This is a genomic window from Streptomyces sp. NBC_01166 (assembly GCF_045039765.1).
In the GTDB taxonomy this organism is placed as follows: Bacteria; Actinomycetota; Actinomycetes; order Streptomycetales; family Streptomycetaceae; genus Streptomyces.
Map to the genome: position 1 here is coordinate 6,724,846 of NZ_CP108613.1, position 115,343 is coordinate 6,840,188.

Below are 115,343 nucleotides of genomic sequence, written 5' to 3' on the forward strand. Positions count from 1 at the left end.
CGGGCGGCCAACTGGCTGCGGGACCAGGGCGTGGCCGCGGGCGACCGGATCCTGGTCATGCTCGGCAACCAGACCGAACTGTGGGAGACGGCCCTGGCCGCGATGAAGCTGCGCGCCGTCGTCATCCCCGCCACCCCCCTGCTGGGGCCGGCCGACCTGCGCGACCGTGTCGAGCGCGGCAAGGTCCGCCATGTACTCGTACGGTCGGCGGACACCGACAAGTTCGAGGAGGTACCCGGCGACTACACCCGGATCTCGGTCGGCGCCGACGTCCGGGGCTGGATCTCCTACGGCGGGGCCGACGAGGCGCCGGAGACCTTCACCGCGGACCGCGGTACGGACGCCGATGAACCCCTCATGCTCTACTTCACCTCGGGCACCACGGCCAGTCCCAAGCTCGTGGAGCACACCCACGTCTCGTACCCCGTGGGCCACTTGTCGACGATGTACTGGATCGGGCTCAAGCCCGGCGACGTCCACCTGAACATCTCCTCGCCCGGCTGGGCGAAACACGCCTGGTCGAACCTCTTCGCGCCGTGGAGTGCCGAGGCCACCGTCTTCATCTTCAACTACACCCGGTTCGACGCCGCCCGGCTGATGGCGGAGATGGACCGCTCGGCCGTCACCAGCTTCTGCGCCCCGCCGACGGTCTGGCGGATGCTCATCCAGGCCGACCTCGCGCAGCTGAGGACACCGCCGCGTGAGGTCGTCGCCGCCGGCGAGCCGCTCAACCCGGAGGTCATCGAGAGCGTCAGGCGCGCCTGGGGCGTCACCATCCGGGACGGCTTCGGGCAGACGGAGACCGCCGTGCAGGTGGCCAACACCCCGGGGCAGCGGCTCAAGACCGGCTCCATGGGCCGTCCCAGTCCCGGATTCAAGGTGGAGCTGCTGGACCCGGTCACCGGTGAACCGGGCGTGGCGGAGGGCGAGATCTCCCTCGACCTGTCCACGGCCCCCGTCGGCCTGATGACGGGTTACCACGGAGACCCGGAGCGCACGGCCGAAGCCATGGCGGGCGGCTACTACCGCACGGGTGACATCGGCGCACGGGACGAGGACGGCTACATCACCTATGTGGGCCGGTCCGACGACGTGTTCAAGGCATCCGACTACAAGATCTCGCCGTTCGAGCTGGAGAGCGCCCTGCTGGAGCACGAGGCGGTGGCCGAGGCGGCGGTCGTCCCCGCCCCCGACCCGGTGCGGCTCTCCGTCCCGAAGGCGTACGTCGTGCTCGCCGCGGGCTGGGAGCCCGGCGCCGCCACCGCCAAGGTGCTCTTCGAGCACTCCCGGGCGGTCCTCGCCCCGTACAAGCGCATCCGCCGGCTGGAGTTCGCCGAGCTGCCCAAGACCGTCTCCGGGAAGATCCGCAGGATCGAGCTGCGCGAGCGGACCGCGCAGGGGGCCGGCACCGAGTTCGACGAGGGGGACCTGCGATGAGCGGCCTTTCCTACGCGCACGGCACCAGCGGCACGGAGCTGCTCGGCGACACCATCGGACGCAACCTGGACCGGGCGGTCGAGGCGTACGGGGACCGGGAGGCCCTCGTCGACGTGGTGTCCGGACGCCGGTGGACGTACGCCGAGTTCGGGGCCGCCGTCGAGGAGCTGGCCCGCGGACTGATGGGTTCCGGGGTGGCCAAGGGCGACCGGGTCGGGATCTGGGCGGTCAACTGCCCGGAATGGGTCCTCGTCCAGTACGCCACGGCCCGCATCGGCGCGGTCATGGTCAACATCAATCCGTCCTACCGTGCGCACGAGCTGGAGTACGTGCTGAAGCAGGCCGGGATCTCCGTCCTGGTCGCCTCGCTCGCCCACCGCACCAGCGACTACCGCGCGCTCGTCGGCCAGGTCCGCGCGAACTGCCCCGCACTGCGGTCCGTCCACCACATCGGCGACCCGTCCTGGGACGAGCTGACCGCCGCGTCGGGATCGGTGACCGCCGGGCAACTTGCGGACCGCGAGGCGGAACTGTCGTGCGACGACCCGATCAACATCCAGTACACCTCCGGCACCACCGGATTCCCCAAGGGCGCCACGCTCTCCCACCACAACATCCTCAACAACGGCTACTTCGTGGGGGAGATGGTCGCCTACACCGAACAGGACCGGGTCTGTCTGCCCGTGCCGTTCTACCACTGCTTCGGCATGGTCATGGGGAACCTCGGCATCACCTCGCACGGCGCCTGCATCGTGATCCCCGCGCCGTCCTTCGAGCCCGCCGCCGTGCTGGCCGCCGTCGAGCAGGAGCGCTGCACCTCGCTCTACGGCGTACCCACCATGTTCATCGCGGAGCTCGGCCTGCCCGACTTCGCCTCGTACGACCTCTCCTCGCTGCGGACGGGGATCATGGCCGGATCGCCCTGCCCGGTCGAGGTGATGAAACGGGTCGTCGCCCAGATGCACATGGAGGAGGTCTCCATCTGCTACGGGATGACGGAGACCTCGCCGGTCTCCACCCAGACCCGGCGGGAGGACGACCTGGAGCGTCGCACCGGCACGGTCGGCCGGGTGATGCCGCACATCGAGGTGAAGGTCGTCGACCCGGTGACGGGCGTGACCCTCCCACGCGGTGAGGCCGGTGAGCTGTGCACCCGGGGGTACAGCGTGATGCTCGGCTACTGGGACCAGCCGGAGCGGACCGCCGAAGTCATCGACGCGGGGCGCTGGATGCACACGGGGGACCTCGCGACGATGCGGGAGGACGGCTACGTCCAGATCGTCGGCCGGATCAAGGACATGATCATCCGCGGGGGAGAGAACGTGTATCCGCGCGAGATCGAGGAGTTCCTCTACGGCCATCCGAAGATCGCCGACGTCCAGGTGGTCGGAGTGCCCGACGAGCGGTACGGCGAGGAGATCCTGGCCTGCGTCATTCCGCGCGATCCGGCCGACCCGCCCACGCTCGACGAGGTGACGGCGTACTGCCGGGATCAGCTGGCGCACTACAAGATCCCGCGCGGGCTGCGCATTCTGGACGCGTTCCCCATGACCGTCAGCGGTAAGGTCCGGAAGGTCGAACTGCGGGAGGGATACGGCGCGTAGCCCGCGCCGGAGGCCGCGGGGTCAGGCGGCCTCTATGACGCCGGAGCCTATGCCCTGGGTCGCGGCCGCCCACTCGATGAGCAGGATCTCGTACTCCGCGGCTTCCACCGGTGTCCAGTCCTGGCCGGCCCGCGAGTCGACGAGCGCGCGGATGGCGTCGTTGGCCTCGACGACGGACGGGTGGACGGGCTGGGTCAGAAAAACGGGGGCGGAGTGGGTGGGAAGCCGAGGAGTTAAGACCATGCCTTCACTCTACGTCCTCATTCTGACAACAGCTCGAACATATGCGGCTGGCAGGGCACAGGTGACCGAAATCATTCGGCGGGGGCCGGGCCGACGCTGATCAGTTCGTCGGCGGGGCCGTTCACCGGCTGCGGTGTGCCGGTGAGATCCAGGACGAACAGGGGGACGGCGAGGCCGTCGGCGCGTGAACGCGCCTCGTCCGTGTAACCGGCCAGGGAGAACAGTACGCCGGACACCGAGGTGTTCAGGGCGTTCAGCCAGAGGCACTCGACGTCACGCAGGGCGGTCGGGCGCGTGGTCGCGTCGACCTGGGCGATGAGACCGGCCGCCCTGAGGTCGATCCGGGAGCTGGGCCGCACCTCGGTCTGGACGACGTCGTGGAAGCCCAGCCATCTCAGATAGAGCGCCGCGGTGTTCACCGCGTCGCGCGCCGTCCGTATCACCAGGGGCCTGAACGACGGACGCGGATGTGCGGCTGTGCGCGGCAGCGGTATGTGGGCCGGGCCGGGTGAACCGCCAGTCGTGGCCGGCGGCGTGGTGCCGCGCGTGGCCACCGGGCGCACGGGGATCCGCAGTACCGCGCCGCAGGGGCAGCAGAGTTCGGGGTGCGGCCACTGGTCGCGCCGTCCGCAGGAGTGGCACCGCACGCTCACCCAGTCGTCGTTCCAGGTGCGGTGCGTGATGAGCACGGCCGGCGCGCCGCGCATCAGCGGCGGGGCGGTCGGGGAGCCGCAGGGGCAGGGGTACACCGGCGTGACGTACGCGTGGTCCCGACGGCAGGCCGGGCAGCGCACCGGTACGGACTCCACGTGCTGCCCCCTTCTGCCGCCTCCGTGGCGGCGACTGCGTTCCGTACCTCCATCGTCCACCAGGAGCGACGCTCCGGGGGGTGATTCGCGTACTTCGGGCCGATGGTCTCCGCCGCTTTCCCCGTCCTCCCTTGACGGCCGCCCCGGACCGCCCTAAATTGTTTTCACATAGCAGAAAGAAGTTTCCGTAATGTGGAATTAGTGCTCTCAGGTGGCGCGACAGAGCCCGACTCCACCAGGTCCGAGCAGGAGCACTCATGCCTCGTATGACCGCTGCCCGAGCGGCAGTTGAGATCCTCAAGCGCGAAGGCGTCAGCAGCGCGTTCGGTGTGCCGGGTGCGGCGATCAACCCGTTCTACGCGGCTCTCAAGGCCTCCGGCGGGGTGCAGCACACCCTCGCCCGCCACGTCGAGGGCGCCTCCCACATGGCGGAGGGCTACACCCGTGCCAAGGCCGGGAACATCGGCGTCTGCATCGGTACGTCGGGGCCCGCCGGCACCGACATGATCACCGGCCTCTACTCGGCCATCGCCGACTCCGTCCCGATCCTCTGCATCACCGGCCAGGCGCCCACCGCCGTCCTCCACAAGGAGGACTTCCAGGCCGTCGACATCGCGTCGATCGCCGCGCCGGTGACCAAGGCCGCGACCACCGTCCTGGAGGCCGCGCAGGTCCCGGGTGTCTTCCAGCAGGCCTTCCACCTGATGCGTACGGGCCGGCCTGGTCCTGTCCTCATCGACCTGCCGATCGATGTGCAGCTCACCGAGATCGAGTTCGACCCCGAGCTGTACGAGCCGCTGCCCGTCCACAAGCCCGCCGCGAGCCGTAAGCAGATCGAGCGGGCCGTCGAGATGCTCAACGCGTCGGAGCGGCCGCTGCTCGTCGCGGGCGGCGGCATCATCAACGCCGACGCGTCGGAACTCCTGGTGGAGTTCGCCGAGCTGACCGGCGTCCCCGTCGTCCCGACCCTGATGGGCTGGGGCATCCTCCCCGACGACCACGAGCTGAACGCGGGCATGGTCGGCCTGCAGACCTCGCACCGCTACGGCAACGCGAACTTCCTGGAGTCCGACTTCGTCCTCGGCATCGGCAACCGCTGGGCCAACCGCCACACCGGCAAGCTGGACGTCTACACCGAGGGCCGCACCTTCGTCCACGTCGACATCGAGCCCACCCAGCTCGGCAAGATCTTCGCCCCGGACCTCGGGATCGCCTCCGACGCGAAGGCGGCACTGGAGCTCTTCGTCCAGGTGGCGCGCGAGCTGAAGGACGCGGGCAAGCTGAAGAACCGCTCGCAGTGGGCCGCGTCCACGCAGGAGCGCCGTGCGACCCTGCAGCGCCGCACGCACTTCGACAACGTGCCGCTGAAGCCGCAGCGGGTGTACGAGGAGATGAACCGGGCGTTCGGCCCCGAGACCCGGTACGTGACGACGATCGGCCTCTCCCAGATCGCGGGAGCGCAGATGCTGCACGTCTACCGGCCCCGTCACTGGATCAACTGCGGCCAGGCCGGACCGCTGGGCTGGACGATCCCCGCCGCGCTGGGTGTCGCCACGGCCGACCCGGAAGGCTCCGTGGTCGCCCTCTCCGGCGACTACGACTTCCAGTTCATGCTGGAGGAGCTCGCCGTCGGCGCGCAGCACCGCATCCCGTACGTCCATGTGCTGGTGAACAACTCCTACCTGGGGCTCATCCGGCAGGCGCAGCGCAACTTCGACATCGACTTCCAGGTCAACCTGGAGTTCGAGAACCTCAACTCACCGGAGCTGGGCGTCTACGGCGTGGACCACGTCAAGGTCGTCGAGGGCCTGGGCTGCAAGGCGATCCGCGTCACCGAGCCGGACCAGCTGCTGCCGGCCTTCGAGGAGGCCAAGAAGCTCGCTGCCGAGCACCGGGTCCCCGTCGTCGTCGAGGCGATCCTGGAGCGGGTCACGAACATCTCGATGAGCGGGACCGACATCGCGTCGGTCAACGAGTTCGAGGACGTGGCCTCCGAGCCGGGCCACGCACCGACGGCGGTCGTCCCGCTGACGGTGTCCTGACCCGCCCCGACGCCGGCCTCCACGACCCGTGCGGTCGTGGAGGCCGGCGTCATGTCCGGGCGCGGTGCCGTTGCGGCGGCGCCCGGTCCAGCCATCGCGTGTTCTCGCCGCAGGCGCGCACGACGGCCCGTGTCGTACGGTCTTCGTCGTGACGGGGTGGCGGTGACCATCCGCTCCCGTGCTGAAGTGCGCCGGATGGTGCGGGGTCCCGGGGGCGCCTTCTCGCGGAAGCGGTCCGTGGGACGCCGGCCGGTCACGCGGTGTGGGCCGCCTGTGTCCAGGTGCGCCTCATGTGGTGTCGACGAGCTCATGGAGGCGGTCCCGCACCGCTCGCCACGGCCGGATCGCACCCTACCCGCACCGACGACGTGCCCCGGATCCTTGGCCCATGGGGGACACCGAGAGCACCTCACCCTGCCCGGACCGATCCGACGGCGACTTCTTCCAGGTACTCCTCGAAGGCGCCACCGCGCCACGGCCGCCGGCGCCTCCCGAGTGCCCTTTCTGTGAACTCCTCCAGGACCGGTACGCCACCTCGTACACCGGGCACTGGGTCCTGCTGGAACCCCGCATCCTCGTACCGGCCCACACCGTCCCCCCGCGGCGCCGGTGGATCATCACCTCGACCGGGACCGCCATGAACCTGTGGGACGCCGAGCCGCTCCCCGGCGCCAAGTGCCGCATCCCGCACCGCATCGTCTGCCCCTGGCTCGAACCCGAGGACCACTGGCCGTGGGTCACAACTCTTCGGCAGTACAACAGCCGGCGCTCACAGCGCCTGTTCGACCTGCCGGACACGGGGTGAGCCGAGGACAACGACCGGTCGGGTACCGCGACCAGTGGCTGGAGAGCGAGAGCTCAGCGACCGCATCTTGACGGCACGTCATGGAAAGACCGGGGTGCGGTGCACGCCCCACGCGTGCACCGCACCCCGGTGATCTGTCACAGCGACCGCGACGGCGGGCTGCGGGCGGCGGCCGGCCCGGTTCCTTCAGGTCTGGACACGGGCCGGCCGGCCCATCGCCACCGCACTGGCGTCGTCCGCCGCCGCGGTCCCGTCCTGCCGGTGCCGCGTACTACCCCTCATCCGGGTGCGCGGCACGGGCAGGGCCCTCGGAGAGGCTCAGTCCTCGCGCAGGGCGCGGACGGCCTCCTCCACGCGCTTGCCGTAGTCGGCGTCGGCGGCGTGGAAGTGGGCGAGGTTCTTCTCGATCACGTCGTCGCGGGTGACCTGTGAGAGTCCGCCGGCGATGTTGGCGATCAGGCGGTCCTTCTCGTCCGCCGACATCAGCCGGTAGAGCTCGCCCGCCTGGAAGAAGTCGTCGTCCTTCGCGTGCAGGGGCGCCTCGTGCGTACCCGTCCAGCCGTGCACCGCGAGCGGGGAGCCAAGGGCGGCTCCGGTCTGCGCGGGGCCGGCGTACGAGTTGGGCTCGTAGTTCTTGTCCTGGCGCGAGCCGTACCGGGTGGCGTGCAGCCCGTCGCGGCCGTAGTTGTCGACGTCGGCGGCCTTCGGAGCGTTGACCGGGAGCTGGGTGTGGTTGATGCCCAGCCGGTAGCGCTGCGCGTCGGCGTACGCGAACAGCCGGCCCTGGAGCATCTTGTCCGGCGAAGGACCGATGCCGGGGACGAAGTTGTTCGGCGAGAACGCCGCCTGCTCCACCTCGGCGAAGACGTTGTCCGGGTTGCGGTCCAGCACCAGCCGGCCGACCCGCTGGAGCGGGTAGTCGGCGTGCGGCCACACCTTCGTCACGTCGAACGGGTTGAAGCGGTAGTCCGCCGCCTCGGCGGCCGGCATCACCTGCACGTGCAGCGTCCAGGACGGGTTGACTCCACGCTCGATGGCCTGGAGCAGGTCCGTCTGGTGCGAGTTGGCGTCCTTGCCGACCTGCTCGGCGGCCTGCTCGGCGGAGAGGGAGCGCACGCCCTGGTTGGTCTTGAAGTGGTACTTGACGAAGAAGGCCTCGCCCTTCGCGTTCGTCCACTGGTACGTGTGCGAGCCGAAGCCGTTCATGTGGCGGTACGAGGCGGGAATCCCGCGGTCGCCCATCAGCCAGGTGATCTGGTGCGTCGCCTCGGGGGAGTTCGCCCAGAAGTCCCAGACGTTGTCCGGCTCCTGGCGGCCCGTGAACGGGTCCCGCTTCTGGGAGTGGATGAAGTCGGGGAACTTGATCGGGTCCTTGATGAAGAACACCGGGGTGTTGTTGCCGACGAGGTCGTAATTGCCCTCGTTCGTGTAGAACTTGAGGGCGAAGCCGCGCGGGTCGCGGACGGCGTCCGCGCCGCCCAGCGAGTCGGCGACGGTCGAGAAGCGGATGAACGTCTCGGTGCGGCGGCCCACCTCGGAGAGGAAGTCGGCACGGGTGAAGCCGGTGACGTCGTCCGTCACCTCGAAGTAGCCGTACGCGCCTGAGCCGCGGGCGTGGACGACGCGCTCCGGGATGCGCTCACGGTTGAAGCGGGCGAGCTTCTCGAGCAGGTGCTGGTCCTGGACGAGGATCGGCCCGCCGGCGCCGGCCGTGGCGGAGTTCTGGTTGTCGGCGACCGGGGCGCCTGACTCGGTCGTGAGCACACGCTGGGACATGGAGGCCTTCCGTACGGGGCTGCTGACGGCCTCAGGAGCGTAGATTCGCCGATGTCGAAGCGTCAACAGTTTGTTGAAATTGGAGGAGGAGGTTCCGGGCCGCGGCAGCGCCTGGGCGCGACAGGACAGGTGTCAGCGCCACCGCGACCCGGAGTTCATGGGGCCCCTGTGGAGGGCCGGGAGTGTCAGACCTGGGAGCCGGAGAGCCGCTCGACCGAGCGCAGCAGCGCGGAGTGGTCCAGGCCGCCGTCACCCTGGGCGCGCAGGGACGCCACGAGCTGGGCCACGACCCCGCCGACGGGCAGTGCCGCGCCGACGTTGCGGGCGGCGTCCGTGACGATGCCCATGTCCTTGTGGTGCAGGTCGATCCGGAAGCCCGGAGCGAAGTCCCGCTTCAGGAAGTTGTCCTTCTTGCGGGTCAGGACGGTCGAGCCGGCGAGACCGCCGTTCAGTACGTCGAGCGCGGCGGACAGGTCGACCCCGGACTTCTCCAGGAAGACGACGGCCTCGGCGCAGGCCTGGATGTTGACCGCGACGATCAGCTGGTTGGCCGCCTTCACCGTCTGGCCGGAGCCGTGCGGGCCGCACAGGACGATCGTCTTGCCGAGCGCGTCGAGCAGCGGCTTCGCGGCGTCGAAGTCGGTCTGCTCGCCGCCGACCATGATGGACAGGACGGCCTCGATGGCGCCGGCCTCGCCGCCGGAGACCGGGGCGTCCAGCACGCGGATGCCCTTGTCCTTCGCGCTCGATGCCAGGTCCACGGACGTCTGCGGCGTGATGGAGGACATGTCGATCAGCAGGGCGCCCTGCCTGGCGTTCTCCAGGATGCCGTCGGGGCCGTAGGCGATGGCCTCCACCTGCGGGGACGCCGGGACCATGGTGATGACGACATCCGCGTCGCGCACCGCGTCCGCGATCGAGGCGGCACCCTTGCCGCCCGCCGCGACGAGCCGGTCGATCTTGTCCTGCTCCAGGGTGTAACCGGTCACCTGGTAACCGGCCTTGACCAGGTTCTCGGACATGGGGGAGCCCATGATGCCGAGCCCGATCCAGGCGACCTTGGGGAGATTGCTGCTCATGAGGGTGCCTTCCGGTAAGCGTGTGTGCGAGAGGGGGCGGGCCTCAGCGGGCGGGCCGGTGCTCGGCGGGGAGCCAGTCGAAGGACTCCGCGCTCGGCCGGTCGCCCGGCTTGTACTCCAGACCGACCCAGCCGTCGTAGCCGGCCTCGGTCAGCTCGTCGAGGAGACGCTCCAGCGGGAGCGAGCCGGTGCCGGGCGCGCCGCGCCCCGGGTTGTCGGCGATCTGGACGTGGCCGGTCTTCGCGGCGTACGCCTTGATCACCTGGCTGAGGTCCTCGCCGTTCATCGACAGGTGGTAGAGGTCCAGCAGGAACGTGGCGTTGCCCAGGCCCGTCGCCTCGTTGACACGGTCGACGACCTCGACGCCCGCCGGTGCGCTGACCAGGGGGTAGAGCGGCGACTCCGTGTCGTTGAGGGTCTCGATCAGGAGGGTCGCCCCGATCCGGTGGGCCGCACGGGCGGCCAGGACCAGGTTCTCCAGGGCGAGTTCGTCCTGGACGGCCGGGTCCACACCCTCGACGCGGTTGCCGTAGAGCGCGTTGAGCGCCTTGCAGCCGACCGAGGCCGCGAAGTCCGCCGCCACGTCGATGTTGGCGCGGAAGCGGTCCGACTCCTCGCCGGGCAGCGAGAGTGCCCCGCGGTCGGGGCCCGGGAGGCGGCCCGCGTAGAAGTTCAGCCCCACCAGCTGCGTGCCCGCGTCGTCGAGCGCCTTCTTCAGGGCGTCGAGCTCGGCCTGCGCGGGGGTGGGGGTCTCGATCCAGGGCCACCAGAGCTCGACCGCCGTGAAGCCCGCGGCGGCGGCCGCCGCGGGGCGCTCCAGGAGCGGGAGTTCGGTGAAGAGGATCGAGAGGTTCACATCGAAGCGCTGGTCCGAGTAACCCATCATGCGCTCCTTCCGTATCGCGGAAGTTAGTTTCTGCTTAACGGAAGATTGCCTGGCGTGTGGTGAGGCTGTCAAGAGGGAAACCGAATTCCGGACACGCGGGAGCGGGGTGGAGGGTTCCTCGCCCTCCACCCCGCTCCCCCTCACATCTGCCTGGTCAGGCGGCAGGCACCGTGTCCTGGAACGTGGTGCCCGCCGCGCGGTACCCGCTCACCAGCGCCGAGACCTGGGCGGGGGAGAGGACCTGGTCCTTCACGTGCAGGACGTAGTCCACCTGCTGGTCGTACGAGCGCGGAGTCGTACTGCTCTGGCCGGCCAGATCGATCAGCCACTGGTTGAAGTTGATCGACATCGGCCGCTCCGGGAGATAGGCCGCCCCGTGCGTGCCGAAGAGCTGACCGTCGACGTAGTACGTGATGGCCCTGTCGTCGATGGTCACCACCAGGTCGTGCCAGCCCGCGTAGCTCTGCCGCGCCTCGCTGTGCTGGTTGACCGCCTCCCACGGGTCGGGCCGGTAGGTCTCCCAGGACGTGGTGTAGAGGATGTTCGACGGCTCGCCCCAGCCGCCGTTGGGCAGGTACTCGAAGTCGTACTCCGCGTAGTCGTCCGCCATCGGCGCCTTGAGGTCGTTGATGGTGAAGAAGGTCTGGACGAGGTGGTCGCCGTCGGGCCCGGACCTCGGGGCGTCGCTGAACTTCACGCGGGCAGCGTAGGTGCCGTTACGGAACTTCATGGACTGCGTGAGGATCTCCGTCTGCACCGTCGAGGCTCCCGTGCCCGCTGTCGACGTCTCCAGGTTCATCACCGAATTGCCGCTCTGGCTGGTGAAGGTGACGTTCTCAGCGGCCCACACGGCACCCGGCACCCCGGGGCCGCCGGAGTTCGAGCGGACGCTCCAGCCGTTCGCGGCGATCCTCGGGTCCGTGTGACCGCTGTAGTCGAAGTCGTCGAACAGCCGGGGCCCGTCGGCCGGCGGGTCGGTGGGGGGATCGGTCGGGTCGGTCGGGCCGTTGCCCTCGGGCGCCTCGCCCCAGGCCGTGACGGCGCCCACCTGCGCGGTGATCCTCGGCCAGTCCCCGTACGTGCTCCGTCCTGCGCCGAAGGAGTAGTCGTCGCTCTGCCCGAGCGGCTGCCAGTCCGTGCGGTGGAAGCGCAGCTGCATGTCCCCGGTGTCCGCACCGGGGGCCAGGGAGCCGGCGCCCGCCGTGAAGGCGATCTCCAGGTAGCGGTCGGCGGTGGCCGTCGGGTCGGGGAGCGGCTTGAAGGTCCCGGTGATGTTCGAGCAGCCCTTCACCGCCCACGAACAGGCGAAACGGTAGGCCGCAGACGCGGAGTCGCCCTTGAAGTAGTACCGCACCTTGACGTCGGAGAGAGGCACGCTCGCACTCCCCGTGTTGCGTACCTTCAGCCACGGTTCGCTCTGGTCGGCCGTCGCTCCCGACGCGCTCGTGCGGTACTGGACGACGAGCCCGCCGGCCGCCGCGGCACCGGCGGTCGTGGGCAGGGCGGCGAGGGCCGTGCAGCCCAGGGCCAGGGTGACGGCGGCGGCCGCCGCCGCGCGGATACGGCTCCTGCGGAATGTCCTCATGACGGTGTTCCTCTCCGGAACGGTGGGGGATGAGTTACCGAGGGGGTCGCGCTGTACCTGCGGACGCGGTCGCCAGGGACCGCGTGGTGAGGGGCCGGTAGCGGACGCCGAGGGCGTCCAGCCGGGCGGTGTGATCGCGCAGCCGCTCGACGAATCCGGCCCAGTCGCCGCGCCCGCCGGACCAGGCACGGTCCGCCAGGGCGCACAGCCGGGGGTAGGTGAGGTATTCGATACGGTCCGGCGTCGTCACGTACTCGGTCCACAGCTGCGCCTGGGTGCCCAGGACGCGGGAGGCCTCGTCCGGCCCCCAGCCCGGAGGCACCGGATCGTTCGTGTGGACCGCGAACAGGGGGACGGGGGCGCCCCGCTGGGCGGTGGGTTCGTCCGGATCCGTGGACTGGGCGTAGTCCAGATACGTCGCGCGGTGGTGCGCCGTCACCACCTGGTGGCCGCGCCGCGCGGCGGTGAGGGCGTGCGCGGGGTCGCGCCAGGTCATCACCGTGAATTCGGGCGGCAGTTCGCTGCCGGTCTCGGCCCAGCCGGTGGGCCGCCGGCCGTGCTCCAGGAGGAACGAGCCGATCCGGCCCATGAACCAGCCGTGCAGCCCCCGGGGCCAGTGCAGCCCCTCGGCCGTCGCACGGGCCAGTGCCGCCGGGCTGTTCTCCCACTCGGTGACCGGGCACTCGTCGCCGCCGATGTGGACGTACGGGGACGGGAAGACGTCCATGACCTCTTCCAGCACCGTCCGGCAGAAGTCGAACACCTCCTCGTGGACGCCGAACACGGTGTCGCAGACGCCCCACCGGGTCCACACGTCAAGGCGGCGCTCGGGGTGGTTGCCCAGGTGGGGGTAGGCCGCGAGTGCCGCGCGCACATGGCCGGGCATCTCGATCTCCGGCACCACGGTCACCCCCCGCTCCCGCGCGTGACGGACCAGTCCCCGCAGCTCCGCCCTGGTGTACGCCCCTGTGTGCGGCACGCCGTCGGACAGGGACTGGGCCCGGTGTCCGCCCACCGACGTCAGCCGGGGGAACGCGTCGACCGGCATGCGCCAGCCCTGGTCGTCCGTGAGGTGCAGATGGAGGACGTTGAGCTTGTGCAGCGCCATGAGGTCCACGTAGCGGCGCAGATACGAGACGGGCTGGAAGTGCCGGGCGACGTCGAGCATCGCACCGCGCCACGGATACCGCGGTACGTCGCTGATCTCGACGCACGGCAGCTCCCAGGAGATGCCCCGCGCACCGCCCGACAGGGCTTCGGGCGGCAGCAGTTGCCGGATCGTCTGGACGCCCCGGAGCAACCCGTCCGGACGGGCCGCGCGCAGCAGGAGAGCCTGCGGTCCGACGGTCAGGCCGTACCCCTCGTCGCCCAGTCCGCCGAGCTGCGGATCGAGCGCCAGGACGACACGGCCGTCCGTTGAGGGCGGCAGGGGCAGGCCGGTCGTCGGCCCGAGAAGCGTGCGTAACAGGTCCGCCGCCCCTTCCGCACCCGGCAGGGCGCGTACGGCGGTGTCCTGGCCGAGGACGAAGCGGCCCGGGCGCGGCGAGACCTTGCCGGGCCGGGGGAGAAGGGAGAGCTCGGGGCGTGATGCGGGCACGGAGGGCCTCCGGAGCAGGGGGTTCGGACGGTTCGCGAGTACGCCGACGGGGCTCAGCCCTTGACGGCGCCGGCCGCGAAGCCGGAGGTCACATGGCGCTGGAGCAGCAGGAAGATCACGAGCGCGGGCAGCGCGAAGAGCGTCGAGGCGGCCATGGTGGCGCCCCAGTCGGTGCCGAAGGTGTTCTGGAAGGAGGAGAGCCAGACCGGCAGGGTGCGGTTGTCCTGCTGCTTGATGATCAGGAAGTTGGCGTAGGCGAACTCGTTCCAGGCGGTGATGAATCCGAAGAGGGAGGTCGCCATCAGGCCGGGGGCGAGCAGTGGCAGCGCGACCTTGACGAAGGCGCCGGTCCGGGTGCAGCCGTCGACCTGGGCGGCCTCCTCCAGTTCGGGCGGGATCGTCGCGAGGAAGCCCCTCAGCACCACGATCGTGAACGGCAGCGTGATCATGAAGTAGACGAGGGTCAGGGTGGGCAGCCGGTCCAGCATGCCCGTGTCGCGCGAGATGATGTAGATCGGGATGATCAGTGATTCCCAGGGCGCCATCTGGGCGACGAAGACCAGGAGCATGAACTGCCGCCGGCCCTTCCAGCGCAGGCGCGCCACGGCGAACGACGCCCCGAGCGCCACGACGAGGGAGAGCAGCACGGCCCCCAGTGTGACCAGGACGCTGTTGCGCCAGAACAGTTCGAAGCCGTCCGCCTGCACGGCCCGGCGGAAGTGGTCCAGGGTCCAGGTGTAGGGCACGAGCCGGGGCTCGGCGGACCGGATGTCCCGGGACGGCTTGAACGCGGTGGAGATCATCCAGTACACGGGGAACAGGCAGACCACGACGGTCACGACGGCGGCGGCGTTCAGCGGGATCCGCCGGACCCGGGGGCGCAGCAGGGTCATCTGAGGTCGTCCTCCTGACGGAACATCTGACGGAAGTAGAGGACCAGCACCCCGGACATCAGGACCACGGTGATCATCGACGCGGCGGAGCCCAGGTCGTAGCGCTGGCTGGAGAGCGCCGTCTGGACCGCGTACACGGGCAGGATGGTGGTGGCGTCGCCCGGGCCGCCGCGGGTCATCACCCAGATCTGGACGAACGCCTTGAAGGTCCAGATCACCTCCAGGGAGAGGACCAGCATGAAGATCGGCCGCAGGATCGGGAAGGTGAGCGAGCGGAAGACGCGGGAGGCGGACGCGCCGTCCAGGCGCGCCGACTCGTACAGCTCGGCGGGGACGGTCGTCAGCGCGGAGTAGAGGGTGACCGCCGCGAAAGGCACGGACTGCCAGACGATCAGCAGGACCAGGATCGTGAAGGACGCCGTACCGTTCGCGAACCACGGGTAGCGGTCGAAGGACCCGAAGCCGAGCGTGGTCAGCAGCTGGTTGACGATGCCGAACTCGGAGTGGAACAGCCACTGGAAGACCGTCGTGGCCGCGACCACCGGCATGGCCCAGGCGAGCACCAGCGAGCAGAGCACGACCGTACGGCCCGTCCGGCGCAGCCGTTCCGTCATCAGCGCGACCAGGGTCGAGATGACCATGATCAGTACGACGTTGACGGCCATGAAGACGAAGGTGCGGCCGGTCACCTCCCAGAAGCGCGGGTCGGACAGCAGCGTCCGGTAGTTGCGCAGCCCCACGAACTCGGCGTCGCCGCTGATCAGCTGGCGGAGCCGGAAGTCCTGGAGGGAGATCACCACCGCCCGTACCAGCGGGTACACCAGCAGATAGATCATGCCGCCGATCGCGGGGGCGATCAGGGCGTACGGCCACGGGTCGCGCGGGGGCCGCCCCGGCCGCCGCCCCGGTGGCGGCTTCGGGGGACGGTGGACGTGGGGAGCGGGCCGTTCACGCACATCCGGCACGGCGGGCCTCCTCTCGGTGGTGGGAAACGGACGGGCCGGATCAGGAGCCGGCGTTCATGGCCCGGGTGATGTCCGCGGAGGCCTTGGCCGCCTCACCGGCGGCGTCACCGCCGGTGAGGACGGCGGTCATGTAGTCCTTCAACGGGTTCTCCGCCTCCACCGCCGCCCAGCCCGGGGTGTTCGGCGTCGCGTGCCCGTTCGCCGCGCCGACGGCCATCGCCGAGGCACCCGGGTCGCCCGCCACGGCCGAGGCGAGGGTGGTCCGGTTGGGCACGTAGCTCATTGCCACCGCGAGCTTCTTCTGCCAGGCGTCGCCCGTGAGCTCCTTGATGAAGGTCACGGCCGCCTCGGGGTGACCGGACGCGGCGGGAACGACCAGGTCGGAACCACCGGTGAACACCGCACCCGGAGTGCCGGCCGTCTTCCCCGGGATCGGGAAGAAGCCCAGCTTCCCCTCGAGCTCCGGATTGTTCTCCACGACCACGCCGGCCCCGCCGGGGGTGGAGATGACCTGCGCCACCTGCCCCTGCGCCATCACCTCGGCCTGCGGCGGATCGTCCTCGTCGGAGTCCTTGGGGCCCTTGCCGAGCGCCTGGAGCTGCGCGTAGAAGGCCATGCCCCGCTGCGCCTCGGGCGTGTCGAGCGCGCCCTTCCACGTGCCGCCGGACTCGGTGGCGAAGTCGCCGCCCTCGTCCCAGATGAAGCCGCCCAGCGCGTACCAGAGCTGGCCCGGCAGGTAGATGCCCTGCGTGCCGCCCTTGTTCAGCTTCGTGGTGGCGTCGATCCACGCGTCGCGTGTGGTGATCTCCGTGGCGTCGACGCCGGCCTTCTGGAAGAGGTCCTTGCGGTAGATCACGACCCGGTTGGCGGCGTAGTACGGGATGCCGTACTGCTTCCCCTCGTACGCGCCGGGCTCGGCCAGCCCCTTCAGCCAGTCCGCGCCGTGCAGCTCGTCCTTCCTGTCGCTGAGGTCCAGCAGTCCGCCGCTCTCCGCGAACTGGGCGACCTGGGTGTTGCCCGCCTCGATCACGTCCGGGGCGTCGTTGCTCGCCAGGGCGGCGGTGATCTTCTGGCCGATGCCGTCCCACTCCTGGATCTGGATCCTGACGTCGATGTCGGGGTGCGCGGCCTCGAACCCCTCGGTGAACTCCTTCTGGAACGCGGCCGAGACGCTGTCGCGCATCAGCCAGACGTCGACCGTCGTCACGCCCCCGGCCTCGTCCGCACCGTCCCCACCGGAACTGCAGGCACTGAGAGCGGCGGCCGTCACGAGCGCGGACACACCGGCAAGCAAGCGGTACTTCACGGTTCACCTCAACGGGAGCAGAGACCTGACCACCTGACCAGTGAAGCCCACTGGACAGCTCACCTCTTGATGGTGGATGAAGGTGGCATAGACCAATGGGGTCGTCAACCCCTCCTGTATAAAGGGATTTTGGGGAATCTGATCGAGATCTGCCTCTGTTCATGTTGGCGAGGATGGCTAGACTCTCCCTGACCAGTGGCCACCGGTCGCTCAACTGGTAAAGGGAGCGGGACGCACGAAGGGGAACGCATGAAAGCCGACGTACCGGGGACGGTGCTCAAACGGGAACGGGTGCGCGACGCGGTCCTCGAGCTGATCGAGAGCCGCAGCCCCGGCGACGCCATCCCGTCCGAGCGGGCCCTGTGCGCCCTGCTCGGCGTCTCCCGGCCCACCCTGCGGGCAGCCGTCGACGAGCTGGTGGCCGCCGGTCTGCTCGTCCGCGAACACGGACGCGGGATGTTCGTCGCCCCGGAGAAGATCACCCAGGAGCTGGTCTCCGCCGACCTGGCCCTGAGCGTGCCGCAGGCGGCCGGAGCGTGGTCGAGCAGGCTGCTGGAGTTCACGACCCTCCAGGCCGGCGCCCGGGTCGGCCGCAAGCTGCGGATGTCGCCCGCCGACGAGATCGTCTACGTCGCACGGCTGCGCCTGGTCGACGGCGCGCCCATGGCCATCGAGCACCTGCACATCAGGGCGGCGCTCGTCCCCGGCCTGTCGGCCCAGGAGCTGGAGGACGGCGACCTCTACGAGCACCTGCGCCACACCCACGGGGTGCACGTCCGTGAGGCGGTCCAGGCCATCGAGCCCACGGTCGTCACGAGGGCGGAGGCCCAGCTCCTGGAGGTCCCCGAGCTCTCCCCTGCCCTGCTCTTCGAGCGTCTGACCTCGGACACCGCCGGGCTGCCCGTGGAGTACGTCCACTCGCTCTACCGGGGTGACCGCTACCGGATCGTCTCCCGGCTCGCGCTCGGCCCGGCCGCCGCCACCGCCCCACTGGTCAGGGACGGCCACCACCCGGGGATCCCGCCCGGGGACTTTGCGCACGGCGACCCGATCGCCTCCTCCACCCGGGGGGACATCCAGGCCGGGCCCTGAGGCCCGGTGCGCCCTGGAGGCCCCGTTCGGGCCCTCCTGGCTCGGGCCCCCGTGCCTTAGGGTCGGGGCGAGCCGTGCGAGCCGACCGACACGGCGGGACATGAGGGAGGCACCGTGCGCTTGAGGGTGGAATTCACCACCGAGCCCTTCGATCTCGACGAGGCACCCGCCCACGCGGTGGTGGCCCGCGAGGTCATCCAGACCGCCGGCCTGGACGCGGTGGACGTGGGCCCCTTCGGGAACACGGCCGAAGGGGGTGCGGACGAGGTGCTCACCGCCGTGGACTCCCTGCTGCGGAAGGCCCTGGCCTCGGGCGCCACCCGGGTCTCCCTCCAGCTCAACGTGATCGGGGAGGACACCCCGTGACCGAACCGGCCGACCACCCGCTGGTCACCGCGGTGAAGCCGCTCGTCGACGCCATGGGAGCGGAGCTTCTCGCCCCGGAGCAGGCCACCACCGAGGACGTGCTCCTCGCGTGGGAGGGGGCCGACGTCATAGCCGTACGGCTCCCGCAGCTCTCCGAATCGCTCGACCACATCCTGTCCGCGATGGAGCGGCGGCACGGGATGCCACTGGCCGAGCTGGACCGGAAGGCCAAGCAGGGCGTCGTACGCACCCTTGAGGCACGCGGTGCCTTCTCCGTGCGGCACGGTGTGGAGACCGTGGCGGGCGCGCTCGGCGTCAGCCGCTTCACGGTCTACAACTATCTGAACCGGGACAATGCCGCCAAGGGTGAGTAGCGACGCGTAATGCGGTGCAATGCCGTCGTCCGGGAACTCGGGCGGCGGCATCACTTGTTCGCGGAATTTCAACAAACTGTTGACGTGGTGTTGCGGAGGGCGTTAGCTATCCGCAGCCCGACAACGCACAGCGAAAAAAGCCACGGAGGCTCCCGTGACTACGAGCTCCACACCGGGCCTCGCCCGGTTCAACACCCTGGCGGCCGCAGAGGCCGCAGCCGCGCTGCACGAGGTGTGTGCCAGTGCGGCGTGGGGAAGCTCCGTCCTCGCCCACCGGCCCTACGACGGCACGGAAGCCCTGTTCTCCGCGAGCGACGCCGCCATGGCCGAACTCTCACCGGAGGACCTGGCCGAGGCCATGGCCGGCCACCCGCCGATCGGCCGCCCCAAGCCGGGGGACCCGGCCTCCGCCCGTGAGCAGCGGGGGATGGCCGGTGCGTCCGAGGAGCTCAAGGCGGAGATGCTCGAACTCAACCTGGCCTACCAGGAGCGGTTCGGACATGTCTTCCTGATCTGCGCCACCGGAGCCACCGGTGAACAGATGCGCGATGCGGTGAAGGCCCGGATCGGCAACTCGCCCGAGCAGGAACGCGAGATCGTCCGCGCCGAGCTGGGCAAGATCAACCGCATCCGTCTGACCCGCCTCGTGCAGGACTCCTGAGGGGTCAGGCACCCCGTACAGCACTCTTGAGAACAAGGAGCGTGACGGTCTTGAGCACCGACACCACCGCATCGGTGTCCACCCACATCCTGGACACCAGCGTCGGCCGTCCCGCCGAAGCCGTCACCGTCTCCCTGGCCGCCCGCAGCGGCGGCGACGCGCAGTATGTGACGCTCGGCGGATCCGCGACCGACGCGGACGGGCGCTGCAAAGACCTGCCGGCCCTGCCGGAAGGAACCACCCACGTACGGCTCGTCTTCGACACCGAGTCGTACTTCACCGCGAAGAAGCAAGCCGAGGCGCAGCAGGACGCCCCCCGCGTAAGGGACAGCGGCGCGTTCTTCCCGGAGGTGGCGATCGCATTCGCCGTCACCCCGGGCGAGCACTATCACGTACCGCTGCTGCTCAACCCGTTCGGCTACTCCGTTTACCGAGGGAGCTAGCAGACAATGCCCACGATTCTCGGCCAGAACCAGTACGGCAAAGCAGAGAACCGCGTCGTCAAGATCACGCGGGACGGCGACACCCACCACATCAAGGACCTCAACGTCTCGGTCGCCCTCTCCGGCGACATGGACGACGTCCACTACTCCGGCTCCAACGCCAACGTCCTGCCGACCGACACCACCAAGAACACGGTGTTCGCCTTCGCCAAGGAACACGGCATCGAGTCCGCCGAGCAGTTCGGCATCCACCTCGCCCGGCACTTCGTGTCCTCGCAGGAGCCGATCAAGGTGGCCCGGATCCGGATCGAGGAGTACGCCTGGGAGCGCATCGCGACCTCCGACGGCAACTCGAAGTTCATCGGCGCCGACGAGGTCAAGCACTCCTTCGTCCGCAAGGGCCAGGAGACGCGCACCACCCAGATCACCTTCGACGGCGAGAAGTGGGAGGTCGTCTCCGGCCTCAAGGACCTCTCCGTCATGAACTCCACCAACTCGGAGTTCTGGGGCTACGTCAAGGACAAGTACACGACGCTGAAGGAGGCGTACGACCGCATTCTCGCGACCGACGTCTCCGCGAAGTGGCGGTACAACTGGACCAGCGACGAGGAGCGCATGCCGAACTGGGAGAAGTCCTACGAGCAGACGCGCAAGCACATGCTCCAGGCCTTCGCGGAGACGTACTCCCTCTCGCTCCAGCAGACCCTCTACCAGATGGGTTCGCGCATCATCAACAACCGCAGCGAGATCGACGAGATCCGCTTCTCGCTGCCGAACAACCACCACTTCCTCGTCGATCTGGAGCCGTTCGGGCTCAAGAACGACAACGAGGTGTACTTCGCAGCCGACCGTCCGTACGGCCTCATCGAGGCGACGGTGCTCCGGGACGGCGTGGAGCCGAAGATCCCGGTCGACATGACCAACCTCTGACGCGGTGCTGAACCGGCCTCCGCCCCGCTGCGGGCGGGGGCCGGTCATCCCGGAGGGAAATTCCATGGCACAGCCTGCAACGGGGCCGGCGAAAGGCCCATGTAAAGCACCACCGACCGCTGCCGGCACGGCAGTTCACCCGGTGGACGAGAAGCTTCCGACCTCGCGGCTCGTCCCCGCCGCGCTCCAGCACATCGCCGCCATGTACGCGGGCGTCGTCACCCCTCCGCTCATCATCGGTCAGGCCGTCGGACTCGACGCGGCCGGCATGACCCGGCTGATCGCGGCGAGTCTCCTGATCGCCGGCCTGGCCACCCTCCTCCAGACCCTCGGCGCCGGACGCTTCGCCGGGAACCGGTTGCCCTTCGTCAACGCGGCGTCCTCCGCCGGGATCGCGCCGATGCTCGCCATCGCGGAGACCAGCGCCCCCGGCCACCAACTCCCCGCGATCTACGGGGCGGTACTCGTCGCAGGTGTCTTCTGCCTGGCCGTCGGCCCGTTCTTCGGACGGCTGCTGCGCTTCTTCCCGCCGCTCGTCACCGGGGTCGTCATCACCCTCATCGGCGTCACGCTGATGCCGGTGCCCGTCGGCTGGGCCCAGGGAGGCGACGCCACCGCCGACGACTTCGGCGCCATGAAGTATCTGGCACTGGCCACCTTCACCCTCGTCGTCATCCTGCTGATCCAGCGCTTCGGACGCGGCTTCGTCAAGCAGGTCGCCCTGCTCGCAGGCATGTTCATCGGCACGCTGGCCGCCATCCCGTTCGGACTCGCCGACTTCTCCGCGCTCGGCTCCGCACCCGTCGCCGCCCTGCCCACCCCCTTCGCCTTCGGACCGCCCGAGTTCCAGCCCGCCGCGATCCTCTCCCTGTGCATCGTGATGCTGGTGCTGATGACGGAGTCGTCCGCCGGAATGCTGGCGCTCGGCGAGATCTGCGACCGGCGCACCGACGGCCCCACCATCACCCGCGGTCTGCGCACCGATGGCATCGCGACCCTCCTCGGCCCGGTCTTCGGGGGCTTCCCGACCAGTGCCTTCGCCCAGAACGTGGGCGTCGTGTCGCTGACGCGGGTACGCAGCCGGTACGTGGTCGCCGCCGCGGGCGGTGCCCTGATCGTCCTGGGCGCCTTCCCCGTCCTCGGGGCGGTCGTCTCCCTCGTCCCGATGCCCGTGCTCGGCGGCGCCGGCATCGTCCTGTTCGGCTCGATCGCGGTGAGCGGCATCCGGACCCTGTCCGAGGCGGGGCTCGACGACAGCTCCAACATCATCCTCGTGGCCGTGGCACTCGGCGCGGGCATCATCCCGCTCGCGGCACCCGGCTTCTACGCGGGGTTCCCGTCCTGGGCGCAGACCGTGCTCGGCTCCGGGATCAGTGCGGGAGCGCTCGTGGCGGTCCTGCTCAACCTGTTCTTCCATCATCTCGGCACCCACAGCCGTAACGCTGTGGCACTCAAATCCTCCTAGGGTCCTGCCGTGCCCACACATCCCCGGAAAGAAGAAGGAAGCGCCATGGCAGCATCGGCAGACCCGCAGCGCATCGTCATCGAGAACTGTTCCATCGCCACGGTCGACGCCCACGACACCGAATACGCGTCCGGGCACGTCGTCGTGGCGGGCAACCGCATCGAGTCCGTCGGCGCGGGCAAGGCCCCGGAGGGCCTCGGAGGCGTCGTACGGCGCGTCGACGGCACCGGCCACCTGGTCACGCCGGGCCTGGTCAACACCCACCACCACTTCTACCAGTGGATCACCCGGGGCCTGGCGACCGACCACAACCTCTTCGACTGGCTGGTCGCGCTGTACCCGACGTGGGCGCGCATCGACGAGCCGATGGCCCGCGCGGCCGCCCAGGGTTCGCTCGCGATGATGGCCCGCGGTGGGGTGACCACCGCGATGGACCACCACTACGTCTACCCCCGTGGTTCCGGTGACCTCTCCGGCGCGATCATCGGCGCCGCCCGTGACATGGGCGTACGTTTCACCCTCGCCCGCGGCTCCATGGACCGCAGCGAGAAGGACGGCGGGCTGCCGCCGGACTTCGCCGTGGAGACCCTCGACGGAGCGCTCGCCGCCACCGAGGCCACCATCGACGAACACCACGACACCTCGTTCGGCGCGATGACACAGATCGCTGTCGCCCCCTGCTCGCCCTTCTCCGTCTCCACCGAACTGATGCGCCAGGGCGCCGAGCTGGCCCGCCGTCGCGGGGTGCGCCTGCACACACACGGTTCGGAGACCGTCGAGGAGGAGCAGTTCTGCAAGGAGCTGTTCGGGATGGGGCCGACGGACTACTTCGAGTCGACCGGCTGGCTCGGTGACGACGTGTGGATGGCGCACTGCGTCCACATGAACGACTCCGACATCGCCGCCTTCGCCCGTACCGGCACCGGCGTCGCGCACTGCCCGTCCTCCAACGCCCGCCTCGCCGCCGGCATCGCACGCGTCCCCGACATGCTCGCCGCCGGTGTCCCGGTCGGGCTCGGCGTCGACGGCACCGCGTCCAACGAGTCCGGCGAACTCCACACCGAACTGCGCAACGCCCTCCTCATCAACCGCCTCGGCGCCCACCGCGAGAAGGCCCTCGACGCGCGCCAGGCTCTGCGCCTCGGCACGTACGGCGGCGCGCAGGTCCTCGGCCGGGCCCAGGAGATCGGCTCGCTGGAACCGGGGAAGCTCGCCGACCTCGTGCTCTGGAAGCTGGACACCCTGGCCCACGCCTCCATCGCCGACCCCGTGACCGCCCTGGTCTTCGGCGCCGCGGCCCCCGTCACCCTCTCCCTCGTCAACGGCAGGACCGTCGTCGAGGACAACCGCCTCACCACCGTGGATGAGGACGCCATCGCCCACGCGACCCGTGACGAAGCCAGGCGCCTCGCACAGATCGCCGCCGGCGCCTGACGCTCCGCACCCCCTGACAGGCCGGCCGAGGGGGACGGCCCTCGGCCGGCCGCCGTGGACCCATCAGGTTCACGGCAGCCTGTGCGGGTGCGCGTACGTCCCGTACGCGCACCCGCACAGGTGAGCTCCAAGCTGCCCGCACCAGCTGCACGACCTGCACCAACGCACCACTCAGCAACACCTCCCTGATACCCACGTCGCCCGACGTGTACCCGACCGGAGGAAGCCGTGGCAGCTACGCCCAGGTTTCGCAAGAACGCAGTCGACGGAAGCACATCCGAAGGAAGCACAGCAGAAGGGAATGCGGCGGAAGGCCCGGTGAGCAAGCACCCGGTCGACGAGACGCTCCCGCCACTCAGGATGTTCACCAGCGGCCTTCAGCACGTGGCCGCGATGTACGCGGGTGTGGTGGCCCCGCCCATGATCGTGGGGCCCGCCGTGGGTCTCAGCGCCAAGGAGACCGCCTTCCTCATGGGGGCGAGCCTCTTCACCGCGGGGATAGCCACCCTGCTCCAGACCCTCGGCTTCTGGCGAATAGGCGCCAAACTGCCGTTCGTCAACGGCGTCTCCTTCGCCGGGGTCACCCCGATGATCGCGATAGGCAAGGACCGCGGGCACGACGGCATCGCCGTCATCTTCGGAGCGATCATCGTCGCCGGCCTCCTCGGCTTCGTCCTCGCCCCGTACTTCTGCAAACTGGTGCGGTTCTTCCCGCCCGTCGTCACCGGCACCGTCATCACGCTGATCGGCGTCTCACTGCTCCCGGTCGCCTTCAACTGGTCGCAGGGCGGCAACGCGACCGCGGACGACTACGGCTCGATGACGAACATCACGATGGCCGCCGTCACCCTCGTGATCGTGCTGGCCCTGCGAAAGCTGCTGCGGGGCTTCCTCCAGCAGATCGCCATCCTGCTCGGCCTGGTCATCGGCACCCTGATCGCGATCCCCGCCGGCATCACCGACTTCGGGGCACTGGGCGACGCCGACGTGGTCGGTTTCCCGACGCCGTTCCACTTCGGCGCACCGCAGTTCGAGATCGCCGCCATCATCTCGATGTGCATCGTGATGCTGGTCTGTATGACCGAGTCGACCGCCGACATGCTGGCCCTCGGCAAGATCGTCGGCCGTCCCGCGGACGAGCGGACCATCGAGGGCGGACTGCGCGCCGACACCCTGGGCAGCGCCGTCAGCCCGCTCTTCAACGGCTTCATGTGCAGTGCGTTCGCCCAGAACATCGGGCTGGTCGCCATGACCAAGGTCCGCAGCCGGTTCGTCGTCGCCGCGGGCGGAGTCATCCTGGTCCTGCTCGGGCTGGTCCCCGTGGCCGCGTCCGTCATCGCCCTCGTACCGCTTCCCGTCCTCGGGGGCGCGGGCATCGTGCTCTTCGGATCGGTCGCCGCGAGCGGTATCCAGACACTGGCGACCGCCGCGCTGGAGAAGGGCGAGAACGCCCTGATCGTCGCGGCGGCCGTCGGCGTCGGCCTCATCCCGATCGCCGCGCCGGACTTCTACCACGCCTTCCCCGAGGACCTGCTCGTCGTCCTGGACTCGGGCATCTCCACCGGCTGCGTGGTGGCGATCGTGCTGAACCTGGCCTTCAACCACTGGGGCCGGCGGCCGGAGGAGGAGCCGGAGACGGGGGTACCGGACAGCGAACAGCCGAAGGACCCGATGGCTCTGCCCGTCGCCCACTGACCCGCGCGGTGCGCGTACGGACACCCTGACGGTCCCGTACGCGCACCTCGGGCGCGGGTGGCGTCAGCCGATGTGGAAGCTCTCGCCGTAGACCCGCCAGTCCAGCGGCGGATCGAGATTCAGATTGCCGTTCCGCAGGAACACCCGCTGGGCCGTGTCCACCCGGCTGGTGTCCGAGTGGGCCTCCTCCTGCTTCATCGCCCAGACCCGGGCGTCCAGGAACGCGTCGAGGTAGGCCACCTCGTCGCCGCCCTGTGACGGCGGGCTCGCCTGGGCCAGTGCCCTCTCCCGGATCGAGCCGAAGCTCGTGCTGTCGCTGCCGCCGCCGTGCATCACGATGGCGTCGTAGTACGCGAACTGGCCGAGCGTGCCGAGCCCGTCGGCCTTGCCCCGGCGCACCGCCGGGTCGAAGTAGACCCGGTCGCGCTCGTCGTTCTGCGCCTGCTGGAAGGCGGGGTCCGACGCTGCCTCAGCCCAGTGGCCGGTGAAACCGGGGTCCAGCCCCTCGTGCGAATCCGTGCCGTCCACCGCCCGCAGGGCGGGCAGGTACGCGGCCAGGACGTTGCCCGGCTTCCGCTCCTCGTACAGCTCCACCAGGTCGAGCATGTCCCCGGTGCCGGAGCAGAATCCGATGATGCCGGCGGTGTAGCCGCGGCCGTCGCCGATGTCCTCGATGTAGCCGTACTGGGCCTTCCAGTCCAGCGTGGAGTTCTCCGCGCTGGACACGAGCTGCATCGCGATGTCCTTCTTCGTGGGGTCGTCGAGTCCGGTCGCGGCTGCCTCCAGGTGTGCGGCCGGCGGCGTGGGGGCGCCGGCGTGTGCGGTCGCCGGAACCGCGGTGAAGGTCAGCCCGAGGGCCAGCACGGCGAGTCCGGCGGTGCGGATGAATCGGGTGGTGCGACGTGAGGTGCTGTTGTGGGGGTGATGCACCGGTCCTCCCAGGGGAGTTCGTCGTCCGATGTTCTGTTAGGAAGCTTTCCTATCAGCGTTCGGAGCCGGCGGTAACCCCTTGGCACCCGGTTGGTCGGAGGGTGTTCAGCCGCCGTCGATACGGAAGCTCTCCCCGTAGACCTTCCACGCCAGCGGGGTCTCCAGCTGGAGCTTCCCCTCGCGTACGAAGACACGCTGGGCGGTCTCCACCCGGCTGGTGTCGCTGTGCGAGGGCTCCTTGCGGATCGCGGCCACCCGGGCGTCCAGGAAGGCGTTGAGATACGCCTCCTCGTCGCCGCCCTCGGAGGGCGGATCGTTCTCGGCGAGGGCCTGGGCGCGTATCGTCCGGAAGCCGACCGTGCCGCCGGTGTCGGCGTACCCGTGCATCACGTAGGCGTCGTAGTAGACGAACTGTCCCAGGGCGCTGAGCCCGTCGGCCTCGGCGCGCTTCACCGCCGGGTCGAAGTACGAGCTGTCCCGCTCGGCGTCCTGTGCCGCCCGGAAGGCCGGGTCCGCCGCGGCCTTCGCCCACGCCTCGGTGAAGGTGCTGCCCAGCCCCTCGTGCGAGTCGCTGCCGTTGACCGCGCGCAGCGCCGGCAGGAAGTCCTGGAGCGCGTTTCCCGGACGCTTCGCCGCGTAGCGCTCGACGACCTTCAGCAGATCGCCCGTGCCGGAGCAGAATCCGATGATGCCGGCGGTGTAGCCGCGGCCGTCGCCGATGTCCTCGACGTAGGAGTACTGGGCCTTCCAGTCCAGCGTGGAGTTCTCCGCGCTGGACACGAGCCGCATCGCGATGTCCTTCTTCGCCGGGTCGTCGAGCCCTTTCTCGGAGGAGCCGGAGCCGGACCCGGAGCAGCCGGTCAGGACGAGGGCCGCGGCGGCGGCGAGGGCGAGACGTCTGTGTTTCACGCACCAAGCGTGCCAGGCCGGGGGGCGGCGTCGGCGGGTGCGGGGCGCCTGTAGCGTTCGGGATATGGAAGATCAGTCTGTTGTGGACGTCGGCGAAGTACGGCTGGCGTATCGGACCTGGGGTGACCCCTTCGGGTCGCCCGTCGTCCTCTTGCACGGTCTCGGCGGCTCGTCCCTGAGCTGGGAGGCCGTCGGCACCCTGCTCGGCGAGGAGTGGCGGGTGTACGCCATCGATCTGCGCGGCCACGGCGAGAGCGACTGGCCCGACGAGTACGGCTTCGAGCAGATGCGGGACGACGTCCTGGAGTTCCTCGACGCCTGCGAGCTCGACCGGGTCGGTCTCGTGGGCCACTCGATGGGCGGGGTGGTCGCCTATCTGCTCGCCGAGGAGCACGCGGACCGGGTGGAGCGCCTGGTGCTGGTCGAGACACCGCCGCCGTTCCCGGGACAGCTGGTGGCCGACAGCCGCCCCGCGGGTCCGGTGGACTACGACGAGAACGTCGTGCCGGCCGTCCGGGCCCAGGTGGCCGATCCGGACCCCCGGTGGGAGCAGGAGCTGGGGCAGATCGTCGCCCCGACGCTGATGATCGCCGGGGGCCCGGAGAGCAGCATGCCGCAGGGGAGGCTGGCCGACATGGCCTCGCTCATCCCCGACTGCCGGCTGCTCACCCTGGGCGGCGGCCACCATGTGCACAAGAAGCACGCGGACCAGGTGGCCCAGCAGATCACCGAGTTCTTCACCAGCTGAGCGGGCCCGGCCGTCCGACCGCCGCCCCGCGCACGACGCCACCGCCGGGCCCGCGCTCGACGCCACCGCCGGGCCCCGCGCTCGACGCCGTCAGCCGCCGGGCTGCCAGTCGGGCCGGCGCCCGCTCAGCGCGATCACCCGGTCGGCCAGCGGCGCGTCGGCCGGGACGGGGACCGGCGGGCCGAAGATCGCGTCAGGGCCGGACCTGTCGTCGTCCCCGGGTGCCAGCATCGCCTCCGACGAGCGCAGGCTCGCCTCGTCCGCCCGGAACTCCTGCCCGGTCGCCCTGGCCAGGTCCCAGCCGTGCACGACCAGCTCGTTACGCGCCACCATCCCGGCGACCTCCCCGGGAAGATCGACCCCGCCCGCCCGGGTCATGCCCTCCAGCGCGGCCGGGGAGCGCCAGGCCGCGACCAGCTCGTCCAGCAGGGGCGGCAGCGCCGTACGCCAGTCGGAGGGCAGCACCGGCGGGGCCGACGTCGGCGGGGTGCCGGTCGTCGGGCCGGACCTCTTGTGTGCCGCGTCGCGGAAGGCGACGGTCAGGCCCAGCAGATGTCCGAGCAGCTCCCGTACCGCGTAGTCGGGGCAGGGGGTCGGACCTTCCAGCTGCCGGTCGTCGACCGAGCGGATCAGCTCCTGGACCTGCCGCGCCGCCGGTCCGAGATCGATGCCGGGCGCGGTCGCATTGTTCGTTTCCATACTCTTCAGACCGTTTCCGCGCCCGGAACTCATCGGGGACATCGCGGAACGTTCCGGTCCGCCCTCTTGTCGGCGGCCCCGTCCGCATGGCATATAGGTCTGGACCATTGCTGTCGGATGGAAGGCATCACCGTGCAACGCCCCCACGCACGCACCGCGTTGGCCTGTTCCGCCACGCTGCTCCTCGCCGGTCTCACCGCCTGCGGCGGACCCGCGGAAGCGGACACCAAGAACCCGACAGCCCCCAGGGGGGTGACCGCGCAGGCCGGCAGCGCCTCCTCCGCGCACGTCATGTGGGAGCGGGCCTCCGACAACGAGGGGATCACCGGCTACGACGTCTACCGGGAGGGGAGAAAGGCCGCCTCGGTGGACGCGACGAAGCTGATGACCGACATCGACGGTCTGACCGCGTCCACGGCCTATGCCTTCACCGTCCGGGCCCGCGACGCCGCCGGGAACCTCTCCGCCCCGAGCGCCGCGGCCACCGTCACCACGCCCGCCGCCGCGCCCGCCGACGAGGAAGCGCCGACCGGACCGACGAAGCTGCGGGGCAAGGCGGACAGCGGCCGGACGGTCACCCTGTCCTGGGGCGGCTCCACGGACGACGTGGGCGTCACCTCGTACGACATCTACCAGGAGGACTCCAGGATCCACAGCGTCCCGGGCACGCGGACCACGGCCCGGCTCAGGGGCCTGCGCCCCGGCACCGTCTACACCTTCACCGTCCGCGCCCGCGACGCCGCCGACCGCTCCTCGCCGGACAGCGACGCGCTCGACCTGACCACCCCGTCCGCCCCGGGCGCCCCCGCGAGCACGGCGCCCACCGGACTGCGGACGACGACGACGGCGCGGGGCGAGGAGTACCTCGTCGACCTCTCCTGGGACCAGCCGGACACCGGAGGCACGATTCCCGCGTACCAGCTCTTCCTGAACGGAAAGCTGACCACCACGATCGTCTGGGGCGGCACGCCGCCCAAGGGCCGGGCGACCTACCGGCTCACCCTGACCGATCCGCCCGGCACCCGGTACTCGCTCAAGCTCCGGCCCAAGCTCCCCGACGGGACATGGGGCGACTTCTCGGCCCAGCGCACGGTGGTGCTGCGCGGCTGACCGGAGACCGGTCGCTCACGGTCCGCGCCACAGGTTGGCGAAGGCCGCGTTCTCGATGGTCCGCCTCTGTCGTACGGCCTCCAGCTCCATCACCGCGTCATGGACGGCGGCCACCACGGTCGTCACCGCCTCGTCGTCGAGGCCGGGCTCGTCGTCGGACCGGCCCCCGTCGATGCCCACGGCCGAGGCGAGGGCGGCCAGCACGGGTTCCCCCGCGTCCCGGCGCCCGGCCGCCCGACGGCGGCCGGGCGTATCGGCCGGTTCGACACGTTCCGGCCCGAAGGGCGACCGGCCGCTCCGCCTCCGAGTCAGCTCGCCGTCCTTCTCCAGACCGGCCTGGTACGCGGCCGAGAGGTCCTGGCCCCGGCGCCACAGCCAGTCGTCGATCCGCTCGTAGGGCGGTTGGCGGGTGAGCCCGGCCGCGGCGTCGCCGAGGAGCGCGTCGTCCGGCGTCCGCGGCTCACCCGGCACGATGCGGTCACCGTCCACGGTGACGGCCCCCGCACCGATGAGATCGATCAGCTCGGCTCCCGCGAGCGCGAGCGACAGGTCACCCTGCCCCACGGCATGCTCGGGCCGCGGGTCCATGGTGATGATGAACAGGTTCTTCGCCGTGGTCATGAACGGCTCCCCTCGGAGGCATCGACAGAAGTGCGTCCCCACCGGCCCCGTCCGGAGCTGGCGCGCGGCGAGGCGACCGTCACGATCAGTATCGCCCCCGAGCGGCCCGGCACGCTAAGGTACCGGCCCCCGGCGGCGGTGCCGGAGTCCGCGGAGGAGGCGGTCGGCATGCGAGGTGCTCGGCCTTCCCGGCGTGTGGTCACCCGGGGCCATGTCGTGCAGGGGGCCTGCGGGTTCTTCCTGCGGCACGGCACGGTGGACATGGACGCGCTCGCCCAGGACCTCGCGGTCAGCCGTGCCACCCTCTACCGCGTGGTCGGCAGCCGGGACGCGCTCCTGGCCGATGTGCTGTGGGAGCTGGCCGAACATCTCCTGGACCGGGCGCGGCGCCGGCGTACCCGGGCGGGTGTGGACGGTGTCCTGGAGATCACCCGCTACTTCGTCACGGTTCTGCGCGGCTCCGTCCCCTTCGAGGGCTTCCTGCGTGCCGAACCCGAGACGGCGCGGCGCCTGCTGACCGGCGGCTGTGTACACCGGCGGGCCGTCCTGGCCCAGCGGGGCATCCTCCTGGAAGCGGGGGAGAGGGACCGGCTCTGGCCGCGTTCCGGCATCGACGACCTGGCCTACCTCTATGTCAGGGTCGTCGAATCCACCCTGTACGCCGAGTTGCTGAGCAGCCGCCGGCCGGACCTCGCCCTGGCCGAACGCACTGCCCGCGCCGTACTCCAGCAAACCCGCCGAGCGTCACCGGGCGCGATCTGAGACCGCTGTCTCACCCTCGGCCCGGCCACTGGTGGGCCCGTCGTCACCGGCCGTAGTTTCCGACTCCGACGACGGCAACCCGGAGGACACGATGACCCGCTCCCAGCCGGCCCGGACGGGCCGGGCCACTTTACTCACGGTGCTTCTCGCACTCGTCGGAACACTCGCCGCCCTGACGGCCCCGACGCAGGCCGCGACCGCCCCGCGCGCCACGGTCGATCCCGTGATCTTCGTACACGGCCAGGAGGGTTCGGCGCAGCAGTGGCAGTCCCAGGCCAAGCGGTTCTCCAGCAACGGCTACCGCGACGACCAGCTGTACGTCCATGAGTACGACACCTCCGTGGCGACCGACGACCACGCTGTCGCGGGGCTGGAGGACCTGGTCGACTCGGTCCGGGCCCGCACCGGCGCGCAGCAGGTCGACATCCTGGCCCACTCGCGCGGCACGCGTGTGATGCACGCCTACCTCTCCGTGCCGGAGCGGGCGGCGGAGGTCGCCAAGTACGTGAACCTGGACGGCCGTACGGCCGCCGCCCAGCCGGGCGGGGTGCCCACCCTCGCCATCTGGAGCAGCCTCCAGCCGAACGGGTCGATCGGCGGGGCGCTCAACGTCCACGAGCCGGAGGCGAGCCACACGGAGAGCGCCACCTCCGCCGAGAGCTTCGCCCACATCTACGCCTTCCTCCGCGGCAGGCCGCCGCTCACCACCCGGGTGCTGCCCGAGCCGCACACCTCCGTGGAGATCGCCGGGCGCGCCGTGCACTTCCCGCAGAACAAGGGGCTCGCGGGCCGCCTCGAGGTGTGGCGGCTCGACCCCGCCACCGGCGCCAGGGCCGGCCTCCTCCCTCAGCACGTCGTGAGGATCGGCGCGGACGGAGCCTTCGGCCCGCTGGGAGTGAGCGGACGCGGACACTACGAGCTGGCGTTCATCCGCTCCGGTGAACGCACCGGCCACTTCTACTTCGAACCCTTCGAGCGCGGCGACCGCTTCGTGCGCCTGCTCGTCTCCCCGCCGGGCGGCGTCGCGGACTCCATCGACACCTGCCCCGCGCACACGGCGCTCACCATCGTCCGCGCACGTGAGTGGCGGGCCGGCACGGCCGAGGACGACCGGCTCCGCATCGCCGGGACCGATGTCCTCAACGCGGCGGTCTCCCCGCAACTGCGGCAGATTCTCGGCCTGTTCGCGTTCGACAAGGGGTGCGACGGAGTCAGTCACCTCGACACGGCGCTGCCGCCCTTCGACCGCGTCCCCTTCCTGACGGCCACCGACCTCTCCCTTCCGGCCGACGCGCAGGCCCGTGGAACGATCCCCGTCACGGAGACGATGCGCGGGACCGGGGTGGACGAGACCATCGCCGTGCCCGACTGGCCCTCCGACAGCCACACCGTGTCGCTGCTCTTCAAGGACTACGTGGACATTCCGTCGGGCGGGTGAGCCGACAGGCCGTACGACGGTGCGCCGCTCCCGGACCACCCGGCCCGGGAGCGGCGCACCGTCGCTCCTCAGGCGGCGAGCGCCGCGGGCTCGCCGAGCCGTGCGGCAGCCGTCCGCCAGGCGGCCGTCACCGCGGTACGGGCCTGCTCGGTCCGGGCGGCACCCTCCGCCGTCAAGTCGAGTGGCGCGCCCACGTGTACGTGCAGTTCCGGGCGGCGCAGTGGGGCCGTGAACAGGCCCGCGAGCTGCTTGGCCGTGCTCCCCGAGGTGACCCGGCGCGCACCGGCCTGGCCCACGGGCACCACCGGGGCCCCGCTGCGCCGGACCAGCCGGGACAGGCCGCTGCGGAAGGCTTCGGGTGCCGCTTCCGCGGCGTCCGTCCGGTGCGGGAGGCCGCCCTCGGCGTAGATCAGGACCAGGCGCCCGCGCCCGAGCGCCTCGACGGCCCCGTCCAGGGCGTCCGCCGCGCGCCGGTCGCCCCGGTGGACCGGGATGTGCCCTTCGAGGGCGAGCGCACGGCCGAGCAACGGGACGCGCCACAGTCCGGCGGTCGCCATGACGACCGGACGGACCCCGAGGCGGTGCAGTGCGGCGAGCACGACGGCGGGGTCGGCGAGCGACGTGTGGTTGGCGACGACGATGCTGCCGGGGGCGAGTTCGGCGCCCGCGTCGGTGGTGATCGTGAGGCGGCCGACGGTGGGCACCAGGACGTCGGCGAGGCGGCTGAGCATGTCCGGTCTCCTGAGCTCGACGATGTTGATGCCCATCGTCGGCCGCGGGGGCGCCACGAGCCTGAGTAGCCGCACTCATCTTCCGCGGCCCGGTGCTCAGGAGCGGACCGCTGGAGTCGACCGGGCTCAGCCCGTGACGCGCACCGTCTCGACCCACGGGGGAGCGGCCGGGGCGGACGGGCCGATGAGGGCGGCGACGAGCCGGCACGCCGGCGTCTCGTCCGGCCACGGAGTGTGACCGTCCGTCAGTACGACGATCACGTCCGGACGTTCACGCCCCCTGAGCGCCGCCGCGATCCCGACCCGCATGTCGGTGCCACCGCCGCCGCCCAGCGTGACCTGTTCGGCGGACGTCACCCGGGAGACGGCCTGCACATCGGCGTCGCAGGCCAGGACCGTCACCCGGTTGCCCCGGATTCCCACCTCGCGCAGCACACCGGTGACCTCGGCGAGCGCGGAAGCGATCTCCGCCTCGCCCATCGACCCCGAGGTGTCGATCACGACCGCGACCTGTGGCAGCGGCCGCCGCAGGCTGGGCAGCACGACACCGCGCAGCGCCGCGCTCCGGCGTGACGGCCGGCGGTAGGTGTAGTCGACCGCCCCGGCGGCCCAGGCCGCCGCTTCCCGTACGGCGCCCGCGAGCACCTGCCGCCAGTCGACCGTGGGCTCGAGGATCCCGTCCGCCCAGCGCTGCCAGCCACCGGGCAGGGCGCCCCGGGCACGCACATGGGCGCGCATGGCCTCCGCCGTCGCGCGCCTCAGCGCCTCCGCCTCGACCGTGCCGACCACCGTCGCCTCCGTACGCCCGCCCGACTCCCAGGGGGAGGGCTGCCCATGGGCTCCCGACCCGCAGTCGTGGGTGACTGGGGAGGGCGGCAGGGCCGGCAGATACGCCTCGAAGAGCTGCCCCTCCGGAAGGCCGAAGAGGCGCGGCTCCAGCCGCCCCGCGGGCAGGGGCAGTCCGTCGGCGATCAGGTCGTCGTTGATCTCGCAGTCCTGTGCGACGTTCACCCGGTGCCGGTCACGCTGCTCCGCCGCGGGCAGCATCTCCGCCCGCCCGTGGTGGTCGCGCAGCAGGTGCGCCACCTCGTGCACCCATACCGCCGCGAGCTCGGCCACCGGGGTCCGCTCGACGAAGCGGGACGAGACGTAGCAGCGCCAGTGCCGGTCCACGCCCATGGTCGGCACCTCGTCGCTCTCGACCACGGTCAGTGCGTACAGCGCCGACGCGAGGTAGGGGCGGTCCGCCGCTGCCCGGTAACGCGCCGCGAGCAGCTTCGTGGTGTCCAGGTCAACCACCGTGCGGCAGTGCGCCGGACTGCCGAAGCAGGTCCAGGAAGCCGTCGATGCCGGGCGGTACCGGCCAGTCGAGGTTGCGCATCCCCGCCAGGTCGACCGCGGCCCGGGCGGCCACGTCGGGCACACCCGCGTCCACGGCCTTCGCCAGCACGGCCCACCCCGCCTCCCAGCGCTCACGGGTGAGATCACCCTGGACCGCGGCGACGACCGCGATCAGGAAGGCGAGCTGCCGGTCCCCGCGCGCGGGCAGCGTGAACGCGTCAGGGTCGGCGAGCACGCGGTCGGGGTCGGGCAGGTCCAGGTGCTCCAGGTAGGACAGCAGCTCGATGCCGGCACCGTCTCCCACCGCGCCGGTGAGCACGGCCGCGACAGCCTCCCGCCCCGCACCCGCCGCGTAGCCCGTGGCCAGCAGCCGCAGGGCCATGTCCCAGGTCCTCGGGGACGGCCAGGCCCGGCCCCGGTTCTCCGCGTCGGCCGGGATGTGGTGGACCAGGCCGGGCCGCGCCGTCAGGAACCCGGAGACCGCACCCCGGGCCCGTGCCGCCGCGCCGGTCACCCTGGCCGGATCGACGACAGGCACACTCAGGGCGGGCCAGGTCCCCGCCATGCCGCGGGCGACGGTGCGCGGGTCGTGCGTCCACCGCAGATGGACGAAGCGGTTGGCGAGCGGCGGGCTGAGATGCCAGCCGTCCGCCGCGCTCGACGGAGGGTTGGCCGCCGCCACGACACGTACGGCGTCCGGCAACCGCAGGCTGCCCACCCGCCGTTCGAGCACGACCCGCAGGAGTGCCGCCTGCACCGCGGGCGGCGCCGACGACAACTCGTCGAAGAACAGCAGGCCCTGGCCGGCACGGGCGAGCCGGACCGCCCAGTCGGGCGGCGCCATCGGTACACCCGTCACCGCCGGATCGTCCCCCACAACCGGCAGTCCGGCGAAGTCCGACGGCTCGTGGACGCTCGCGATGACCGTCTCCAGCTCCAGGCCGAGACCCGCGGCGAGCTGTTCCATGCCGGCGGACTTGCCGATCCCGGGCTCGCCCCACAGCAGCACCGGCTGATTGGCCGTCACCGCCAGTGCGAGCGCCTCCAGTTGCGGACTTTCGGAGGGTTCGGTGCGGGTGGTGCGCAGCCGCCGGTTCAGCTCGTCGGCCGCGTCCAGCGGTCCGGGTGCGACCGGGGCGGGCCGGATGGTGGCGGTCACTGTTCCTCGTCCTTCTCGGCTTTCTCGATCCACCTGTCGTACCACGCCGACCCGATCCCCGGGTGCTCCGCGACCACCCGCTCGCGGAGGAAGCCGAGCTCCCCGCGTTTGTACCTGCGGATCATCTGGGCCAGCGAGAGCTCGGTCGCGTCGGTCACGTCGATCCGGGCACCGGCGTCGAGCAGCGCCCGCACCAGAGCGGTGGAGCCACACTCGCTCACCGCGACGGCCAACGGGGTGCGCTCCATGTGGTCACGGGCCTCCAGGTCGAGTCCTGCCGCCAGCAGCCGGGGCAACAGCGCCTCGTGATCGAGCAGGGGCAGGACATGCAGCAGGCTCCGCCGTCTGCCGTCCTTCACATGGAGGTCGACGCCCGCGGCCAGCATCTCGAGAACTCCTGGGGTGTCCCCGTGCTGGGCCCGCTGGAACAGCTCCTGGCGCTGTTCCCGCAGCGCCTTCGGGAGCCGCCCCGTTCCCGACGTGAGGGAGTGCTCCGCCGCGAAGCAGCCGGCGACGGCACCGCCGAACGCCCGCATGGCACTCTCGCGTTGCCGCTCCTCCTCGGTGTGCGGGGACCGGAGCGCGCCGTCCCGGAAGGCGACTTCGTGCCACTCACCGCGGCACCTCACCCGCACGGGACGCGGCGCGGACGGGCCCGGCGGGCCGAACGGCCCTTCGAGGGAGGGGAACAGAGCACGCGCGACCAGCGGATGCAGCCACCCCGGTGGCATGGCGCCGATCCGCAGCAGGTCGAGGTCGGGGAGACGGCGCCAGGCCGCCTCCGGAAGGGAGGGGGGCTCCGCGGCCGGCCTCCTCGACTCGACGACGCGGGCCCGGAGCCGTCCGCCGCTGCTGTGATCCGTGAGGTCCAGCAGGACGTGCCCCCGATAGAAGTTCGCGATCAGGAAGCGCTCCCTGCCGCTCGCGGCTGTCGCGCGCCGCACGGCGGACTCCAGCCGGGGGATGTCGATCGCCGTCCGGCGGACGATCTCCTCGCCGTCCACGTCCCGCCACGATCGCTCGGACGGCGGCAGTGAAGGATCCCAGTCGACACCCGCGGCAGCGAACGCCTCGGAGACCTTGCCCTCCTGATGAAGCAGAGTCACCCGTTCCGCCCGGGCCGCCGCGTCGTCGCCGGGGGCGGCGAGTTCCTCGGGGGTGAGGGGCGTGCCGTCGTCGTGAAAGAAGGGGATCCGGCCGCCACCGCCACCGACCGCCGCCCGAAGACCGTCCGTGTGCCGCGCGTCCCACAGGTGGCGGACCGACCGCCAGTCCTCGATACGCCCGGCGAACAGACCTGGAGAGGCCTCGCCGGGCACGGCACCGAAGCGCAGTGCGAGCCGCTGCGGGCCGTCGGCCATCGGAGGCGTGCGCAGATGGAGATACGGCGCCATGGACAGCCCGGCCCCGTAACCCGCCAGGACGACCGTGCGGTCGGTGTCGATTGTCGAGCGGCCCCCGAGGACCCGGGGCAGGTGCCAGCGCACCAGGTCGGGCACGAGGTGGCGCAGGTCCGACACGAGGGACGCGGCCACGACGCTCCCGTGCGCGGCGGCCACCTCGGCCGGATCGAAGTCCACATCGACCCCTGCCACCGCGAGAGCACCCCGCCAGTCACCGGCAAGCCGCCGTTCCGTGGCCCGCTCGATCAGCCGGCGGGGCACCGCGTACCGACGGACCCGCCGCAGGCCGGCCACCTCCTCCGTGGAGATGAACCGCTTCTCGGGACCAAGCCTCACCGGTAGACGCTCCGTATCGCACGGAGATCCGCGTGGGCGCCGGCATCCGGACGCAGCCGCGCGGTGAAGGACCGCTTCACCTTGCGGGGGAGCCCGGGGCCGAGGCCCACGTACTCCAGCCGGGAGTCCGCGCCGACAGCGCCCAGCAGTGTCTTCGCACCGCGGCCGGTCAGTCCCGTGTGGGCCAGTTCGAGGCGTCGCAGCGGGCTGCCGGGCAGGGCGGCGGCCAGCGCGTGGGCCCCCGCGTCGCCGGTCGTGTTGCCGGTCGCCCCGAGGCTGCGCTGCGACAGCGGGCGCCCCAGGTCGAGCGCCTCGATCCCGCCGAGCGCGTCGGCCAGAGCGGTCGCCCCGGCAGGCCCGATCCCGTTGCCGCCGAGGCCGAGCCGCACCGGACGCGCCGGGTCGGCCGCGGCGGCGAGCTCGGCGGCCCCCGCGTCACCGAGGTGGTTGGCCGGCAGGTACAGCTCCCGCACCCCCGCCTCACGGATCATCGCGGCGAGGAGCGGCGCGGACTCCGCACCGAGCCCGTTGCCGCCGAGGAACAGCCTCTCCAGGGGCTGTTCCCGGGTCCGGAGCACGTCGAGCAGGACCTCCAGCGCGGCAGCCGTGATCCCGCTGTTGACCAGGTCCAGGGTGCGCAGGACGGTGTTGCGGGCCAGCATCGGCGCGAGCGCCCGTACCCCCGCGTCACCCAGCGGATTGCGCTTCAGCCAGAGAGCCCGGACGGTGCTGTCCGGGCCGATCGCCCCGGCGAGTGCGGCGGCGCCCTCGGCCCCGATGCGATTGCAGCCGAGATAGACCGTCCGTAGGCCGTGCCCGTCCAGCCGCAGTGCGTCCGCGACCGAGCTCGCGCCCTCGTCCCCGAGGGAGTTGGTGCCGAGGAGGACATGCGTGGCGTGCGGCGACCGCGCGAGCGCGGGCATCAACCTGGCCGCACCGGAGGCCCCGAGCCCCTGCTTGCAGAGGTCGACACGTCCGTCGCCGCGCAGGGTCCCCAGCGGGAACACCTCGTCCGCCCCGACCGGTGGCTCCGCGGCGAGCCGCGTCACCAGCGGATCCAGCAGCGCCGTGTCGGCGAGCGGGATGTCAGGGTGTTCGATCGCCGGGCAGCGCACGGGCATCGGCTGCGACATCACAACTCTCCAGTCCCTTGCCGGCTCACCCGGCCGGAGCGGACACCGCGTCCCCCGCCGCCCGGCATGCCGACGCCTTCGCTCCAAGAACAGGTGGCAAGACCGGCCGGATTCGAACCGGCGTCCTCCAGCTCGGTGCGTGGGCGCGACGACCTCTGCGCTACAGCCTTGCCGTGCGTGATCATAACGGCGCACCGTTCGGTATCGCACGCCAGTACGTGGTCCCTCGAACTCGCCACACGGTTACGCCGGAGGCCGCACCCACGGAGCGAAGCGCTGACCAGGGGCCGCGTCGTCCCGCCAGTATCTGAGGACGGTCCCGGGCACGATCTCGAACCGTTCCGCGGCAATGACGCAGGGGACGGGCTCCCGGCCGCCGGCGTCCGCGTCGAAAGCGACGAGAACCGGCGGGTCCTCACCCAACTGACGTGAGATCCGCGCCCGTTCCTCCTCCGTCGGCACCCGGAAGTCCGGATCGTGGAACATCGCCGGGCAGCTGACGAATACGGGATCGCCGAACACCAGCTCCAGGCCGTGGTGGTAGGTGAGGTCGTACCCGGCGGCCAGACGGAACTCGCCGGCGTCCCAGGTGATGACCTCCCAGTCCCACCAGGACCCCTCCGGCAGCCGGACGTCGACGTGCCGCTGTCCCTCGCCCACCTAAGCCCCTCGCACCGTTCGAACGGGTAGTCAAACTTGAGCCCCTGGCTGTTCACGCCGGCCCGTGCCCCCTCCGGGGCCACCCGCGTGGCCGACCCCGCTTCATCACGCGAGGGCGCCGACGGGCTCCCCGGATGCCGGAAGCGCCGCACCCGGTGCGGTGACTCGCGGGGTGCGGCGCTTCGCGGTGTGCGGTCAGCCCAGCTGCTCGTACGCCGGCAGCGTCAGGAAGTCCGCGTAGTCCTGGTCCAGCGAGACCTGGAGCAGCAGGTCGTGGGCCTGCTGCCACTTGCCGGACTCGAAGGTCTCGTCGCCGATCTCCGCGCGGATCGCGTCGAGTTCCTCGGCGGCGACCTTGCGGGCCAGGTCCGCGGTGGCGTGTTCGCCGTTCTCGAAGACCACGTCCGCGTTGATCCACTGCCAGATCTGCGAGCGCGAGATCTCGGCGGTGGCCGCGTCCTCCATCAGGTTGAAGATGGCGACCGCGCCCATGCCCCGCAGCCACGCCTCGATGTAGCGGATGCCGACCGCGACCGCGTTGCGCAGGCCGTCGTACGAGGGCTTCGCGTCCAGTGTGTCGATGGCGATCAGGTCGCCCGCCGCCACCGAGACGTCCTCGCGCAGCCGGTCCTTCTGGTTCGGCTTGGCGCCCAGGACCGCGTCGAAGGACTCCATCGCGATGGGGACCAGGTCCGGGTGCGCCACCCAGGAGCCGTCGAAGCCGTCGTTCGCCTCGCGGTCCTTGTCCGCCTTGACCTTCTCGAAGGCCACCTTGTTGACCTCGGCGTCGCGCCTCGACGGGATGAAGGCCGCCATGCCGCCGATGGCGTGCGCGCCGCGCTTGTGGCAGGTGCGGACCAGGAGTTCGGTGTACGCCCGCATGAACGGAGCGGTCATCGTGACCAGGTTGCGGTCCGGCAGGACGAACTTCGAGCCGCCGTCGCGGAAGTTCTTGACGATGGAGAAGAGGTAGTCCCAGCGGCCCGCGTTCAGCCCGGAGGCGTGGTCGCGGAGCTCGTAGAGGATCTCCTCCATCTCGTACGCGGCGGTGATCGTCTCGATCAGGACGGTCGCGCGGACCGTTCCCTGCGGGATGCCGACGTAGTCCTGGGCGAAGACGAAGATGTCGTTCCAGAGGCGTGCCTCCAGGTGCGACTCCGTCTTCGGCAGGTAGAAGTACGGGCCCTTGCCGAGGTCGATCAGGCGCTGCGCGTTGTGGAAGAAGTAGAGGCCGAAGTCGACCAGCGCGCCGGGCACCGGGGTGCCGTCGAGCTGGAGGTGGCGCTCGTTCAGGTGCCAGCCGCGGGGGCGCGTGACGACGGTCGCGAGCTCCTCGGCGGGCTTGAGGGCGTACGACTTGCCCGACTTCGGGTCCGTGAAGTCGATGTTCCGCGTGTAGGCGTCGATCAGGTTGAGCTGGCCGGTGATCACGTTCTCCCACGTGGGGGCGGACGCGTCCTCGAAGTCGGCGAGCCAGACCTTGGCGCCCGAGTTCAGGGCGTTGATGGTCATCTTGCGGTCGGTCGGACCGGTGATCTCCACCCGGCGGTCGTCCAGCGCGGCCGGGGCCGGGGCGACCTTCCAGGTGTCGTCCACACGGATGGCTTCCGTCTCAGGCAGGAAGTCCAGTGTGGAGGTGCGGGCGATCTCGGCGCGGCGCTCGCCACGGCGGGCGAGCAGCTCGTCACGCCGGGGCGTGAACCGCCGGTGGAGCTCGGCCACGAACGCGAGGGCCGCATCGGTCAGGACCTCGTCCTGCCTCGGCAGGGGCTCGGCGTCGACGATGGCCAGCGGGGACGGCGCTGGTGCGGACATGAGCTGTCACTCCTTCAGCGGGTGGTGCGGCGGCACCCCACGGCCGCCGGGTCGCCCGGGACGGCACGGGGTGCCAGGGCTCCGAGATACGGCCATGGGTACCGCCGAGGAACCGAAGCGGAACCATGGGCTTCTGATCAGTGGATATTAGTTTCCTCATGGTGGAAGTTCAATGGTTTGTTGATGTCGAGATTCTCCGGGTCGACAGATGTGCCGCTCCGGTGGCGCGGCGTGCCAGGTCCTGTACGGTCCGTTCACTCCAGGCGCGTCAGATCCTCCGCCGTGTCGATGTCGTACGCCTGAGCCACATCGGAACACTCGACGAGCGTGATCGCATCGCGATGCGCCCGCAGGTACGCCCGCGCGCCCTGGTCGCCGACCGCGCCCGCCGAGATGTCCGCCCATCGGTCGGCGCCGAACAGCACGGGGTGGCCGCGCTCCCCGTCGTACGAGGCGGCCGCCAGCGACGCCCGGGAGCGGTACGCCGAGCGGACGCGCGCCACCGCCTCCGCCCCGATGCCCGGCTGGTCGACCAGGAGCACGAGGGCCGCGTCCACGTCCGAACCGGCGAGGGCGCCCAGGCCCGCCCGGAGCGATGAGCCCATCCCCTCCTCCCATGACGGGTTCACCGTCACCTCGCACGCCGAGAGGTCCGTCAGGGCCTGCACCTCCTCGGCCGCGGCACCCAGGACGACACGGACGGGTCCGCAGCCGCCGTTGCGCAGGGACCGCACCGCGTGCTCGACCAGGGGGCGGCCGCGGTGTTCCAGCAGGGCCTTCGGCCGGCCGCCGAGGCGGCGGCCGCCACCGGCGGCGAGCAGCACTCCGGCGATTACGGGGATCGGTCGTGTGTGAGCCATGTGCCCTGGATATCACTGCGCCATGCGTACGGGCGGAGTGGCTGTCACACCCCGGAGGTACCCTGATTCCTTGTCCGCACAGTGGCGCCCGCCACCTTCGGTGGCGTTAACTTGCGGGCGGACCCGGGTACTTGACCGCCGCCCGGGGCCAGGTCGACACACCGGCACAAAGACGTGCGAGGGGGAGTGCTTTGTTGCGAAGCGTGGGGCAGGAGCGGTTGACCGGGAGCGGCGAGGACCCGAGGGTGACGGAGCTGCGTACGGCCGTCTCCCGGCTCCGCCGCGAACTCGCCGGACATCCCGCCGAGTTCCCGGACCGGGGTATCGCCGAGGACGAGCTGGCCGCGCTGGACGCCATGGCGGTCAGCGGGAGGCCCGAGATACCCAGGCTGCGCCGTTCGCTGCTGCTGGTCGCGGGGGCGATCGGTTCGGTCAGCGCCCTGGCCCCGGGCCTCCGGGACGTACGGGTCGCCGTGGAGCTCTTCGGGGAGCCGCCGCGCCGCCACCCGTGACGTCGGCGGGGGTCTGTGACGTCAGCGGCGGATCAGCCTCGGACGGAGGCCTCCCGGCGCCCGCCCCGGCCTGAGGGGCCGCCCGGAGAGGCTCAGCCCGTCGAGCCGCCGCTGCTGGCCAGGGCGTCCGAGAGCTCCTTCGCGATCTGCTGCAGGATCGGCACGATCCGCTCGGTCGCCGTCTCCGTCACCCGGCCCGCGGGCCCGGAGATGGAGATGGCCGCCGAGGTGGGGGAGTCCGGCACCGAGACCGCGAGGCAGCGGACCCCGATCTCCTGCTCGTTGTCGTCCACCGCGTAGCCCGCCCTCCGCACCTGTTCGAGCGCGTCGAGGAAGCCGTCCGGGGTGGTGATCGTCTTCTCGGTGGCCGCCGGCATGCCCGTACGGGCCAGCAGGGCCCGCACCTCGTCCGCCGGGGTGTGCGCGAGGAGGGCCTTGCCCACGCCGGTGGAGTGGGGGAGCACCCGCCGGCCGACCTCGGTGAACATCCGCATCGAGTGCTTCGAGGGCACCTGGGCGACGTACACGATCTCGTCCCCGTCGAGCAGCGCCATGTTCGCCGTCTCGCCGGTCTCCTCGACCAGCCGCTGGAGGTAGGGCCGCGCCCATGTGCCCAGCAGGCGGGCCGAGGACTCGCCGAGGCGGATCAGGCGGGGACCCAGCGCGTAGCGCCGGTTGGACTGCTGGCGTACGTAGCCGCAGACGACCAGGGTGCGCATCAGCCGGTGGATGGTCGGGAGCGGGAGTCCGCTGCTCGCGGAGAGCTCACTGAGCCCGACCTCGCCCCCGGCGTCCGCCATGCGCTCCAGCAGATCGAAGGCGCGCTCGAGGGACTGCACGCCGCCGCTGGGACCGGCGGGCTTGGAGTCGGATGTGCTGGCGTGGGACGGCGGCACGTCAACGGTCCTTTCGAAGCGGAGGCAAGGCAGCAGCCTACCGGGCTGTTCCCGATCGGCCCACTGCTCCCGGTGCGGCGTCCTTGCCGGTCAGGACCTGTTTTGTCCTGGTGTCGGCGGTCCGGGACGCGTTCGGCCCGAAGCGCGGTGGTGCCGCTCCTGGTCTATTCTACGTTCCGCCTGTCGAAAATGAACTTTTACTTCGTGGAAATGTCCAATCGGCGCCATGGGCGTTCCATGGGCCCGTCCACGGGGAAGCCCGAGGGGCAGGAGGGGTCTTGACGGGCCGCTTTCCCGAGTGAAGACTCCTTCAACAAATCGTTGAAGTCTTGCGTGAGGAGCACAGGTGTCCGGAGTGGACAAGAAGCAGGTACTCCGCTCGACGCGCGTGGTCACCCCCGAGGGAACCCGTGCGGCGGCGGTCCTCGTCGCCGGCGGGGAGATCGAAGCGGTCCTGCCGTACGACACCGAGGTGCCCGACGGAGCCCACGTCGAGGACTTCGGGGACGACGTCCTGCTGCCCGGCCTCGTCGACACCCACGTCCATGTGAACGACCCCGGCCGCACCGAGTGGGAGGGCTTCTGGACCGCCACCCGCGCCGCGGCGGCGGGCGGCATCACGACCCTCCTCGACATGCCGCTCAACTCCCTCCCGCCGACCACCACCGTCGAACACCTGCGCGTCAAGCAGGGTGTGGCCGCCCCCAAGGCGCATATCGACACCGGCTTCTGGGGCGGCGCGATCCCCTCCAACACGAAGGACCTGCGCCCGCTGTACGAGGCCGGGGTCTTCGGCTTCAAGTGCTTCCTCTCGCCCTCGGGCGTCGAGGAGTTCCCCGAGCTGGACCAGGAGCAGCTGGCCCGCTCGATGGCCGAGATCGCGGGCTTCGGCGGGCTCCTGATCGTGCACGCGGAGGACCCCCACCACCTGGCCGAGGCTCCGCAGAAGAGCGGGGAGAAGTACACCGACTTCCTCGCCTCCCGCCCCCGCGACGCCGAGAACGCCGCCATCGAGGGCCTCATCGCCCACGCGAAGCGGCTGAACGCCCGCGTGCACGTCCTGCACCTCTCCTCCAGCGACGCCCTGCCGCTCATCGCCGCCGCCAAGCGCGAGGGCGTACGCGTCACCGTCGAGTCGTGCCCGCACTTCCTCACCCTGACCGCCGAGGAAGTCCCCGACGGCGCCACCGAGTTCAAGTGCTGCCCGCCCATCCGGGAGGCCGAGAACCAGGACGCGCTCTGGGCCGGGCTCGCCGACGGCACGATCGACTGCATCGTCTCCGACCACTCGCCCTGCACCACGGACCTCAAGACCCCCGACTTCGCCTCCGCCTGGGGAGGGATCTCCTCGCTGCAGCTGGGCCTGCCCGCCATCTGGACCGAGGCACGCCGGCGCGGCCACACCCTCGACGACGTGGCCCGCTGGATGTCCGCAGCCCCCGCCGGCCTCGCCGGGCTCACCCGCAAGGGCGCCATCGAGGCCGGGCGGGACGCGGACTTCGCGGTTCTCGCCCCCGACGAGACCTTCACCGTCGATCCGGCCGGACTCTTCCACCGCAACCAGGTCACCGCCTACGCGGGGAAGACCCTGCACGGCGTCGTCAGGTCCACCTGGCTGCGCGGCACGCGGATCGCGGCCGACGGCGTACTCGCCGAACCCACCGGCCGCCTCCTCGAAAGGAACCGCTGACCCATGACGACGGCACCGCACTTCACCGGCGACGCGAGCCCCTACGGGGGAGGCGACCCGTACGCCGACTACCGCACCGCCGACTTCCCCTTCACCCACCTCGTGGACCTCGCCGACCGGCGTCTCGGCGCAGGGGTCATCGCCGCCAACGACGAGTTCTTCGCCGAGCGGGAGAACCTGCTGAAGCCGGAGCCCGCGGAGTTCGATCCCGAGCGCTTCGGGCACAAGGGCAAGATCATGGACGGCTGGGAGACCCGCCGCCGCCGTGGCACCGGCGCCGCCGAGCCGCACCCCACCGACGAGGACCACGACTGGGCCCTCGTACGCCTCGGTGCTCCCGGTGTGGTGCGCGGGCTGGTCGTCGACACCGCGCACTTCCGCGGCAACTACCCGCAGTCGGTCTCCGTCGAGGCGACCTCGCTGCCCGGCTCCCCGTCACCCGAGGACCTCCTCGCGCCGGGCGTGAAGTGGACGACCCTCGTACCCCGTACGGCCGTCGGCGGACACGCGGCCAACGGCTTCGCCGTCGACGCGGAGCAGCGGTTCACCCACCTCCGGGTCAACCAGCACCCCGACGGAGGCATAGCCCGCCTGCGGGTCCACGGCGAGGTGGCCCCGGACCCGGCATGGCTCACCGCGCTCGGTACGTTCGACCTGGCGGCCCTGGAGAACGGCGGCCAGGTCGAGGACGCCTCCGACCGCTTCTACTCCCCGGCCACCAACACCGTCGCGCCGGGCCGCTCGCACAAGATGGACGACGGCTGGGAGACCCGCCGCCGGCGCGACAAGGGCAACGACTGGATCCGCTACCGGCTGGCGGAGCAGTCGGAGATCCGGGCGGTCGAGATCGACACGGCCTACCTCAAGGGCAACGCGGCGGGCTGGGCGGAGATCTCGGTCAGTGACGGCGAGGACGGCGAGTGGTCGGAGATCCTGCCCCGCACCCGGCTCCAGCCCGACACGAACCACCGCTTCGTCCTGCCTGAGCCCGTGCGCTCCACGCACGTCCGGATCGACATCTTCCCGGACGGCGGGATCTCCCGGCTGCGGCTCTTCGGCTCGCTCACCGAGGAGGGGGCGGCGCGGCTGACCGCACGTCACGAGGCGCTCGGCGGCTGACCGCCCCGGGGCGGGTGTGCCGGTTCAGGCCCGGCCTGCACGGATATGGGACCCTGGTCGGGACGCCGCCGCCCCCGACCAGGAGTCGCCATGATCTTCATCGCCGTCAAGTTCACCGTGCGTACCGCCGAGCGGGACAACTGGCTCCCGGCCGTCGAGGACTTCACCCTCGCCACCCGCCAGGAGCCGGGCAACCTCTTCTTCGACTGGTCCTACAGCGTCGAGAACCCGGACCAGTTCGTCCTGCTGGAGGCGTTCGCCTCGGAGGAGGCCGGTGTGGCGCATGTGAACTCCGAACACTTCAAGAAGGCGATCGACACCATGTCGGAGCTCGTCAGCGAGGTACCGGAGATCATCAACGTCGAGGTGCCCGGAGACGACTGGTCCCGGATGTCGGAGGTCACCCCGCGTAACCGGTGACCGTGGCGGCCCCGCGCAAACCGGTGACTGTGGCAGCCTCGCGCAACCGGTGGCCGTGCACGCCCCGCGCAGCCGGTGACGGCCGGTCAGCCCCCGGCCCCGGCCGCCACCGTGACACCCGAGACCGCGGTCAGAACTCCTCGTGCGTATCGGGGTCCCCGCCGAAGCGGTGAGGCGGCCGGGCCCCGATCAGGTCCAGTTCCCGCTGCGTCAGCTCGAAGCCGAACAGATCGAGATTCTCCCGCTGCCGCCCGGGATCCGCGGACTTCGGGATCGGCACCGCCCCCAGCTGCGTGTGCCACCGCAGCACGACCTGGCCGGGCGTCACACCGTGGGCCTCGGCGGTGGCGACCACCTCGGGCGCCTCGAGCACCTGGCGCCCCCGGGCCAGCGGGCTCCAGCTCTCCGTGACGATGCCCTTCGCGTCGTGTACCGCCCGCAGCTCCTCCTGCGGGAGCAGCGGATGCATCTCGATCTGGTTCACGACGGGCAGCACGCCGGTCTCCCGCTCCAGCCGGGCCAGGTGCTCCGCGGTGAAGTTGGAGACGCCGATGGAGCGTACGAGGCCGTCCTCACGGAGCTTGATCATCGCCTTCCAGGTGTCGACGTACTTGTCCACCCGGGGCAGCGGCCAGTGGATGAGATACAGATCGACGTACTCCAGCCCCAGCTTGCCGCGTGACTCCTCGAAGGAGGCCAGCGTCTCCTCGTAGCCGTGATGGCGGCCGGGCACCTTGGTCGTGACGAAGACGTCCTGCCGCGGCACTCCGGAGCTCGCGATGCCGCGGCCGGTGCCGGTCTCGTTCCCGTAGTTCAGCGCGGTGTCCACGAGCCGGTAACCGGCCCGCAGCGCCCCGGCGACGGCCCGCTCGGCCGCTTCGTCGTCGAGTGGCCAGGTGCCGAGGCCCACCGCGGGGATGGTGCTGCCGTCGTGGAGATTGCGGACCGGGGGCGGTGTCTGGCTCATGGTCTCCCATTTCGTTCGCGTACCGTCCCCGCCAGCGTAGGACGGGCCGTCGGGCGCGGCGCGCGGCGGCGCGGTCCCCGTCAGCAGAGGTCGTTGTGCCACTCACCGTCCTCCCGCACCCAGGAGGACCGCTCGTCGTACTTCGGCTCGCCCACGCCGTAGGTCACCTCCGCGTCGTTCTCGTGGACGCTGTCCACGGACAGCCGCTTCAGGGTGTAGGTCTTCCCGAGCTGCTCGGCCGTCTGCGTCGCCCGGTCGACGAGCGCCTCGAACTGCGCCTCGGACATGTCCTTCCGGCAGCGCGTGGAGACGAGCGCGTAGGCGGCGTCGGTGTCCGGCTCGTAGTAGGCCGTCACGTACGCGCGTACGGACGATTCCAGTGCCGCCGTGTCCACCGGGGCGGTGGGGGACGACGTGGACGGACCGGTGGAGCGGGACGAGGACGGCGCGGCTCCGGGCGTCTCTTCCGGTTCCTCGGTGCAGGCGGCCAGTGCGGTCAGAGCGACGAGCACGGAGAGTCCGGCACGAGTGATGTGTGTGGTGCGCATGCACCCTATGTATCGAAGGTACGTGCGAGGCGTCGGTGATGTAGTCGATCTGTGACCGTGGAATCGCGGCGGACCTCATCGGGCGTACGGATGACTTTCGCCCGAAAGTGGTGTCAGAACAGGTGGAAGCGGACGGACTGCCGGGACCCATGACCCCCGGCACGACGCGAAGGAGCGGGACCATGGCGAAGCTGACTCTCACCACGTTCGTGTCCCTCGACGGCGTCATGCAGGCGCCCGGAGGCACCGACGAGGACACCAGTGGCGGATTCGAGTACGGCGGCTGGCTGGTGCCCTTCGCGGACGACGGCATGGCGGCCTTCACCAACGAGGTCTTCGACCGGTCGGGCGCCTTTCTCCTGGGACGGCGTACGTACGACATCTTCGCGGCCTACTGGCCCAGGGTCACCGACCCGCAGGACCCGATCGCCACACGTCTCAACACCCTGCCCAAGCACGTCGTCTCCACCACCCTGACCGACCCGGAGTGGGAGAACACGACAGTCGTCCCCGGCGACGTGCCGGCCGAGGTCGCCCGGCTCAAGGAGCGGACGGCGGAGGGTGAGCTGCAGATCCACGGCAGCGGCACACTGGCGCGGTCCCTCCTCGCGCACGGCCTGATCGACGAGGTCAACCTGCTCGTATACCCGGTCTACCTGGGGAGCGGTAAACGGCTCTTCGCGGAAGGCGGGAAGCCGACAGCCTTCGAGCTGACCGGTGCCCGGACCACCGGAAGCGGCATCGCGATCCACACCTACCGGCCGGAGGGACCTGCCCGGTTCGGAGACTTCGACCCGCCCGCTGTGTGACACGGGCCTCCGCGCAGCCCGCTCTCCCCACGGCGGGGCCAACGGATGAACGGACATGCGGCTACTTCGGTTCGGGGGCCGCCGGCAGCGCGGAGGGGTCGGTGGCGACCGTGTGCAGGCGCCCCAGGATGGCCCGCGCCGCCTTGGTGTAGCCGGGGCTGTTGTTGTGCAGCACGGACTCGGCGTTGGCCAGTTCCATGAACGCGATGAGTTCGAAGGCCAGCTGCGAGACGTCCGTGTCCGCGACGAGTTCCCCCCGCACCCTGGCCTCCTCGAGTGTCTCCTCAACGAAGGTGACCCAGCCCGTCTGCGTGGAGGCCAGCGCGTCGTGCACCTTGCCCTCCCGGGAGTCGAACTCGGCGATGGTCGCGTAGAAGAAGCAACCGCCACTGAACACCCGGCGCTGCGAGTAGGAGAGCCAGCTCTCGCACATCCGCCAGACACGGCCCAGCCCGGGCGGAACCGCCCTGGTCGGAGTCAGCACGTGCTCGACGAAGACGGTCACCGCGGCGCGCACCGTGGCGAGCTGCAGCTCCTCCTTGGAACCGAAGAGGGCGAACACCCCGCTCTTGCTCAGCTTCAGCTCCGTGGCGAGCCGTCCGAGCGACAGGCCCTCCAGTCCCTCGGTCGAGGCGACGTGGACCGCGCGCCCCAGCACCAGTTGCCTGGTCTGGTTCCCCCGCTCGACCCGTCCGTCCAGCCGCGCTCCACCCATGTGCCAACTCCGTGTGTCCGAGCGTCCCAAGACCGACATTCTAGGAGGAGCCGTCACCGCCGGGGGACCGCTTCCGGTGGGGACGACTCCTGCGAACAGGTGGCCGAGTCACCCTGCGGACAGAGGTTCCCGGGCGTGGCGGCGTTCGGTACGGTGATCGCTCCCCGTGTGAGCCGGCGAGGTCTCCACATCGTTCCCGCTGTGGAGAACCAGGAGAACCAGGTGTCCGCTGCCGTCCTGCCCGCTCTCGCCCCGCCCCGCCGCGCGTGGGTCACCGATCTGCCGCTCCTGCTCGTCGCCGCCGTCTGGGGGGCCAGCTACCTCGCGGCCAAGGGCATCACCACGACGCACACCGTGATCGCCGTCCTCGTGCTCCGCTTCGCGATCGTGCTGCCCGCCCTGGCCGTCGCCGGCTGGCGCGGGCTGCGGGTGCTGAGCGGCGCGCAGTGGCGGGGTGCCGGCCTGCTGGGGCTGGTGCTCAGCGGGATCTTCCTGCTGGAGACGTACGGGGTCGTGCACACGTCGGCCACCAACGCGGGGCTCATCATCAGCCTCACCATGGTCTTCACCCCGCTGGCCGAGGCCGCCGTCACCCGGGTCAGGCCGCCGGCCGCCTTCCTGGCGGCGGCGGGTCTCTCCGTCACGGGCGTGGTGCTGCTGACCCAGGGCGCCGGCTTCACCAGCCCCTCGGCAGGGGACCTCCTGATGCTGCTCGCGGCCGTCGCCCGTACGGTGCACGTCCTCGCGATGGCGCGCATCAAGGCGGTCCAGGACGCCGACTCGCTCTCCCTGACCACGGTGCAACTCGGAAGTGCCGTCGCCGTCTTCGCCGTACTGGCCGCCGTGCCCGGGGCCGGGCCCGCGCCCTGGACGGTGGCGGCGGACTTCGGAGCCGCCGAGTGGGCGGGACTGCTCTTCCTGTCCGTGTTCTGCACGCTGTTCGCGTTCTTCGTGCAGATGTGGTCGGTACGCCGCACCTCTCCGTCCCGGGTCAGCCTGCTCCTCGGTACGGAGCCGCTCTGGGCCGCCGCCGCCGGCATCGCGATCGGCGGAGAGCGTCTCGGCGCGCTGGGGGCGCTCGGCGCGGCGCTCGTGCTGACGGGCACCGCGTGGGGACGCCGCCGCGCGGACGTCACGTCGTGACGCCGCGTCCTGCCGTCGCGTCCCGCGTCACGTCCCGCGTCACGTCCTGCGTCACGTCCTGATCGAGTCCGCGGCGACCATCACGGCTCCGCCGGTCACGAGCAGCACGACGTTGACGAAGAGGCCGTAGTCGTCGAGGAAGTCGAGCTTCGCCACCAGGGCCCACAGCCGGAACCAGCCCGTCCACTCGTACAGCAGTCCTGCGGCGCCCTGCGCGAACACGATGAACCCCACCGACTCCACGAATTTCTTCATGGCCCGAGCCTCGCGTGGGCCGCCCCGGGCCCGCGTCGGCCACCGGTATGCGACCCACCGACGGAAGTCTCGGATCGTGCGACTTCGGTATCTCCCTGGCACGGACAGACGTCTCCGGGCCCTCCACGTGCGTAGTTTTGTCGACATGACACGTACGGAGTACCGCTGGCTGCTGCCCTCCGCCCTGGCCGACGACGAGCTGTCCGGCGACCGGGGCGGCTCGCGGCGGACCGTACGGGACTGGGCCGTCGACATCACGGCCTTCGTCTGCGCCGCGGGCTTCGGGATGATCGCCCTCGCGGCGATCGAGGCCGACCCGACGACACCGGACGGTGTCGTTCTCGCCGACTCGCTCATCGGGGCGGCGTCGTGCTGCGTGCTCTGGTTCCGGCGCAGGTGGCCCGTGGGAGTCGCCGTGGGCCTCACCGCGGTCAGCCTGGTGGAGCCCGTCGCGGCCGGGGCCATGCTGATCGGGCTGTTCAGCCTGGCCGTGCACCGTCCGTACAAGCAGGTCGCCCTCGTCGGCGCGGGCGCCCTCGTCGTCGCGCCCGTGCAGCCGATGCTGCGCCCGGATCCCGAGGCGTCGTTCTTCGCCTCCACCGCCATCGGGGTGCTGCTCGTCCTCCTCGTGCTCAGCTGGGGCATGGTCGTACGGTCACGGCGGCAGCTGGTCGTCACCCTGCGCGAACGCGCGCGACGGGCGGAGGCCGAGGCCGCGCTCCGGGCCGAGCAGGCGCAGCGGCTGGCGCGGCAGGCCATCGCCCGCGAGATGCACGACGTCCTCGCCCACCGGCTGACGCTGCTCAGCGTGCACGCCGGCGCCCTCGAATTCCGGCCCGACGCGCCCACGGCCGAGGTCGCGAGAGCCGCCGGAGTCATCCGGGACAGTGCCCACGAGGCGCTCCAGGACCTCCGCGAGATCATCGGTGTGCTGCGCGGACCGGGCGACACCGACGACGGCAACAGGCCCCAGCCCACGCTCGTCACCCTGGACGCCCTGATCGACGAGTCCCGCTCGGCGGGCATGGACGTCACCCTGGCCAACAGTGTCGCCGACCCGGCCCGGGCGCCCGCGGCAACCGGACGCACGGTCTACCGCATCGCCCAGGAAGCGCTGACCAACGCCCGTAAGCACGCGCCCGGAGCCCCCGTCGACGTCACCGTGGCAGGCGGGCCGGGCGACGGGCTGACCATCGAGGTCCGCAACCCCGCACCCACCGAGCCCTTCGAACCGGTCCCCGGATCCGGCCAGGGCCTCATCGGGCTCACCGAGCGGGCCGGCCTGGCCGGCGGCAGTCTGGACCACGGACCGCGTCCCGACGGCGGATTCGCGGTCGAGGCCCGGCTACCGTGGCCGGCATGAGCACTCCTGCGTCTCCGGAAGCGCCACCGGTCCGGCTGGCCGTCATCGACGACGACCCGCTCGTGCGTGCCGGACTCGCCCTGATGCTCGGCGGCGCCAAGGGCATCGACCTCGTGGGTGAGGGCGCCGACGGTACCGAGGTCGCCGCCCTCGTCGCCCGGACCCACCCCGACGTCCTGCTCATGGACATCCGCATGCCGGGCATGGACGGCCTGGCCGCGACCGAGGAGCTCCGCCGCCGGCCCGGCGCGCCCGAGGTCATCGTCCTGACCACGTTCCACGCCGATGAGCAGGTGCTGCGCGCCATCCGCGCGGGAGCGGCGGGCTTCGTCCTGAAGGACACCCCGCCGGCGCAGATCGTCGAGGCGGTCCTCCGCGTCGCGGCCGGTGAGCCCGTCCTCTCGCCCGCCGTCACCCGCCGGCTCATGGCCCGTGCGGCGGGAGACCCGGCGGACGACCGACAGGACCGCAGGACACGTGCCAGGCAGCGGTTCGCCGAGCTCGGGGAGCGCGAGCAGGACGTGGCCTCGGCCGTCGGCCGGGGCAGCTCCAACGCCGAGATCGCCGCCGGTCTCCATCTGAGCGTCGCGACGGTCAAGGCGCACGTCTCCCGGATCCTGGCCAGGCTCGAACTCAACAACCGTGTCCAGATCGCGCTGTTGGTGCACGACGCGGGTCTCCTCCATGCGGACGAGGACGGGGCGCCGGACAGCCGCCTAGGCTGAACCGGTCAGACCGGAAGAGGGGGCGGGACGATGACAGTGGTCGATCTGCGCGGGGCGGCGGACTTCAGCGCGAATCCGTATCCGTACTACGCGAAGATGCGCGCCGACGGGCCGGTGCACCAGGTCCGTACCGACGACTTCGAGAGCATCTGGATGATCGTCGGTTACGAGGAGGCCCGTGCGGCCCTCGCCGACCAGCGGTTCAGCAAGGACTGGCGCACGACGGAGCGCTTCTCCGCGTCGAGCAACCCGATCAACGCCAACATGCTGGAGATGGACGCCCCGCACCACACCAGGCTGCGCAAACTCGTCGCACGCGAGTTCACCGCCCGGAGGATCGAGGCCCTGCGTCCGCGCGTCGAGCAGATCACCGGGGACCTCCTCGACGCGATGGTGCCCGCCGGGAGCGCCGACCTCATCGACGCGTTCGCCTTCCCGCTGCCGATGACCGTGATCTGCGAGCTCCTCGGCGTACCCGACATCGACCGGGACGCCTTCCGCCTGCTGTCCAACGCCATCGTCACGCCCGTCTCGCCGGAGAAGGAGAGCGAGGCGGTCTCCGCCATGGGCGCCTACCTGGAGGAGCTGGTCGAGGACAAGCGGTGTGCTCCGGGCGACGACCTGATGAGCGCCCTGATCCAGGCACGTGACGACGAAGGCGACCGCCTGTCGTCGGACGAGCTCATCGGCATGGCCTTCCTGCTCCTGGTCGCCGGACACGAGACGACCGTGAACCTGATCGCCAACGGCGTACGCGCACTGCTCGACCACCCGGACCAGCTGGCCCTGCTCCGCGCCCGGCCGGAGCTGATCGACGGCGCCGTCGAGGAGATGCTCCGCTACGACGGGCCCGTGGAGACGGCCACCTTCCGCTTCACCCGTGAACCCGTCGCCATCGGCCCGGTCGTCGTACCGCAGGGCGAGGCCGTGCTGGTCGCCCTCAGCTCCGGGGACCGTGACCCCGGCCGCTATCCGGACCCGGACACCTTCGACATCCGGCGCGAGGCGCAGGGGCACCTGGCCTTCGGGCACGGCATCCACTTCTGCCTGGGCGCTCCACTGGCCCGGATGGAGGGCCGCATCGCGATCCGCGCCCTGCTGGAGCGCTGCCCCGGACTCGTCCGGGACCCGGACGGAGGGGAGCCCGACTGGCTGCCCGGGCTGCTGCTCCGGGGCGTCCGCCGCCTTCCGGTCCGCTGGTGAGGTGAGATGGCGTCCATGACCGAACTCACCCTGGACACGGCGCAGCAGGTCCTCGACAGCCAGCCGTTCAGCGGACTCGTCGGCGCGCGGATCACGGCGTTCGGGGGCGGCGGGGCCGTCCTCGAGGTCGACGTGCGCAAGGAGCTCACCCAGCAGAACGGGTTCCTGCACGGCGGGGTGCTCTCCTACGCGGCCGACAACGCGCTGACCTTCGCCGCCGGGACGACGCTCGGAGCGGCCGTCCTGACCGGCGGATTCTCGATCCAGTACGTCCGGCCGGCGAGCGGCCGCACCCTGAGCGCCCGTGCCGAGGTGGTCCACACCGGCCGCAGACAGGCCGTCGTGCGCTGCGACCTGTACACCGTGGACGACGAGGGGGCGGAGACCCTGTGCGCGGTCGCCCAGGGGACCGTTCTCTCCGCCCGACCGGTCTGAAGGGAAACGCGTTGACCACCCAGGCCCTGCTCGACCTCGGCGCCCTCGGCGAGGACTTCATCCGCGACCCGTATCCCGTCTACGCGCGCTTACGCGCCCTCGGTCCGGTGCACCGGGTCCGCATCCCGGAGGGCGCCGAGGCCTGGCTGGTCGTCGGGTACGACGCGGGGAGAGCCCTCCTCGCCGACCAGCGGCTCTCCAAGGACTGGCGCGCCGCCTCGCCCTCGCTGGGCGTCGGCAAGGTGTCCGTGGGTACGTCCATGCTGGGCAGTGACGCCCCGGTCCACACCCGGCTGCGCAGGCTCGTGGCCCGGGAGTTCACCCCGCGCCGTATGGAACGGCTCGCCCCGCGCGTCCAGGAGATGACGGACGGATTCCTCGACTCCATGACCGCCGGCCCCGGCCGGTCCGCCGACCTGGTCAAGTCGCTGTCGGTCCCCCTGCCGATGGCCGTCATCTGCGAGCTTCTGGGTGTGCCGTCCCTGGACCGGCAGGCCTTCCGCGAATGGTCCGACACAGCCGTCTCGTCCCTCGACGCCGAGGCGCGCGGCCGGGCCAAAGCAGCCATGACCGCGTACCTCGACGGACTGGTCGAGGAGAAGCGCGCGGCCCCTGGGGACGATCTGATGAGCGCGCTCGTCCACACGTCGGACGACGACGGCGACCAGCTCTCCGCCGACGAACTCATGGGCATGGCCTGGCTGCTGCTCGTCGCCGGACACGAGACCACGGTCAACCTCATCTCCAACGGCGTCCTGAGTCTGCTGACGCATCCCGGCCAACTCGACGCGCTGCGGGCGGATTTCGGGCTGATCGACAACGCGGTCGAGGAGACGCTCCGCTACGAGGGGCCCGTCGAGACCCCCACCTACCGCTTCACCACCGACCCGCTCGACATCTCGGGCACGGTGATTCCCGGCGGTGGCGAGCTCGTCCTGGTCGCGATGGCCGACTGCGGCCGCGACCCCGCCCGTTACCCGGACGCCGACCGCTTCGACATCACGCGGGACGCCCGCGGGCACGTCGCCTTCGGGCACGGCATCCACTACTGCCTGGGTGCGCCACTGGCCCGCATCGAGGCCCGCATCGCCATCCGGTCGCTCCTCGAACGCTGCCCGGAGCTGCGGCTCGACGCGGACCCGGCCGGCCTGCCCTGGCGTACGGGCATGCTGATCCGGGGCCCGCTGAGCCTGCCGGTGACCTGGTAGCCGGCTGCAGGGCCCGGTACGCGGCAGAGAGCGGACCGGACCCTCAGGCCTCGGCGATCTCCGCCATCCGTACGGGACGGCGCTCCCGGCGCGACAGCTCGCACGCCTCGGCGACGCGCAGCGCGTGCAGCGCCTCCCGGCCGTCGCACGGGTTCGGAAGCTCTCCGCGTACGACGGCGAGGAACGCGTCCAGCTCCGCCTCGTACGCCGGGGCGAAGCGCTCCAGGAAGCCCGGCCACGGCTTGGCGGGAGCGGGCGGCCCCTGCGGCTCGGCGGACGTGAGCGGCGTACGGTCGTCGAGGCCGACCGCGATCTGGTCCCGCTCACCCGCCAGTTCCATGCGCACGTCGTAACCGGCCCCGTTGCACCGGGTGGCCGTCGCCGTGGCGAGCGTGCCGTCGTCCAGGGTCAGCAGGGCCGCCGCCGTGTCCACGTCGCCCGCCTCCCGGAACATCGCGGGGCCCGCGTCGGACCCGGTCGCGTACACCTCGGTCACCTCGCGGCCCGTCACCCAGCGCAGGATGTCGAAGTCGTGCACCAGGCAGTCCCTGAACAGCCCGCCGGAGAGCGGGAGGTAGGCGGCGGGCGGGGGAGCGGGGTCGGAGGTCGCCGCCCTCACGGTGTGCAGCCGGCCCAGGGACCCGCCGCGCACGGCGGCGCGCGCCGCGGCGTAGCCCGCGTCGAACCGGCGCATGAAGCCGAGCTGGAGCTCACTGCCCGCCCGCTCGACCTCGCGCAGCGCGCCGAGCGTGCCCGCCAGGTCCAGCGCGATGGGCTTCTCGCAGAAGGCGGGCACACCGGCCCGGGCCGCCCGGCCGATGAGGTCCGCGTGCGCCGAGGTGGCCGAGGTGATCACGACGGCGTCCACTCCCGCACCGAGGACTTCCTCCGCGGACGCGAGGGCTGTGGCACCCGTCCGTGCCGCGACCACCGAGGCGCGGGCGGTGTCGGGATCCGTCACCACCAGGGAGGCGACCGCGGGATGGCGTGCCAGGACGCCCGCGTGGAAGGAACCGATGCGGCCCGTGCCGATGAGTCCGATGCGCATGGACCCAACGTGCCGCCCCCCAGACGCACTGTCAACTATATGTCCTGACAAATCGAAGGGTGTGGTGCGGCCGTACGGGGTACGCTCCGTGCCGTGCCCAAACCCGCTGCCGACTCCGCCGCCCTCGGGCTGGGTGTGGACCGCACCAGCCCCGTCCCGCTCTACTACCAGCTGGCCCAGCAGCTGGAGGCGGCCATCGAGCAGGGGCGGCTCGCACCGGGCAGCCTTCTCGGCAACGAACTGGAGCTCGCCGCACGGCTCGGGCTCTCCCGGCCCACCGTCCGCCAGGCCATCCAGTCCCTCGTCGACAAGGGGCTGATGGTGCGACGGCGCGGTGTCGGCACCCAGGTCGTGCACAGCCGCATCAAGCGTCCGCTCGAACTGAGCAGCCTCTACGACGACCTGGACACGGCCGGCCGGAAACCGGCGACCCGCGTCCTGCGCAACACGGTCGAGGCGGCGGCACCCGAGGTCGCCGCCGCGCTCGGTGTCGAGGAGGGCAGTGACGTCCATCTCGTCGAGCGGGTGCGCTACGCGCACGACGAGCCCGTGGCGCTCCTGCGCAACCACCTGCCGCCGCAGCTGCTCGACCTCTCCACCGAGCGGCTGGAGGCGACCGGTCTGTACCGGATGATGCGTGCCACAGGAATCACCCTGCACAGCGCCCGGCAGACGGTGGGGGCCCGCGCCGCCACCGCCGAGGAGGGCGAGCTGCTCGCGGAGCCCGCGGGCGCACCGCTGCTGACCATGGAACGCACCACGTTCGACGACGGCGGGCGGGCGGTCGAATTCGGCTCGCACGTCTACCGGGCCTCGCGGTACGCCTTCGAGTTCCAGCTGCTCGTCCGCCCCTGATTCCCCGGTCGGCGGCCTCCGGTAAGAATGTTCGGACAAAAACGTTGACGCGGTCATGCTAGGTCGCTAGAACGACGGGAGGGCGCGGCCCGCGCCCCTGCCGGTCCACACCGGTCCGGGCTCGGGGATACTTGGCCCGCCGGGCGGCGAGTCCGCCCTCCCCGGCTTCACCAGGCAGCACAGCGAGCAGCACAAGAAGGGCACGGCGTCGTGGCAAGGGTTCGGACAGGGGTACGTGCGATGGGCGCCGTGCTGGCAGCGGTACTGGCAGCCTCCCTCGCGGGATGCAGCAGCACCGGCGGCAAGCGGGCGGAGGAGCGCGCCGCTCAGGCCGCCGAAGGCCGGTCCGCGGTGAACACGCCCCGCTGGACGTTCGCCATGGTCACCCACTCGGGTGATGGCGACACCTTCTGGGACATCGTCCAGAAGGGCGCCAAGCAGGCGGCCGACAAGGACAACATCAACTTCCTCTACTCGCACAGCGACGAGGGCCAGCAGCAGGCGGAGCTCGTCCAGACCGCGATCGACAAGAAGGTCGACGGCCTGATCGTCTCGCTTGCCAAGCCCGACTCGATGAAGACCGTCGTGGCCAAGGCGGTCAAGGCGGGCATCCCCGTCATCACCGTGAACTCGGGATCCGCCGAGTCCAAGGCCTTCGGCGCCCTGACCCACATCGGCCAGGACGAGTCCATCGCGGGTGAGGCCGTCGGTGACGAGCTGAACACGCGGAAGCGCAAGAAGGTGCTCTGCGTCCTGCACGAGCAGGGCAACGTCGGCCACGAGCAGCGCTGCGCCGGGGCGAAGAAGACCTTCGGCGGAACGATGCAGAACCTCTACGTCGACGGCACCAACATGCCCGACGTCCAGGCGTCCATCGAGGCGAAGCTCGACTCCGACAAGAGCATCGACGCGGTCGTCACCCTCGGCGCCCCCTTCGCCGCCGCAGCCGTCAAGGCGAAGAAGACCGCGGGGAGCGAGGCCGAGATCGACACCTTCGACCTCAACGCGAGCGTCGCCACCGGGCTGAAGGACAAGACCCTCGGCTTCGCCGTCGACCAGCAGCCCTACCTCCAGGGGTACGAGGCCGTCGACCTGCTCTGGCTCTACCGCTACAACCAGAACGTCCTCGGCGGCGGCCTGCCCGTCCTGACCGGCCCCCAGGTCATCACCCGCGACGACGCCGACGCGCTGGCGGAGTACACGAACCGGGGGACCCGATGACCGCGACCGGGCAACCGGCGGCGCCCCACACCGACGAACGCCTGCTGCGCACCTCCCCGCTGCGCAAGCTCCTCGGCCGTCCCGAGCTCGGCTCGGTGGTCGGGGCCGCGGCCGTCTTCCTCTTCTTCGCGATCGTCGCCGACAGCTTCCTCCAGGCCTCCAGCCTCGGCACGGTGCTGTACGCGGCCTCCACCATCGGGATCATGGCGGCGCCCGTCGCGCTCCTGATGATCGGCGGCGAGTTCGACCTCTCCGCGGGTGTGATGGTGACCAGCTCGGCGCTGATCTCCTCGATGTTCAGCTACCAGATGACCGCCAACGTCTGGGTCGGCGTCTTCGTGTCGCTGCTGGTCACCCTGGGCTTCGGCGCGTTCAACGGCTTCATGCTCACCCGCACCAAGCTTCCGAGCTTCATCATCACGCTCGGCACGTTCCTCATGCTGACCGGCCTGAACCTCGGCTTCACCAAGCTGATCAGCGGCACCGTCTCGACCAAGGCCATCGGGAACATGGAGGGCTTCGACTCCGCCCGCAAGGTCTTCGCGTCCTACCTCACCATCGGCGACGTCGAGCTGAAGGTCACCATCCTGTGGTGGGCGGCGCTCGTCGCGATCGCCACCTGGATCCTGATCCGCACCCGCTTCGGCAACTGGATCTTCGCCGTCGGCGGTGAGGCCGACGCCGCACGCGCGGTCGGCGTCCCCGTGATCCGTACGCGGATCGGGCTCTACCTCGGTGTGGCCTTCGCCGCATGGGTCTCCGGGCAGCACCTGCTGTTCTCCTACGACGTGGTGCAGTCCGGCGAGGGCGTCGGCAACGAGCTGATCTACATCATCGCGGCCGTCATCGGCGGCTGTCTGATCACCGGCGGCTACGGCTCCGCGATCGGCTCCGCCATCGGCGCGATCATCTTCGGCATGACCAGCAAGGGCATCGTCTACGCGGAGTGGAACCCCGACTGGTTCAAGTTCTTCCTGGGAGCGATGCTGCTCCTGGCCACCCTGCTCAACCATTGGGTACGCAAGCGTGCGGAGGCGACCAAATGACGGCCACCCAGGCTCCGGCCACCCGGGGCGCGGCCGGCCCGGCGCTCGTCGAGCTCGACGGCGTCAGCAAGTACTACGGCAACATCAAGGCCCTGGAGAACGTCTCGCTGGAGGTGCACGCGGGGGAGATCTCCTGTGTCCTCGGCGACAACGGCGCCGGCAAGTCCACGCTCATCAAGATCATCGCGGGGCTGCACCGGCACGACGCCGGGACCTTCCTGATCGAGGGCGAGGAGACCACGCTCGCCAACCCGCGCGACGCCCTGGACCGGGGCATCGCCACCGTCTACCAGGACCTGGCCGTCGTTCCGCTGATGCCGGTCTGGCGCAACTTCTTCCTCGGCTCCGAGCCGACGAAGGGCTCCGGCCCCTTCAAGCGCCTCGACGTACGGCGGATGCGCGAGACGACCCGCGCGGAGCTGCTGCGCATGGGCATCGACCTGCGTGACGTCGATCAACCCATCGGCACCCTGTCAGGCGGTGAACGCCAGTGCGTGGCCATCGCCCGTGCCGTGTACTTCGGCGCCAAGGTCCTCGTCCTCGACGAGCCGACCGCGGCGCTGGGCGTCAAGCAGTCGGGGGTCGTGCTCAAGTACGTCGCGGCCGCCAGGGACGCCGGGCTCGGCGTGGTCCTCATCACGCACAACCCGCACCACGCGTACCTCGTGGGCGACCGGTTCGTGCTGCTCAAGCGTGGCGCGATGTCCGGAAGCCACACGAAGGACGACGTCACACTCGACGAACTGACCCGTCAGATGGCCGGTGGGAGCGAGCTCGACGAGCTCAGCCACGAGCTCGAACGAGCCTCCTCGCCGGACCACCTCGGCGGCCGGCCCGTCGGTGACGACACCCCGTAAACCCCGTTCCGCACCCCCCGCCCCGGGGCCGGAGACCGGTTCCGGGGGCGGGGGAATGGCAGAATCGTGTGCGGCGGGCGCCGTCCGCCGCCGGACGGATCACCGACCGGCCCCCCGACCTGCGCAGGGACGATGAGCACGTACCGCGACTTCACACACCGCGGCTCCGCCCGCGCCACCGTCCTGCGGACCGTCGGCACCAAGGAGCGGCGCTCGCACCTCACGGCACCCAGGGTTCCCACGGTCGGCATCGACATCGGCGGGACGAAGGTGATGGCCGGAGTCGTCGACGCCGACGGCAACATCCTGGAGACCCTGCGCACCGAGACGCCGGACAAGTCCAAGAGCCCCAAGGTCGTCGAGGACACCATCGTCGAGCTGGTCCTGGACCTCTCCGACCGGCACGATGTGCACGCCGTCGGGATCGGTGCGGCGGGCTGGGTCGACGCGGACCGCTCCAAGGTGCTGTTCGCCCCGCACCTGGCGTGGCGCGACGAACCGCTCCGCGACGCCATCGCCTCCCGGCTGGTGGTCCCCGTGATGGTCGACAACGACGCCAACACGGCGGCCTGGGCGGAGTGGCGCTTCGGCGCCGGCCGCGGCGAGGACCATCTGGTCATGATCACGCTGGGCACCGGCATCGGCGGGGCGATCCTCGAGGACGGGCACGTCAAGCGGGGCAAGTACGGCGTCGCGGGTGAGTTCGGCCATATGCAGGTGGTGCCAGGCGGGCACCGCTGCCCGTGCGGAAACCGCGGCTGCTGGGAGCAGTACAGCTCGGGCAACGCCCTCGTGCGCGAGGCCAGGGAGCTGGCCGCGGCGGACTCCCCGGTGGCGCACGGCATCATCGAGCGGGTCAAGGGCAACATCCCCGACATCACCGGGCCGCTCATCACCGAACTGGCCCGCGAGGGCGACGCCATGTGCGTCGAGCTCCTCCAGGACATCGGCCAGTGGCTCGGCGTGGGAATCGCCAATCTCGCCGCTGCCCTCGACCCGTCCTGCTTCGTCATCGGCGGGGGCGTCAGCGCCGCCGACGACCTGCTGATCGGCCCGGCCAGGGACGCCTTCAAACGCCACCTCACCGGCCGCGGCTACCGCCCGGAGGCCCGCATCGCCAAGGCCCAGCTCGGCCCCGAGGCGGGTATGGTCGGCGCCGCGGACCTCGCCCGTCTGGTGGCCCGCAGGTTCCGGCGGACCAACCGCCGCCGGGTCGAGCGCTACGAGCGGTACGCGCAGTTCTACGACCAGGCCGCGAGCACCATCCGGAACACGCGCAGCACCCGCCCCGGCGAGTGACCGGGGGCCGCGCGCCGCGGCTTCCGGCCATCCGCACCCCGCTCCGTACCGCAGCTTCGAGGGATCACCGATCATGACCGCAGCCGAGCACCACATCGTGCCGCGCCAGCCTCCTACGTCCGGCCCTTCGGGGTCGTCCGGGTCGTCCGGCGCCTCGGGGTCCTCCGGTTCGTCCGGGTCCTCGGGGGGCGGCGACGGCACGCCCCCGGAGGACCGGCGCAGGGTGATCAGACGGCGTCTGATCACCCTGACCATCATCGTGCTGCTCATCGGCATCCCGGCCGGCTACCTGGTGATCTCCGCGGGCCAGAGCCGCCGCTCCGGCAAGGACAAGGAGGCCGAGGCCGCCGCCCAGGGACTGCGCGAGGACTGGCCGTCCGGCATGCAGCGCCGGATCTTCGAGCTGCCCATTCCGGGCAATGCGCAGGGGGTCCAGTACTACGAGACGAACAACTGGAAGGCCAGCCGGATGTACGTGAAGTTCCGTACGACATCCGCAGGGCTCGACCGCTTCCTGAGCGGTGTCGGCACCGGCCGTGCCGCGCTGGAGACCGGGAAGGTCACCATCGGCGAACGGGACATCAAGATCACCGGGTGGTACTTCGGACCGGGCGTCGACTGGGCCGGCACGGTCCACAAGAACAAGGACCCGCGCCCCACGCAGAACATCACCGTCAACATGACCGATCCGGCGGCCCCGGTCGTCTACGCGGTCTCCGCGTCCACCCCCTGACGGGAAGCGGACGGGCCGCTCATTACCCTGGAGCGAGTGAGTGAAGTGAGCGAGACGACCCCGCAGCCCGCCCGGCCCCCGCGGACGGCCAACCCCGAGCCTCTGCAGGGCGAAGTGATCCGGCAGTTGCCCCAGGCCCCCCAGCCCGTGCCCGGCCAGGTGTACGCGCAGGCCCCAGGGCCGACGGCTGCGCAGCCGCCGCAGGCGGCCGCCCCGCCTCCGCAGCAGGTGCCCGCCCCGGCACCGCAGCCGGCTTCCGGGCCGCAGTACGCCCAGCCGTACGCAGGTCGGTCCGCCCCGGCGCAGCCGTACGACCAGCCGCAGGTGCAGGTCCCGCAGCCGGCGCCGGCTGCGCCGCACTCGCAGCAGCTCCCCGGGCCGCAGCACCCCCAGCCGCAGGCCCCGCAGCAGCCCGCCGCCGGGCCGCAGCACGCCCAGCCGCAGGTTTCGCAGCCCGCCGCCGGGCCGCAGCACGCCCGGCCGCAGGCCCCGCAGCCCCAGGGACCCGGCGGTGCGCAGCCGGCCGGCCCTGCGGCGCAGGCCCCGCAGCCCGCCCCCGGCCCGCAGGCGGCCCAGGGCCCCGGGCGGCTGCTCCAGTACCGCTTCGACGGTCCGGAGGACGCCCCCGTCCTGGTCATCGGGCCCTCGCTCGGCACCACCTGGCACATGTGGGACCGCCAGATACCGGAGCTCTCCCAGCACTGGAGGATCTTCCGCTACGACCTCCCCGGACACGGCGGAGCCCCCGCGTACCCGGCCGCCGCGGTCACCGACCTCGCCGACCGACTCCTCGCCACACTGGACAGCGTCGGCGTCCAGCGCTTCGGATACGCCGGCTGTTCCATCGGCGGCGCCGTCGGCGCCGACCTGGCGCTGCGCCACCCGCACCGGGTCGCCGCCCTCGCGCTCGTCGCCGCGTCGCCCCGCTTCGGCACCGCCGACGAATTCCGGCAGCGCGGGGTGATCGTCCGCAGCAACGGCCTGGAGCCGATCGCCCGGACCTCCCCGGAGCGCTGGTTCACCCCCGGCTTCGCCGCCGCCCAGCCGGCCATCGTCGAGTGGGCCGTCCAGATGGTCCGCACCACCGACCCCGGCTGCTACATCGCCTCCTGCGAGGCCCTGGCCGCCTTCGACATCCGTACGGAACTGCCCCGCATCGGAGTGCCGACCCTCGTCCTGGTGGGGGCGGAGGACAAGGTCACCGGCCCCGCCGAGGCCCGGACCCTGGTCGCGGGCATCCCGGACGCCCGGCTCGCCCTCGTCCCCGGGGCCTCCCATCTGGCCCCGGTCGAGCAGCCCGCCGCCGTCACCGACCTGCTGCTGATGCACTTCTCGACCGCCTGGCAGGACACCCTGGCGTCGATCCCCGTGCCGCCGTCCCCGGGCTTCTCCGCCCCGTTCGCCCCCGTCGTCCCCGTCGCGGAGATCGCGGCCGCGGCCGACCTGCCCGACGCCTCCCCCACGGGACGCAGCGACCGGTACGACCGTGGGATGAAGGTCCGGCGCGAGGTGCTGGGCGACGCGCACGTGGACGCCGCGACGGCCGCGTCCGACACCTTCACCGACGACTTCCAGGACCTCCTCACCCGCTACGCCTGGGGCGAGATCTGGAGCAGGGAGGGACTCGACCGCAGGGCCCGCAGCTGTGTCTCCCTCACCGCCGTCGTCGCGTCCGGGCATCTGGGCGGGCTCGCGCAGCACGTCAGGGCGGCCCTGCGCAACGGCCTCACACCGGTCGAGATCAAGGAGGTGCTGCTCCAGACCGCCGTCTACTGCGGCATCCCGGCGGCAGGCGCGGCGTTCGAGATCGCGCAGTCCGTGATCCAGGAGGAAACCACCCCGCCCGCGTAGCAGGATGGGTGCATGAACGCTTCGTCCCTCACCCTCACCAAGAAGATCCACTCCTGCGTCCGCCTGGAGCGGGACGGGCAGACGCTCGTCATCGACCCCGGTGGGTTCGCCGAGGACGACGCCGCGGTCGGTGCCGACGCGATCCTGGTGACGCACGAACACCCGGATCACTTCAACGAGACGCGGCTGCGCGCCGCGTTGGAGTCCAACCCCGCGGCGCGCGTGTGGACCCTGCGCAGCGTGGCCGAGCAGGTGGCCGCCGCGTTCCCGGGGCGTGTGCACACGGTCGGTCACGGTGACACGTTCACCGCGGCGGGGCTCGACGTACAGGTGCACGGGGAACTTCACGCGGTGATCCACCCGGACATCCCGAGGATCACCAACATCGGTTTCCTCGTGGACGGTTCGGTCTTCCACCCCGGCGACGCCTTCACGGTGCCCGACCACCCGGTGGACACGCTGATGCTGCCGGTCATGGCCCCCTGGAGCAAGATCTCGGAGGTCATCGACTACGTACGCGAGGTGAAGCCGCGCCGTGCGATCGACATCCACGACGCCCTCCTCACCGACCTCGCCCGCCCGATCTACGACATGCAGATCGGCGCACTGGGCGGCGCGGACCACGGCCGGCTGGCACCGGGCGACGCGACCCGTCTCTGACCCGGCTGTCAGTGGGAGCGGTTAGGTTTACTGCATGCGCATCGCCACGTGGAACGTCAACTCGATCACCGCCCGGCTCCCCAGGCTGCTGGCCTGGCTGGAGAGCAGCGGCACGGACGTGCTCTGCCTCCAGGAGACCAAATGCACGCTGGAGCAGTTCCCCGCCGAAGCGCTCCGGGAGGCGGGTTACGAGTCCGCGGTCAACGCCACGGGCCGGTGGAACGGCGTGGCGCTGCTCTCCCGCGTCGGTCTCGCGGACGTCGTGACGGGCCTGCCCGACGGCCCGGACTACGAGGGGGTGCAGGAGCCGAGGGCGGTCTCGGCGACGTGCGGCCCCGCCCGCGTCTGGTCGGTCTACGTGCCCAACGGCCGTGAGGTCTCCCACGACCACTACGCCTACAAGCTGCGCTGGCTGGAGGCCCTGCAGAAGGCCGTCGCCGCGGACGCGGCGGGGACGCTGCCGTTCGCGGTCCTCGGCGACTTCAACATCGCGCCGACGGACGACGACGTCTGGGACCCGTCGCTGTTCGTCGGCGCCACCCACGTCACCCCCGCCGAGCGGGCGGCGCTCGCGGCGCTGCGCGAGGAAGGGCTCTCCGACGTGGTGCCGCGCCCCCTCAAGTACGACCACCCGTACACCTACTGGGACTACCGCCAGCTCAGCTTCCCGAAGAACAAGGGCATGCGCATCGACCTGGTCTACGGCAACGCCCCCTTCGCGGCGGCGGTCAAGGACAGCTACGTCGACCGCGAGGAGCGGAAGGGCAAGGGAGCCTCCGACCACGCCCCGGTGGTCGTGGACCTCGACGTCTGACGACCGGCTTCGGAGTGTCAACTTCGGGTTGACGCGTCATGAGTGTCAACCTAGGGTTGCCTCATGACGAAGCCGCTGCGCCCCAATCCGCCCATCCGCCTCGACGACCTGATCGACGCGATCAAGAAGGCCCATGGCGACACCCTGGAACAGCTCTCCGGAGCGGTGGTCGCCGCGGATCACCTGGGTGAGATCGCCGACCATCTCATCGGTCACTTCGTGGACCAGGCGCGCCGCTCCGGTGCGTCGTGGACGGACATCGGCCGGAGCATGGGCGTCACCCGGCAGGCCGCCCAGAAGAGGTTCGTACCCAAGAAGCCCGGCGAGACCTCGGATCTGGATCCGAGCCAGGGCTTCGGCCAGTTCGACCAGCAGGCCAGGAACGTCGTCGTGGGCGCCAACAACGAGGCCCACGCCGCCCGCAACGACGAGGTGGGGGTGGGGCACCTGATCCTGGGCCTCCTGGCCGAGCCGGACTCCCTCGGTGCCCAGGTGATCGTCGGGCAGGGGGTCGCGCTGGAGGCGGTCCGGGAGGCGGCGTCACTCGCCCTGCCGGCCGCGGCCGGCGAGGTGCCCGAGCTGATCCCCTACGACGCGGGGGCCCGCAAGGTTCTCGAACTCACCTTCCGGGAGGCCCTGCGCCTCGGCCACAACTTCATCGGCACCGGGCACATCGCGCTGGCCGTGCTGGAGTTCGAGGGAGGCGCCGGCGTGCTCACGGGGCTGGGCGTCGACAAGGACGTCGCGTCGTCCGACGTCGCCGCGGCGGTCGCCGCCGAAGCCGGGGAGCCGGCCCCCGACGCCCGGAGCTGAGAACGCGAACGTGCTGCGGATGCCGCCCCTTGCCGGGGCGGCATCCCGCGTCGACGGATCGCCTCAGTGCACGGAGAACCCGCCGTCGACGAACAGCGACTGCCCGGTGACGTACGACGAGGCGGCGCTCGCGAGGAACACCGCGGCGCCCGCGAAGTCCTGGGCCAGCCCGTTGCGTCCCACCATCGTGCGGGCGGCCAGCGCCGCCACCCGCTCCGGGTCGGACGACAGCCGCTCGTTGAGCGGCGTCATCACGAATCCGGGCACCAGTGTGTTGCAGGTGACCCCGTACGGCGACCATGCCTCAGCCTGCGAGCGGGCCAGTGACTCCAGCGCGCCCTTGGAGACCCCGTACGCCCCGCTCTGCACGAACGCCCGGTGTGCCTGCTGGGAGGTGATGTGGATGATCCGGCCGAAGCCACGCTCCGCCATGCCCGGTCCGAACCGGCGGCCCAGCAGGTAGGGGGCCTTGAGGTTCACCGTCATCGTGGTGTCCCAGACGTCCTCGTCGAGCTCGCTCATCGGCGGCCGCAGGTTGATGCCCGCGCAGTTGACGAGGATGTCGGGCTCTCCGAACGCGGCGGCCGCCCCCTCGCCGGCCGTACGCACGCCTTCGGTGGTCCCGAGGTCGGCGCTCACCCAGGCCGCCCGGCAGCCGTCGGCCTCGAGTTCACCGACGGTCCGCACCAGTTCCGCCTCCCTGCGTGCCACGACCACGACGCTCGCGCCGGCGTGCGCGAGGGCGCCTGTGATGGCCCGGCCGATGCCGGAGCTGCCGCCGGTCACCACGGCGACCCGGCCTTCCAGCGAGAAGAGTTCGGAAAGATAGTTCTGCGACGTCATCCTCGTACCCTAAAGAGGTGGCCGGCGGGTGTACGGGGCGGGTCCCGGGGCCGGAACAGTCGCGCGCCCTGCGGTGCGGAAGCCGTCCGGGGTGGGATCCTGGTGGTATGAACATTCCCTTCCTGGACAACTGGCGGAAGCGACAAGGCGGTACACGGGCGATGGCTCTCGCGGCCGCCGTCGAGACCGATCCGGACGGCGTGGCCGAGCTGTTCGCGGAATGCGAGTTGCTGCGCGCCCGGGCAGGACAGTGCGGCCTCGAACTCGACGACAGCCCCGCCTCGTTGTCCGCGCTCGACCAGCTGACGCCGATCTGGCGGGACGACCCGGAGGAGCTGCCCTGGGTGGGCAACGACGCGGGCCTCTACCTCGGCACCGTCCTGGTGCGTACCGTCCCCGGGGCCGCCTGGGACATCCTGGCCGGCGGAAAGCCCGTGGTGCGCCTGGGTTCCGGGCGGGAGATCGATGTGGTCGCCGCCGGTCTGGACTGGGCGATGTCGGGAAGCCCCGAGCTCTCCGAGATGTACGCGGAGTCGGCGGAGAGCGGCCCGGAGGCCAAAACGCGATAAACAGCCTTATGCGCCGCCGGTGCGTGTCGGCCCCGAAGCGCGTGTTCACCCCGGATAGTTTGCGCTGACCTCGACACAAGCGATAAGTGGGTAGGGCAGCGTATGGCCGTCGATCCGTTGATCGAGCTGCGGGACGTCAACAAGTACTTCGGGAAGTTGCACGTACTGCAGAACATCAATCTCACCGTCGGCCGCGGGGAGGTGGTGGTGGTCATCGGCCCCTCCGGATCGGGAAAATCAACGCTCTGCCGGACGATCAACCGGCTCGAGACGATCGAGTCCGGTCATATCGCCATCGACGGCAAGCCGCTCCCCGAGGAGGGGAAGGGCCTCGCGGAGCTCCGGGCCGAAGTGGGCATGGTCTTCCAGTCGTTCAACCTGTTCGCCCACAAGACCGTGCTGGCGAACGTCTCGCTCGCCCAGCTCAAGGTCCGCAAGCGCAGGAAGGACGAGGCCGACCAGCGCTCCCGGGAACTTCTGGAGCGGGTCGGGCTGGCCTCGCAGGCGGACAAGCTTCCCGCACAGCTCTCCGGCGGCCAGCAGCAGCGCGTCGCCATCGCCCGCGCCCTCGCCATGGACCCCAAGGCGCTCCTCTTCGATGAGCCCACCTCCGCCCTGGACCCGGAGATGATCAACGAGGTCCTCGAGGTCATGCAGCAGCTCGCCCGCGAGGGCATGACCATGGTGGTCGTCACGCACGAGATGGGCTTCGCCCGGTCCGCGGCCAACCGCGTCGTCTTCATGTCCGAGGGATGCATCATCGAGGACCGCACGCCGGAGGACTTCTTCACCTCCCCGGAGAGCGACCGCGCCAAGGACTTCCTGTCCAAGATCCTCAAGCACTGACAGGGGGCACCGTGTTGCGTACGAGGAACATCGCGGCCGTGCTGGTCTGCCTCCTGATCGCCGCGCTCTCCGCCGGCTGCGGCAGGGAAGGCAGCCCGCCGGTCAAGGGGCCGAAGGCCGGGGCGCTGCCCCAGTACAAGGTAGACACCAGCTTCTCACTGCCGGAATCCAAGACCTGGAAGAAGGCCAAGAGGCGTGGCTATCTCGTCGTCGGTGCCAAGGAGGACCAGCCCTACCTCGGCGAGAAGGACCCGGCCACCGGGATCTACTCCGGCTTCGACATCGAGATCGCCCGCATGATGGCGGCCTCCCTCGGCTTCGATCCGGACACGATCCGCTTCCGGACGATCGCCTCCGCCAACCGGGAGACGGCGCTCCAGAACGGGCAGATCGACTACTACGTCGGCACCTACACGATCAACGACATGCGCAAGAAGCTCGTCGGCTTCGCGGGGCCCTACTACATGGCCGGCCAGGGGCTGCTGGTGCGCACCGACGAGAACGACATCCACGGCCCGCAGGACCTGGCGGGCAAGACCGTCTGCTCGGCAGCCGGGTCCACGCCGTACCAGCGCATCGCCGCGGACTACCCCGAGGCGAAACTCGTCGCCTATGACACGTACTCGATCTGCGTCGACAACCTGCTGACCTTCCAGGTCGACGCCGTCACCACCGATGACGCCATCCTGCTGGGCTTCGCCGCCAAGGCACCGGACGAGATGAAGGTGGTCGGCAAGCCCTTCTCCGAGGAGCCGTACGGCATCGGCGTCCCGCGTGGTGACAACGCGCTGCGCGCCGCTCTCAACGACGCCCTGGAGGCCAACGAGAAGAACGGCAACTGGAAGAAGGCGTTCGAGGCGACTCTGGGCCTGTCCGGGGTACCCGCCCCGAAACCGCCGCCCATCGACCGCTACCCGTCGAACTGAGGGGCCGGCCACCACCATGGATGTACTCACAGAGAACTGGTCGCTCTACGGCAAGGGCTTCCTCGGCACCGTCGAACTCACCGTCTACGCCTCGATCCTGGCGCTGGTGCTCGGCTTCGTCATGGCATCGTTCCGGGTCGCGCCCGTCGGCTCGCTGCGGGTGATCGGCACCGTCTGGGTCGCGGTGCTCCGCAACACCCCGCTGACACTGCTGTTCTTCGCCGTGCTGCTCGGGCTGCCGCGCTTCGGCCTGGTCCTGCCCTTCCAGGTCTTCGCGGTCCTCGCCCTCGGCTGCTACACCTCGGCCTTCATCTGCGAGGCCCTGCGCTCCGGCATCAACACCGTGCCCACGGGGCAGGGCGAGGCGGCCCGGAGCCTCGGGATGTCCTTCGGGCAGACCCTGGGCAACGTGGTGCTGCCCCAGGCCTTCCGGTCCGTGATCCCGCCGGTGGGCTCGACGCTCATCGCCCTCGCCAAGAACTCCGCGATCGCCGGGGCGTTCAGCGTCACCGAGCTGCTGGGCACCTACAAGACCCTCAACGAACTCGGCTACAGCATCATCTGGTCCTTCGTCTGGATCGCCGTCGGATATCTGATCATCACCCTCGCCATCAGTGCGATCTTCAACGTGTTGGAGAAGCGCTGGGGAGTCGCCCGATGACCCACTCCACCGCCTCCGCCTCCGCGCTGTACGACATCCCCGGGCCCGCCACCCGCAAGCGGCACTTCCTCTACGGCATCCTCTCGACGGCCGTGATCCTCGCGCTGTTCGGCTTGCTCCTCTATCTCCTCTTCGACACGGACCAGTTCACGAGCGAGAAATGGACACCCTTCACCTACAAGGGCATCCAGGAGCTGCTGCTGCGCGGACTCGGCAACACCCTGAAGGCCTTCGCCTACGCGGCGGTCCTCTCCCTCGCACTCGGGGCGGTGCTCGCCGTCGGGCGGCTCTCCGACCACAGACCGGTGCGCTGGATCTCGACGCTGCTGGTCGAGTTCTTCCGAGCCATGCCCGTACTGGTGATGATCTTCTTCATCTTCGTCGCCCTCAAGGTGCAGCCGCTGCCGGCGCTGGTGGCCGGACTGACTCTCTACAACGGGTCCGTGCTCGCCGAGGTCTTCCGGACCGGGATCAACTCCGTGGAGCGGGGACAGCGGGAGGCGGCGTACGCGCTGGGCATGCGCAAGACGCAGGTCACCACCCATGTCCTGTCCCCGCAGGCCGTCCGCGCGATGCTGCCCACCATCATCAGCCAGCTGGTGGTGGCGCTCAAGGACACCTCGCTGGGCTATCTGATCACCTACGAGGAGTTCCTCCACGCCGGCAAGCTGATCGCGTCCAACCTCGACTACGATCTGCCGTTCATCCCCGTGGTCATGGTGATCTCGCCCATCTACATCGGGATGTGCATGCTGCTCTCCTGGTTCGCCACCTGGGTGGCCAGACGGCAGCGGCGCAACCCGAAGACGGAGGGGACGGGCGTCGCCGCCGCCGAACCCGGAACGGTGCTGCCGGGCCGCCGGCAGTAGCCCTGGACCCGCCCGGCAGCAGCCGGTGATCACTTCGCCCCGGGCACCGGTACGCGATCCGTACCGGTGCCCGGTGGGGGAGAAGGTCAGCTGCGCGCCGGCCGGGTCGCGGCCGCTGCGGCGAGGACCGGCGAAGGTCACGAGGCGACGTGTGACCGGCCTGGACGCCGTGGGCGTGGAGCGCGGCTCCACGCCCACGGGGAAACGGCCGCCCCGATCCCGGACCGCGGAGATCCGCGGAGAGGCGAGGAGGCGTCGCACCGCGGTCGCACCCCGGTCGCACCCTGGGAGAGAGCTCCAAGGGCATCGATGCCACCCTCGAGGGCAGGGCCGCGGCGGAGCGCCGGCAGGGCTGAGGGCGGCCGGGATCGGCCGACCGGACCTCGTCAGGTCTGACAGTGCGGGCACCAGACCGTGCGGCGGCCGGCCATCCGCATCGATTCCAGGGGCCGCCCGCAACGAGGACAGGACGGTTCCGACGCGTCTCTCCGGCCGGTGAGCCATGACGGCTCGGGGGGTACACACTCGGCCCTCACGGACGTACGCAGGACGCGTCCCATCGTCCCGTGGACGCGTCGGTGGACTGCGGTATCCAGTTCGCGCGCCGGTGTCCGCGGGTCGACACGCGCCTGCCAGAGGATTTCGTCGCAGAGCAGATTTCCGAGGCCGGCCACGACCGACTGGTTCATGAGCGCGTTCTTGACCGGGGCCCGTCGCCGGGACAGTGCGTCCTCGAGCTCCGCCGGCGTCACGGTCAGGGCGTCCGGACCGAGCTTGTCCAGAAGCCGGTCGAGGGCGGGGCCCCGCATCCACGAGATCCCCTTCAGCTTGCGCTGGTCGCGGTAGCGCAACTGCGGCCCGTCGTCGAACGTCACGATCAGGCGGTCGTGCCGGTGGATCGGTTCCCGGGGGGAGCAGCACCGCAGTGAGCCCGTCATGCCGAAGTGCCAGGCGAGGGTCGGGCCGTTGTCCGCCGGAACCAGCAGCCACTTGCCGTGGCGCCGGGGCACGCCGAGCCGCGCCCCCGTCAGTTCCCTGCGGAGCCGCTGCTCGGAGACTCCCTGGAGCACTCCGGCGTCGAGCACGTCCACACCCGTGACACGCCGCTGCCCGCCGCAGACGGCGAGCTGTCGGCGGAACCCTTCGACGTCAGGCAGTTCGGGCATGGGCCCAGGCCGTTCCGGTGTCCCTCTTCAGGCACCCCTTGTCGTCCATGACCCCTCCTTCGCCGCATCGAGCAGGACCTGGCCGGTGTAGCGGAACTCCTCCGTGAGCCGGGACGCCTCGGCGACGAGGACGCCGTACGGCACGTTGGGGTCGGAGAGGGACAAGGACAGACGGTCGGTCACCTCGATCACCTCGTCGCGGCGTGCTTCGGCCTTGTCGGCGAGGCGGCCCAGCCGTTTCGCCTGCTGATCGGCGAGCACCGGACAGATGCCGGTGAGGAGGTCGTGGAGGGTCCGAGCGAGGTTGCGGATGCTGTACTCGGCGCTCCGGTAGCGCAGGGGAGGGGCTACGAGGATGTTGACCGAGGTGCCGATCGTCACAGCCGATGAGCACGAGCACCACGATCTCCCCCAGCCGGAAGAACCGTTGCGCGTCGCCTGACGACGAGGTGTAGGTCGAGAAGGCGAAGAAGGCGGCGGTGGCGACCTGTGGCCCCTGGCCCCCCAGAACGGTCCAGCGGCCGATCGCGAGGGCGATGAGGGCCACCAGCACGAAGGTCACCAGATCTGGGCCCGCGAGGTAGCCGAGCGCGGCTTGGACCAGTACTCCCGCGACGACCGCGCCGACGTACCGGAGCGACTGTACGACAGAGCGGTAGACCGTCACCTGCATGATCAGTACGGCGGAGAAGGGTGCGAATGCAGGCGAGGCGGCGTCGAGGACGTCGTAGGCGATCACCCAGGCGAGGGTGGCGGCGAGGGTGCTCTTCCCGACGACCAGCAGGGTGGCGCGCTCGTCGCCCGCGTACGAGAAGGCCCGCCGCCACCACCGGGCCGCGGCGGTGAGCCGCCCCGTTCCCGTTCGCTCGGTTGCAGAGCTGTCAGCCATGAACGTCCACGTCCTCCTTCGGGCAGAGTCCGCTTGGCCGGCCCGCGGGCCGGGGGCGGAGGACATATCCGTTCCCGAAACGGAGCGACCGAATCCACGATCCGGACGGAAGAGACATGCAGGACGCGCCGATCTCCGACGCGGCAACACGTCGTGCGGCAGGGGCGCGATCCTGCCGGGCAGTTGCTCGCCAAAAAATGGCAGGCGTGGCGCCGTGGGCGTCGGGATACTCCCTCGGCGGCTCGGACCGCACTGCTTCGGCCTCGCGCCCCGGAGCCCGGAGATCGCATGGTCATAGCGGCGCTGCCCGGGCCGCTCGATGTCAGATACGAAGCCGACCCCGAGCAGGCCGTGGTCGCGCTCGGGCGGATGGGATTCCGCGTGCGCCTCGCGCCGCTGATCGAAGCGCACGGCCGCTCACGGTGACCGGACCGGTCGCCTGAGCAAGGCGGACAGGACGCTGCTCACCGGGGCCTGCCGATCGTCGCCGACCACACGCTCAGCACGGGATCGCCCGCGCCGACGGTTCCCGTCATTTTGTCCGCCCGAGCCTGACTCCTGCCGGATCGCTCCCGATTCGGGCAGCAGGCGGGCGCGCGGGGTCCCGATACGGAGCTGTGGCGGGCGCCCACGGACGGGGCCGGTGTGGCATCCTGTTGGCTCGGTTTGATCAATGTCGGCGTGCGCTCATATCGTTCGGCACTCAAGGATTCGTACGGACCCAAGAGTTCAGGTGGAGATGCGGCCCGGAGAACGGCAAGAGGGCGGGCAGGGCGCTCAGTCATTCGTGCCTGATGCCTCCGCTCCGTCCGCTGACCGTCAGTCACTCGCAGCCGGTGCCGACGAGGTTGCCGACCTGCCCGAGATACCCGAGGCCGTGCGGGACGCCGCCCGCCAGGCGCCGGGGCACTGGATCGGGGTGGCGGATCCGGAGTGGGCCGAGGACCGGACGCCGCCGGAGTGGGCGGTACTGGGGGAGTGGCGGTCGGACGACGAGGGGAGCGTGGGGGAGTACCGCTCCAATCCCGTGTACCGCCCCTCGGCGCGGATGCTCGGCTGGCCTGAGCCCACCGACCCGGTGGACGCGGCGGCGCAGCGAGCCGCCACCGGCTACGGCACGGTGGAAGCGGCGCTCGCGGCGCTCGCGGACGCGGACATCACCGTGGTGCGCCGACCGGACGGTGGGCCGCTCATGGCCGCCGGGCGGGACGGGGTCCCTGTGGTGCTGTTGTTCACCTCGCCGGCACACGAGTTCATGTCCACGGCACTTCACCATGACACGCTGCCGGCAGAAGAGCTGGTGCGCTCGCTGAGCGATCCCGGCACGCTGTTGATGGTCAACGCCGGAGCCGCGGCGCCCCTGCTCGTGCCGGCAGGCAGTCTGCCCGTCCCCGTCCGCGCGGCGGGTGGCGAGAAGGCGCCCGCCGACGAGATGACCGAAACACCTTCCGGCGCGGCGGATCGTGCCGGTGCTCCGGCCGCGGGCCCCTCCGCGGACCGGGCCGACAGCCCTTCTGAACCCTGGCCCCACACCACAGGGAGAACCCCGTGACGCGTTCGGCTCAGCAACCCCCTGCCTCCCCGCGGGTTCGCGCGGAGTCCGGTTCCGAGAGCGAGGAGACGGCTTCGGCCGCCCTTGCCGAGCCCAGGTCCGAGACCGAGCCCAAGTCCGAGCCCGGGCCGAGGTCCGAGACCGAGCCCAACTCCGAGCCCGAGCCGGCAGAGGCGAAGACCGGGGCGGAGGCCCGCGCGGAAGCAGGTAAGGCGGAGGAGACGCCGAAGGCCGGTGCGGAAGCCGGCGAGGCCGAGAAGAAGACCAGCGAGGGCGCGACCACCGAGCCCGAGTCCGAGCCTCGGACCGGGACCTCCTCCGGGACCCGGTCCGAGGCCGACCCCGATCCCGACCCCGGTGCGGCTGCCGCCGCCCAGAGCCGGCTGCCCGGACTCGTGCGTACCATGACCGCCACCGCGATCGGCCGACCGCAGCAGACCGGGCCGGTGGGGCGACCGGGCAAGGCCGTGCTGGCAGGGGCCGCGATCGCGGGCGCGCTGCTCGTGTCGGTGCCGTTCCTGGTGCTCGCCGCGGACGACGACAAGGACCCCGAGCAGCCGGCCGTGGCGGCCGGGACCGTGCTCACCGGCAGCGGACAGGAGACGCCGGGCGAGTTCGCGGTGACCCCGACCGAGGCCGGTTCCCCGAGCACCGGCAAGAGCGGCACCGACAAGACCGGGAAGCCGGCGAAGACGGTGCCGCAAGCCCCCGCGTCCGCCACGGCGGCTGGCACGCCCAAGGAAACGCAGAAGAAGGACGACGCCGAAAAGCCGGCCGCGCCGAAGAAGCAGAGCACCGAGCAGAAGTCCGGCAGCACCAAGAACAAGCCGGCGGCCGCTCCTCCGGCCGTCACCTTCAGTGCCCCCGTCTCCTTCCGCAGTCATCTCTCGGGCCGTTGCATCGACGTACCGGGCCACGACTTCAGCGACGGCAAGGCGCTGCACATGTGGGACTGCAACAACGCCGCCGCCCAGAAATGGCAGTTCGCGTCCGACGGCACCATCCGCATCCAGGGCCTGTGCCTGGACGTGGCCAACGCCAACTTCAGCGACGGCACCGTCATCCAGATCGCCCGGTGCAACGGCAACAACGCGCAGAAGTTCGCCCTGAACGGCGCGCACGACCTGGTCAACACCGTCGTCGGCATGTGCGTCGACATCGCGGGCGCCAACCGGGAGAACCGGGCAGCCCTGCAACTGCTGAAATGCTCGGGAAACCCCGCCCAGAAGTGGAGCACCTGACCGCGACCCTCGACGCCCGGAGCTGCGCTCCAGAACCCGCACGTCCCGGGGGCGAGGCATGATGGCACCGTCGGCTCCCCGACACGCGTCCCCGGCGAAGAGGGGGACGCTCGCTGAAGACGTTGCCTTAGCAAGGAGGTTGGTGCGTGTCGCGCCAGGTACTGTCGGTCGGCCCCGATAGCAGGGACCGCTACCGGACGATCGGTGAGGCACTCGCCGCTGCCCGTACCGGTGCGCTCATCAGCGTCCGGCCCGGGACGTACGCGGAGAACCTCGTCATCCACACCAGGGTCACCCTCACCGCCGCCGACGGGCGGGGCACCGTGGAGATCCGGCCGCGTTCGGGCAGCGCGGTCGCGCTGCGCGCCGACGCCGTGATGCTCTCCGAGCTGACCCTGCGCGGCGGCGACGCCGAGCTGCCGACCGTGGACGTGCGGCGAGGTCAGGCCGCGTTCGACGGCTGCGAGATCGTCGGCGCCGCCTGGACCGCGATGCTGGCCGGGGGCACGGGTTCCCTCGCGCTGCGCGACTGCCGGGTGAGCAACCCCCAGGGCGCGGGCATCGTGGTGACCTCGAACGCGCCCACCACCGTGGAGTCCTGCACCTTCGAGCACCTGGGCACCAGTGGCATGGTCCTCGCGGAGCAGGGGGAGGCACGCATCCGTGACTGCACGGTGCGCGGCGCCCGGGGAAACGGCCTGCTCGCCAACGGTGAGGCCCGTGGCAGCGTCGAGGACTGCGACATCTCCTCCACCGACAAGCCCTCCATCGCCCTGGAGGAGAGCTGCGCCGTCTCGGTGATCCGCACCGTGGTGCACGACACCAGCACCGGTGTGCACCTGAGCAGCGCGGGCCGTACGACGCTCGAGGACGTCCGCGTCACCGGTGCCTCGGGGAACGGGATCACGCTGGCCAGGGGCACCGATCCTGTGTTGCGCCGCTGCCGCGTCTCGCGCACGCGCGGCCACGGCGTGCTGGTCACCGACCGGGCGCGCGGCACCTTCGAGGACTGCTGGGTGGACGGCGCGCAGGGCGCGGCTGTGAGGGTCGCCGGGGCGGCCTCCCCGGCGCTGACCGGTCTGACGGTCCGCGACTGCGACGGGGCGGGGCTGCTCCTGGAGGAGGACTCGGCGCCGGAACTGGACCGCCTGGAGGTGATCGGCGGTTCGCCCGCGGTCGCGGTGCTCGGCGGCGCCAACCCGCTGCTGCGCCGGGCCCGGCTGGTGGAGCCCACCGGCGACGGCATCGCTGCCACCAAGGACGCCAGGGGCCGCGTCGAGGACTGTGAGATCGTCCGGCCCAGGGGCGCGGGTGTGCGCGTGGCCTCGGGCAGCACCCTCTACCTGGCCGGTGGAGGGGTCTCCGACACCGCCACGAGCGGCCTGGTCGTGGAGGACGGGGGCAACGTCACCGTCCGCGACTTCCGCGTGGAGATATCCGGCGAGGACGGTGTGGTGGTCGCCGCGGGCGGCGAGCTGACCGCCAACCGCACCGCCGCGCACGCCCCCAAGGGACACGGCTTCCTGCTCCGTGAGGGCGCGCTCGCCTCGCTCAGCGGTTGCGAGGCCACCGGTGGCGCTCAGGACGGCTTCCGGGTGGAGTCCACCGCGCCGGTCTCGCTCGTCAACTGCCTCGCCCGCGAGAACGAGGGCGGCGGCCTGGTGCAGACCGCGCCCGGCGAACGACTCGCGGTGGAAGGCCTGAACAGTGTGGGCAACGGCAAGCGGGACGCCTGGGGCACCGGCAGCGCCGAGAACACCGACCCGGCCGGCTCCGGCGCTGCGGACGCGCCCGCGCCGGACCGCGCGGACGGCCCGCTCGGCGCCCTCAACGCGCTGATCGGCCTGGAGAACGTCAAGCAGCAGGTGGGCACCCTGGTCAATTTGACCCAGCTCGCCCAGCGCCGCGAACAACTCGGCATGTCCGCACCGCCGATGAGCAGACACCTGATCTTCGCGGGCCCGCCCGGCACCGGCAAGACCACCGTCGCCCGTCTGTACGGCGCGATCCTGGCCGAGCTGGGTTCGCTGCGCAGCGGGCACCTGGTGGAGGTCTCACGCGCCGACCTGGTCGCACAGATCGTCGGCGGCACCGCGATCAAGACCACCGAGACCTTCCAGAAGGCGCTCGGCGGTGTGCTGTTCATCGACGAGGCGTACACCCTCACCTCGGACAGCGGTAACGGCGGCGCCGACTTCGGCCGCGAGGCGGTGGACACCCTGCTGAAGCTGATGGAGGACCACCGCGACGACGTGGTGGTGGTCGCGGCCGGCTACTCCCGTGAGATGAATTCCTTCCTCGGCTCCAACCCGGGCCTGGCCTCCCGTTTCTCGCGGACCGTCGAGTTCGAGAACTACTCGGTGCCCGACCTGGTCGCGATCATGGAGAGCATGTGCGCCCAGCACCAGTACGAGCTGGGCGAGGGAACAGCGGCGGCGCTGGCCGCGCACTTCGGGGCGATGCCGAGGGACGCCGGCTTCGGTAACGGCCGTGCCGCACGGGGGGTGTTCGAGGAGATGGTGGACAGGCAGGCGGTCCGGCTCTCCGCGCAGCCGCAGGTCAGTGAACGCGATCTCCGGCTGCTGCTGCCGGACGACGTCTCCGCCACCGCCGCCGCGGCGGCCACCGGCACCGCAGCGCCGGACGACGACCCGCTGACCCGTCTCGGCGACATGATCGGCCTGGCCGAGGTGAAACGGGAGGTGGCGGACCTGGTCAACCTCATCACCACAGCCCGCCACAGGGCCGCGGCCGGGCTGCCGGTCCCCTCGCTCAGCAACCACCTGGTCTTCACCGGCCCGCCCGGCACCGGCAAGACCACGGTCGCCCGTCTCTACGGGGAGGTCCTGACCCAGCTGGGCATCCTCGACAGGGGTCAGCTGATCGAGGCCGCCCGCGCCGACCTGGTCGGCCGCTACATCGGCCACACCGCCCAGCTCACCCGCGAGGTCTTCGAGCGAGCACGCGGCGGCGTGCTGTTCATCGACGAGGCGTACACCCTCACCCCGCGCGGCGCGGGCGCGGACTTCGGCCAGGAGGCGGTGGACACCCTGCTGAAGCTGATGGAGGACCACCGCGACGAGGTGGTCGTCATCGTCGCCGGCTACACCGACGAGATGGAACGCTTCCTCGGTTCCAATCCGGGCCTGGCCTCCCGCTTTCCGCGCCGGATCGCTTTCGCCGACTACTCCTCCGAAGAACTGGTCACCATCGTGCGCGCGCAGGCCGCGAACATGGGCTACGAGTGCGGGCCCGGTACCGGCCCGTTGCTCAAGGAGTACTTCGACGGGCTGCCGAGGGACCGCTCCTTCGGCAACGCCCGCCTGGCCCGTCAGGTGGTCGAGTCGATGGTCACCCGCCAGGCGGGACGGCTCAGCTCGCTGGCCGCGCCCACCCTGGACGACCTGCGCATCCTCCGCCCCGAGGACGTCACGGCCGCGGCACCGAAGGTGACTCCCCGGTGACGCCGCCCGCCCGCCGGGCCGCCCGCCTGCTGTCCGGCGCCGGTATCGCCGCCGCCCTGCTGCTGCCCGCGGCCCTCCCGGCCCAGGCGACGCCCCCCTCGCGCATACCGGCGGCCGACGGAACGAAGGGCCAGGAACTGCCCGGTATGCCCTCCGCACTCGATCCGGAGGCCGAGGAGGTGGCCTGCACCCCCGCTTCCCAGGAGCAGGCGAAGAAGCAGGACTGGTCACGTCAGCGCCTCGACCTGGACCGGCTGCACGGGCACAGCACCGGCGAGGGCATGACCGTCGCACTGATCGACACCGGAGTCGCCACCGGGGCCGCCGGCCTCGACGGCCGGGTCTCGGCCCAGGGCGCGGCCGGTGACGACTGCGTCGGGCACGGCACCTTCCTGGCCGGGCTGATCGCCGGGACCGGCGGGGACAACGCGCAACTGGCCGGGGTCGCCCCGAACGCGAAGATCCTGGCCCTGCGCGGCACAGACCCGCGTGGGCAGGCCAGTCCCGCTCTGGTGACGGAGGCGCTGCGCGAGGCGACCGCGGCCCGGGCCGATGTGATCGCGGTCGCGGTGGCCCTGCCGCGCCGGGACGCGGCGCTGACCCGTGCGGTGGCCGAGGCCCGCCGCGCGGGCGTGGTGGTGGTCGCCGCGGCCACCCCGGACCCGCCCCGGAACGGTACCGACGAGATCCCGTCCCGTACCTACTGGCCGGCCGGGGAACCAGGCGTCCTCTCGGTCGCCGACATGCTTCGCACCGGCGTCCGCCCGGACGGCTCCCTGCGCACCGACGGCATCGACCTGGTCGCCCCCGGCGCCGGGGTGGTCTCCGGCGGCCCGCGCGGCGACGGCCACTACCTCGGCGCGGGCGCCTCGGTGGCCACCGCCTACGCGGCCGGGGCTGTCGCGGTGGTTCGTGCCGCCTATCCGGGGGAGGCGCCCGACGACGTCATCCGCCGTCTGACGGCCACCGCCTACCCCGCCGACATCCCTCAGCTCGACCCCTATGCCGCCGTCACCACGGTCCTCGGCGCCCCCGCTCCATCCGTCGGCGGCGAGCGCGCCGCCGATCCCGTGACCGTACGCGACACCGCTGCCGCCGACCGCGCCACCAGCCGTGCCACGCTCCTCGTCCTCCTCGGCGGCGCCGCCGTCCTCGCCGTCCTCTGGGCAGGTTTCGCCGTCTCCCGGGCCCGCGCCCGGGGCTGGCGTCCGGCGGGAGCGGGCGGTACGGAATGAGCAGAAGCGCGGAGCACGACGGCTGAAGCCGCGAGCACGACACCCTCCCGAGGCGGTCCGCGGGAGGGTGTCGTCGTGTGCGAACCCGGGCTACTGCCCCTGGTTCTCCTCGACCAGCGCCGTCTGCATCAGCCGCGGCTTGCGGCGGGCGATGTGAAGGGCTCGGCCGGGAGGCAGGTTGAGGGGCTTCGCGTTGCCGAAGAGACGGCCTTCCGTGGGCGGGCACGAGAGCAGGACGGCGGGGTTGTTGGCCTCGTCGAGGCGGCGGATGAGGGCATCGCTGAGGCCGCGGCCGGCGCCCATCGCGCTGCGGGCGACGACCAGGTGCAGACCCATCTCGAAGCCGAGGGTGAGGTTTTCGAAGAGCGGCTCGAAGGGGCTCTGGAAGGAGTTGCCCGAGACCATGTCGTAGTCGTCGACCAGGACGAAGAGACGCGGTCCGGTCCACCAGTCGCACTGGCGCATACGGCCGGGTGCGATGTCCGCGCCGGGGACACGGGTCTTCATGGCGCGGGCCGCACCCTCGATGGTTTCCTTGAGGTTGTCCAGGGAGATCACGTGCCCGATGCGGTACTCCTCCGGGATGGCGTCCACCAGGGTGCGGCGGTAGTCCACCGCGATGATCTTCGCCTCGCTCGGGGAGTAGCGGGCGGTGATGCCCTTGGTGACGAGGCGCAGCAGGTTGGTCTTGCCGCTCTCGGTGTCGCCGACCGCGATCAGGTGCGGCGTACGGCTGAAGTCGTGCCAGACCGGCTCCAGGGAGTCCTGGTCGATGCCGAGCGGAAGACGCATGCCGCCGCCCTCGGTGGCCTCGGGTGCGGGTAGTTCGGCGAGCGGGAGCCGGTGAGGCAGCATCCGGACCTGTGGGGCGGGTGCGCCGGACCAGTGCCGGGCGACTTCGGCGACCAGGTGGGCGACACCTTCGCCGAGGTCGTCGAGGGAGCCGCTGCCGTCCAGACGGGGCAGGCCGGCGAGGAAGTGCATCTTGCTGTCGGCGGTGATGCCCCGGCCGCCGCTGCGTGGCACCGAGCGGGCCTTGCGGGTGTCGATCTCGGAGTCCATCGGGTCGCCCATCCGCAGTTCGAGGCGGGTGGCGGCCTGGTCACGGACCTGGGCGGACAGCTCCACCCAGCGGGTTGTGGTGATGATCAGGTGGATGCCGTAGTTGAGTCCGCGGGCGGCGAGTTCGTTGAACTTCGGGATCAGGTCGTCGTAGTCCTGACGGACCGTGGACCAGCCGTCGACCACCATGAACACGTCTCCGAAGGGCTCGTCGGGGAACTCCCCGGCGGCCCGGCGGCGGCGGTAGGACTGCATGGAATCGAGGGTGTGGTCCACGAAGAACTGCTCGCGGCGGGCGAGCAGCGTCATCACCTCGGCGACGGCCCGGTGCACCCGCTCGGGGTTGAGCCGTGCCGCGACACCGCCGACGTGCGGGAGAGCGGCGAGCTGTGAGAGGCCGCCACCGCCGAAGTCCAGGCAGTAGAACTGGATCTCGGCGGGGGTGTGGGTGAGGGCGAGAGCGGTGATCAGCGTGCGGGTGAGGGTGGACTTGCCGCTCTGTGAGCCGCCCGCGACGGCGACGTGGCCGCCCGCTCCGGAGAGGTCCACGACCAGCGGGTCGCGGCGCTGCTCGAAGGGCTTGTCCACGAGGCCGACCGGGACCCGCAGCCCCCCGGCGCCGGGCCAGCCGCCGGCGGTGAGGCCCCGGTCAGGATCGGGGGCGATGCCGGGCAGCAGGGCGTCCAGCGGGGACGGCTCCCTCAGCGGCGGCAACCACACCTGGTGGGCGGCGAGACCCGAGTCGCGCAACCGGTCGAGAGCCACGTCGAGCAGGGCCTCCTCGTCGCCGGTCTCCTCGGTCTCCGGCTCGGCCGCCGGCTCCAGGGTGCGCGGCACCACCCAGCCGCTGGTCCACGGCACCACCTGGCTGGCCACCCGGGCCTGCACCACCGCGCCGGTGCGGCGCCGGTACGTCCCGGAGGAATAGGCGGCGCGGAACCGGGTCAGGGCCTCCACGCCGGACTTCAGGTAGCCGCTGCCGGGCTGGGCCGGCAGCTCGTAGGCGTCCGGCACACCGAGCACGCCGCGGCTCTCCATGGCGGAGAAGGTGCGCAGACCGATGCGGTACGACAGATGACTCTCGAGCTGGTGCATGCGGCCCTCGTCCAGGCGCTGCGAGGCGAGCAGCAGGTGTACCCCGAGGGAGCGGCCGAGGCGGCCGATCATCACGAACAGATCCATGAACTCACGGTGGGCGGAGAGCAGCTCGCTGAACTCGTCGACCACGACGAACAGGCTGGGCAGCGGGGCGAGGTCCGCCCCGGCGGCGCGGGCCCGCTCGTACTCCAGGGCGGAGGTGTAGTTGCCGGCGGAGCGCAAGAGTTCCTGCCGGCGGATGAGTTCGCCGTGCAGGGCGTCCTGCATGCGTTCCACCAGCGCGACTTCGTTGGCGAGGTTGGTGATGACGGCGGAGGTGTGCGGGAGTTCCTCCAGGCCGAGGAAGGTGGCGCCGCCCTTGAAGTCGACCAGGATGAAGTTGAGCGTCTCCGACGAGTTGGTCAGGGCGAGGCCGAGGACGAGGGTGCGCAGGAGTTCGCTCTTGCCGGAACCGGTGGCACCGATGAGCATGCCGTGCGGACCCATGCCGCCCTGCGCGGACTCCTTGATGTCGAGCTCCACCGGGCGGCCGTCCACACCGACCGCGATCGGCACCCGCAGCCGGGCGGAGCCGGTGTGCCGGTCGAAGAGGGTCCGCGGTTCGTGCCGGTGCAGGTCGGGGATGCCGAGCAGAGTGGTCAGCTCGACATCGGTGTCCAGCGGCTGCGCGATGTCGGTGCCCAGGCTCATCCGGCGGGAGGTGACCAGCCTGGCCAGGGACTCCGCGCCGAGCGGGCCGAGCCGGTCCGGCCGCCCGAGCGGCACGGAGCGCTCCTTGCGGCTGCGGTCGGTGCGTACCAGGTTCACCTCGTCGGGACCGACGGTCAGCCGCAGCGTGTTGCGGCCGGGGCGCCAGCGGAGCGCCCCGGAGATGTCGAGGGCGAGGGCGTTGCGATAGCCGTGCCCCTCCCAGCGGTGCCCCTCGGGGACCGTGACGCCGTCCAGGACGACGACCGTGTAGGGCTCGTCGCGGCCGGGGCGTGCGTCGGGGTCGAAGTCGGGGCGTTCGGCGAACTCGGCGCCGAGCAGATCGTCCAGCTCGTTGAGATCGGAGGTGATCCGGCGGACCTGGCCCGCACCGTCCTCCTCGTGCGGGTCCAGGGTGTGCGGCAGCCACTTGACCCACTCCCAGTCGGGCCGCCGCTCGTCGCTGACGCAGAAGGCGAGCCACAGCTCCTCGGGAGCGTGGAACACCGCGAGCTGTCCGAGCACGGCGCGCACCAGGGCGCGTACCGCATCGGCGCCGGGGTCGACGGCCCGGCCGCCCTCCGCCCCGCCGCTCTCCCCGGGCGACGCGGCGCCCGGAACGGCGGGCTCCTGGTCCGGTGCCCCCTCGGGGCGCAGCATGATCCGGGCCGACGAGCGCAGATAGAGGCCGAGGGGCTGGTCGGGGATGGTGGAGTAGGCGCGGATGAAACGGCGCAGCGCATGCGCGCAGAGGGGTTCGAGGTCCTCCACCGGGCGGGTGGAGACCGGGTCCAGGGTGAGTGCGAGCTGCTGTTCACCCACGGCGAGACGGACCTCACCGAAGTCCTCGTCGGCCGGGCGGCGTTCCCACAGCCGGGAAGTGCGGGTCAGCGAGCGGAGTGAGCCGGGCTCCGGGTGGCGCCAGGCGAGAGCCCGCTGCTGCTCCGCGATGGTGGTCCGGACCCGCTTGCGGGTCTGCGCCAGGTAGCGGAGGTAGTCGCGTCGTTCGCCCCTCAGGCGCTGCTTGCGCTCGCTGGAGCGGCGCATCAACTGACCCAGCAGCATGGCACCGGCGGAGAGCGCCATGACGCCCATCGCCAGATACATGAAGACGCCGTTCCCGCCGCCGGGCCGCAGGAACATGAGCATCATCGACACCGACATCAGTGCCATCGGCAAATAGGTCCATATTGCCGAAGTGTCCGGCACGCTCTCGGCGAGGACCGGCGGCTCCTGGAGGGTCAATTGCCCCTCGGGCATCTCCGGTCCGCGCCGACGGGCCGGCCGACGAAACAGCACCACACTCAAGGGAACAGAACCTCCGGTTTTACGGCTTTCCGGCCCGTACCGAATACCGGTGCACCCGGTAGTGGGAAAGACCGCACCGCGCTGATTCTCCGGGTCCCGCGTGGCGCGGTGAACGCCGGGTGAATGTTTCGGGCGGACAGATGGGGGAGGAGCAACTCCCTTGATGGCAATTGCATACCGGATAGTGAGTCCGGTCCGCAATACGACCCGGTGGTCGTAGGCAGTAGTCTGCATTCACGGAACGCGAACTGTCCACGCGGGACCGGTCGTCGCCGGGCGCGCCGACGTAATTTCCTTGCCAGGCAGCCGTTCCCGGGCGTGCGGACCTTCCGTACTGTTCGCACATCCCCTCGCCCCGGGGCGAGACCTTCTGCCAAAGCCTCCACGGAAGCCGAGAGTTCAGCTGATGACCGACAGTGCGGTGGCCGAATCGTGCCGCCTGACCGTACGGGCGCCGAGCGTCACCGTTGATCTGGCCGTGCCCGCCGATGTACCGGTCGCCGACCTGCTGCCCACCCTGCTGCGTTACGTCGGCGAGGAGGCGGAGGAGGCCGGACTCGACCACGCGGGCTGGGTGCTCCAGCGGCTCGGCGACGCCCCGCTCGACGAGGAGACCACCCTGGCCCGCGCCGGGCTCTCCGACGGTGAGGTGCTCTACCTCCGCCCGCACACCGAGGCGTTGCCCGAGGCGCGACTCGACGACCTGGTGGACGGGATAGCCGACACCGCGGGCCGGCGGCTGCACACCTGGCACCCCGGGGCGTCCCGCGGCCTGTTGGCGGGCACAGCGGTGGCCACCGTGGCGGCCGCTCTTCTGATGGTTTTCTGGCCGGGGGTCTCCGGCTCCGCCTCCTCCCGGGCGGCCTGCGCGGCCGTGGCCGGAGTGCTGCTGCTCGCGGGCGCGGGCTCCGCCAGCCGCGCGGTCGGCGACCGCCTCTCCGCGACCGCGCTCGGGCTTCTGGTCGCCCCGTGCCTGGCACTGGCCGGCTGGGTGCTGCCCGGCGGCGACGTGACCGGCCCGGACGCCACGCAGGTCGTGGGCGCACGGCTGCTCGCGGCCGGCGCCGCGGGCGCGGGCGGGGCGGTCATCGCGCTCGCCGTCACCGCGGTCGGCGCCCCGGCCCTGCTGGCTACCGCGGTGGTCTCCGTGGCCACCGCCGTCGCCGGGGCCCTGATGGGGTACACGGGCCTGGGCGCACCGGCCGCGGTGGCGCTGGTGGCGGTGGTCGTCGCGCTCGCCGCCGGGACGGTGGCACCGTTCGCCTTCAAGCTCGCCGGGATGCGGATGCCCGCCCTGCCGTCCTCCGCCGGCCAGCTCCAGGAAGGCATCGACCCCTACGCGGGCGACGAGGTCGCCGAACGCACCGAACTGGCCGGGCGCTGGGTCGCAGCGCTCTTCGCCGCGACCGGCATCATCGCCGCGGCCGCCCTGGTCGTCCTCGCCGAACACCCCGACCTGCCCGAGGTACTGACCGCACTCGCGCTGAGCCTGCTGCTGCTCCTGCACTCCCGCGGTCTGGTGCACACCGGGCAGCGGCTGACCCTGGCGGTGCCCGGAATCTGGGGGCTGCTGCTGCTCGCCCGAGCCTGGGCGGTGGACAGCGAAGGCGAGGGGCGCCTGGTGGTCTTCGCGGTGCTGCTCGCCGCGGCGGCCGGACTCGTGACCGCCTCCTGGACAGTGCCCGGTCGCCGGGTGCTGCCGTACTGGGGCCGTACGGCCGAACTGGCCCACACGCTCTTCGCCGTCGCGCTGCTGCCGCTCAGCCTGTGGGTGGCGGGCCTCTTCGGCTGGCTGCGCGGACTGTTCGGCTGAGTGCACCCGCACGCAGGGACATGGGTAACGAGTTGTTGAGGAGAGGCAGTGCAGTCCAAGCGCGACCAGGTACAGGCCCACAGTTTCATGATGGGCAGACTCAGCTCGGGTCTGCTGACGGCCGATCCGGACGCCGCGGAGAGCCCCCTCGGGCGCACCACCCGAGGGGTGGTCTTCGGCGTACTGGTGACCGTCCTGATCGGCGCGGGCGCCACCGTCTTCGGGCTGCTGCGCCCGGGCGGGAACGACGGCTGGCGTGACGGTGAGCACCTGGTGGTCAACCGCGACACCGGTGCCCGGTACCTGTGGACCGGCACCGACGGCGTACTGCACCCGGTGCGGAACTACGCCTCGGCGCGGCTGATCGGAGGCTCCGACCTGGCGACCGCGGACGTCGCCACCGCCTCGCTCCAGGACGTCCCCGTGGGGGCCCCGGCCGGCATACCCGGCGCGCCGGACGCCGTGCCCGGCCCCGGCCAGCTCGACGGCGGCGCCTGGCACATGTGCGTCACCGGTCCTGACGGGGCGCTGCCCAGCACGTCGGGCGCCGTGTCCGGTACCGGTGTGGACAAGCCGGGGGTCACCACCGTGGTCGCCGGGGCGCCGCTGGACTCCCAAGGCATCGGCGGGGACCGCGGGGTGCTCGTACGCGGCCCGGGTGACGACGAGTACCTGGTGTGGCGGGGCAGCAGGCTGCCTCTGGACCGCGCCTCCGACGCCCGCAACGCCCTCGGCTACGGCTCCGAGACGCCGATGCCCGTCTCGGCGGCCTTCCTCGACGCGCTGGCGCCCGGCCCCGCCCTGAAACCGCCCGCGGTTCCGGGGCGCGGTGAGGAAGGCCCGGCCCTCGGCGGCGAAGTCAGCCGGATCGGCCAGGTCTTCAACGTCAGCGTGCCCGGCGGCGGCAGCACCTACCACCTGCTGCAGAAGGACGGGCTGGCGCCGCTGACCCGGCTCGGCGCGGCCCTGGTGCTGGGCGACCCGGCCACCCAGAAGGACGCCTACCAGGGGCAGTCGCCCGAGGCGCGCGCCGTCGGCGCGGACGCGCTGCGCACGCACCGGGCGAAGGACTCGGTCGCCGCCGGGTCCGCGGAACTGCCGGACAAGCCGCCGGTCCCGCAGTCCGCGCCGCGCGGCACCGCGCTCTGCGCGCAGGTGGACGGCGACGACGGCGGCACCCGCATCAAGTCGGTCCTGGCCCCGCTGACCCGGCTCGCCCCGGTCGTGGTCTCGGAGGGCACCGCTCAGCCGCTGAGCCCTGCCTGTGTCAGGACGGACGCCACAGTGGTACGGCCAGGGCACGGCGCCCTGGTCCGCGCCCTGAACGCGAGCGGCGCGGCGCACGCCGGCACCACCTATCTGGTGGCGGACAACGGCGTGAAGTACCGCGTACCGGCCAAGGAATCGCTGGCCGCCCTCGGGTACGCGGAGGGAGACATCGGCTCGGTCCCGGCACCGCTGCTCGCCGCCCTTCCGACCGGCGCGGACCTCGACCCGGCCGCGGCCTCCGGCGCCTCGAAGCCCAGGGTCACGGCTCCGCAGTGCGGTGCCGAGGTGCCGGAGGGTGACCAGGAGGCGGACAAGGCAGACACCGGGGGCGCTCCCGGCGTAGCCGACTCCGCATCCTGATCCGGTCAAAAGGTGTATACGGCATCGAAGAAATGGAAAAGGTGGCAGACGGATAACTCCGTGCCGTAGGGCCGATTTTTCGCGGCCCAACGCGAGTGGGAACCTCAGATAAAGCTCAGATATTCGCCCCGGCCGTTGCCCGTGGAATCCCGTGGATGCGCGCACATGCCCGTAAACGGGCGGCCCGGATGACCGTTCGCCTGTTTTGGCTGCCCGTTTTCCGGGGCAGTCGCGTTGCCCTGCTGCGAGTTGGCCGCCCTCGGTCCGAGGTCCGGGCGCGGGTTCATCCCGCGGAAACATTGGAACAACTTCGTTGCCATGTAGGGATTCTGCTGAGCTGACCTATGCTCAAATCTTTCCCACACGCGTTGCGCGGAACGCCGGGTTCTCTTTAGCCTCGGCGGGGCAACGGTGCGACAAGACTGGCCTGTAGGAAGGGAGCGCGACATGGCGGACACTGGCGCAAGGAAAGCGGACTATGCCAAGGGCTTGGGAGGTGTCTCCTCCCTGGAGTCGGCCCGGAGCGCAGTCGAGAAGATCCAGAACAACGTCGCCGAGATCGCCGCGCGTTCGGGCGTCGGCGGCGACGAGGGTCAGGCCCTGCTGAAGCTCTTCCGGAGCTGGAACGGCGAGGCGCAGAAGGTCGTCGTCCAGATCAGCAAGATGGTCGAGGCGCTCCAGGAGAACGTGACCTCGGCCGACCGTCTGGCGAAGGAGAACCAGGACCTGACCGAGGTACTCAACAGCAAGACCAGCCAGGGCGTCTTCGAAGCGCTGCGCTGACCCACCCCCGCGGCACCGGCCCCCGCAGGGAGGCCGGAACCGGTGAGCGGCCCGGGCCCCGGCGCCCGGCCATCCGAGAGGAGATGTCATGGCTGACGGCATCATCGATGTGCAGTACTCCACGGTCCGGAACGCGATCGAGGAGCTGAAGGGCCAGACCCAGCAGATCATCACGACCCTCAACAACCTGGAGGACGAGCTGAGGCCGCTCGTGACCTCCTGGGAGGGTGACGACCAGCAGATGTACCGCGGGGTCCAGGCCGAGTGGGACCAGGCCACCAAGAACATGGCGCTGCTCCTCGGCGACAGCGGCGAGCTGGTGCAGAGCATCCACGACAACCACTCCCGTGACGAGCGCAGGAGCGCCGACAACTGGGGCAGTGTGCGGGCCCGTTAGACCGCGGCCGGGGCTCGCCCTCCGCATCGACGGAGGGCGAGCCCCGGCCGTCCGTGCGCCCGCCGGGCCGTCGGCCCCGCAGGGGCCCGCCCGGCGCTCCGTACCCCCGTCCGGCACCGAACCGCAGGAGGACGTCCCATGGCTGGTGAGAAGGCCGACGTCAAGCATTTCGACCTCAAGCAGATGGAGAACTTCCGGGACAACGAGGTGCACCCGGCGTACACCGCCGCGAAGAAGTACCGCGAGGACGGCAACGGTTCCGACATCCGGCCGCTCGGTGCTCTCGTCGACGGGCACACCACCGAGGGCAACCTCGACCAGGACAAGCAGCTCCTGCGCATCGGCAAGATGGCCACGGAGAAACTGGTCTCGGGGCCGGCGCTGCTGGAGGACATCCGTACGGCCGCCACGGCCATCGACAAGCTGCTGGGCGACCAGATGGAGCTCTTCAAGGAGCTGAAGGCGGCGCTCACCGACACCATCGACGAGGCGAACAAGACGAAGGACAAGAACCTCGACGCGATCGACGCGCAGACGCTGCTCCAGACCTTCGAAGAGGTCGACACGCTCACCGGCGGATCATCGACGACGACGGGCGAGGAGAGCACCTGAGCCCGTGGCGCCCGTGCCGGCCGGCACCTCGGGCGCCCGGTGCGCCGTGTGCGGAACACTCCGCCGCGCACCCCACGAAGGCGCCGTGCGCCGACATGACCGACAATCGACCAGAAAGGGCGCCCGGTGGCGGAGGACGATCCGTTCAAAGACTCCAAGGACAGTATCGGAGAACTCAAGGACAAGTCGGACCTTACGACCGACACCTGGGCCACCCTGGTCACCCACATCACCGGCTATCCCGTGCCGGACCGCAGCACGATCTTCGACACACTCCGGTCCGACCACGGCGGCAAGCTCTTCCGCATGGACATCCAGGAACTCGACCTCAGCCTGGTCGCCAAGGACTCCGGCTTCCTCGTGAACAAGGGCGAGGACTACGACATCTATTTCTTCGACCGCGACAAGACGATGAGCATGATGCAGGCCCGCATCGTCTTCGAGGGGCGTGTAAAGGCCGGCGATGAAGTCATCTTCGCCCATCCCGGATCCGACAACGTCCACGACGCGGACGTCCGCGGAGGCAACGAGTTCACGGACTACAACAAGGACAAGATGAGCAGCATCCCGCTCGCCCGGTACATGAACGGGCCGCGGGCGGCGCTTCTCAAGCTGCTGGAAGGCAACACGACGGACGCCAGGTTCAGCGACCTGGGTGTGCCGGCGGCCAACATCGTGGACCTGACGTCCTTCAATTCCACCGGGGCCTCCTTCGACCACGCGGCCAAGTTCTTCAGGGAGCACGCCGAGCTGCTGAAGGACTGGGAGGACCGTTTCAGCCGGGACGACGCGAGCTGGAAGGGTGAGGCGGCCGACATCTTCCGCGGGCTGCTGAAGAAGGTCCGTGAGAACTACGACAGTTATGTCGAGACCTTCAACGCCACAGCCGGCACCGAGGGCGAGACCGGCACCGGCAAGACCGTCTACTCGCGCGCTCTGTCACTGGGCCGCACCTACCTGGAGAACGCGGCCAGGGAACTGCTGCAGGCGTGGCTCGACTGGGCCAAGTCCGACTACTACGACCCGCACAGGGTGCTGCGCTACGTCCTGGACGAACTCGCGTCCTGGGTGAACCAGAACAACGTGGGCATGACGGAGGTCATGGCAAGCAGCGGTGCAGGCTACTACTACGTCTACCACCGCCCGAAGGAAGGCTTCAGCCAGGGGCCCACGGAGCCGCAGATGAACTACGGCGACCTCACGGACAAAGCGAACTGGGCGAAAGTCGGCGACAGGGCGGTCAAGCTCTGGACCCAGGGCGTCGAACAGCACCTGGGCGCGGCAGCCGCGAAGGTGCAGTCGGCCCTGAACAACCATTTCCTCGATCTGGCCAACGACTTCTCCGACAACATCCCCGAACCCAAGTCGACCGGTACGGCCTCCGAGGACTACGCGGACAAGAAGCTGGACGACGCGAAGGACGAGGCGGACCGGAAAGCTGCGGAGGACAAGGCCTACGCGGACAAGTTGCGCGACGAGGCGAACGCGCAGCGGGCGGAGGACAAGGCGGAGGCGGACAAGCTGCGCGCCGAGGCGAACGCGCAGCGGGCGGAGGACAAGGCGTACGCGGAGAAGCTGCGGGCCGAGGCGGAGGCGCAGCGGGCGGAGGACAAGGCGGAGGCGGACAAGCTGCGCGCCGAACAGAAGGCAGCGGCCGATGAGGCCAAGCGCCAGGCCGACGAGCAGGCAACGGCCCTGGGGGAGAGCCTCGACGGCCTCAACGGCCCCGGCAACGGTTCCGGCGGCGCCAACGACCTGAACCTCAGCGGTCTCGACGACTTGCTGAACGGGAACAAGCCGGTCACGGAGAGCCTCGGTGACCTGGGTGGCCTGAACAACCCCGGCAGCGGGGGCCTCGGCGGCCTGGGTGACGTGAACAACCCTGGTGGCACGGGCAACAGCGGCCCCGGTGACGCGAACAAGGCGGTCACCGAGACCCTGAACAACCTGGGCGGCGAGATCGGGAACCAGCAAGGGGCCACGGCCCCGCCCCCGATAACCCAGCCCCTGGGCGGTCCCGGCACGTTCAGCAACAACCCGGGCGGGACCAACCGGGCCTCCGACGACGCCAACCGGGCCATCACCCAGAACCTCGGCAGCCTGGGCGATCTGAACAACGTCACCGGCGGTTCCATCGACACCCCCACCGGCGGCAGCACCCAACTCGACGGCGGCAAGCTCACGTCGGACTTCCCGGACGGCAGCAGCAGCACCTTCGACCCGGACAGCGGGCTGGTCACCACCACCCACCCGGACGGAAGCGTCACCACGCGAGACCTGGGCAACGGCACCGGAGTGACCAACCCGGACGGGTCGGTCACCTCGCTCGGCGACGACGGAAAGCTGACCACCACCTTCCCCGACGGCACCAGCCAGGTCGTCGACCCCACGACCGGCCAGGCCACCACCACCGATGCCGACGGCACCACCACCACCCAGAACCTCGGCAGCCTCGGCGACCTGAACGGGCGGAGCAGCCTCGGGGGCCCGACGGACCTGGGGGACCTCGGCGACATCAACGCGGACCTGCCCACCCAGTCGATCAGCGACCTGGACCTCGGGCGTCTGAACCCCGGCGGATCGGGCCTGGAGACTCCGACCGGCGGGCACACCGCGCTCGTCAACGACGACTTCGCCACCACGTTCCCGGACGGCAGCAAGGGCGTCTTCGACGCGGACACCGGGGCGTTCACCATGACCGGCCCGGACGGCTCCAGCGTGACCACCGACCTCACCCATGGTGCGACGGTGACCAACCCGGACGGTTCCACCACCGCCCTGGACAACGGCCAGCTGGCGAACACCTTCCCGGACGGCAGCAAGCAGATCATCGACCCGGACACCGGCATCGCCACCGTCACCGACGCGCAGGGCAGGACCGAGACGGTGAACCTGCACGACCTGAACCCGGCCGGTGGGACCGACAGTTCACGTATCCTCGACGGGCTCGGGGACCCAGGCGGCCTGAACGGGTCGAGCGGCCTGGGTGACCTGGGCGGGTCCAGCGGCCTGGGTGACCTCGGAGGCCTGAACGGGTCGAGCGGCTCCGGAGGCATCGATACCTCCGGCGGCTCCACCACCAGGGAGGTTCCGCTCTCCGACCTGGGTATCGGCGGGAGCCAGGCGGGCACCAGCGGCCTCGGCGGTGGTCTCTCCGGGACCGGCTCCCCCTCCACGGACGGCTTCGGCGCGGTCGACCCCCTCTCGGACGGCTCCGCAAGCAGCGCCGGCACCCCGGTCGCCGGCGCAGCCCAGCCCGGTACGCCAGGAGCACCGGGCACACCCGGCAGCCCCGGCATGCCGATGGGCGGCGGCATGGGCGGCATGGGTGGGGGCGGTGAGAAGGGCAACGGTGAGCGGGTGCGTGCCGTCCTGGTCGACGCGGCGGAGGAGAGCGAGCGCCGCAAGCGTCGCCGGCGCAGCCCGTGGAACCGGCAGGAGGAAGGCGACACCTTCCTGGCTCCGGCCTCCCGGGTGGCGACCACCGGCGGCGCCTCCTCCGAGGAAGAAGCCGAGCCGCGACGCGGCTCCACCAGTTCCGCCGGCTACCTGGAAGAGGACGAGGACGTGTGGGGCACCGAGGAGGGCGGCGCCCCGGCCGTGATCGGGCGGTGACGGCTGCTCAGGACGCCCGCTCTCACGGCGCGGAGACGAATCCCACCTGGTCCCGGGTTTCGTACTGGCGCCTTCACCAGGCAAGATCGACGGAGCGGTCGATGGGCCGGGGGCCAGGGCGGACGCCAGGACCAGGACGCCCGGACGCGCGAAGAGACCGACGGAACAGAGGGGAGCGGACGTGACGGAACCGCTGGAGAAGCGCCTGGAGAAGGCCATGGCCGAACTTCAGGCGGCCCAGGAGGCGGTCGCGCGCACCGAGCGCGAGCTGCGGACGGCTTCCTTCGCGGCGCTCTCCTCCGACCGTGCGGTGCGTGCCACGTCGGGCCCGCAGGGTGAGCTGACAGGGATCGAGTTCCTGGAGAACAAGTACCGCGACATGTCTCCGCAGGAGCTGGCCGCCAGCGTCCTGGAGGCGGCGGACGCGGCGCGCCTGAAGATGAACCGTCATGTGATGCAGGCGATGGCGCCCTTCGCCGAGCCCAGCAGCAACGTGCCGGAGCTGAAGGGCTTCGAACTGGACTGGGAGCGCATCTTCGGTCCTGAAGTGCTGCGCGAGGACGAGGAGGACCCGGCACGCGGTGGCCGGGCCGTTCCCGCCTGGCGGGACGCGCTCGGCGAAGAAGGAGAGGACTGACGATGGGACAGCGGTACTACGCAGACCCGGAGCGCATCGAGGCCCTGGCCGGTCAGCTGGAGGAGATCGGCGCCCTGACCAGGAGCATGACCGAGGAGTTCCTCGACGAGCTGGCACCCACGGTGAGCTGGCCCGGCACGGAGGGCGACTTCGCGGAGAAGGCCAAGCCGCAGGAACAGAAGGAGCGGCAGACCACCAAGGACACCATGATGTCCATCCGCGACGCACTGGTGGGCATCACCGACGCCACGGTCAGCCAGGTCCGGATGATGAAGGACACCCGCGACCACAACATCGAGCAAGTCGAGAAGGGCACCAGCCGCATCGACACCGACGGACTCGGCAGCTCGGGCGGGCATGGCCGCCGCTGACCTCCGCACCGCCGGCCGCTCCCGCACAACGCCGGGAGCGGCCGCTCCGTCCTGCCCGAGCGGTCTTCAGGGCGGCCCCCGGTGAGCATTCAGGTATCGCCCGAAGTCAACGCGATGATCTTCATACTCACCGGCGAGAGGCTCATCGACGCCGACGAGGACCTGGCCTTCGACAGCCGTATGCCCTACTCCGGCCTGGGCCGGAAGCTGGAGAGGCTGTCCTCGCTCATCGACAAGTCGATCCACGACATCGGCGAGTCCATGCCGGACGACCTCGCCAAGTCGTACGGCCAGGCGATGGGCATGCTCATCGACGACGGCGGCAAGAACTACCTGAAGGACTTCGCCGGGCAGCTCGACCAGATAGCCGAGGGCCGGCGCAAGACCTCCATGGACATCATGGAGTCGAAGTGGCAGGTGATCGCCGAGATCATCCGGCTGCTCATCGAGATCGCCATCTACCTCGCGTTGTCCTTCTTCACCGGTGGCGCCTCGGCCAGCCAGATCATGCTGGCCAAGCTGCGCAGCCGGTTCTTCATCCTCACCACACTCAGCCATCTGCTCCAACGGCTGCACCTGGCACCCTCGTTGACCGAGGCGCTCGCCGAGGCGTTCACCACCTTCGCGGTGCGGTTGGCGATGATGAACTTCGCCCCGGACGGCCGCCGTCCCGACGGCTTCGACTGGAACGACATCCTCAAGTCCGCGGCGTTCGGTGCCGCGGCCGGCGGCCTCACCAGCATCTTCGACGGCTTCGCGAAGAACATCGTCAACGGCTACGGCAACAACTTCCTCAAGAACGGGCCGGACGTCGGCTTCAAGGACAACCCGAACTTGGGGAACATCCCCGGCCCGGACCCCAAGAACAACGTCGGCCCGAACCCCACGCCGGCCCCCACCCCGACGCCGACCCCCACCCCGACGCCGACCCCCACCCCGACGCCGACCCCGACCCCCACCCCGACTCCGACTCCGACCCCGACTCCGACCCCCAGCCCCAGGCCGACCCCGAGCCCCACCCCGTACGGGAACGGTCCCAACCTCTCGAACACCCCGCCGGTCACCTTCCGGAACGATCCGCTCTCCTTCCAGAACAACCTCAACCTGTGGCGGAACAACCGGATCCTGCTCGACAACGCCGACCGGCCGGGCGCGCTGGCCGGGTACTACGGGCTCAAGGGGGCGACCGACTTCCTCGCAGCCGGTGCCGGTGAGGCACTCGCCGAGATCCTGATCAAGGGCGCATTCGACAACGACTGGTCCACCAGCTGGTCCACCTTCGTCGGCGCGGGCATCAGCAGCCAGGTCGAGTCCACGCTCACCGACACCGCCGTGAACAGCGCCGCTGAACTGCGGCACATCATCGACAAGTTGGGCACCCAGCCGCCCACGGTCTCGAGCGGCGTCGGTGACTCCGACAGTTCTCCGCGCTCCGGCGACGGCTCCGGTCGCACCGACGGTTCCCCGCGCAGCGACACCACGGGCGGCGACGGGCCCGCGCTCACCTCGCCTCCGCCGGCCGTCCGGACCACCGGACCGGGCGACGTCACCGGCACCCAGTCGCCCCCGCCCTACGTCGGGGAGAGCTCGCCGTACACCACCCAGGCTCCGCCGCCGTACGCCACGGAGCTCCCGCCGGCCTACTCCCCGGGCTCGCCGCCCGTGACCCCCGCCGAGAACGAGCTGTGGCAGCAGGTCCACAGCGGCTCCGCCGAGGCCCGTGAGCAGGCTCTGAACGACCTCGCGGCGCTGCGCGGCACCCAGCAGCCGCCCGGCGGTACCGAGATCGGCGTCCGCGACGGCCTGCACGGCAACCTGTCGCAACTGCCCGAGGTGCGGGTGGTGCCCGCGGGGAGCGGCCCCGCCGCCCAGATCGACATCGACGAGGTGCGCCACGCCCTCGGCGGCTTCGACACCCCGGTCACGGTGGACCCCCCGATCGCGGTCGCCCCGGACACCCACGACCAGAGCCCCCTCACGACCACGACCACGCCCACGACCACGGCCGACTCCGCCGGAGGTGCCGCGGGAAGCGACCGGCAGGGTGCCGCCCCCGATGCTCCGCCGCAGGCGAACGCGGGCGTGGACGTGCCGGACAACTCGTCCGTGACGGCTCCGGAGAGCCGGGGAGTCACTGCTCCGGAGAACCCGGGAGCCACGACGCCCGAGAACTCGGCCGTGGCCTCGCCGGAGGACACGACGCCGGGGGACGCGACCACGACCGTGTCGCCCCCGGAGAACTCGCCCGTGACGTCCGACGGGAACCCGGAGGCCGACGTCACGAGCTCTCCGGGCGGGTCGGCCGAACAGAACGACCGTACGGCCACGCCCGCAGGCCAAGGGGCGGGTGCTCCCGTCGCCGCGGGCAATCCCACCGCCTCCACGACAGCCGGTACGGGCGGCGGTGCCCGGCCGGGTGGCGCCCCCAGCAGTTCCCCGGCCCCCTCCGAGTCCCCGAGCACCCGTACCCCGGACGTCACGGCCCCGGGGGACGGCTCACAGACAGTGCCGGACGACTCCTCGCGGACGGCACCCGCTCCGGAGGCGACGGCCGCTCCGGATGCCGTCGACCCGACAGGGGAAGAGGGCGTATCCGAATCCACTGAGAACGTCGTCACTCCCACACCCGGTACCACCACCGACCCGGCCGCCGACCTCGCCGCCGCCCCGCCGGAGGTGGGCACCGTCGGATCGTCCTTCGGTGCCGGCGACGCAGGCGACACCACCGCCACGACCGATGTGCAGACAGGTCCCGCCCGAGCCGGGGGGCACGAGTCCCAAGCGGCGCCGCTGACGATCGTGGTGTCGGAGGTGGCGCCGCCGGGGGAGGGATCGCCCGAGGCGGTCGCGCTCCTGGACGGTGCCGGGACCGACCGGGCCGTCGTGCTCGGTCCGCCGGTCGCGCCGGACGGTGCGGGAGGCCCGGTACGCACAGCGGCGGAGCTGACCCGTGAAGGGCCGGGTGCGCCTGTCCGAGTGCGCCCGCTCACCGGCCCGCCGCCCACCGCGATGCCGGACGGCACCGCGGACACCGTGTTCCCCGGCGCCGACGTGCTGCTGCCGCTCGCCGACGCGCTCGGCCCGCCCCCCGCCACCGCGGCGCCGCGCCCCGCCGTGCAGAGCACCGCGCCCTCCGGAGCCGCCACGGCAACGCCGCCGTCCGGCCAGGAGACTGCCGGGAAGCCGGTCCGTACCGAGTCCGCACCGCGCGACACGGACCCGGTGCCCGCGACGGTGCTTCCGTCCGGGCCGACTCCCCCGAGCGTCACCGAAGCCGGCCCGGACGGCGAGCCGACGGTCACCACGACCGCTACTGCCACCGACACCTCCGGCACGGCTGAACCGGTCACCCCGTCCCGTCCCTTGACGGAGACGGCCACCGATCTGCATCTCGAGTCGGGGCGTGACGACGGTCACCGGCCGGAGCGGACGCGGCAGCGCGGGACGCTGCGCGACTTCCTGCCGGAGAGCGAGTGGTGGAAGTTCTACATCGACCCCAAGAACCACGACGACGCGCTGGCCGCCTTCCCGGACGATCCCGGCTCCTACTACGACCACGACAGGTCCCCAGGCTTCCAGGAGGGCATGGTCGCGGCCTACACCCGGTTCCTGGACGACCCCGACACGGTCGCGGCCCCCATGGACTCCTCCGCTTACCAGGTCATGCACGGCCTGGCGACCGGCTACCTCAACCGGGCGATCGGCTGGTCCGGCGGCCCTCCCACCCATTTCCCGTTGCGTGGTGAGGCCCTCGCTCCCGACATCTTCGACGAGCACATCGCGGACCGCGCCCTGGTCTACGACATGACCACCCACGACTGGTCCAAGCGGCTGGCCTCGCCCGGGCCGGTCACCATCTTCACCCGCTTCATGAGCAGTAACCCCTCGCTGTCGACCAACTACCAGTTGGCCGACACTCCCCAGCTCGTCGACACACTGTTCCAGCAGCATTACGAGCGGACCGGCCGGCCCGACGCCGACGCCGACGCCAAGCTCGCCTCCATCGCCCGGACCATCCGCGCGCTGCATGTCGTCCACCCCTTCCAGGACGGCAACCTGCGCTCCAACGTCCAGATCCTGCTGCCCAAACTTCTTCTGGAACAGGGCTTCCGCCCCGTCGTGCCCGACAACATGTACAGCCTGTTCCAGGGCGGCCGCGCGGTACCGGAGATGGTCGACTCACTGGTACGCAACGGTGTCCTGGACACCGGCCGGTCCGGCCCGTCCCAGGACCGGGCAGCGACGGACCCGCTCGTGGAGTCGGGACGCGGCGACGTGGACACCTCGGCCGGGCAGGGCCCCGGCCGCGGCGACGCCGGCACCACGGGTGGAAGCGGCCCCGCACCCCGCTCGGGCGATCCGGTCGTCACCCCCCTGGACGGTCGCACAGTGCCCGTCGCGCAACTGCGGCGCCTGGTGCCGGAATCGGCTGCGGGGCCCCGGCCGGGGGCACCCGTGCAGACGTTGACCATCTCGCAGAGCCCGGCCGAGGACGGTACGGAACGGAGTGCGGGGCGCAGGGCGCTGCTCGGCCAGGAGACCTTCCGTGGCGTGCGTACCACCTCCGGGGCTCCGGCACCCGGGACCACCACGGCCCCGCCTGCGCCCCGGACGGTGTTCACCGGGCCGCCGACGGCACTCCCCGGTTCGGGCACCGGGCGCGGCGCCGACTACTTCGCGGGGCACGGCACCCCCCGTACCGTCACACTCGCTACCGAGGACGCGGCACGGCCCACCGTGAAGGTCAGCGGTGTGCAACTGGGCGAGGTGCTCAAGTCCTGGGCGCAGGACGGCCGTCAGGACCGGCCGCTGGTGCTGTTCTCCTGCGAGACCGGGCGGCAGCCGGAGGTGGCCGGGCTGCCGGTGGCCCAGCATGTGGCGAACCGGACCGGACGCCAGGTGTACGCGCCGACCACGGAGGCGGGCACGGCCCGGGACCAGGACGGCCATGTACGCGCGGTGCTCACCGAGGGTCCGGAGGGGCCGGGACGGTGGCGGCTCTTCACTCCGGAGCCCAGCGGTGCCGACCTGGAGGGCCTGGCGCGCGACGCGGGCCTTCACACGGGCCCGGAACCGGCGGACGCCTTCGCTCTGGCCCGCACCCTCCAGCAGGTGCGCACCTTGCGCGAAGCACTCGGCCCGGACGCCGAACAGAACCCGGACAACCGGGAACTCCTCGCAGGAATAGCCTTCGTGGACGGCCTGCGCTGGCGCAGCCCGGACACCGCGGCCCGCTACGGCGACGGCCGCATGACCCCGGACCTGCTGCGCCGGATGGTCGCCGACCGTCACGGTGCCACCGGCTCCACCACCGCCGATCCTTCGGCCGGACCGACCCCCGAGCAGTACGGCGACTTCCTGCGCGCGGCGGCCGAGCTGCGTTCCACCGCCGGGCCCGACACCACGCTCGAGGCCCTGCTGCCCCCGCCACCGCCCGCTCTCCCGCCGACCACCCTGATCTCGCCGGAGGACGTACGCGGTCTGGCCTACGCGCCCACCGCGCGGGTCACCTGGTCGCTATCCGACAGCCCGCTGCCGCTGTCCGAGCTCGCACTGACCCCCGAGGACGCCGCTGAACTCGCCCGTCGCAGGCCCGACCTGGCGCCCCCGCAGAGCCGCCCGGAGAGCCCTGTCGAGGACATGGCCCTCCTCAGCAGGGCTGCGCCCGGTACCGCGGACACCGTGCACGCGGACGGAGCGGCCTTCAGGCGGCTGGACACCCCCGGCGGTGGGAACTGCCTCTTCCGGTCGCTGCTCGACAGTGCGCGCAGCCAGGACATACCTCCGGCCTGGGCCGCGGGGAACGTCGCCGGTCTGCGCGGCATGCTGCGCGACCGGATCACCGGGTCCGAGCTGGGCGACGCCGTGGCCGTGGCGATCCCGGACCCGGTGTTCGCCGTGGTGGACGACCTGCGGATGCGCGCCGTCACGGGGGTCCAGGACCCGGCCGAGCTGGACCGGATCACCCGGCACTGGAACCGGACGGCTCGGGACATCGTCACCGACGGCGATTCCGCCGCATGGCAGCGGATACTCCGGGACAGCGACTACCCCCACCTCGCCGATGTGGCGCCCACCCCGGCCGACGCGTGGCGGCTCGGCACCAAGGAACTCGTCGCCTCTGCGGCCGAGCTCCCCGCGCTGTGGGCCTCGCCCTTCGCCGACCTGCTGCCCGAGTCGCTGGCGCACACCCTCGACCTCGACCTGCGGCTCGTCCAGCCCGACCCGCAGGCACCGGGGAGCACCTTCGTCAACACCCTCAACCCGGGTGGCCAGGGCGGTGCCCTGCATCTGGCCTACAACGGAAGGGACCACTTCGACGCACTGGTCCCGGCCTCGGCCCCGCTCACGCCCGAGCCGGCTCCGACCGCCACCCAGGACCCTGCCACCCAGGACCCTGCCACCCAGGACCCTGCCACCCAGGGCCCTGCCGCCCAGGACCCGCCCGGCTCCGGCCCCCTCGGGGAATGGCTCCGCAGCATGGGCGGGATCACCGACCTCGACAGCCCCGGCACCGAGACTCCCGACCGTGGCGAGCGGGTACCTCTGGAGACCCAGCTCGAACGGCACCGCCCGGCACGGCTGATGACCGGCCCGGACGCCCGGCCGCCGGGTCCGGCGCCGGCCACCGTCACCTTCGAGGACGGCAGCCGACTGCCCACGGTCCTGATCAGCCCGGACGCCGACCCTGCGGAGGGCACACCGGGCGGCCGGACGGACGGGGCCACGCGGAGTGTCCGGACCGGACTCTTCACCGGCCTGGGCAAGACCACCCTGCGCTCGCCCGAGCAGGTTGCGGAGGAGATCCTGGGCAAGCTGCCGGCGAATCTGCGCGCCCAGTTCGACGAGGCGGACCTGCTGCGGCTGCTGACCGACCAGCCCGGCGCCTTCACCGCCCCGCGTGGGGCGCGCTTCGTGGGGCGGGAGAAGTCCGGGGTCGGCCACGAGATGACGGTCGAGGCCATCCCGTACCACCGCTGGGAACGCTTCTCCAACGTGGACGGTGCAACCGTCCGTCTGGACACCATGCGACGCGGCCAGGCAGGTACGGGCGGCGGGCGCAGCGTCGGCTTCGGACGGCGGATCGCGGGCGGGCTGAGCATGGGCCCGCCGCTCAACTGGCTGCTCAAGCTCGGCTTCTCGCTGGGCTGGACCCGCAGGACCGACTTCGCGCAGGGCACACAGGCGTACAACCAGTCCGAGTGGCGCAACTGGGAGGGCTCACACCTGCACCTGGACGACGTCCACTACCGGGTGCGGGTGGACCGCGTCACCGAGGCACCGCCGTCCGTCGGGCCGGACAGCCGGCCCAGCGACCCGTCCGTGTCGTCGGGCTCCGCCTCGACGCATCCGGGCTGGCGACGCACCCAGGTGCACACGGCGGAGTTCGCGGTGCGCGACGGGCTCAGCTGGCGGCTCCCCGACGACCTCACCGTGCCCTACAAGGGGCCCCGGCTGGCCCCGAGGACGCTCACCTTCCCGGACGGGACCGAGCCGCGGATCACCGACACCACGGGGCTGCACCTGACGGACCCGCCGGAGGACGTGGCCCTCGCCATATCCGGCGCGCGGCCCGGGAGTTCGGCGCACCGCACTCTGGTCTCCTATGTCAGGCCAGGCCGGCTCCTCGCACTGTTCGGCCGGCTCTCGGGGCCGGTCACCGGTCCCGAGCTGACCCGGGGCAGCGGACAGCACCCGCTGGGGCACCTGATCGTGGAGCGGTCCGTACCGCACCGGGCCACACTGGTCACCGAGTCCGTCAAGACGGAGCTGCGCGACCTCACCCAGACCACGTACCAGAACGAGCGCGGCCACGTCCGTGACACCCGTCTGGGCTTCCAGGTCACCGCCGGACCCAACTACACGCTCACCGGCGCGGAGACCGACGTACGGCTGCAGGGCGGCCCGTTGGCCCGCGTGGACCTCTCCACCGGCCGCAGTCACCATCTCGGCGCCGACGCCGCGCGGAAGACGACCGGCCGCGTGCGCAACCACCCGGTCGCGCTCTACCGGGTCGAGCGCACCCTGATGGTGCGCAAGCCCGGCGAGCTCCCGTCGGCGGCCCGCCCGGTCCGCGTCGTCACCCTGGACTGGATCTCCACCCAGGACGCTCGCCGCCTCGCGGGCTGGGACAGCCGCACCCCCGGCCGTACCGGCCCCCACCCGGACGCCGAGCCGCCGGTGCCCTGGTACCTCACCCGGGAGGACCCGGTCCACCTGAGCGGCCAGGTGCGGGCCGAGGGCTTCCGCCCCAGCCGGCCGCGGACGCGGGTCCAGCCGCAGCCCCTGGCGGAGACCCCTGTCCAGCCGCAGCCGCAGCCGCAGCCGCAGCCGCAGGTCCAGGTCCGGCAGTCGCAGACCCTGCCGCCCGTCCCGACAGCCCAGCCCGCACCCCAGGACCCCATGCGGGCCTTCGCCGACACCGTCCTGGACACGCTGCACCACTCGTACCCGTCGCTGTTCGCCCCGCCGCTCATGCTGCGGCACCCGCGGCTGGCCAAATTCTGGTACGGCGACGGGCGGATGCGGACCGCGCTGCACAACGACCGCCAGGTGCGCGAGGCCCTGAACCGGCCCAGCCTGGCGCAGAGCCTGGACGACCTGACCACCACCGGAGTGCCGGTCACCCTCACCGAGGACGGCAAGGTGCGCCGCGGCCACCACACGCTCGTCCTCAGGGCGCGCCTCACCGACCGGCGGTTCGAGACCACCATGAGTGAGCGCTCGCTGCGCAACGCGGTGATCGGCACCGAGGTCTCCGGCCAGGGGCAGCAGGCAGCCGTCACCCTCTCCAGCGGTGTGGAACTGGGTATCTCGCCGCGCGACCACGACAAGGTGCCCGAGGCGGGACTGCCCCGCCAGACCGGGAGTGTGTCGGTCGGGGCCCGTCACGCCCGGACCGACACGAAGACCACCAGGAGCACGGTCGCGGTCACCCACGATCACCTGATGTTCCAGACCGGTGCCGATCTCTACAGCTACCAGGTGAAGTTGGGTGCCTCCTTCGAGGGCCACCGGAGGCCGCGCGGCTGGGCACGGCTCGCATCGGTCGGTCTGCTGGGCGCGGGTGTCTTCGTCAGCAAGGTCGAGGAACGGCCTCTGCTCACCGAGGGCGACGAGACGGTGGGCAGGGTCGAGCTCGCCGTGCCGGCCGCGCACGGCTCCGAGCGCCACGCCCCCGCCGACCCGCCGGCCGCCGGGCCGGCACCGGACGCACCGCAGCAGCTCTCCTTCGCGGAGGCGGACCAACTCCTCGACGGCATCCGCCCGCTGCCGAGGGCGGACTCGTCCGACCGGCAGCTCACCGAGAAGCTCCTGAGCGCCCCGCACGTGGTCCTCAGCACCGAGGGCGGCCCGCAGCGCCAGCGGTTGGTACAGGACACCGCCGACCGCGCCTCGAACACCTCCTGGCACGTCAGTGCGCCCGGCGCCCCGGTGCGAACCGCACTGCGCCGGGCGATGGCCAACCTCAGCGTGGCCGGGCAACTCGGCCAGTATCTCGGCCCGTTCGGTTCCCGTGTCACCGGCCTCAACGGTGCCGGACCCTTCCGGACGCACTACCTCAAGGCGGCGATCCGCGGCGAACTGAGCAACTTCCGGGTCAGGAGCGACCCCAAGCCGGCCAGCCTCGAGGCCACCGTCGGCAACGAGCACCGCGTCAACGGCAGTGCGAGCACCGTCTCGCGCACCACCCTCGGCCTCCAGGGCGCCGACATGCCGCTGCAGCAGGCCCCCGGCCGGCCGGCGGTCGTCGGCTCCTACTCGACCGCCATGCAGTACGCCTGGGGCAAGGGCCGCAGCGTCTCGCAGACCCTCACCCGGGGACGCAACACCACCCTCAGCTACGCCGGGCGGATGTACCTGGTGGTCGCCGACACCACCGAGACCATCGCGGTCCGGGACCGCTGGACGGCCGCCATGGGGGCGGTGGGCACCCGCGCCGGGGCCCTTGTCAGCTCCCTGGCCGGAAGGCTCTCCGAGGGCCTCGGCAACAGCCTCGCCCCGCGCCGCGCCGCCGGCGCGCTCCAGCGCATCCGCGACGCGGTGATGTTCCACCTCCCGATGCAGGACGTCATCGAGGCCGGGCTCGCCCCGGACGGCCTTGCCACCACCACCCCGCGCAACCTCGGCGGCGGATACCGGGTACCGCCCTACCTGCGCGGCCGCCGGTTCCCCACCCACCCCAGCGGTCAGCTCGACGCCGGCCCCGTGGCGCGGCAGCTGATGGGGCAGCTGGAGAAGGCCGGAGTGCCCTCGCACGACCGGGAGCAGGTCCTCCAGCGGCTCTCGCCGGACTTCCTCGCCGCGCATCTGCACGAGCTGACGACCGACGGCATGACCCTGCCGGTCCGCTACCGGGCCTGGACCAGCCCGTTCCACCTGCCGGTCGGCGGCAGCCCCGGACAGGTCACATTCAGACTGACCCCGGTCACCACCACCGTGGACAGGCTGCGCACCGGCTACGAACTGGAGGACTACCGCACCACCGCCCGCGACGACGCCGGCGGCACCTCCCAGGACCGCGGCGCCGACGTGACGCTCAGCGCGGGCGAGCGCGCGGCGGACAGCGGCCTTCTCGTCGCCAATCCCTCGCTCCAGGGCACCGCGGCCAAGCAGCGGTCGAGCGCCCGGACCCGGGCCTCCGGAACCACCGCGATGCCGAACATCGCCACCACCCAGGCCCACGCCGAGATCGTCACGAGTTACACCCTGACCGTCGCCATGACGGACGCGACCGGTGAACCGCTCGCCCCCGGTGCCGCCGCCGTACCCGTCGGCAGCCTGCACGAGACCCTCCCGGCGAGCCTGCTCACCCCGGACGGCGACGGCGCCGACGGTGCGCTCACCGAACAGGACGTGCCGGCACCCGAGCGCGCGGTACGGATGCTGACGGCCGACCAGGCACGCGCCGAGGGCATCGCCGCCTGGCGCACATCCGCCGGGGACACCGGCGGCAGCGCCGATCCTGACGTCCTGCCGTTCGACGACGAGATCGGTTCCGGCATCCTCGCCGTGGACATCCGGGGCGCCGCCAACGTGCAGGACGCCCTGACCCTGGCCACCGCCCGTGCAGACGGCCTCGGCGACACCGACCTCGGGAAACGGCACACCGGCGCGGTCCTCGACGGACGCGTCCGCACCGCCCGCCTCACCCCGCTCACCGGCCTCGGAACGGCCCCCGCCCAGGCCCAGCAGGAGGCCACCAGCCAGGGAGGCCTGACCTCCGGCTTCCGTGAGGCCCTCGGCGCGAACGGCGCACCGCTGCCCACGCAGGCCTCCGCCCACCTCTTCGGCCAGTCCCACACCGCCGATTCCCGTCTCTACGCGAGGATGCACCGCCGCGGGGCCCGCCTGCTCGCCGTGGAGAACAAGCCGCGCATGGAGGCCATGCAGCGGGCGAAGACCTCCGACGCGCTGGACGCCGGCATCACCGACAACGTCGAGGGCGCGGCGGGCACCGCGCCGCTGGCGGGCAACAGCAACGCGGGCGTCACCAACCCCGGTGCCACGGTCCCGATCGGCGGCACGAACGACGGCACCGCGCTCAAGGGCACTGCGGACACCACGCTCGGCACCCACACCAAGGTCGTCACCGACCGGAGCATGCTCTTCGCACTTCCGGTGAGCTGGCTGTCGGTGGCCGAGGTGGACCACCGGATCACCGGCAGTCGTCCGCTCCACGCGCTGGGCAAGGCCAAGCGCGGGCCGCGCGCCGCCGAGGCCGAGACCACCGCGCTCGTCTGGCTGCGCGAGGACATCGCCCGCGACTACGGCCTCCTGGACGACTCCACCTTCACCGACGAGGTCCTCGCCGCCTGGGACGGCCAGGCCAAGGCGGCAGGCGACCTCGCCACGGCCGAGAAGGGCTACTACGACGCCCGCGCGCGGGCCCGGGAGACCTGGCTCGGCCTGAGCGCGGACGAACGGACCGCTCTGGATCCGGACAACTCCGGGCAGGCGGTGCCCCCTTCCCCGGCCGTCTCCGCCTGGCAGGCCGCCCGCGACGAAGTACACCGCTGGGAGCAGCGCACCGACACCGCCGCAGCGGACCACCACCGGCTGCACCTCGCCGCCTCCCGCCTCACCGCCCACCACCAGGGCTCGGCCTCGGTCCCGGTGAAGGACCTCCCGCAGGAGTACGCCGAGCCGGAGTGGCGCTCCGAGGCGCCCGCGCCGTACGTGATCACCGACGGCGCCGGCCCCGCCCCGCGCACCCTCACCTCGCCGGACGGCGCCACGGTGCGCGAGGTGCACGACATGCCGCACGACGGCGCCTCGTTCTTCCACGCGCTGCTCGCCGCCGCCCAGGACCGAGGCCGCCTGCCCCACCTGCTCGGGACCGACCTCGCCGACCGGTTCGCGGGCGACCCCGGCGACCCTGCGGTCACGGCCGAGGCCGTCGGTGCCGCTCGCGACCGCCTGGCCTGGGCGTTGGGCCAGGACGGCAACGAGGACCTGCTCGACGCGCTCGCCCTGGACGTCGCGGACACCTTCACCCAGGCCGAGATCAATGCGGCCGGGATACAGCTGACGGCTGCTCAGCAGGCCGAGTTCGATGCCTTCGGACGTCTCCCGGTGACTGTCTGGCCGACCCCCGCACAGCGGGTGGCACTGGCCGGTGCGGCGCTCTCCCGCCCGTTCGCGAGCGAACCGCGCCAGGACGCCGCGGACGGCGAACCCGCCCCGCCCGAGCGCCGAGCCGGCGATCACGGCGGCGCCGACCTGCTGCCCGCACTCGCTGCCCGGGTCCTCGGCACCCCGCTCACGGTGGTCACCGGCGAGGGCCGCGATCAGCTCTTCCTCCCGCACGGCACCGACCCGGCCGCCGTGGACCCGGCCGCCGACCCCGTCCTCTTCGCCGCCGGCGGCTTCTTCCACGCCGCCCTTCCGCCGGGCTCCCCGGCTCCGGTCGTCACGCCGCTGCCGGCCCCGGCGACCGAGGAAGACGCGGGTACGGACTCCGCACGTCCCGCATCCGAGCAGCCGCCCGCGCGCCGCAGTCACGTCACCCCGCCCTGGATGCCGCCCACGGACAGCACCGCCCCGCGCTTCCGCCTCGACCGGGACGGGTCCCTCACCGCCCCCGACGGTTCCACCTACACGCAGGGCACCCCCGCCGGGCGTGGCAACGGCTTCTTCGGCGCGCTCTCCACGGCCCTGCACCTGGCGGCGGCGCAGCCCGGGACGGACCGCCACGAGGCGGCACGGCTGCGTCTCCGCGCCGGTGCGCCGCCCGCCCAGCTGATGCGTCTGAACGGACTGCCCGGCGACCCCGGCGAGCGTGGTTCCCTCTTCACCCCGCCACCGATGAACACCCGCCCGGGCGCGCCGACTCCCAGCGCGGAAGCCGAGGAGGGCCACCTGCGCCGCCATCTCGCCACCGCCCCCTGGGGTCCGGAGGCCGACCGGGCCGTCGCCGAGTGGGCCGCCGCGGCCACCGGCACCACCATCACCCTGGTCGAGGAGAACGGCACCGCCCACACCTACCCCGGCCCCACCGCCGACGGCCCCTCTCTCCGACTCCGCCGCCGCGGCGGCGACTTCGTCCCCCTGCTTCCCCGCACCCCGGCACCGGAACCGAAGACGCAGGCCGCCACTCCCGCCGGTACCGCCCCGGCAGTACCACCGCAGGACCCGACCGCAGTTCCGCTGCCTCCCTCGCCCGGGTCCCCGGCCGGCAGCGACCTCCCCGGGCTCACGGGCGACGAGGAGGCGTACGAGCTGAGTACGCTGTCGGGCCGGGACGCCGGCAGCGACGGGGACGTCGCGGGCACGCTCGGCGTGTACGGGAGCGGCTCCGGCCACGTCGGGGGAGTCGACGCACGCCGGGCCGAGCCCCTGACCACGACGGACTACGACGTCGTGGACAACAGCGGCACAGGCGTGATCTTCCGCAGGCCCGGCGGGATCCGGGAGAGCCGGCAGACCCCGCGGGCCCTGGCGGGCACGGACGACGCACCCGGACTCGCCCTGCCCGTGCAGGATTACCACGAGACGCTCGTCACCGAGCGGCCCGTCCTGCGGATCTCCTCGGACCGCACGCTCGCGGTCGAGAGCGGGACGTACGGGCAGCAGGTCTTCGCGACGCAGGAGGCCGTCGACCGCGCGGCGGTCAAGCTGTCGCGTGCGGGCGCCGCGGTGCGTCTCCGCACCGACCAGGACCTGAGCGTCATCCTGCCCACCCCCGGCGGCGGCAGCAGGCGGCTGTTCCAGGTGACCCCCGTCTTCCTGACGGGCTCCGGCCGGTCCACCGAGGAGGTCTGCCGGGACTTCGCCGACATGCTCGCCGACACCTCCCGCACCTCGCACATGGTCTTCCGCACCCCCGGGGCCGCCCCGGTGGTCACCGCGCCGGTCAACGCCTCCGACGGGGTGGAGGTCACCGGTACCCACCACCTCGCCGACGCGCTGGGCCACCTCGCGGACGGGGACATGCGTCCGCACACGGCGGATCCGGAGTGGGCGGCCGCGCTCGTCCGCCAGGACGACCGTCCCGCCGGCGGTGACGGCGGTCCCCTGCCCGGTCGCCCGTACGGCAGCGCGTTGAGCCTCGCCCAGGAGGACGACCCGCGGCGCGACGCCCTGTCGGACGCCGCCGGCCGGATCGGGGTCAACGAGCACGCGTGGGCCGACATCGGCGAGGGCTACGTCGTGCAGTCCGTCGCGTCCCCCGGCGAGCAGGGCCAGCCGAGCCTGGAGCACAACTTCGCCAGACCGCAGGAGGGTCCCGGCGGCGCGCACTACGGCTACCACTTCCTCACCGTGGTCCTGGCCAGCGAGGACGGCAGCCATCAGGTCTCGCTGGAGAACCGCGCACGTGTCTCCGGACGCAACCACCGGCACCGCGGGGCGGTCCAGGCGAACCTGCGCAACCATGACCTGGCGGATCTGCGGGAGATCGCGTCGCGACTGCGCCAGGAGATCGAGAAGCGGCCGGACGCGGGTGCCGACAAGCACCTCGCGGAGCTGCGCGGCTACCACGACCTGACCCTCGCCCTGATCAGGGCGAAGCAGGCCGGGACGGACGCCCTGGCGGCGCCCGCCGGCTCACCGGAACGTGCCGAGGCGGAGAAGACGCTGGAGGGCGCCACCCGCGCCGCCGCGCTCCGTATCGGACAGCTCGAAGGGGTCATTCCGGGCAAGCACCAGTGGGACATGCGGATGTACTCGCAGCGCCCGGGCGAGTCGGCCCATGACGCCAACGCGGACCTCCTGGGTGACGGGCCTTCCACCAAGGCCAATCCGCTGACCGCCGTCGTGCTCCGCGGCCAGCAGGCACTGCCGGTGGCCATCTCCTTCGACAAGGGGGCCCAGCAGACGCCCGAGGGCGCGAAGCACTCCATCCGGTACCTGGCCAAGGTGGTGGCCAGGACGGCCCTGTGGAACGAGACCAACGGCCTGCCGCTGCCGGACGTCCAGGTCACTGGCCGGCGCGGGGCCCGCCTCCTGGGCCGGGACATCGCGAAGGTGCGTGCCGAGGCGGTCGCGGCCTCCTTCCGCCAGGAGCTCCGCACAGCGCTCGCGGAACTCCAGGACGGCACGCCCCAGCCGCACGTCACCGTCGGCCGCTTCACCGTCGAGCCGGTCTCGGTGCGCGACGGCTGGACATCCACCGGCGGCTCCGCGGCTTCCACCGTGAACATCACGGTCGACGACCACCGCGGAGGGCCGCGGCACGTCGCCACCCGAGGGCTGCGCGGCGGCTCCCTGCCGGGAGGCCTGCCGGGCGGCTCGCGCGAGGACGGTCTCGACCCGGTCGCGGAGCAGTGGCCCATCGGCCGCCCCGTCACCGTCATGCGGCCCCGTTTCGGCGGCGTCGACCCGGGTTCGGTCGTGTCCGCCGCCGACGTACCCGCCGCCGATGTGACCGCGACAGGCGTGTCCTCGGACACCGCGAGCGCGGACACCGGGAAGGGCAAGGCCCCGGCCGTCGCGACCGCGGACGACGCGCCGGCCGCCGTGGGACCGCGGCCGAACCGGTGGTTCACCTACACGCGTCCCGCCGAGTCCCGCTCGGAGCCCTTCCGTTACGAGGTCGCCGACACCGGGCACATCAGGCTCCCCGGAGGGGAGGAGATCCCGCCGGACGGGTGGACGCGCTTCGGCCACGACTTCGTCCACGGGGCGACGGGCACGATCCTGCGGGGCGACAGCGGCTGGATCGGCCACGTGGCCAACATGGACACGCTCTCGCTCGTGATGGAGGACTTCGATCAGGATTCCGCGCCCCACCGGGTGGTGGCGGACTCCTCGGCCCTCTACCTGGTGCCGGAGGGCGACGGGGACACGGCCGTCCGCATTCCGCTGCGTGAGGCCGACTCCGGTGACACGCCCGTCACCGGACAGGAGCGCCGCGAGACCACCGTTCCGGAGACCGCGCCGCCGGCCGGCGCGCCCCGCGCCCGCGTCGACGACCGGCCGCGCATCGTCGTGCGGTCCGCCTTCGACGTACGGCGGTTCACCCACGGCGGCGAGACCGTCACCGACCTGACCGTGCGGCTCGCCCTCCGTGACGCGCACGGGCAGGCCGACACGGACGCCGTCCTGACGCGGGTGCTCCAGGGCGTGGAGGAGTTCTACAACGGGCCGGGGCACAGGCTCCCGAACGGCGACCGGCTGCACGTCACCGTCGACCCCGTCCAGCCCGACCGGAACCCCCACCTGACCGTCGAACTCGTGGGCCGGGACCAGCAGATGAACCAGCGGGCGTGGTGGGCCGACGCCGACCCGGTGGACTTCGCGCACGAGCTGGCGCACCAGCTGTTCCTGCGGGACGAGTCGCGCGACGCGAGCAACCCCGACCGGCTCGACGCGCCCGGCAGCCTGCTGGGCCCGTTCCGCGAGCAGGCCCACGACGGCCTGGCACAGAGCGGACTGCGCCCCCGCCACCTCCAGCTGTGGGCCGCCGTGGCCGGCGAGATCACGCCGCACACCCCGCCGGACGGGACGAGCTGGGACGACGCGAGGACGGGCGCGACGGCGGAGCTCCGGGAGCCGGTATGGGTCGACCCGGTGTCGCTCCCCGCCGCCTCCCCGCAGACCGGTCCGGACGGCGCCGTGCCGCCTCCGCTTCCCCCCGGAGACGTCCTGCCCACACTGGCGGAGGCATCCGACGAGTCGGAGTCCGACACGGACTCCGACGACGAGGCGGAACCTCCGGCCTGGGCCGGCCAGGGCTGGCTGAACACCCTGTTCGGCCCCCTGCTGGGCAGCGTTCCGCGCGACCGGCTCGCGGAGACCTCCGAAGCGCTGTACGACCTCGTCCTGGCGGAGGCGGGCCCGAACCCGTCGCCGCAGGCGCTGCGCAACGGCCTGATCCGCGTCACCAGGCACGTCCTGCACATGGGGAACGGAGCCCGGCCGGGCTCCGCGGATCTCCAGTTGCTGGGTTCGCTGGCGCTCGACGCCTCCTCGGACGACCTCGCGAGCACCGACGACCTCGCCCTGTACTTCGTCGACCGGCAGATCGAGACCGGGCGGGGCGCCCTGGACGAGGGCACGCTCCTGCGCGACGACGACGGGAACGCTCTCGGACGCGACTTCACCGGACCGGGGCGGCCCGCTCCCGAGACAGCGTCCTACGCCGTGCGTGGCCGGGGCCGGGTCGTACCGCGGCCCGCGCCGTGGCAGAACCCGTACCTGGTCGTGGCAGAGGGAGCCGGCCACGGCGTCCAAGTCGTCATACCGGGACGGACCTTTCGGGTCGAGAGCCCCGAAGAGCTGGCCAGGCTCATCTCGTACGACTCCCGGCGGCCGCGCGGCGCGGACATCGTCCTGGCGCTCCCTCCGGGGTACGCCGCGACCGTCGCGTCCCTCGTCGCCGGGACCACCGGCCGCCGCGTCTGGCACCCCGAGGCGCCGGTCGGTGTGGCCACACATCCGACCGCCGGGACCCGCCACCTCATGCTGGAACTGAACGACGGCAACACCGGCGCGAGCTGGGCCTCGACCGACCCGCCGGAGGACGGTGGCCTGCCCGGAGCGCGTGACCTCGGCAGCGGGAGCGACACCGACAGCGTGTCCGACCCGGACAGCGACGACGACCGGTCCAGCAGCGACGGGGACGCGGAGTTCGACCGCCTGGCCGACCAGGCGGTCCGCGAGAGGCAGATCGAGGCGCGCCGCCCCCGGCCGCTGACGACGCGCGACTACGGCGTCATCGACCGGCACGGCACCGGGGTCCTGTTCACCCTGCCGCTCCCGCGGTCCGTCGGAGAGGTCAGCACCGGGGACGGCACGGGGCCCGACGCACTGGTCCTGCCGCGCCAGGACCACGGCGACGTCCTCATGGCCGACCGGCCGCCGCTGCACATCTCCGGGGACCGGACACTGGCCATGTACGCGGCGGGCGACGGCGATCCCGCCCGTAGCCAGCAGGTGTACGCCACCCGCACGGCGATCGAGCGCTCGTCGGCGCGGCTGGCAGCGGCCGGGGCAGGGGTGCGGCTCAAGGCGGACGAGTCGGTCGGCGTACTGCTGCCCAAGGAGGACGGTTCGTACGGCGAACCGCTCCTCCGGGTGGAGCCGGAGTTCCTGACGGCCTCCGGCGGTTCGGAGCACGCCTTCACACGGGACTTCGCCCAGATGGTCGCCGGCGTGACACCCGCGCCCCTGTCCCACATCGCCTTCCGGGGCCCCACCGGCGGCATCGTCGCCACGGCCCCGGTGAACGGGATGCACGGCCGGGAGGTCACCGGCACCCACCATCTCGCCGAGGCACTGGCGGACGTCGCCGAGGGCACGAGCCCCGCCACCGACGTGACCCCCCGCTGGGCCGCACGCCGCGCGGGCCTGGACAGCCGCTTCACCGGTGGTGTGGTGGGTGCCCCCACACCGGGGGAGCGCTACGGCAGCGCCCTGAGCTACGAGCCCCAGGACAACCCGGCCCGCACCCGGCTGGCCACCGCCGCGCGACGTATCGGCGTCAACGAGTACGCCTGGGCGGGGGTCGGCGAGGGTTACCTGATCCAGTCGGTCAGCACCACGAACCAAGGCGGCGGTCAGCTGTTCACGCACAACCACGCCAAGCCCGGGGACCGGGTGGGCCCGCACGCCCCGTACCACTTCGCCCAGGTGGTCCTGGCGGCGGAGGACGGTACGCACCAGATCACGCTGGAGAACGAGACCCACTCCAGGAGCGAGATCCCGGCAGAACTCCTCGACGACGTCATCGACGAGAACCTCGACCGCTACGGCGAGGACGAACTCACCACGCTGGCCGCCGGAACCGAGCGGCGCCTCGCCGAACTGCGGCGCAGCGGTGCGGACGAGGCGGAGATCTCCCGCACGGAGGGCTTCGCGTCGGTGGCCAGGGCCCTCGCCGACGTCCACCGGGCGGAGCAACTTCCCTGGTACTTCGACGAGGGCCGCCCCGAACACGCGCTGGCGCTGCGCGAGGTGGACGGGGCACGATCACGCGCCAAGGAGCTGATCCGGGCCGCCGCGCCGGTGATCGAGAACAAGGACCAGTGGTTCTTCCGGGCGTACAGCAAGCGCCCGGGCGAGTCGGCGCACGAGATCAACGCGAGCCTGCTGTCCGAGGATGCGCCCGCCGTGGCCAACCCGCTGACGACGGTGGTGCTGCACGGCCACACGCCGCGCCTGCACCAGCGCACGATCCACTTCGAGGAGAAGCGGCACGACGCCCCCGCCGACGCGGACGACACGCTCGAGGGCCTCGCCCTCGCGCTGGCACGTGCGGGGCTGTGGAACCGCGCGCACG

General features: G+C 71.5%; 90 protein-coding genes and 2 pseudogenes (2 of these 92 only partly in view). 57 read left to right on the plus strand and 35 right to left on the minus strand.

Features of this window, described 5'->3' with window-relative positions:
- Together OG379_RS30765 and OG379_RS30770 are read left to right on the plus strand one after the other, a co-directional pair.
- Nucleotides 1-1,437, plus strand: the 3' portion of a protein-coding gene (locus OG379_RS30765; protein ID WP_405666256.1) for an AMP-binding protein. 240 nt of this gene lie to the left of the window's left edge; only the last 1,437 of its 1,677 coding nucleotides appear in the window; the start codon falls outside the window, past its left edge; it ends in the stop codon at nucleotides 1,435-1,437.
- Complete coding sequence (locus OG379_RS30770; protein ID WP_405666257.1) at nucleotides 1,434-3,041, plus strand: AMP-binding protein; 1,608 nt, start codon at nucleotides 1,434-1,436, stop codon at nucleotides 3,039-3,041. Before OG379_RS30765 ends, OG379_RS30770 begins: the two co-directional genes overlap by 4 nt.
- A 21-nt stretch (nucleotides 3,042-3,062) precedes the next feature.
- Here OG379_RS30770 and OG379_RS30775 read toward each other — a convergent pair whose 3' ends face one another.
- Together OG379_RS30775 and OG379_RS30780 are read right to left on the minus strand one after the other, a co-directional pair.
- Nucleotides 3,063-3,284, minus strand: coding sequence for a hypothetical protein (locus tag OG379_RS30775; RefSeq protein ID WP_104784478.1), 222 nt, complete (start codon nucleotides 3,282-3,284; stop codon nucleotides 3,063-3,065).
- A 71-nt stretch (nucleotides 3,285-3,355) separates the two neighbouring features.
- Nucleotides 3,356-4,093: a hypothetical protein gene (locus OG379_RS30780; protein ID WP_405666259.1), complete on the minus strand. Its 738-nt coding sequence runs from the start codon at nucleotides 4,091-4,093 to the stop codon at nucleotides 3,356-3,358.
- Between the two features lie 257 nt (nucleotides 4,094-4,350).
- Between OG379_RS30780 and gcl the strand changes: the two genes are divergently transcribed.
- Both gcl and OG379_RS30790 read left to right on the plus strand, forming a co-directional pair.
- Complete coding sequence (gcl, locus tag OG379_RS30785; protein ID WP_393765465.1) at nucleotides 4,351-6,135, plus strand: glyoxylate carboligase; 1,785 nt, start codon at nucleotides 4,351-4,353, stop codon at nucleotides 6,133-6,135.
- Between the two features lie 388 nt (nucleotides 6,136-6,523).
- Nucleotides 6,524-6,940: a DUF6083 domain-containing protein gene (locus OG379_RS30790; RefSeq protein WP_405666261.1), complete on the plus strand. Its 417-nt coding sequence runs from the start codon at nucleotides 6,524-6,526 to the stop codon at nucleotides 6,938-6,940.
- 318 nt (nucleotides 6,941-7,258) lie between these two features.
- On the opposite strand, the gene OG379_RS30795 is transcribed toward OG379_RS30790, so the two are convergent.
- From OG379_RS30795 to OG379_RS30830, 8 genes are all read right to left on the minus strand, one after another.
- On the minus strand, nucleotides 7,259-8,716 hold the full coding sequence (locus OG379_RS30795) for a catalase (protein ID WP_405666263.1): 1,458 nt from the start codon (nucleotides 8,714-8,716) through the stop codon (nucleotides 7,259-7,261).
- A gap of 185 nt (nucleotides 8,717-8,901) precedes the next feature.
- Complete coding sequence (locus OG379_RS30800; RefSeq protein ID WP_393767506.1) at nucleotides 8,902-9,795, minus strand: 2-hydroxy-3-oxopropionate reductase; 894 nt, start codon at nucleotides 9,793-9,795, stop codon at nucleotides 8,902-8,904.
- A gap of 43 nt (nucleotides 9,796-9,838) precedes the next feature.
- Nucleotides 9,839-10,678: a TIM barrel protein gene (locus tag OG379_RS30805; RefSeq protein WP_393767504.1), complete on the minus strand. Its 840-nt coding sequence runs from the start codon at nucleotides 10,676-10,678 to the stop codon at nucleotides 9,839-9,841.
- A gap of 157 nt (nucleotides 10,679-10,835) precedes the next feature.
- Entirely contained in the window at nucleotides 10,836-12,266 is a 1,431-nt protein-coding gene (locus OG379_RS30810; protein ID WP_405666264.1) for a cellulose binding domain-containing protein, read from the minus strand.
- Between the two features lie 34 nt (nucleotides 12,267-12,300).
- Nucleotides 12,301-13,863 (minus strand): beta-N-acetylhexosaminidase, encoded by a 1,563-nt coding sequence (locus OG379_RS30815; protein WP_405666265.1) that lies wholly within the window; start codon nucleotides 13,861-13,863, stop codon nucleotides 12,301-12,303.
- Nucleotides 13,864-13,916: 53 nt separating this feature from the next.
- Nucleotides 13,917-14,756 carry a carbohydrate ABC transporter permease gene (locus tag OG379_RS30820; protein WP_405666266.1) on the minus strand — a complete coding sequence of 280 codons (840 nt, stop codon included), beginning with the start codon at nucleotides 14,754-14,756 and terminating at the stop codon, nucleotides 13,917-13,919.
- Complete coding sequence (locus OG379_RS30825; protein WP_405666268.1) at nucleotides 14,753-15,721, minus strand: carbohydrate ABC transporter permease; 969 nt, start codon at nucleotides 15,719-15,721, stop codon at nucleotides 14,753-14,755. The genes OG379_RS30820 and OG379_RS30825 overlap by 4 nt, the downstream gene beginning before the upstream one ends.
- Nucleotides 15,722-15,761: 40 nt before the next feature.
- Entirely contained in the window at nucleotides 15,762-17,027 is a 1,266-nt protein-coding gene (locus tag OG379_RS30830) for an extracellular solute-binding protein (protein ID WP_405666270.1), read from the minus strand.
- 249 nt (nucleotides 17,028-17,276) lie between these two features.
- Here OG379_RS30830 and OG379_RS30835 point away from each other — a divergent pair, with 249 nt between their 5' ends.
- From OG379_RS30835 to OG379_RS30875, 9 genes are all read left to right on the plus strand, one after another.
- Nucleotides 17,277-18,119: a GntR family transcriptional regulator gene (locus tag OG379_RS30835; RefSeq protein ID WP_405666271.1), complete on the plus strand. Its 843-nt coding sequence runs from the start codon at nucleotides 17,277-17,279 to the stop codon at nucleotides 18,117-18,119.
- A 114-nt stretch (nucleotides 18,120-18,233) separates the two neighbouring features.
- Complete coding sequence (locus OG379_RS30840) at nucleotides 18,234-18,485, plus strand: thiamine-binding protein (RefSeq protein WP_393767369.1); 252 nt, start codon at nucleotides 18,234-18,236, stop codon at nucleotides 18,483-18,485.
- Nucleotides 18,482-18,859, plus strand: coding sequence for a helix-turn-helix domain-containing protein (locus OG379_RS30845; RefSeq protein ID WP_401519506.1), 378 nt, complete (start codon nucleotides 18,482-18,484; stop codon nucleotides 18,857-18,859). Before OG379_RS30840 ends, OG379_RS30845 begins: the two co-directional genes overlap by 4 nt.
- 154 nt (nucleotides 18,860-19,013) lie before the next feature.
- Nucleotides 19,014-19,520, plus strand: coding sequence for a 2-oxo-4-hydroxy-4-carboxy-5-ureidoimidazoline decarboxylase (gene uraD, locus OG379_RS30850; protein WP_401519503.1), 507 nt, complete (start codon nucleotides 19,014-19,016; stop codon nucleotides 19,518-19,520).
- 50 nt (nucleotides 19,521-19,570) lie between these two features.
- Nucleotides 19,571-19,963: a hydroxyisourate hydrolase gene (uraH, locus tag OG379_RS30855; RefSeq protein WP_356715292.1), complete on the plus strand. Its 393-nt coding sequence runs from the start codon at nucleotides 19,571-19,573 to the stop codon at nucleotides 19,961-19,963.
- 6 nt (nucleotides 19,964-19,969) lie between these two features.
- On the plus strand, nucleotides 19,970-20,893 hold the full coding sequence (gene pucL / locus OG379_RS30860; protein WP_393767376.1) for a factor-independent urate hydroxylase: 924 nt from the start codon (nucleotides 19,970-19,972) through the stop codon (nucleotides 20,891-20,893).
- Between the two features lie 64 nt (nucleotides 20,894-20,957).
- Nucleotides 20,958-22,358, plus strand: coding sequence for a nucleobase:cation symporter-2 family protein (locus OG379_RS30865; RefSeq protein ID WP_405666273.1), 1,401 nt, complete (start codon nucleotides 20,958-20,960; stop codon nucleotides 22,356-22,358).
- Nucleotides 22,359-22,403: 45 nt separating this feature from the next.
- Complete coding sequence (locus OG379_RS30870; protein WP_393767379.1) at nucleotides 22,404-23,792, plus strand: 8-oxoguanine deaminase; 1,389 nt, start codon at nucleotides 22,404-22,406, stop codon at nucleotides 23,790-23,792.
- A 228-nt stretch (nucleotides 23,793-24,020) separates the two neighbouring features.
- Entirely contained in the window at nucleotides 24,021-25,487 is a 1,467-nt protein-coding gene (locus tag OG379_RS30875; RefSeq protein ID WP_405666274.1) for a nucleobase:cation symporter-2 family protein, read from the plus strand.
- A 63-nt stretch (nucleotides 25,488-25,550) separates the two neighbouring features.
- On the opposite strand, the gene OG379_RS30880 is transcribed toward OG379_RS30875, so the two are convergent.
- Entirely contained in the window at nucleotides 25,551-26,417 is an 867-nt protein-coding gene (locus OG379_RS30880) for a chitosanase (protein ID WP_405666276.1), read from the minus strand.
- A gap of 105 nt (nucleotides 26,418-26,522) precedes the next feature.
- Nucleotides 26,523-27,326: a chitosanase gene (locus OG379_RS30885; RefSeq protein ID WP_405666277.1), complete on the minus strand. Its 804-nt coding sequence runs from the start codon at nucleotides 27,324-27,326 to the stop codon at nucleotides 26,523-26,525.
- A gap of 64 nt (nucleotides 27,327-27,390) precedes the next feature.
- On the opposite strand from OG379_RS30885, the gene OG379_RS30890 reads away from it, so the two are divergent.
- Nucleotides 27,391-28,074 carry an alpha/beta fold hydrolase gene (locus OG379_RS30890; RefSeq protein ID WP_393767384.1) on the plus strand — a complete coding sequence of 228 codons (684 nt, stop codon included), beginning with the start codon at nucleotides 27,391-27,393 and terminating at the stop codon, nucleotides 28,072-28,074.
- 90 nt (nucleotides 28,075-28,164) lie between these two features.
- Here the strand turns inward: OG379_RS30890 and OG379_RS30895 are convergent, their stop codons facing one another.
- Entirely contained in the window at nucleotides 28,165-28,773 is a 609-nt protein-coding gene (locus OG379_RS30895) for a TIGR03086 family metal-binding protein (protein WP_405666279.1), read from the minus strand.
- Between the two features lie 117 nt (nucleotides 28,774-28,890).
- Here OG379_RS30895 and OG379_RS30900 point away from each other — a divergent pair, with 117 nt between their 5' ends.
- Nucleotides 28,891-29,883 carry a fibronectin type III domain-containing protein gene (locus tag OG379_RS30900; RefSeq protein ID WP_405666281.1) on the plus strand — a complete coding sequence of 331 codons (993 nt, stop codon included), beginning with the start codon at nucleotides 28,891-28,893 and terminating at the stop codon, nucleotides 29,881-29,883.
- A 15-nt stretch (nucleotides 29,884-29,898) separates the two neighbouring features.
- Here the strand turns inward: OG379_RS30900 and OG379_RS30905 are convergent, their stop codons facing one another.
- Nucleotides 29,899-30,504: a GPP34 family phosphoprotein gene (locus OG379_RS30905; RefSeq protein WP_405666282.1), complete on the minus strand. Its 606-nt coding sequence runs from the start codon at nucleotides 30,502-30,504 to the stop codon at nucleotides 29,899-29,901.
- 168 nt (nucleotides 30,505-30,672) lie between these two features.
- Here OG379_RS30905 and OG379_RS30910 point away from each other — a divergent pair, with 168 nt between their 5' ends.
- Nucleotides 30,673-31,266, plus strand: coding sequence for a QsdR family transcriptional regulator (locus OG379_RS30910; RefSeq protein ID WP_405666284.1), 594 nt, complete (start codon nucleotides 30,673-30,675; stop codon nucleotides 31,264-31,266).
- 91 nt (nucleotides 31,267-31,357) lie between these two features.
- Nucleotides 31,358-32,704, plus strand: a complete 1,347-nt coding sequence (locus OG379_RS30915; RefSeq protein ID WP_405666286.1) for a hypothetical protein — start codon at nucleotides 31,358-31,360, stop codon at nucleotides 32,702-32,704.
- Nucleotides 32,705-32,772: 68 nt separating this feature from the next.
- Here OG379_RS30915 and OG379_RS30920 read toward each other — a convergent pair whose 3' ends face one another.
- The 9 genes and pseudogenes from OG379_RS30920 to OG379_RS30960 all read right to left on the minus strand — a co-directional run bounded on the left by OG379_RS30920 (nucleotide 32,773) and on the right by OG379_RS30960 (nucleotide 42,142).
- Nucleotides 32,773-33,435 carry a lysophospholipid acyltransferase family protein gene (locus OG379_RS30920; RefSeq protein WP_405666288.1) on the minus strand — a complete coding sequence of 221 codons (663 nt, stop codon included), beginning with the start codon at nucleotides 33,433-33,435 and terminating at the stop codon, nucleotides 32,773-32,775.
- A gap of 126 nt (nucleotides 33,436-33,561) precedes the next feature.
- Nucleotides 33,562-34,734 (minus strand): DUF2201 family putative metallopeptidase, encoded by a 1,173-nt coding sequence (locus OG379_RS30925; protein WP_405666290.1) that lies wholly within the window; start codon nucleotides 34,732-34,734, stop codon nucleotides 33,562-33,564.
- Nucleotides 34,727-35,935, minus strand: coding sequence for an AAA family ATPase (locus tag OG379_RS30930; RefSeq protein WP_405666292.1), 1,209 nt, complete (start codon nucleotides 35,933-35,935; stop codon nucleotides 34,727-34,729). The genes OG379_RS30925 and OG379_RS30930 overlap by 8 nt, the downstream gene beginning before the upstream one ends.
- A complete protein-coding gene (locus OG379_RS30935) occupies nucleotides 35,932-37,674 on the minus strand; it encodes an ankyrin repeat domain-containing protein (RefSeq protein ID WP_405666294.1) in 1,743 nt (580 codons plus the stop codon). The genes OG379_RS30930 and OG379_RS30935 overlap by 4 nt, the downstream gene beginning before the upstream one ends.
- Nucleotides 37,671-38,807, minus strand: coding sequence for a gala protein (locus OG379_RS30940; RefSeq protein ID WP_405666295.1), 1,137 nt, complete (start codon nucleotides 38,805-38,807; stop codon nucleotides 37,671-37,673). The genes OG379_RS30935 and OG379_RS30940 overlap by 4 nt, the downstream gene beginning before the upstream one ends.
- 94 nt (nucleotides 38,808-38,901) lie before the next feature.
- Nucleotides 38,902-38,977, minus strand: a pseudogene (locus OG379_RS30945).
- 73 nt (nucleotides 38,978-39,050) lie between these two features.
- The gene (locus OG379_RS30950; protein WP_405666296.1) at nucleotides 39,051-39,467 is read right to left on the minus strand and encodes a hypothetical protein; all 417 of its coding nucleotides are present in this window, start codon (nucleotides 39,465-39,467) and stop codon (nucleotides 39,051-39,053) included.
- 195 nt (nucleotides 39,468-39,662) lie between these two features.
- Complete coding sequence (gene aceB, locus OG379_RS30955) at nucleotides 39,663-41,282, minus strand: malate synthase A (protein WP_405666297.1); 1,620 nt, start codon at nucleotides 41,280-41,282, stop codon at nucleotides 39,663-39,665.
- A 254-nt stretch (nucleotides 41,283-41,536) separates the two neighbouring features.
- The gene (locus OG379_RS30960) at nucleotides 41,537-42,142 is read right to left on the minus strand and encodes an NTP transferase domain-containing protein (RefSeq protein ID WP_405666298.1); all 606 of its coding nucleotides are present in this window, start codon (nucleotides 42,140-42,142) and stop codon (nucleotides 41,537-41,539) included.
- A gap of 191 nt (nucleotides 42,143-42,333) precedes the next feature.
- Between OG379_RS30960 and OG379_RS30965 the strand changes: the two genes are divergently transcribed.
- Nucleotides 42,334-42,654 (plus strand): DUF5955 family protein, encoded by a 321-nt coding sequence (locus OG379_RS30965; RefSeq protein ID WP_405666299.1) that lies wholly within the window; start codon nucleotides 42,334-42,336, stop codon nucleotides 42,652-42,654.
- 92 nt (nucleotides 42,655-42,746) lie between these two features.
- Here OG379_RS30965 and OG379_RS30970 read toward each other — a convergent pair whose 3' ends face one another.
- Complete coding sequence (locus tag OG379_RS30970; protein WP_393762888.1) at nucleotides 42,747-43,550, minus strand: IclR family transcriptional regulator; 804 nt, start codon at nucleotides 43,548-43,550, stop codon at nucleotides 42,747-42,749.
- Between the two features lie 346 nt (nucleotides 43,551-43,896).
- Between OG379_RS30970 and allB the strand changes: the two genes are divergently transcribed.
- The 3 genes from allB (at nucleotide 43,897) to OG379_RS30985 (ending at nucleotide 46,779) form a co-directional block, all read left to right on the plus strand.
- Nucleotides 43,897-45,240 carry an allantoinase AllB gene (gene allB / locus OG379_RS30975; protein WP_393762890.1) on the plus strand — a complete coding sequence of 448 codons (1,344 nt, stop codon included), beginning with the start codon at nucleotides 43,897-43,899 and terminating at the stop codon, nucleotides 45,238-45,240.
- Between the two features lie 3 nt (nucleotides 45,241-45,243).
- Complete coding sequence (gene alc / locus OG379_RS30980) at nucleotides 45,244-46,359, plus strand: allantoicase (protein ID WP_405666300.1); 1,116 nt, start codon at nucleotides 45,244-45,246, stop codon at nucleotides 46,357-46,359.
- A 90-nt stretch (nucleotides 46,360-46,449) separates the two neighbouring features.
- Complete coding sequence (locus OG379_RS30985; protein ID WP_401629033.1) at nucleotides 46,450-46,779, plus strand: putative quinol monooxygenase; 330 nt, start codon at nucleotides 46,450-46,452, stop codon at nucleotides 46,777-46,779.
- 130 nt (nucleotides 46,780-46,909) lie between these two features.
- Here the strand turns inward: OG379_RS30985 and OG379_RS30990 are convergent, their stop codons facing one another.
- Both OG379_RS30990 and OG379_RS30995 read right to left on the minus strand, forming a co-directional pair.
- The gene (locus tag OG379_RS30990; protein ID WP_405666302.1) at nucleotides 46,910-47,746 is read right to left on the minus strand and encodes an aldo/keto reductase; all 837 of its coding nucleotides are present in this window, start codon (nucleotides 47,744-47,746) and stop codon (nucleotides 46,910-46,912) included.
- A gap of 80 nt (nucleotides 47,747-47,826) precedes the next feature.
- Nucleotides 47,827-48,294, minus strand: a complete 468-nt coding sequence (locus tag OG379_RS30995) for a hypothetical protein (RefSeq protein WP_405666303.1) — start codon at nucleotides 48,292-48,294, stop codon at nucleotides 47,827-47,829.
- A gap of 182 nt (nucleotides 48,295-48,476) precedes the next feature.
- On the opposite strand from OG379_RS30995, the gene OG379_RS31000 reads away from it, so the two are divergent.
- Nucleotides 48,477-49,103, plus strand: a complete 627-nt coding sequence (locus tag OG379_RS31000) for a dihydrofolate reductase family protein (RefSeq protein ID WP_405666304.1) — start codon at nucleotides 48,477-48,479, stop codon at nucleotides 49,101-49,103.
- A gap of 61 nt (nucleotides 49,104-49,164) precedes the next feature.
- On the opposite strand, the gene OG379_RS31005 is transcribed toward OG379_RS31000, so the two are convergent.
- A complete protein-coding gene (locus OG379_RS31005; RefSeq protein WP_405666305.1) occupies nucleotides 49,165-49,818 on the minus strand; it encodes a TetR/AcrR family transcriptional regulator in 654 nt (217 codons plus the stop codon).
- A 222-nt stretch (nucleotides 49,819-50,040) separates the two neighbouring features.
- Here OG379_RS31005 and OG379_RS31010 point away from each other — a divergent pair, with 222 nt between their 5' ends.
- A complete protein-coding gene (locus OG379_RS31010) occupies nucleotides 50,041-50,961 on the plus strand; it encodes a DMT family transporter (RefSeq protein ID WP_405668711.1) in 921 nt (306 codons plus the stop codon).
- Nucleotides 50,962-51,012: 51 nt separating this feature from the next.
- Here the strand turns inward: OG379_RS31010 and OG379_RS31015 are convergent, their stop codons facing one another.
- Nucleotides 51,013-51,216 (minus strand): hypothetical protein, encoded by a 204-nt coding sequence (locus OG379_RS31015; protein ID WP_405666306.1) that lies wholly within the window; start codon nucleotides 51,214-51,216, stop codon nucleotides 51,013-51,015.
- Nucleotides 51,217-51,361: 145 nt separating this feature from the next.
- On the opposite strand from OG379_RS31015, the gene OG379_RS31020 reads away from it, so the two are divergent.
- Genes OG379_RS31020 through OG379_RS31040 form a run of 5 tightly spaced genes read left to right on the plus strand, consistent with a single transcriptional unit; the run spans nucleotide 51,362 to nucleotide 56,150 of the window.
- Nucleotides 51,362-52,579 carry a sensor histidine kinase gene (locus tag OG379_RS31020; protein WP_405666307.1) on the plus strand — a complete coding sequence of 406 codons (1,218 nt, stop codon included), beginning with the start codon at nucleotides 51,362-51,364 and terminating at the stop codon, nucleotides 52,577-52,579.
- Entirely contained in the window at nucleotides 52,576-53,304 is a 729-nt protein-coding gene (locus OG379_RS31025) for a response regulator (protein ID WP_405666308.1), read from the plus strand. The genes OG379_RS31020 and OG379_RS31025 overlap by 4 nt, the downstream gene beginning before the upstream one ends.
- Nucleotides 53,305-53,334: 30 nt before the next feature.
- Complete coding sequence (locus OG379_RS31030) at nucleotides 53,335-54,507, plus strand: cytochrome P450 (RefSeq protein WP_405666309.1); 1,173 nt, start codon at nucleotides 53,335-53,337, stop codon at nucleotides 54,505-54,507.
- A 15-nt stretch (nucleotides 54,508-54,522) separates the two neighbouring features.
- Nucleotides 54,523-54,942, plus strand: a complete 420-nt coding sequence (locus tag OG379_RS31035; RefSeq protein ID WP_405666310.1) for a PaaI family thioesterase — start codon at nucleotides 54,523-54,525, stop codon at nucleotides 54,940-54,942.
- 11 nt (nucleotides 54,943-54,953) lie between these two features.
- Nucleotides 54,954-56,150, plus strand: a complete 1,197-nt coding sequence (locus OG379_RS31040) for a cytochrome P450 (RefSeq protein ID WP_405666311.1) — start codon at nucleotides 54,954-54,956, stop codon at nucleotides 56,148-56,150.
- 43 nt (nucleotides 56,151-56,193) lie between these two features.
- On the opposite strand, the gene OG379_RS31045 is transcribed toward OG379_RS31040, so the two are convergent.
- Nucleotides 56,194-57,198: a Gfo/Idh/MocA family oxidoreductase gene (locus tag OG379_RS31045; RefSeq protein ID WP_405666312.1), complete on the minus strand. Its 1,005-nt coding sequence runs from the start codon at nucleotides 57,196-57,198 to the stop codon at nucleotides 56,194-56,196.
- A 93-nt stretch (nucleotides 57,199-57,291) separates the two neighbouring features.
- On the opposite strand from OG379_RS31045, the gene OG379_RS31050 reads away from it, so the two are divergent.
- The 10 genes from OG379_RS31050 to OG379_RS31095 all read left to right on the plus strand — a co-directional run bounded on the left by OG379_RS31050 (nucleotide 57,292) and on the right by OG379_RS31095 (nucleotide 67,347).
- Nucleotides 57,292-58,053, plus strand: coding sequence for a GntR family transcriptional regulator (locus tag OG379_RS31050; RefSeq protein WP_393762919.1), 762 nt, complete (start codon nucleotides 57,292-57,294; stop codon nucleotides 58,051-58,053).
- Between the two features lie 240 nt (nucleotides 58,054-58,293).
- Nucleotides 58,294-59,274, plus strand: coding sequence for a sugar ABC transporter substrate-binding protein (locus tag OG379_RS31055; protein ID WP_393762921.1), 981 nt, complete (start codon nucleotides 58,294-58,296; stop codon nucleotides 59,272-59,274).
- Nucleotides 59,271-60,320, plus strand: a complete 1,050-nt coding sequence (locus OG379_RS31060; protein ID WP_393762923.1) for an ABC transporter permease — start codon at nucleotides 59,271-59,273, stop codon at nucleotides 60,318-60,320. The genes OG379_RS31055 and OG379_RS31060 overlap by 4 nt, the downstream gene beginning before the upstream one ends.
- Nucleotides 60,317-61,177, plus strand: a complete 861-nt coding sequence (locus tag OG379_RS31065) for an ATP-binding cassette domain-containing protein (protein WP_405666313.1) — start codon at nucleotides 60,317-60,319, stop codon at nucleotides 61,175-61,177. The genes OG379_RS31060 and OG379_RS31065 overlap by 4 nt, the downstream gene beginning before the upstream one ends.
- A gap of 132 nt (nucleotides 61,178-61,309) precedes the next feature.
- On the plus strand, nucleotides 61,310-62,476 hold the full coding sequence (locus OG379_RS31070; protein WP_099175088.1) for an ROK family glucokinase: 1,167 nt from the start codon (nucleotides 61,310-61,312) through the stop codon (nucleotides 62,474-62,476).
- Between the two features lie 73 nt (nucleotides 62,477-62,549).
- A complete protein-coding gene (locus OG379_RS31075) occupies nucleotides 62,550-63,209 on the plus strand; it encodes a hypothetical protein (protein ID WP_405666314.1) in 660 nt (219 codons plus the stop codon).
- A gap of 588 nt (nucleotides 63,210-63,797) precedes the next feature.
- Nucleotides 63,798-65,060 carry an alpha/beta fold hydrolase gene (locus OG379_RS31080; RefSeq protein WP_393763037.1) on the plus strand — a complete coding sequence of 421 codons (1,263 nt, stop codon included), beginning with the start codon at nucleotides 63,798-63,800 and terminating at the stop codon, nucleotides 65,058-65,060.
- Nucleotides 65,061-65,072: 12 nt separating this feature from the next.
- The gene (locus OG379_RS31085; protein ID WP_405666316.1) at nucleotides 65,073-65,720 is read left to right on the plus strand and encodes an MBL fold metallo-hydrolase; all 648 of its coding nucleotides are present in this window, start codon (nucleotides 65,073-65,075) and stop codon (nucleotides 65,718-65,720) included.
- A gap of 34 nt (nucleotides 65,721-65,754) precedes the next feature.
- Nucleotides 65,755-66,534: an exodeoxyribonuclease III gene (locus OG379_RS31090; protein ID WP_405666318.1), complete on the plus strand. Its 780-nt coding sequence runs from the start codon at nucleotides 65,755-65,757 to the stop codon at nucleotides 66,532-66,534.
- Nucleotides 66,535-66,597: 63 nt separating this feature from the next.
- Nucleotides 66,598-67,347, plus strand: a complete 750-nt coding sequence (locus OG379_RS31095; RefSeq protein WP_405666319.1) for a Clp protease N-terminal domain-containing protein — start codon at nucleotides 66,598-66,600, stop codon at nucleotides 67,345-67,347.
- 63 nt (nucleotides 67,348-67,410) lie between these two features.
- Here OG379_RS31095 and OG379_RS31100 read toward each other — a convergent pair whose 3' ends face one another.
- Nucleotides 67,411-68,190: an SDR family NAD(P)-dependent oxidoreductase gene (locus OG379_RS31100; RefSeq protein WP_405666321.1), complete on the minus strand. Its 780-nt coding sequence runs from the start codon at nucleotides 68,188-68,190 to the stop codon at nucleotides 67,411-67,413.
- 107 nt (nucleotides 68,191-68,297) lie between these two features.
- Here OG379_RS31100 and OG379_RS31105 point away from each other — a divergent pair, with 107 nt between their 5' ends.
- The 5 genes from OG379_RS31105 (at nucleotide 68,298) to OG379_RS31125 (ending at nucleotide 72,061) form a co-directional block, all read left to right on the plus strand.
- Nucleotides 68,298-68,759, plus strand: coding sequence for a DUF6278 family protein (locus tag OG379_RS31105; protein WP_393762939.1), 462 nt, complete (start codon nucleotides 68,298-68,300; stop codon nucleotides 68,757-68,759).
- Between the two features lie 102 nt (nucleotides 68,760-68,861).
- Nucleotides 68,862-69,605: an amino acid ABC transporter ATP-binding protein gene (locus OG379_RS31110; RefSeq protein ID WP_393762941.1), complete on the plus strand. Its 744-nt coding sequence runs from the start codon at nucleotides 68,862-68,864 to the stop codon at nucleotides 69,603-69,605.
- 11 nt (nucleotides 69,606-69,616) lie between these two features.
- The gene (locus OG379_RS31115) at nucleotides 69,617-70,531 is read left to right on the plus strand and encodes a glutamate ABC transporter substrate-binding protein (RefSeq protein ID WP_393762943.1); all 915 of its coding nucleotides are present in this window, start codon (nucleotides 69,617-69,619) and stop codon (nucleotides 70,529-70,531) included.
- Nucleotides 70,532-70,547: 16 nt separating this feature from the next.
- Nucleotides 70,548-71,192 (plus strand): amino acid ABC transporter permease, encoded by a 645-nt coding sequence (locus OG379_RS31120; RefSeq protein ID WP_104784388.1) that lies wholly within the window; start codon nucleotides 70,548-70,550, stop codon nucleotides 71,190-71,192.
- On the plus strand, nucleotides 71,189-72,061 hold the full coding sequence (locus tag OG379_RS31125; RefSeq protein ID WP_393762946.1) for an amino acid ABC transporter permease: 873 nt from the start codon (nucleotides 71,189-71,191) through the stop codon (nucleotides 72,059-72,061). The genes OG379_RS31120 and OG379_RS31125 overlap by 4 nt, the downstream gene beginning before the upstream one ends.
- A gap of 386 nt (nucleotides 72,062-72,447) precedes the next feature.
- Here OG379_RS31125 and OG379_RS31130 read toward each other — a convergent pair whose 3' ends face one another.
- The 3 genes and pseudogenes from OG379_RS31130 to OG379_RS31140 form a co-directional block, all read right to left on the minus strand.
- On the minus strand, nucleotides 72,448-73,227 hold the full coding sequence (locus OG379_RS31130) for an Fpg/Nei family DNA glycosylase (RefSeq protein ID WP_405666323.1): 780 nt from the start codon (nucleotides 73,225-73,227) through the stop codon (nucleotides 72,448-72,450).
- A gap of 27 nt (nucleotides 73,228-73,254) precedes the next feature.
- Complete coding sequence (locus OG379_RS31135) at nucleotides 73,255-73,608, minus strand: hypothetical protein (RefSeq protein ID WP_405668845.1); 354 nt, start codon at nucleotides 73,606-73,608, stop codon at nucleotides 73,255-73,257.
- 85 nt (nucleotides 73,609-73,693) lie between these two features.
- Nucleotides 73,694-74,182 (minus strand): annotated as a pseudogene (locus tag OG379_RS31140) (FUSC family protein); the annotation flags it as partial.
- A gap of 222 nt (nucleotides 74,183-74,404) precedes the next feature.
- Here OG379_RS31140 and OG379_RS31145 point away from each other — a divergent pair.
- The 5 genes from OG379_RS31145 (at nucleotide 74,405) to OG379_RS31165 (ending at nucleotide 81,608) form a co-directional block, all read left to right on the plus strand.
- On the plus strand, nucleotides 74,405-74,542 hold the full coding sequence (locus OG379_RS31145) for a hypothetical protein (protein ID WP_405668847.1): 138 nt from the start codon (nucleotides 74,405-74,407) through the stop codon (nucleotides 74,540-74,542).
- Between the two features lie 313 nt (nucleotides 74,543-74,855).
- Nucleotides 74,856-75,668, plus strand: a complete 813-nt coding sequence (locus OG379_RS31150; protein ID WP_405668712.1) for a type VII secretion system-associated protein — start codon at nucleotides 74,856-74,858, stop codon at nucleotides 75,666-75,668.
- Nucleotides 75,665-76,909, plus strand: coding sequence for a ricin-type beta-trefoil lectin domain protein (locus OG379_RS31155; RefSeq protein WP_405666324.1), 1,245 nt, complete (start codon nucleotides 75,665-75,667; stop codon nucleotides 76,907-76,909). The genes OG379_RS31150 and OG379_RS31155 overlap by 4 nt, the downstream gene beginning before the upstream one ends.
- Nucleotides 76,910-77,055: 146 nt before the next feature.
- Nucleotides 77,056-80,373 (plus strand): right-handed parallel beta-helix repeat-containing protein, encoded by a 3,318-nt coding sequence (locus OG379_RS31160; protein ID WP_405666326.1) that lies wholly within the window; start codon nucleotides 77,056-77,058, stop codon nucleotides 80,371-80,373.
- Complete coding sequence (locus OG379_RS31165; RefSeq protein WP_405666327.1) at nucleotides 80,370-81,608, plus strand: S8 family serine peptidase; 1,239 nt, start codon at nucleotides 80,370-80,372, stop codon at nucleotides 81,606-81,608. Before OG379_RS31160 ends, OG379_RS31165 begins: the two co-directional genes overlap by 4 nt.
- A 90-nt stretch (nucleotides 81,609-81,698) precedes the next feature.
- Here the strand turns inward: OG379_RS31165 and eccCa are convergent, their stop codons facing one another.
- Entirely contained in the window at nucleotides 81,699-85,715 is a 4,017-nt protein-coding gene (gene eccCa, locus OG379_RS31170) for a type VII secretion protein EccCa (protein ID WP_405668713.1), read from the minus strand.
- Nucleotides 85,716-86,169: 454 nt separating this feature from the next.
- Here eccCa and eccD point away from each other — a divergent pair, with 454 nt between their 5' ends.
- Together eccD and eccB are read left to right on the plus strand one after the other, a co-directional pair.
- Complete coding sequence (gene eccD / locus OG379_RS31175) at nucleotides 86,170-87,576, plus strand: type VII secretion integral membrane protein EccD (protein ID WP_405666329.1); 1,407 nt, start codon at nucleotides 86,170-86,172, stop codon at nucleotides 87,574-87,576.
- Between the two features lie 48 nt (nucleotides 87,577-87,624).
- A complete protein-coding gene (eccB, locus tag OG379_RS31180; protein WP_405666331.1) occupies nucleotides 87,625-89,205 on the plus strand; it encodes a type VII secretion protein EccB in 1,581 nt (526 codons plus the stop codon).
- A 104-nt stretch (nucleotides 89,206-89,309) separates the two neighbouring features.
- Here the strand turns inward: eccB and OG379_RS31185 are convergent, their stop codons facing one another.
- Nucleotides 89,310-89,525: a hypothetical protein gene (locus OG379_RS31185; RefSeq protein WP_405666333.1), complete on the minus strand. Its 216-nt coding sequence runs from the start codon at nucleotides 89,523-89,525 to the stop codon at nucleotides 89,310-89,312.
- A 127-nt stretch (nucleotides 89,526-89,652) separates the two neighbouring features.
- Here OG379_RS31185 and OG379_RS31190 point away from each other — a divergent pair, with 127 nt between their 5' ends.
- From OG379_RS31190 to OG379_RS31220, 7 genes are all read left to right on the plus strand, one after another.
- Complete coding sequence (locus OG379_RS31190; RefSeq protein WP_362933365.1) at nucleotides 89,653-89,988, plus strand: hypothetical protein; 336 nt, start codon at nucleotides 89,653-89,655, stop codon at nucleotides 89,986-89,988.
- Nucleotides 89,989-90,076: 88 nt separating this feature from the next.
- The gene (locus OG379_RS31195; RefSeq protein WP_362933362.1) at nucleotides 90,077-90,385 is read left to right on the plus strand and encodes a WXG100 family type VII secretion target; all 309 of its coding nucleotides are present in this window, start codon (nucleotides 90,077-90,079) and stop codon (nucleotides 90,383-90,385) included.
- A gap of 138 nt (nucleotides 90,386-90,523) precedes the next feature.
- Entirely contained in the window at nucleotides 90,524-90,997 is a 474-nt protein-coding gene (locus tag OG379_RS31200) for a type VII secretion system-associated protein (RefSeq protein WP_405666335.1), read from the plus strand.
- Nucleotides 90,998-91,123: 126 nt separating this feature from the next.
- A complete protein-coding gene (locus OG379_RS31205; RefSeq protein WP_405666337.1) occupies nucleotides 91,124-94,612 on the plus strand; it encodes an AAWKG family protein in 3,489 nt (1,162 codons plus the stop codon).
- A gap of 181 nt (nucleotides 94,613-94,793) precedes the next feature.
- On the plus strand, nucleotides 94,794-95,249 hold the full coding sequence (locus OG379_RS31210; RefSeq protein WP_405666339.1) for a YbaB/EbfC family nucleoid-associated protein: 456 nt from the start codon (nucleotides 94,794-94,796) through the stop codon (nucleotides 95,247-95,249).
- Between the two features lie 2 nt (nucleotides 95,250-95,251).
- Entirely contained in the window at nucleotides 95,252-95,620 is a 369-nt protein-coding gene (locus tag OG379_RS31215) for a hypothetical protein (RefSeq protein ID WP_405666341.1), read from the plus strand.
- 81 nt (nucleotides 95,621-95,701) lie between these two features.
- Nucleotides 95,702-115,343: the 5' portion of a lonely Cys domain-containing protein gene (locus OG379_RS31220; RefSeq protein ID WP_405666343.1), read on the plus strand. 6,788 nt of this gene lie beyond the right edge of the window; the window shows 19,642 of its 26,430 coding nt (coding positions 1-19,642); its start codon is at nucleotides 95,702-95,704; the stop codon falls past the right edge of the window.

Excerpts from the sequence above, each read along its gene's own strand:
- OG379_RS30915 (WP_405666286.1), top strand. The coding sequence starts at position 31,358 with ATGACCCGCTCCCAGCCGGCCCGGACGGGCCGGGCCACTTTACTCACG.
- OG379_RS31195 (WP_362933362.1), top strand. The coding sequence starts at position 90,077 with ATGGCTGACGGCATCATCGATGTGCAGTACTCCACGGTCCGGAACGCG.
- OG379_RS30870 (WP_393767379.1), top strand. The coding sequence starts at position 22,404 with ATGGCAGCATCGGCAGACCCGCAGCGCATCGTCATCGAGAACTGTTCC.
- OG379_RS31005 (WP_405666305.1), bottom strand. The coding sequence starts at position 49,818 with ATGGGTGGAGCGCGGCTGGACGGACGGGTCGAGCGGGGGAACCAGACC.
- OG379_RS31045 (WP_405666312.1), bottom strand. The coding sequence starts at position 57,198 with ATGCGCATCGGACTCATCGGCACGGGCCGCATCGGTTCCTTCCACGCG.
- OG379_RS31000 (WP_405666304.1), top strand. The coding sequence starts at position 48,477 with ATGGCGAAGCTGACTCTCACCACGTTCGTGTCCCTCGACGGCGTCATG.
- OG379_RS30905 (WP_405666282.1), bottom strand. The coding sequence starts at position 30,504 with ATGACCACGGCGAAGAACCTGTTCATCATCACCATGGACCCGCGGCCC.
- eccD (WP_405666329.1), top strand. The coding sequence starts at position 86,170 with ATGACCGACAGTGCGGTGGCCGAATCGTGCCGCCTGACCGTACGGGCG.
- OG379_RS31185 (WP_405666333.1), bottom strand. The coding sequence starts at position 89,525 with ATGGCAACGAAGTTGTTCCAATGTTTCCGCGGGATGAACCCGCGCCCG.
- OG379_RS31110 (WP_393762941.1), top strand. The coding sequence starts at position 68,862 with ATGGCCGTCGATCCGTTGATCGAGCTGCGGGACGTCAACAAGTACTTC.
- OG379_RS31075 (WP_405666314.1), top strand. The coding sequence starts at position 62,550 with ATGACCGCAGCCGAGCACCACATCGTGCCGCGCCAGCCTCCTACGTCC.
- OG379_RS30835 (WP_405666271.1), top strand. The coding sequence starts at position 17,277 with ATGAAAGCCGACGTACCGGGGACGGTGCTCAAACGGGAACGGGTGCGC.
- gcl (WP_393765465.1), top strand. The coding sequence starts at position 4,351 with ATGCCTCGTATGACCGCTGCCCGAGCGGCAGTTGAGATCCTCAAGCGC.
- OG379_RS31035 (WP_405666310.1), top strand. The coding sequence starts at position 54,523 with ATGACCGAACTCACCCTGGACACGGCGCAGCAGGTCCTCGACAGCCAG.
- OG379_RS31095 (WP_405666319.1), top strand. The coding sequence starts at position 66,598 with ATGACGAAGCCGCTGCGCCCCAATCCGCCCATCCGCCTCGACGACCTG.
- OG379_RS30910 (WP_405666284.1), top strand. The coding sequence starts at position 30,673 with ATGCGAGGTGCTCGGCCTTCCCGGCGTGTGGTCACCCGGGGCCATGTC.
- OG379_RS31105 (WP_393762939.1), top strand. The coding sequence starts at position 68,298 with ATGAACATTCCCTTCCTGGACAACTGGCGGAAGCGACAAGGCGGTACA.
- OG379_RS31025 (WP_405666308.1), top strand. The coding sequence starts at position 52,576 with ATGAGCACTCCTGCGTCTCCGGAAGCGCCACCGGTCCGGCTGGCCGTC.
- OG379_RS30985 (WP_401629033.1), top strand. The coding sequence starts at position 46,450 with ATGATCTTCATCGCCGTCAAGTTCACCGTGCGTACCGCCGAGCGGGAC.
- OG379_RS31060 (WP_393762923.1), top strand. The coding sequence starts at position 59,271 with ATGACCGCGACCGGGCAACCGGCGGCGCCCCACACCGACGAACGCCTG.
- OG379_RS31065 (WP_405666313.1), top strand. The coding sequence starts at position 60,317 with ATGACGGCCACCCAGGCTCCGGCCACCCGGGGCGCGGCCGGCCCGGCG.
- aceB (WP_405666297.1), bottom strand. The coding sequence starts at position 41,282 with ATGTCCGCACCAGCGCCGTCCCCGCTGGCCATCGTCGACGCCGAGCCC.
- OG379_RS31145 (WP_405668847.1), top strand. The coding sequence starts at position 74,405 with ATGGTCATAGCGGCGCTGCCCGGGCCGCTCGATGTCAGATACGAAGCC.
- OG379_RS31215 (WP_405666341.1), top strand. The coding sequence starts at position 95,252 with ATGGGACAGCGGTACTACGCAGACCCGGAGCGCATCGAGGCCCTGGCC.
- OG379_RS31015 (WP_405666306.1), bottom strand. The coding sequence starts at position 51,216 with ATGAAGAAATTCGTGGAGTCGGTGGGGTTCATCGTGTTCGCGCAGGGC.
- OG379_RS31190 (WP_362933365.1), top strand. The coding sequence starts at position 89,653 with ATGGCGGACACTGGCGCAAGGAAAGCGGACTATGCCAAGGGCTTGGGA.
- OG379_RS30920 (WP_405666288.1), bottom strand. The coding sequence starts at position 33,435 with ATGCTCAGCCGCCTCGCCGACGTCCTGGTGCCCACCGTCGGCCGCCTC.
- OG379_RS31070 (WP_099175088.1), top strand. The coding sequence starts at position 61,310 with ATGAGCACGTACCGCGACTTCACACACCGCGGCTCCGCCCGCGCCACC.
- OG379_RS31020 (WP_405666307.1), top strand. The coding sequence starts at position 51,362 with ATGACACGTACGGAGTACCGCTGGCTGCTGCCCTCCGCCCTGGCCGAC.
- OG379_RS30770 (WP_405666257.1), top strand. The coding sequence starts at position 1,434 with ATGAGCGGCCTTTCCTACGCGCACGGCACCAGCGGCACGGAGCTGCTC.
- OG379_RS30810 (WP_405666264.1), bottom strand. The coding sequence starts at position 12,266 with ATGAGGACATTCCGCAGGAGCCGTATCCGCGCGGCGGCGGCCGCCGCC.
- OG379_RS30800 (WP_393767506.1), bottom strand. The coding sequence starts at position 9,795 with ATGAGCAGCAATCTCCCCAAGGTCGCCTGGATCGGGCTCGGCATCATG.
- OG379_RS31030 (WP_405666309.1), top strand. The coding sequence starts at position 53,335 with ATGACAGTGGTCGATCTGCGCGGGGCGGCGGACTTCAGCGCGAATCCG.
- OG379_RS31085 (WP_405666316.1), top strand. The coding sequence starts at position 65,073 with ATGAACGCTTCGTCCCTCACCCTCACCAAGAAGATCCACTCCTGCGTC.
- OG379_RS30940 (WP_405666295.1), bottom strand. The coding sequence starts at position 38,807 with ATGTCGCAGCCGATGCCCGTGCGCTGCCCGGCGATCGAACACCCTGAC.
- pucL (WP_393767376.1), top strand. The coding sequence starts at position 19,970 with ATGCCCACGATTCTCGGCCAGAACCAGTACGGCAAAGCAGAGAACCGC.
- OG379_RS30995 (WP_405666303.1), bottom strand. The coding sequence starts at position 48,294 with ATGCGCACCACACACATCACTCGTGCCGGACTCTCCGTGCTCGTCGCT.
- OG379_RS31130 (WP_405666323.1), bottom strand. The coding sequence starts at position 73,227 with ATGCCCGAACTGCCTGACGTCGAAGGGTTCCGCCGACAGCTCGCCGTC.
- OG379_RS30890 (WP_393767384.1), top strand. The coding sequence starts at position 27,391 with ATGGAAGATCAGTCTGTTGTGGACGTCGGCGAAGTACGGCTGGCGTAT.
- OG379_RS30960 (WP_405666298.1), bottom strand. The coding sequence starts at position 42,142 with ATGGCTCACACACGACCGATCCCCGTAATCGCCGGAGTGCTGCTCGCC.
- OG379_RS30865 (WP_405666273.1), top strand. The coding sequence starts at position 20,958 with ATGGCACAGCCTGCAACGGGGCCGGCGAAAGGCCCATGTAAAGCACCA.
- OG379_RS31090 (WP_405666318.1), top strand. The coding sequence starts at position 65,755 with ATGCGCATCGCCACGTGGAACGTCAACTCGATCACCGCCCGGCTCCCC.
- OG379_RS31200 (WP_405666335.1), top strand. The coding sequence starts at position 90,524 with ATGGCTGGTGAGAAGGCCGACGTCAAGCATTTCGACCTCAAGCAGATG.
- OG379_RS30790 (WP_405666261.1), top strand. The coding sequence starts at position 6,524 with ATGGGGGACACCGAGAGCACCTCACCCTGCCCGGACCGATCCGACGGC.
- alc (WP_405666300.1), top strand. The coding sequence starts at position 45,244 with ATGACGACGGCACCGCACTTCACCGGCGACGCGAGCCCCTACGGGGGA.
- OG379_RS30820 (WP_405666266.1), bottom strand. The coding sequence starts at position 14,756 with ATGACCCTGCTGCGCCCCCGGGTCCGGCGGATCCCGCTGAACGCCGCC.
- OG379_RS31125 (WP_393762946.1), top strand. The coding sequence starts at position 71,189 with ATGACCCACTCCACCGCCTCCGCCTCCGCGCTGTACGACATCCCCGGG.
- OG379_RS31100 (WP_405666321.1), bottom strand. The coding sequence starts at position 68,190 with ATGACGTCGCAGAACTATCTTTCCGAACTCTTCTCGCTGGAAGGCCGG.
- OG379_RS30895 (WP_405666279.1), bottom strand. The coding sequence starts at position 28,773 with ATGGAAACGAACAATGCGACCGCGCCCGGCATCGATCTCGGACCGGCG.
- OG379_RS31120 (WP_104784388.1), top strand. The coding sequence starts at position 70,548 with ATGGATGTACTCACAGAGAACTGGTCGCTCTACGGCAAGGGCTTCCTC.
- OG379_RS30900 (WP_405666281.1), top strand. The coding sequence starts at position 28,891 with ATGGAAGGCATCACCGTGCAACGCCCCCACGCACGCACCGCGTTGGCC.
- OG379_RS31055 (WP_393762921.1), top strand. The coding sequence starts at position 58,294 with ATGGGCGCCGTGCTGGCAGCGGTACTGGCAGCCTCCCTCGCGGGATGC.
- eccCa (WP_405668713.1), bottom strand. The coding sequence starts at position 85,715 with ATGCCCGAGGGGCAATTGACCCTCCAGGAGCCGCCGGTCCTCGCCGAG.
- OG379_RS30805 (WP_393767504.1), bottom strand. The coding sequence starts at position 10,678 with ATGGGTTACTCGGACCAGCGCTTCGATGTGAACCTCTCGATCCTCTTC.
- OG379_RS31150 (WP_405668712.1), top strand. The coding sequence starts at position 74,856 with ATGCGGCCCGGAGAACGGCAAGAGGGCGGGCAGGGCGCTCAGTCATTC.
- OG379_RS30775 (WP_104784478.1), bottom strand. The coding sequence starts at position 3,284 with ATGGTCTTAACTCCTCGGCTTCCCACCCACTCCGCCCCCGTTTTTCTG.
- OG379_RS30990 (WP_405666302.1), bottom strand. The coding sequence starts at position 47,746 with ATGAGCCAGACACCGCCCCCGGTCCGCAATCTCCACGACGGCAGCACC.
- OG379_RS30795 (WP_405666263.1), bottom strand. The coding sequence starts at position 8,716 with ATGTCCCAGCGTGTGCTCACGACCGAGTCAGGCGCCCCGGTCGCCGAC.